The following is an 88,752-nucleotide window of genomic DNA, read 5'->3' on the forward strand; positions in this document are numbered from 1 at the left end:
CGCGGACGTCTGGCTTGGTTTCGGTATCGCTCATGATATTCATTCCTCAGGCGAAGAAGCTGCGGGCGTAATCCAGCGCGTCCGCCAGCGCGTCGACTTCTTCCCTTGTGTTATAGAGACCGAAGGACGCCCGGCAAGTGGAGGTCACGCCGAAACGTGCCAGAAGCGGCTGGGCGCAATGGGTTCCGGCGCGAACGGCCACGCCGCGACGGTCGATCATGGTCGAGACATCATGCGCATGAATGCCGGCGAGTTCGAAGGAGAAGATCGCTCCTTTGCCGGGTGCATTGCCAATGATCCTCAGCGAATTGATCGCCGAGAGGCGCTCATGCGCATAGGCGCGTAGGCTTTCCTCATGGGCGGCGATGTTCTGGCGGCCTAGCGTTTCCATATAGTCGAGCGCATAGCCGAGCCCGATCGCCTGGACGATCGGCGGCGTGCCGGCCTCGAAGCGATGGGGCGGCTCGTTATAGGTGACGCTATCTTCGGCGACCTCAATGATCATCTCGCCGCCGCCCATGAAGGGGTCCATGTCGCGAAGCCGGTCCATCTTGCCCCAGAGCACGCCGATGCCCGAGGGACCGTAGAGCTTGTGGCCGGTCACGGCATACCAGTCGCAGCCAAGATCCTGGACATCGACGGGCATGTGGACTGCCCCTTGAGAGCCATCGACCATAACGGCGATGCCACGATCATGCGCGATACGGCAGACCTCCTTGATCGGCACGACGGTACCAAGCGCGTTCGACATATGGGTGATCGCGATCAGCTTGGTGCGCTCGGTCAGTGAGGCTTCGAAGGCCTCCATGTCGAAGGCACCGTCATCGGTCACGGGTGCCCAGACGAGCTTGGCGCCCTTGCGTTCCCGGAGGAAATGCCAGGGCACGATGTTGGAGTGGTGTTCCATGATCGAGAGCACGATCTCGTCGCCCTCGCCGATATGCTTCATGCCCCAGCCATAGGCGACCGTATTGATCGCCTCGGTCGAGGACTTGGTGAAGATCACCTCATCGATCGAGGGGGCATTCAGGAAGCGGCGCACCTTTTCGCGTGCCGCCTCATAGGCATCCGTCGCGGCGTTTGACAGGAAATGCAGGCCCCGATGCACATTCGCATATTCGTTAGAGTATGCGTGGCTGATAGCGTCGATTACCAGCCGCGGCTTCTGGGCCGAGGCGGCATTGTCGAGATAGACCAGCTTCTTGCCGTAGACCTCGCGCGACAGGATCGGGAAATCCTGGCGCACGGCCTCGACGTCATATCCTGTCCGAGCCGCGATCGTGTCAGCCATGATGCTCCAGCCAGTCGGTGATGATTTCTTCCAGGGCTTCGACGAGCGGCTCGTTTTCGAGCTCCTCGACGATTTCGGCAACGAAGCCGTTGATCAGCAGGGCGCGGGCCTGCTTTTCCGGAATGCCGCGCGACATCAGGTAATAGAGATGGCTCTTCTCGATGTCGGCAACGGTGGCACCATGGGCGCACTGCACGTCGTCGGCGAAGATTTCGAGCTCGGGCTTGACCGAGAATTCGCAATCATCCGACATCAGCAGCGTGTTGCAGGCCATGCGGGCGTCGGTCTTCTGCGCATCCGGGGCGACCCGGATCATGCCCTGGAAGACGCCGCGTGCACGATCGAAGACTACGTTGCGGATCACTTCCGTCGAGGTGGTATTCGGCACATCATGGCCGAGCGTCATGGTGACGTCTGTATGCGTGTCACCGCCGAGCAGGTTGACGCCACGCAGCATGAAATCGGAGCCTTCGCCAACCGTCTTCACATGCACTTCCTGACGCACCAACTTGCCACCGGCATTGATGATGAACAGACGGAACTTGGCATCCGTGCCGAGTTCAACACGGATTTGACCCAAATGGGTATCCGCATCGCCTTCGCCCTGAAGAATGATCCAGGTGATCTCCGCACCTTCGCCGAGCTTCAGATCGGCGACGACGGAGGCAAGGGCCGCAGAACCGCTCTGGCCGATGTGGCGCTCGACCACGGTTGCCTTCGAGGACTTGCCGAAGTTTGCCGGGAAGCGCATGTGTAGCTGGCCGGCAGCATGCACCGACTGCAACTCGATCGGCGCTTCGATCTCAGCATCATCGGCCACTTCAAGCGTGTAACCGTCGCGCACAAAGGCGCCATTGATGCGACCGATCGTATCGTCGCCGTTAAACGCCGTGAGCCCCTCGGCGGCCGTTCCGCTCGACAGGGCGTCACGATAGACAGAAACGCTCAAGCCCTCCGGCAAGGCGGCCGGCATCTGCCCCACGCCCTGCAGGACGTTCAGCACGGTCGCGCCTGCGACCAGCGGATTGGCCGCCTTGGCGATTGCCTGCGGTTCATCGACGGGAAGCGTGCGCAACAGCGCTTTGAGGTCCGTATAGTGGAAGGTCTCGACGCGGCGCGTCGGCAGGCCCTGACGCTTCAGGGCATCGAACAGGCCGTCACGCTTTTGCAGAACGGCGCCGTCGCCGGGCAGGCTGCCGATCTGGTGGGTATAGGCGTCGATGAGCTGGGTCTCGGCTGTGGTGAGCCGGTTGGCCGCTTGCAAAGTCATCGTTGCAACTCCTTCAAACTTGAGAGCCCTTAGGCTGCCTGACCGGTGATGTCGGCATAGCCGTTGGCTTCAAGTTCAAGCGCAAGATCCTTGTCGCCCGACTTGATGATCTGGCCCTTGTAAAGAACATGGACGCTGTCCGGCACGATGTAGTCGAGCAGGCGCTGGTAGTGGGTGATTACCACGGTTGCGCGATCCGGGCGCTTCAGGGCGTTCACGCCGTCGGCGACGATCTTCAGCGCGTCGATGTCGAGGCCGGAATCGGTCTCATCGAGGATGCACAGCTTCGGCTCGAGCAGCGCCATCTGCAGGATTTCGGCGCGCTTCTTTTCACCGCCGGAGAAGCCGACGTTCAGCGGACGCTTCAGCATGTCAGGGTTGATCTTCAATTCAGCCGAGGCTTCCTTGACGCGGCGGATGAAGTCCGGTGTCGTCAATTCGGCTTCGCCGCGCGCCTTCCGCTGCGAGTTCATCGCCACTTTGAGGAACTGCATGGTGGCCACACCCGGGATTTCGACCGGATACTGGAAGGCGAGGAAGATGCCCTTGGCGGCGCGCTCGGCCGGGTCGAGTTCGAGAATGCTCTCGCCGTTGTAAAGGATGTCGCCTTCGGTGACTTCATAGTCTTCCCGGCCCGACAGGATGTAGGACAGTGTCGACTTACCCGAACCGTTCGGGCCCATGATGGCGGCGACTTCGCCGGCCTTTACGGTCAGGTTCAGGCCACGGATGATTTCGGTGCCGTCTTCGGCGATGCGGGCATGGAGGTTTCTGATTTCAAGCATGACTGTCTTCCTGTCCATCGGGCGGTTCAAGGGCCGCCTGTCGTTTCCTGTTGCGCCTTCGGCGCCTGTTCAATTCCGTCATCCTCGGGCTTGTCCCGAGGATCTACTGCCGTTTCAGTTATAGTCCGACCATTGCGAAGAACTCGGATGCGGTGAATAGACGTTCTGGATCTCGTAAATCCGGTCGTAGAGATCGAGCCATGTCGGGTTTAGCCCTTCGATCAGCTTGATCTTCCAGTCCCGCAGATAGCGCTTCAGAGACTTCTCTCGTCGGATCGCGAGGACGATGTTCGGATGCTGCTCGAACCACACCAAAAGCTTCGCATTGTATCTGGACGTAAAACCTTCCCTCACTTCATTCCGGTGTTCCCAGATGCGCCCCTGCAGGTCGCTGGTCACACCGGTGTAAATCACACCACGTGGCTTGTCCGACATCATGTAAACGAAGCCGGACATCGCGCATCAGCCTTGCCGGCAGCAGATCCTCGGGACAAGCCCGAGGATGACGACCGCACGTGGCTGATCGCACCGTTCCATCAGCCGACCGAACCCTCCAGCGAGATGTTGATCAGCTTCTGCGCTTCAACCGCAAATTCCATCGGCAGCTGCTGGATGACGTCGCGGACGAAGCCGTTGACGATGAGCGCGATCGCCTCTTCTTCCGGGATGCCGCGCTGCATGGCGTAGAACTTCTGGTCCTCGGAGATCTTCGAGGTCGTTGCCTCGTGCTCCACCTTGGCCGTCGAGTTCTTCACCTCGATGTAAGGAACGGTGTGCGCGCCGCAGGTGTCACCGATCAGGAGCGAATCGCAATTGGTGAAGTTGCGGGCGTTTTCCGCCTTGCGGTGCATCGAGACCTGGCCTCGATAGGTGTTCTGCGACACGCCGGCCGAGATACCCTTGGAGATGATCCGGCTCTTGGTGTTCTTGCCGAGATGGATCATCTTGGTGCCGCTGTCGACCTGCTGATGGCCGTTGGAGACGGCGATCGAGTAGAACTCGCCCTGGCTGTCGTCGCCGCGCAGGATGCAGGACGGATATTTCCAGGTGATGGCCGAGCCGGTCTCGACCTGGGTCCAGGAGATCTTCGAGCGCGCACCACGGCAATCGCCACGCTTGGTGACGAAGTTGTAGATGCCGCCCTTGCCGTCCTTGTCGCCGGGATACCAGTTCTGGACCGTCGAATACTTGATCTCGGCATCATCGAGCGCCACGAGTTCGACGACGGCTGCATGCAGCTGGTTTTCGTCGCGCTGGGGTGCCGTGCAGCCTTCGAGATAGGAGACGTAGGCGCCTTCTTCTGCGATGATCAGCGTGCGCTCGAACTGGCCGGTGTTCTTCTCGTTGATGCGGAAATAGGTGCTGAGTTCCATCGGGCAGCGAACGCCCTTTGGAATGTAGACGAAGGAACCGTCGGTGAAGACCGCGCAGTTCAGCGTCGCATAGTAGTTGTCGGTGACCGGAACGACCGAGCCGAGATACTTCTTCACCAGATCGGGATGCTCGCGCACCGCTTCCGAGATCGACATGAAGATCACGCCGGCCTTTTTCAGTTCTTCCTTGAAGGTCGTGACAACCGAAACGGAATCGAAGACGGCATCCACGGCGATCTTCGAGGTCTGGACGCCGGCGAGGATTTCCTGCTCGCGCAGAGGGATACCGAGCTTTTCATAGACCTTCAGCAGTTCCGGATCGACGTCGTCGATCGAGGTCGGACCCGCCGTGCTCTTCGGCGCGGCATAGTAGTATATGTCGTTAAAGTCGATCTTCGGGTAGTCGACACGGGCCCAGGTGGGCTCTTCCATCGTCAGCCAGCGCTTGTAGGCGTCGAGGCGCCATTCCAGCATCCATTCCGGCTCGTTCTTTTTTGCCGAAATGAAGCGGACGATGTCTTCCGACAGGCCCTTCGGGGCCTTGTCGACTTCAATCATGGTTTCAAAACCGTACTTGTACTGGTCGACGTCAATCTGGCGGACCTGATCGATCGTTTCCTGCACAGCAGCCATGGTCGTTCTCCAATCTTGCCGGGCCAAATTCCGGCAGCTTGTTAACGTTGGGCGGGTGACCCGCCCTACTTAAGGTTCCCGAGCCATCTTTTCACCCCTTTTGGCAAGGGAAAAAGGACGGCTCACCCAGAATTCCGTCGCGTCAGGCGGCTTGGCCTGCCATCCGCCGTCTCGCCGCGATCTTGGCGAATGTCGCGACAAAGCGCTCCATTTCCGCCTCAGTGGTCTGCGGGCCAAGCGACAGGCGCAAGGCACCGGTTGCAGCATCCTCGCCCATGGCCGTCAGCACATGGCTCGCGCCGACCTTGCCCGAAGAGCAGGCGGAACCGGCCGAAAGCGCAATGCCCTCAAGGTCGAATGCGATCTGCCCGGTCTCGGCCTTGAGGCCCGGCAGATGAAAAAAGCATGTGTTGCCGACACGCTCGACATCGCGGCCATAGATGACTGTGTCCGGCGCTACGGCGAGCATGGCGGCCTCTGCTCCATCCCGCAACTCGGCCATTGAGGCGCTGCGCGCGGAAAGTCCATCGGCCATGTGGGCTGCCGCCGCACCAAACCCTACGATGGCGCCCAGGTTTTCGGTTCCGGCCCGGTGCCCCTTTTCCTGGCCACCGCCCCGCACCAGTGGCTCCGGCATCAGCGTTTCGCCCCGCGAGACGAGCGCACCAACACCCTTCGGACCGCCCAGCTTGTGCGCCGACAGGATCAGGAAGTCTGCGCCGAGTTCGGCGATCGAGACAGGCAGTCGCGCAACAGCTTGCACGGCATCCACAACCAGCAAGCCACCAAACTTCTTTACGATGGCGGAGGCTTCCCGGATTGGCTGGACGATACCCGTTTCATTGTTCACCAGCATGATCGCGACGAGCGGAAGGCCTTTTGCCACATCGTGCCGAGCAAGCGCATCGGAGAGCGCTTCAAGATCGATAACGCCAGACCGCGTCACTGGCAGAGATGTCACACTGTCGGCCGCGAAACGTCCGCCAGCGCGCACCGCCGGATGCTCGATGGCAGAGACGTAGAGTGCGCCGATCGAGATCGACGCCTTTCCCATCTTGTAAACGGGCGACAGGACATGGTTCGCCGCTTCGGTGGCGCTTGCGGTAAAGGTCACATGGGCCGGCTCTGCACCAACGAGTGCAGCAACGCTGCGCCGCGCCTTCTCAACAATCGCGCGCGCGGCGCGCCCTTCCGCATGCACAGAGGATGGATTGCCGGGCATGGCCAGCGCCTCGAGCATGGCATCGCGGGCGCACGGCAAAAGCGGTGCGGTCGCGTTCCAGTCGAGATAGATGCGCTCTGCAGCCATGCTGCCCTCAGGCCCCCTGATATTACCGGCGTATTTTCCTTGAAATTTCGGCCGGGCATGTCCTATGACACCTTCACCCCGGATGGAACGCCATCCAGTTTCGAACGGTTCTAAACTTTGTTCTAGAAAAGCTGACTGGCGTCGTCAAGTCAGCTTTCTAATTTGATGTTGACGAACCGCAAAAATTGTCAGGGACCGGAACCTAATGCCCGAAGTGATTTTCAACGGCCCAGCGGGCCGCCTCGAAGGCCGTTATCAGCCCTCCAAGGAAAAAAGCGCGCCGATCGCCATCATCCTGCACCCGCACCCCCAGTTCGGCGGCACGATGAACAACCAGATCGTCTACCAGCTGTTCTACATGTTCCAGAAGCGTGGCTTCACGACGCTGCGTTTCAACTTCCGCTCAATCGGTCGCAGCCAGGGCGAGTTCGACCATGGCGCGGGCGAATTGTCGGATGCAGCCTCCGCGCTCGACTGGGTCCAGAGCCTGCATCCGGATTCGAAGAGCTGCTGGGTCGCCGGCTATTCCTTCGGCGCCTGGATCGGCATGCAGCTTCTGATGCGCCGCCCGGAAATCGAAGGCTTCATGTCGATTGCGCCGCAGCCGAACATCTACGATTTCTCCTTCCTCGCCCCCTGCCCGTCTTCGGGCCTGATCATCCATGGTGACGGCGACAAGGTCGCGCCGGAGAAGGACGTGATCGGCCTCGTAGACAAGCTGAAGGCGCAGAAGGGCATCCTGATCACCCACAAGACGATCCCAGGTGCCAACCACTTCTTCAACGGCCAGGTGGAAACGCTGATGTCCGAATGCGAAGACTATCTCGACCGTCGCCTTGAGGGCGATCTGGTTCCGGAACCGGCTGCCAAGCGGATCCGCTGAACGCATCACATCTTCGTCTCTCGAAATGGCGCGGACATGTCCGCGCCATTTCTTATTCGTGCAAGGCCTTGCATTGACAACCTGCCGCTGCGTCGGGGATCTTGCGCAAGGACAGGACACGCAATTTTCATGACCAAAGTTGAAATGAACCTATTATCCTTCGACGCCGTCGGCCTCGCCGGTGGCGGAAACCGGTGTTACTGGCAAAGCGGCTTCCTGAAATCCTACAGCGAACACCACCCGCTTGCGCCGCGCTTCTATGTCGCGGTGTCCGCCGGGGCCTATCATGGCGCCATGTTTCTGGCCGGTGTCGGTGACCGGGTCCGCGCATCAGCCTTTGCCTTTGCAGAAAAACGATATCCCGGAATTGATTGGCGGGCGCTGAAGAAACGCCAGTCACCACTTGTCGTCGGCGCATTATTCCGAGACCTGCTCACCAGCGAATTCGGCGAGGCTGAACTCGCGGCGCTCAAAAGCGCCCCTCCGATGCTGATCCAGTTATCGGAGCTTCCGGGATGGATGCCCGGAACCATGGGCGCAGCCGGGTCGATCGCAGCCTACCAGATCGAAAAACTATTGACGGACGGGGCGCATTCCCGGGCTGGTCGGCGCATGGGGCTGAAACCAGTCTGGATGTCGACACACAATATGGACCATCCAGGCGAACTCGTGGACGCACTCATGGCGACAGCCTCGGTGCCGCCTTTCATGCCGGTGGGCCGCGTTCGCGCCCGCGCTTATCTTGATGGCGGCCTTGTTGACAATCCGCCGCTGATCAAGCTCAGCGAGGTGGAAAACAAGGGATGGCGGACGCTCCTTTTGTCGACGCGCTTCGGCCGCCTGCCTGCGTCCGCCCCGAACCGGGTGGTTGTCGGGCCAAGTGAGGATATTCCGGTCAACAAGTTTGCCGTCGGCGATGCCGCCGGCATCCGTCACGCCTATGAAGTGGGCTTACGCGACGGGCTGGCTTTTGCAAGAGCCAGCACGCCGAACGGAGAAAACGCGCGCTAATCGCTGTTGTCTCGGCTCTTTGCCAGGATCCCACCGGCCATCGGCGCCTTGACACCGGTGATGCCGGGAAATGTCAGCGGCAAGCCTTTCGAGGCGCGAACAGCCAGATAGGCCCAGGCCTCTGCCTCCATCGCGTCACCGTCAAATCCCGCCGCCTCCGCAGACAGCACCGTCGCTTTCGTTTCCGCCGCAAGGTGGGCGAGATCTGCCATGATCATCCGGTTTAATCGACCACCACCGCAGATCACATAGGTCTTCGGCGCCGACGGCAGATGGCCCGCGGATTTCAGGATTGCGGCCGCTGACACATAAGCCAGCGTCCGGGCGCCATCAGACAATTCGGCCTCATGACTTTGCGGCGGCTGGAAATCGTTGCGATCAAGCGACCGGCGGGCCTTTGCCGTGAAGAAAGGGCTGGCGAGATAGCGCTCGGCGAGCCCCATGCTGACCGCCCCTTCCGAAGCGATGCGGCCGCCGTCGTCATAGGGAATGCCGGCATTGGCCTCGACCCATTGATCAATCAGCGTGTTGCCCGGACCGCTGTCGAAGCCGATGATCGTGCCGTCTCGATCGAGGAAAGTGAGGTTCGAGATTCCGCCGATATTGACGAAACAGACCGGCCAATTCTCTGCCGGGATCTGATGCGCAAGTGCGTGGTGATAGACCGGCACCAGCGGCGCACCCTGCCCGCCATGCAGCATGTCATTGGCGCGCATGTCGTAGACCACGTCGATACCGGTTTTGCGGGCCAGCAGCGGGCCGTCACCGATCTGCACGGTCAAAGCCTCATCCGGTCGGTGCAACACAGTCTGGCCATGGAAACCGATGAGATCGACGTCGCGACTGGTCAGGCCTTCCCGCTCGAGAAACATCAGGGCCGCCTCGACATGACGTTGAGTGAGGTCCGTTTCCATACGTGAGAGACCGCCCGGTCGCTCGTCACGCTGTCTGATTGCCTTGGCGTCTTCAAGAGCCTGCTTGAGTTGATCGCGGAAGGCCGGCTCGTAGGGAACCGACAGGAAGGCTCCCCGCTCCACGACAGCCTCTCCATCGGTGCGCAGAAGCGCCACGTCGATGCCATCCATCGAGGTGCCGCTCATCAACCCGATCGCCGTTCTGATATCCGCCATGTATCCCCCGATTCGACTGCTGCTGATCAGGGACATTCATGACCGAGACGGGTGCACATTTCAAAAAACAATGCTAAAGCCCGCGCGGATTTCCCAGATAGGCACCAAAGACCAAGAAACCGAAAGCGCAAGCGTCATGACGAAGTTCAAGTCCGATTTCCTCCGCATCCTTTCTGAGCGCGGCTTCATTCATCAGATGTCCGATGAAACGGGGCTCGACGACCTGCTCGCCAAGGAAAGCGTGACGGCCTATATCGGCTATGACCCGACGGCATCGAGCCTGCATGTCGGCCACCTGATGCAGATCATGATGCTGCGCTGGTTCCAGACCACTGGGCACCAGCCGATCTCGCTGATGGGCGGCGGCACGGGCATGGTCGGCGACCCTTCGTTCAAGGAGGAAGCGCGCAAGCTCATGACGATCGATATGATCGAGGACAATATTGCCTCGATCAAGCGCTGCTTCGCCAACTACCTCGACTACGACAAGGGGCCGAAGGGCGGCGCCCTGATGATCAACAATGCCGAATGGCTTCGCCCGCTGAACTATCTCGAATTCCTGCGCGATGTCGGCCGGCATTTCTCGGTCAACCGCATGCTGTCCTTCGACAGCGTCAAGACGCGCCTTGATCGCGAGCAGTCGCTGTCCTTCCTGGAATTCAACTACATGATCCTCCAGGCTTACGACTTCGTCGAGCTCAACCAGCGCTACGATTGCCGGCTGCAGATGGGCGGTTCCGACCAGTGGGGCAACATCATCAACGGCATCGACCTCGGGCACCGCATGGGCACGCCGCAGCTTTACGCACTGACGGCCCCGCTGCTCACCACCTCTTCCGGAGCCAAGATGGGCAAGTCGGCCTCGGGCGCCGTCTGGCTCAATGCCGATCTGCTGCCGGTCTATGACTTCTGGCAGTACTGGCGCAACACCGAGGATGCCGACGTGGTCCGCTTCCTGAAACTCTTCACGCTTCTGCCGATGGACGAGATCGAGCGGCTCGCAGCGCTCGGCGGTTCCGAGATCAATGAGGCGAAGAAGATCCTTGCGACCGAAGTGACCACGCTGCTCCACGGCCGCGAGGGTGCCGAGCAGGCCGCCGAAACGGCCCGCAAAACCTTTGAGGAAGGCGCACTTGCCGACACACTGCCAACGATCGAGATCCCCTCGGCCGAGCTCGATGCCGGGATCGGCCTTCTCGCTCTGATCGTGAAGGCCGGTCTCGCCGCCTCCAACGGCGAAGCGCGTCGTCACGTCCAGGGCGGCGCCGTCAAGATCAACGACGTGGGCGTCTCTGACGAACGCATGTCCGTCGGCAGTGCAGAGGTCACCGGCGATGGGGTGATCAAGCTTTCTCTCGGCAAAAAGAAGCACATCCTGGTCAAGCCAGCCTGACGTCTCAAGGCTCAAGATTGAATACCAAATAAGCCCGCAATTGCGGGCTTTTTCATGCGGGACGCACGCTCTCGGCCGTGCCTTCTTTTTTGCCACACCAAGGAACATGCCGCAAAACACAGCATGTCATGCACAAATGCATAGCAGTCGCATATTAATTGCACTGCACAATCTTGTTTTACGGGCGTATAAGAAGGTCAATCGCTGATGCGGGAAACACCGCAAGATCAGCCAGAACATCACCGAGGAAACGACCATGAACCCGATCCGCATTGCCAAGAACTGGATGAGCTACCGCCGTACGATGAGCGAACTGGGCAACCTGTCCGCACAGACCCTGAACGACATCGGCATCACCCGCTACGAAATCCGCAACATTGCTTCGCGTTCTTTCCGTTAATACGGAACTGATGCGGCAGAGTGTTTGAAACGGCGCCGCATGGTGCCGTTTTTGATTCTGGCCTTTCGAATTGTGTGCCCTGCGGCCACGTGACAGCCAGACAGCCGGTGGACCTTCGGCGCCGAGCCGTGATAAGGAGCCGCCCATGACGAACAGCACCTTCTCCCCCATTCATATCATCGGCGGCGGCCTGGCCGGTTCAGAGGCTGCCTGGCAGGTCGCCGAAGCCGGCGTTCCGGTCATTCTGCACGAGATGCGCGGTGTCCGCGGCACCGATGCGCACAAGACCGACGGACTTGCCGAACTGGTCTGCTCGAACTCCTTCCGCTCGGACGATGCGACAGCCAATGCCGTCGGCGTCATCCATGCCGAGATGCGGCTTGCCAATTCGCTGATCATGGCCTGTGCCGACAAGCACCAGGTGCCAGCCGGTGGGGCCCTTGCCGTCGACCGCGACGGTTTTTCAGACGCGGTGACCGCAGCACTTCACCAGCACCCGCTGATCTCAGTGGTGCGCGAAGAGGTCACCGGGCTTCCGCCAGAGGACTGGGATCTCGCAATCATCGCAACCGGCCCGCTGACGTCGCCGGCCCTCGCAGAAGCGATCCGCGAAAGAACGGGCAAGGATGCGCTCGCCTTCTTCGATGCCATTGCTCCAATCGTCCACACAGAATCCATCGACATGGACATCTGCTGGTTCCAGTCGCGCTACGACAAGGTGGGGCCCGGCGGCACAGGCAAGGACTACATCAACTGCCCGCTCGACGAGACCCAGTATAACGCCTTCATCGACGCCCTCATCGCCGGCGACGCCGTCGGCTTCAAGGAATGGGAAGGCACACCCTATTTCGACGGCTGCTTGCCGATCGAGGTCATGGCGGAACGCGGTCGCGAGACACTGCGGCACGGGCCGATGAAGCCCATGGGCCTCACCAACGCCCATAACCCGACCGTCAAGCCGTATGCCGTGGTCCAGCTGCGCCAGGACAATGCGCTCGGCACGCTGTACAACATGGTCGGCTTCCAGACCAAGCTTCGCTACGGCGCCCAGGCCGAGATCTTCCGGATGATCCCCGGCCTGCAGAACGCCGAGTTCGCCCGGTTGGGCGGATTGCATCGGAACACCTACATCCATTCCCCGACCCTTCTCGACCACAGTCTGCAGCTCAAGGCACGGCCGGGCTTGCGCTTCGCTGGCCAGATCACAGGCTGCGAGGGCTATGTCGAGAGCGCTTCGATCGGACTGCTAGCCGGTCGTTTCGCAGCAGCAGAGCGCAAGGGCGAGACACCAAGCCTTCCGCCGGCAACGACCGCGCTTGGCTCACTGCTCAACCATATCACCGGCGGCCACATCGTCTCCGACGAGGAACCCGGCAAGCGCTCCTTCCAACCGATGAACATCAATTTCGGATTGTTTCCGGAGCTTGACCCCGGCTCGATCGTCAAGCCCGAAGGCGTCAAGCGCTTTCGCGGCAAGGACAAGACGATCATGAAGCGGCAATTGGTGTCGGCGCGCGCACTGGCACATTGCAAGGACTGGCTCGGCCTCGCCTGAGGTCGCAGCCAGGCCACATCCCGTAAGGTGAGTGGTCTATCCCTGAGTCAGGCCGGCATGCCGGGCATATCCGGTCGATCGGCATGGCCGACATAATTCCCGAGCAGCCAGAGCGATACTTCGGCGGCCTCTGCCGGATTGGCGAAAGTGAATTCGCCATTGTGAAAAGGTGCATCGAGGAATTCGACGGCAAACCCGTTGCCGGCAGGCAGGTTGCGGACGCGTACCATTCCCGGCTTGATCAGGTGGCAGGCATAGTGGCTGCGCATATTGCGCATGAAGCCGGCCTTGCTGTCATGCAGACGGACAAAGACAGCTTTGCCATCCGCTGTCGCATGCAGGCTGCGGATAGCCTCCTGCGGGAAGGCGCGGCCGAACTCGACAATCGCAAGCCCCGTATCCTGAAGGCCCTCAGGCTCGTCACGGCGTGCCATCTTGGTGGAGAAATAGGCAAGGAAGCCGATCAGAACCAGCACAATTCCCCAGGTGAACATGGCGCAGCTCCGTCTCCAAACGCACAAGGATATCGTATAAACCCGCCCTAACAGGCGAGACTTGCGCGAACGTGACCACGCGGCCAGCCGGCAGAACGCTCAGATTCTACCCGAAATCAACGTCGCAAGCAAAGACAGCTGACGGCGCCATTGAGGCGCTCGGATGTCCCGAACAAGCACATCTGCACCAGCCCGCCGGGCGCGTTTAAGGACGTTTTCCGTCAAGGCGGCCGGCAGATAAGCCGGCAGGAGCTGCTTCGGGATCGTGCCGCCGGCCCGCGCCTTCTCGAGGTGATCAAGTCCGTAGCCGATGAATGCGTCGAGCGCCGTGGCAATCCGCGCCTGATCCTCGCCCGCCAGAAAGCCCGCCCGATCAAGCCCGGCAGCTGCGAGGATATCGGCGGGCAGATAAACCTGACCACGGCGACTGTGAATGGGCAGCATCAGCAGCGATCCCGCCACCAACTGCGCCACACCGGCATGACCGGCAATGTCAGAGGCGCCCTCAGCCGCTGCAGGATCAAGAACAAGACTGGAAAGCTGGATGAGCGCCGATGCCGTTTCTCCGGCATAGCCCTCGAACATCGCTGTGCTTTCCATGGGATCATCGTAGAGATCAAAGATGCGCGCATCGGCCATGCCGACCAGCGCGGCCACCGGCAGATTATGCGTCCTGACGGTGTTCAGCAGTTCTGCCGCGATCGGATTGGCAGCCGTCTCTCCATGTGCGCTGCCAGCCAGCAGATCGCGCCAATACTGCAGTCGCACTTCGCCGGTCAGGGGCTCGCGCGTCACGTCCCGCACCCGGGCCAGTTCGGCATTATAGGTATACAGTGCCGAGAGAGCGGACCTCGCTTCCACCGGCGTCAACAGGGAGGCGAGGTAGCGGTCCCGGTCGTTGTCGCGCAAGGCGGCCAGACAGAGCATATCGTTGGAGGGCTGGGTGTCGCTCACTCTCGACCTTTCAGGATGCTGGGCGTCACCACGTCAGACAGCGATCAGGGCTGCTGCGACAGGGCGCGATTCGGCCAGCATGATGTTGTACGTACGAATGGCCGCACCTGTGCTCATCGTGTCGGTGGAAAGCTTGGCAGCCTTCAACGAAGCTCGCACATCCGGCGACAAGAGCTTGATCTGTCGCCCGGTACCAACAAGCAAGAATTCCACACCGGTCTCCGCCATCACCCGCGAGAAGGAGGCCGTGGTCAGGGCATCGTCTTCGCCCTGCTCCCAGCCATAGATGCCGGAGGGCAGCAGGAGCAGCGACCCCTTGTGCGACATGTCGGCGAAGCGGAACCCGCCATTGCCATAGGAATCAATCGGCGCTCGCCCCGGGAAGTGGGCGTCGCGCACGACGACGCCCTTGTCTCCGAATCCGAACACCATGACCTTAGACCCCTGCCTTTGCGCCCTTGCCCGCCTCGGCCTCATCCTGCTGGAACGTCTCGGGACGCAGGTTGAAGGCGATCAGCACGGGACCGGCAATGTAGATCGACGAGAAGGTACCGATCAGGACGCCGGCGAGCATTGCGAAGGTGAAGGACGAGATCACTTCTCCGCCGAACATGTAGAGAGCCCCGAGTGCCAGAATGGTACTGCCCGCCGTCAAAACGGTTCGCGACAGCGTCTGGTTGATCGAGGTATCAATCATGATATCGAGCGGCATCTTCTTGTAGCGCCTGAGGTTTTCGCGCATGCGGTCATAGACGACGACGGTGTCATTCAGCGAGTAACCAATGATCGTCAGGATCGCTGCGATGCTGGTCAGGTTGAACTCGATGCCGGTCAACACGAACAGGCCCAGCGTGAATATCACGTCGTGCAGGGTCGCGATGATGGCACCTACGGCAAACTGCCATTCGAAGCGGAACCAGATGTAGAGCAGGATACCGAACAATGCGACCGCGACACCGACGGTTGCCGTGAAGGTCAGATCGCTCGATACGGCCGGGCCGACCACTTCGACGCGGCGGAAGTCGTAATCTGCCTCCAGTTCGCCACGCACCTTGCTCAGCGCCGACTGCTCGGCATTCTCGCCGCCGTCCTGCGCTTGCAGGCGGATCAGCGCGCTCGATTCATCGCCGAAGCCCTGAGCCTGAACCTCGCCGAGGTTCAGCATGCTCAGGCGTTCGCGAATGTCCGAAAGATCGGCCGTGCCGTCACGGGCCTGAACCTCGATAATCGAACCACCCTTGAAATCGATACCAAGATTCATGCCGAGCGTTGCGAAACCAATCACAGAGGCAATTGAGATCGCGATGGCCACGCCGAAATTTATCTTGCGCATCGCCATGAAGCGAATGTTGCGATTGTCGAAGAAGCCGGTGCGGACGCTGGTCGGAATGCCTTTCGGACGCTTCCAGCGATACCAGACAGCCATGAGCCAGAAGGTCAGTGTATAGGCGGTGAACAGCGTGGTGATGATCCCGATCGAGAGCGTCACCGCAAAACCGCGCACGGGGCCAGAGCCGAGGAAGAACAGGACGACGGCTGCAATCAATGTCGTCAAGTTGGCATCGAAGATGGTGGCAAACGCCTTCTTGAAACCGATATCGATCGCTTCAACCAGCTTTCGTCCGCCGCGCACTTCCTCGCGGATACGCTCATAGATCAGAACGTTGGAATCGACCGCCATGCCCATAGTGAGCACGATACCGGCAATACCCGGCAAGGTGAGCGTTGAACCGATCAGCGACAAGCAGGCAATGATCATGACGATATTGGCGGCGAGCGCGATATTCGCCATGACACCGAACGTGCCGTAGAAGGCGAGCATGAACACGACTACGGCGATGGCACCGATGACGCTTGCGGTCACGCCGGCATTGATCGAATCCTGGCCGAGCCCCGGACCGACCGTGCGCTCCTCGACGACGGTCAGTGTCGCGGGCAATGCACCGGCGCGCAGCAGGACAGCGAGATCGTTTGCACCTTCGATGGTGAAATTACCCGAGATCTGACCGGAACCGCCGATGATCGGCTCGCGGATCACGGGCGCCGAGATCACCTGATCGTCCAGCACGATGGCAAAAGGCCGACCGACATTCTGCTGGGTCGCCTGGGCAAAGCGCTGCGAACCACGGGTGTCAAAGCGGAAGCTGACAACAGGCTCATTGCTGCGCTGATCGAAAACGGCCTGGGCATCGACGAGGTTTTCGCCGGAAATCAGGGCATTGCGTTCGACGAGATAGGGCACGGCCGGATCGTCTGTCGAATAGAGAACCTGCGACTGCGGCGGCGGACGGTTGTTCATCGCCTCGCTGACCGGCATGCTCGTATCGACCATATGGAAGGTGAGCTTGGCCGTCTGGTTGAGCAGATCCTTCAGGCGCTGCGGATCGGTGAGACCCGGCACCTGCACGATGATGCGGTCATTGCCCTGGCGCTGGATCAGCGGTTCGGTCGTGCCGAGCTCGTCAACACGGCGGCGCACGACTTCCATCGACTGGGTCACGGCGGAGGATACCCGGTAATCGAGCCCCTCTTCCGTCAAGGCAAGGCGAATGGTGCCGTCGCCGGGCTGCTCCAGCGTCACCTCGACCACCGTTCCACCCGTCAAACCGCCAACGCTGACCGGTTGGGTTAGAGTGTTGAGCGCGTCAGCAGCGGCCTGGACCTTGTCCGTATCCGTGATCCGAACCTGAACCTGCTGACCGACGCCAGACAAGCCCGTGTAGCGGATCCCTGCATCCCTCAGCGTCTGGCGAACGTCACCGACGACCGTTTCCAGCCGTTCCTTGACGATATCCTGACGCTCCAGCTTGAGCATGATATGCGAGCCGCCCTGGAGGTCGAGACCGAGGGTCAGCTTGTGTCGCGGCACCCAGGAGGGCATCGCATCCAGTTGTTCATCGCTGAAAGCATTGGGTAGCGCCAAGACGACGGCCAGGGCCACAAGCCCCCAGATCAGCAGTGTCTTCCAGCGAGAAAAATGGAGCATGGAAATCTCGATTTATGCAGAGGATATGGAAAAGGCCGGCATTCAGCCGGCCTCTCAAACTCAGGCAGCGTTTTCGGCTTTGACCGGTTCGCCCTTGACGCGGACTTCCGCCACGTACTGGCGCATGACGCGGACCTTCACGCCATCGGCGATCTCGGCTTCCAGCTCCTTGTCGTCGATAACCTTGGTCACCTTGGCAATGATACCGCCGCCCATGACCACCTGGTCGCCACGACGGATGGAGGAGAGGGTTTCTTCACGCTTCTTCATCTGCGCGCGCTGCGGACGGATGAGGAAGAAGTACCAGACCACCATCAGCGGCGCGAACAGAAGCAGCATTTCGAAGCCCGAACCCATGGCGCTCGGTGCAGCGGCTGCATCCTGTGCAAAAGCCTGCGTGAATAACATGAAAAACTCCTATGAAGCCAATTGGGAGACCCCCACGGACCCCCCTCGTTCAGGTCGCCGGAATATAGTGAGGAGCCATGCGAATGCAACAAAAACAGCGCCGGGCCGTACCAATTTCGTGGCGCCTGCTCTTTCTGACGTCAATTCCGCGTGATACCGCCGCTCAGACGCGTTGAATGCTGCCAGTTCGGAAGGAGAAGGGCCATGACCGATCAGACGATTGCTGCATTGCTCGAAGAGGTTAGACGTCTCGCCAACGCGCTCGAACGGGTTGCGGGGCCGCCGCCGGGTCAGAACGACTGGGACGCCGCCGACTGTTTTGTCTGGAACCCGGCGCGCCAGCATCTCCAACCGGTTGTCAAACCGAACAGGGTCTCGCTATCGCTAATCCGCGGCGTCGACCATGTCCGCGATATCCTGCACGACAACACCCTGCGTTTTGCCGAGGGTTTTCCGGCCAACAACGTCCTTCTCTGGGGCGCGCGCGGCATGGGTAAGTCTTCCCTGGTCAAGGCCGTGCATGCCGATATCCGCAAGGAGACCGGTCTGGCGCTGAAGCTTGTGGAAGTCCACCGCGAGGACACATCCACCCTCCCCGCCTTGCTCGACATCCTGAAGGCTGCGCCTCACAGGGTGCTGGTCTTCTGTGACGATCTCTCCTTCGACCACGACGATACGGCCTACAAATCACTGAAGGCAGCCCTCGATGGCGGGATCGAGGGGCGGCCTGACAATGTGCTGTTCTACGCGACATCAAACCGCCGCCACCTCCTGCCGCGCCACATGATGGAGAACGAGCAGTCGACCGCCATCAATCCCTCTGAAGCGGTGGAGGAAAAGGTATCGCTTTCGGATCGCTTCGGGCTGTGGCTCGGTTTCCACAAATGCAGCCAGGACGACTATCTGACGATGATCGACGGCTATGCAGCGCATTTCGGCTTGCCACTCACCCAAGCAGAGCTGCACCACGAAGCGCTCGAATGGGCAACCACGCGTGGTGGCCGATCCGGGCGCGTTGCCTGGCAATATATCCAGGATGCAGCCGGCCGCCACCGGATCAGCACGGACAGGGCCTAGCCGCCGGCACGCAAAACTATTGAAAACAAAAAAGCCCGGAACGCAGGTTCCGGGCTTTTTCACTTAGCTGGTACGAAATACCTATTCCAGATAAGTGATTGGGTTGACCGGTGCTGCGTCCTTGCGGACTTCAAAATGCAGCATCGGGCGCTTGACGTTGCCGGTCATGCCGGAAGCACCGATGGTCTGGCCGCGCTGAACCTTCTGGCCGCGCTGCACCGAGAGGCTGTCCGCATGGCCGTAGACCGTCACCTTGCCGTCGTCGTGGCGGATCAGAACCGTGTTGCCCAGTTCCTTCAGGCCATTGCCGGCATAGATGACGACGCCGTTTTCGGCAGCCTTGATCGGGGTGCCGCTCGGCACCGAGATCGCGATACCGTCGCTGCGCTTGCCATCGATATTGCCGCCAAAATTGGCGATGACAGCGCCGCGCGCCGGCCAGCGATACTTGCCGATGCCTGTGCCTTCCGGCGAGACATCATCCGACTTCACCGAGGCAACTTCCGTGACAGACTTGGTCGCCGCAGGTGCGGCCTGAGCGGCCGGCTGCTGTGCGGCTGCAGTCTTCTGCGGTACCGAGGCAGTCTTCACCGGATCAGCCGAAGGAGTGGCGCTTGCAACCTGTGTCGGCTTTGCGCCGGAGGCAGGGATCGCAAGCGACTGGCCAATGCGGATATTGCCGGTCGACAGATTGTTGGCCCGCTTCAGTTCATCGACGCTCACGCCATGGGCCTGAGCGATGCGAATGAGGGAATCGCCAGGCTTGACTTCGTAAGAGCCCGAACCGGCTCCGGCCGCCGCCTTGCCGGCGGCAGAAGCGGTTGCATTCTGCTGCTTGTCGCGGCTGCCAGACGTGCCCGGAAGCACACCCAGGTTCTGCGGCTGGCCGTCCGGCAATCTCTGCTTGCCGCCATTCATCGGCAGATTGTTGGCATCCGCCGAGGCTCTGGCCGCATTGACATTACCGCCGGAGGACGGGATCAGAACGAGCTGCCCGGGTGCGGCGTCAGAGGCCATGGTCAGGCCATTGGCCTTCAAGATTTCCCGTTCCGGCACGCCGTAACGGTTGGCCAGGGTCGCAATGGTTTCACCCGGACGCAGGGTCACGCGGGCAGCACTCTGCTTGGACCAGTTGCCGTTGCCAGGCGTTGTCGCGGTCGATGCAGGCTCCTGCAGCGTCTGCGACGGGGCTGCCATTGCCATATTGCCGTTCTGGCTGGCCGACGCGCTCGAAGGCGTGCTCGGGAATGGCTGAGACATGGCTTCTGCGCGCGAACCCAGCGGCCCTGTCGACGCCGATGTCCCCGGCGGGGGCGCGAGTTCGCCGCGCTGGATCGACGACGGCGTGCTGGCGGCGCGGGCCGAGGCCTGCTCGTATCCGCCGGAAACTGGGGCCGCCTGCGCTACGGGCTGCTGCGCATAGCCGCCGCCACCGCCAATATCCTGCTGCGGAACGGGCGCCTGGCGCGGAATCGAGGCTGTCGTCAGGGTATCGGTCGAGAAGACGGAACTGAAACGAGAGGCATCGGAACTGCAACCGGCTGCCGTACTCGCCAGAAGGACGGCGCCACAGAGACGGGCGACCGACGAAGCTGCTTTTGGCGATACACTTTTACGCATGACTCGACCCACATGTGACACAGTTTGAAGTGGGTCCATTAAACCGCGTTAGTGTTACTGGTCAGTTAACCCTGCGGAATCCTTGGCAAGGAATTCGCCATTGGCGACATTTTCCGCCATCTGCGCTCAATCTTTCGCCGCTGCAGTGGGGATGGGCTCAGAGCTGAAGCGCAATCCTCGGCTGCAACGGCAGGAATGGGACGTCAAAGAGGTCCTCACGCTCGAAACGACTGCCGGTCTTGGTCAGTCGGACCATGACGCAGCGGTTTTCCTCAACCATCAGCGGCGCGAGCAACATGCCGCCGGACACAAGCTGTTCGGCAAAAAAGCGGGGCATGACCGGATAGGCAGCCGTTGCAATGATGCGGTCAAAGGTCCCCTCGCCCGGAAGCCCATGGGACCCGTCGAACTGGCGAAGGATCACATTGCGCAAGCCCAGCGTCTCCAGTCGCCTCTGGGCGTCCTGGATCAGCGTCTTATAGCGTTCGATCGAGATCACGCGTTCAGCCAAACGTCCGAGCACCGCCGTCATGAAACCGCTACCTGTGCCGATCTCAAGTACCCGATGCCCCGGCTTGACCTGCAGCATCGACAGGAGACGAACCGCCAGATCGGCGCCTTCGATGAACTGGCCACAGGCAATCGGCACCGAGCGGCTGGAATAGGCGCTGCTGGAATATTCCGGCGCAACGAAGGTCGAGCGCGGCGTCTGTTCGACAGCCGTCAGCAGATCCAGATTGGTGATACCTTCGCCGCGCAATCTCAAGACCAAGGCGGCAAAGCCTTCGCGCTCCAGAAGCTGCGATCTCACGCATCGTCTCCGCCGGCAATGGCAGCCGCAACCAGATCCTGGACGGCATAATCCGTCATATCGAGCTTGAGTGGCGTCACCGAAATCTTGTTGGACCGCAGCGCATGGATATCCGTGCCCGCGCGGAAATTGCCCTTCCGGTCGCCGAATTTCAGCCAGAAATACGGCAGTCCGCGTCCATCGTGCCGCTCCTCGACGCTGAGACCAAAATCCAGCTTGCCCTGCGCCGTCACATCAACGCCCTGCACTTCGGCTGGCTCGCAGTTAGGGAAATTCAGGTTGAGAAAGGTACCCGGCGGGAGATCCAGCTGGCAAAGCTTACGGATCAGGTCCGGCGCCAGAGCCTCGGCCGTATGGAAAGGGATCGGCGTACCGGCTGCGTAGCTATAGGCCTGGCTGAGCGCAATCGACCGCACGCCGTGAACCGTACCTTCAATGGCACCCGCCACAGTACCGGAATAGGTGACATCGTCAGCAATGTTGCCGCCAGCATTCACCCCGGAGAGTACGAGATCAGGCTTGCGATCGAGAACCTTACGGATCGCCATGATGACGCAATCGGTCGGCGTCCCGCGCAGCGCAAAACGCTGATCGCCAAGTTCGCGCAGCCTGAGCGGCTCCGACAGCGTCAACGAATGGGCGAGCCCGCTCTGATCCGTCTCGGGAGCCACCACCCAGACATCGTCCGAGAGACTGCGGGCAATGCGTTCCAGCGAGGCAAGACCCGGCGCATGAATACCGTCGTCATTGGTCAGCAGAATACGCATGGCCGCCGTTTCCCCTTTGTCTGCCCTTTGATCAGGCTGCCTTATCGATACGCTTGATCCCGCCCATGTAGGGCAGGAGCACGTCCGGCACAGTGATCGAGCCGTCTTCGTTCAAGTAGTTTTCCATGACCGCGATCAGGCAGCGGCCAACCGCCGTGCCCGAGCCGTTCAGCGTGTGCACGAAGGTCGTGCCCTTGCCGTCCTTGTTGCGATAACGAGCATTCATCCGGCGCGCCTGGAAATCACCGCAGACCGAGCAGGACGAGATTTCGCGATAGGTATTCTGCCCCGGCAGCCACACTTCAAGGTCATAGGTCTTGCGCGAGCCGAAGCCCATGTCGCCTGTGCAAAGCGTCATTGTGCGGAAATGCAGGCCGAGCCGCTTCAGCACTTCCTCGGCGCAAGCCGTCATCCGCTCGTGCTCGGCAATCGAGCTTTCCGCGTCGGTGATCGAGACGAGTTCGCACTTCCAGAACTGGTGCTGGCGCAGCATGCCGCGCGTATCACGGCCGGCCGAACCCGCTTCCGAACGGAAAGACGGGGTGAGCGCGGTGAAACGCAGCGGCAGCTTCTCCTGGTCGAGAATTTCACCAGCCACGAGATTGGTCAGCGTCACCTCGGCGGTCGGGATGAGGTAGCGGCTGTCCGTGGTCTTGAACAGGTCTTCCTCAAACTTCGGCAGGTTGCCGGTACCGAAGAGCGCCTCGGCACGCACCAGAAGCGGCGACGACACTTCCGTGTAGCCATGCTCTGACGTGTGCAGGTCGATCATGAACTGGCCGATGGCGCGCTCGAGACGCGCCAGCTGGCTGGTCAGCACCGTGAAACGCGAGCCGGAGAGTTTGGCAGCGCGTTCGAAATCCATGTAGCCGAGGCCTTCGCCGATCTCGAAATGCTCAAGCGGCTTGTGGTTCCAGGTCGGCTTGTCACCAGTGACGCGGGCGACGACATTGTCGTGCTCGTCGCGGCCAACCGGCACGTCGTCATGGGGAATGTTCGGGATGCGCGACAGCGCGTCGTTGAGTTCAGCGGTGAGCTGGCGCTCTTCTTCTTCAGCAGCCGGCAGCGTGTCCTTCAGCGAGGCCACTTCAGCCTTCAGCTTTTCGGCCAGCTCCACGTTCTGTTGCGCCATGGCGGCGCCGATTTCCTTGGAGGCGCTGTTGCGGCGCGACTGCATGTCCTGCATCGCCTGGGCAACGGTCCGGCGCTTCTGGTCGAGCGCGATCAGGGATGCCGAAAGCGGCTCAGCGCCTCGTTTGGCAAGAGCGGCGTCGAGAGCTTCGGGATTGTCGCGGATCCACTTGATATCGAGCATGATCGTTCCAGGTCTTTGATCTCGACCGGGATCGGAGAGGGCCGGCGGCCATGTCCGGCCCCATGTCGGCATGGGTTGATGTGGCGATGGATAGACGGATGTCCGGCTATTCCTCGTCGCTTGCGGACGCTTCAGCGACTGCAGTGCCTGCACGGCTTCGTTCCACGAGTCGTGCCGCGTAGATAGCCACCTCGTAGAGAAGGATTGTCGGCAGCGCAAGACCGATCTGGGAGAGCGGATCTGGCGGTGTCAGGACGGCGGCAACGACGAAGGCGACGACGATGAAATATTTCCGCTTCTCGGCCAGCCACTGGCTTTCCAGAATCCCGACCCGGGCCAGAAGCGTGGTGACCACCGGCAACTGGAAGACGAGGCCGAAGGAGAAGACCAGCGTCATGATCAGGCTCAGATATTCCGAGACCTTGGGCAGAAGCGAGATGGCTACGCCGCCTTCTTCCGGTGCCTGCTGCATGGCGAGGAAGAACCACATGACCATCGGCGTGAAGAAGAAATAGACGAGCGAGGCGCCCAGCAGGAAAAGCAAGGGAGAGGCGATCAGGAACGGCAGGAAGGCGGCTCGTTCATTCTTGTAGAGGCCGGGGGCAACGAATTTGTAGACCTGCGCCGCAATCACCGGAAAGGCGATAACCATGGCGCCAAAGGCGGCAACCTTCACCTGGGTAAAGAAGAACTCCTGCGGTGCCGTGTAGATCAGTTCCGCCTTGCTGAGATCCAGCCCCGCCCAGAGCACCGCCCACTTATAGGGAATGACGAGAATGTTGAACAGCGCCTTGGCGAAGTAGAAGCAGACCAGAAAGGCGACGAAAAAAGCGCCCAGCGCCCAGATCAGCCGGGTGCGCAGTTCGATCAGATGCTCGATCAACGGCTGTGGCTTATCCTCGATGTCGATCGTCATGCGCGATCCTCACTCTTGGTCTTACGCGGCTTTGCAGCCGGCTTCGCGACAGACTTTGTCTCTGCCGGTGCGGCAGAAGATGCGGCTTTCCGGGTTTTCTTCGGCGCAGCTTCAGCTTCGGCTACGGGCAGAGCGGGTTTGGCTTTGGCGACAGCCGGCTTTTTCGCGGCTGCCTTCTTCGCCACAGCCGGCGCTACGCTGGACGGTGCTGAACTGGCGGGCGATGCAGCGGCAACAGCGGCCGTTGGCACTGTGGTAGCAGCAGCGGGTGTTGGCACCGATGCAGCGGGGCGCAGTTCTGCGGGCGGTTCACCCAATCCAACCGGCAATTCGGGCAGAATGGAGTTCTGAACGCTCGCCCCGTCCAAGTGCCCCTCGCCCGCCGTGATCGGCGTGCCCGACGGAGCGCTCGCCTTCGGCTCGTAGCGCGTCTGGCGCTCGAGGTCGGACTTGATGTCCTGCCCCATCTGACGCAACGGATTGAAGGTTTCACGAATGCTATTGGCCGGATTGAGCGAGCGGATGTCGTCGACCGATTTTTTCAGGTCGTCGAGTTCCGCCTCGCGCAGGGCTTCGTCAAACTGGCTCCGGAATTCACCCGCCGTCTGGCGCAGCCGTTTCGTCATCTTTCCGAAGGCCCGGATCATCGGCGGCAGGTCCTTTGGACCCACTACCACGATCAGGATGACCGCAATCACCAAAAGCTCGGTCCAGCCAATATCCAGCATTCCATCGGGCTCCTGATGCCGAGACGGGGCGCCGCCTGCGGGCGCCGGCATTGCCACACTTCCATATAAACACGGGCAGCCGAGGGGCCGCCCGTGCCATGACCACCGGTCAAATTACTTGATTTCGTCGCCCTTGTGGTCGACCGTCTTCGGAGAAACCGTCGAAGCCGTCGACGTCACATCCTTGTCGTCGTCCTCGCTGATGCCCTTCTTGAAGCTCTTGATGCCCTTGGCGACATCACCCATCAGTTCCGGGATCTTCCCGCGACCGAAGAGAAGCAGGACGATCGCCAGTACGATGATCCAGTGCCAAATGCTAAACGAACCCATGCCTGCAACTCCTTGAGCGTTAGTTCACCCCGATGTAGGGGTTTTCCTGCGTCTTTTCAAACACCAAAATATCTTTGGGCTCAACCGCAATCGTGACCTCGCGGATACCCGGCGACAAGATGTCCGCCCGGATGCGCGCACGAACCGGCCGTTCGGTCCCAGGAACGGCAAGATCCAAGAGCTCAACCACACCGACGAACCGGCGCGAGATGATCCGGGCCGGTATCGCGCCGCCACTCTCGCGCACGGAGACATCCGACAGGCGCACGGCGACATCGACTTGCGTGCCGTCGGCGAGCGCGCCACCGGCTGCGGACCCCAGCGGTGTCTCGACCCGACCGCCAGAGACGCGGGCTGAAAATTCGTTGATCTCGGAGAAGAAGGCGGCAGCAAAAATGTCCTTCGGTCGACGATAGAGATCGTCCGAGGTGCCGACCTGAACCAGGCGGCCGTCCTTCAGCAGCGCGATCCGGTCGGCCATGCGCATGGCTTCTTCCGCATCATGGGTCACGACAACAGCGGTCGCACGGCTCTCGCGGAGAATGGCGAGGGTGTCGGCGCGCACCGTGTCCTTCAGGCGGGAATCGAGGCCAGAGAAGGGTTCGTCCATGAGAAGCACACTTGGACGCGGAGCGAGCGCCCGCGCCAGCGCCACGCGCTGCTGCTCGCCACCGGACAGGGCGTGGGGGAACTTTTCGGCGCAGTGGGCCAAGCCCACACGGTCGAGCGCCACCAGCGCTTCGGCGCTCGCTGCCTTGCCGGCCATGGCTGTCAGACCGAAGCGGACATTGTCGAGCACGTTCAGATGCGGAAAGAGCGCGAAGTCCTGAAACATCAGACCGACGCCGCGCTTTTCCGGCGGCAGGAAACCGGAAGGTCCGGAGACTTCGCGATCGTTGATCACGACACGACCGGCGGCTTGCGCCTCGATGCCGGCAGCGATCCTGAGCAGCGTCGTTTTGCCGGAGCCCGACGGCCCAAGCAGACACAGAACCTCACCGGGCTCGGCCGTCAGCGACAGACCACGGATCGTTTCCTTACCCTGGTAGTGATGGTGAATGTCGTCGAAGGTGAGCCGTGCGGCAAAGGTCACGCCGGCCGTTCGCTGAGCATCCTTGTGCAAGGTGATTGCCTGATCCATGCCGTCGTCGTTGCGGGCAGCCATCCCTTGTCGCTGCTCGGGCCACCGGCCCGCCAGGCGACCCGGGATCGCACCGGTTACCATTTTAAAAAAGCTGACCCTATTCCTCTGCTTCACCGCCCGGTGTCAAGAGGCCGAGTTCCTCGAGGTCAAGCTGGGAGATCGGATCTTCGTCGTCTCCCAACTCGTCTTCGCCTTGTGGCATAGGAATATTGAAATTTGCCGGGATGCGGCCAGAGAGGAGCCCTGCCCCCTTCAACTCTTCGAGACCGGGCAAGTCACGCAGCTCCTCCAGACCAAAATGATCGAGAAAATCCCGCGTCGTGCCAAGCGTGACCGGTCGGCCCGGCGTGCGGCGGCGACCGCGGAAGCGCACCCAGCCGGCTTCCATCAGAACATCGAGCGTGCCTTTCGAGGTGGTGACACCACGAACATCCTCGATCTCGGCACGCGTCACCGGCTGGTGATAGGCGATGATGGCGAGGACCTCGAGCGCAGCACGCGACAATTTCTTGATATCGGTCTCGTCGCTGCGGATCACGAAGGACAGATCTGCTGCGGTCCGGAAGGCCCAACTGTCCTCGATCTGAACGAGGTTGACGCCACGGCGGGCATAATCGTCTTTCAGACGCAGAAGCACGGTTCGCGCATCGATGCCACGCGGGAGGCGCTCCTCGATAAACCGCGTTGATACCGGCTGGGCAGAGGCAAAGACCAAGGCCTCGGCGATACGCAAGGCCTCTTCCTCGACCCGGGGATCAACAGGGCGGGTCGACGGATCCTCGGCGTCAACCACGGGCTCTTCGTCGTCGTTTTCGTCAGGCCTTGTATCGTCTTCGGCCATCGGCATCACTCGACGGAGCGGAGGGCTTCCGCCTTCGGCCCGCTGCGCATGTATATCGGCTCGAAGGCACCGTCCTGACGGATCTCCAGACGCCCCTCGCGCACCAGTTCCAGCGAGGCTGCAAAAGCGCTGGCGATGGCGGTGACGCGCTCCTCCTCGCTCGGCAGATAGCGCAGAAGATAGTGTTCGAGCGTGTTCCAGTCGCCGATCTCCCCGATCATCCTGGTCAGGATGCCGCGGGCATCGGCGAGCGACCAGACCCGCCGGCGTTCGATCGTCACCTGCATCACGGCCTGTCGCTGACGAAGCGAAGCATAGGCGGTGAGCAGGTCGTAAAGCGAGGCTTCGTAGGCGCTTTCCGAGCGCACCGGCACATGTTCGGGCGCGCCGCGGGCAAAAATATCGCGGCCAAGGCGGTTGCGGTTGATCAACCGGGTCGCCGCCTCACGGATCGCTTCCAGTCGGCGCAGGCGGAAGGCAAGGGTGGCGGCCAGTTCTTCGCCCGAGGGGCCGTCGTCCTTGGGTGCCTGAGGGATCAGCAGACGCGATTTGAGATAGGCAAGCCAGGCCGCCATGACCAAATAGTCAGCGGCAAGCTCGATCCGGATCCGCCGCGCACTTTCGATGAATTCGAGATATTGCTCGACCAGCGCCAGCACGGACATCCGGGACAGATCGACCTTCTGGTTGCGCGCCAGATACAGAAGCAGGTCGAGCGGCCCCTCAAAGCCGGCCACATCAATCAGAAGGGCCGGATCGCTCGCGGCTCGGTCATTCGACGCATCCTGCCAAAGGCTATCCATCGGCGTCGGCGTGACCGCCTCGGCATTGCTCGGCCTGTTGACAATCGTCGGAAGGACCGGGCCGCGTGCCATCAGGAGGCCGCCATCAATGACTGGAACTCATGCCGCAGAGCCGCTTCATCGGCATCGTCAGGCGTCGCAAAGGCTTGCTCGACGGCATCCGCACGGCTGCGCCCCTTGCCCGACAGTTCGGAAACAGCGGCGGCGACCGCCTTCATCTCGTCCATGTGACCATGGCAATGGAGCACGACATCCAGCACCGGCGCAATGCGTTGCGCGCGTTCGCCGATCGTGCCCTTCAAGGCATTCATTGAAATATCGTCCGACATCAACAGCCCCTCGAAGCCGATCGCCGTGCGAATGATCTCCTCGGTCACGATGCGCGAGGTCGACGCCGGGTGATCAGGGTCGATGTCAGTATAGACGACATGGCAGCTCATGCCCATGAGCTCGCTCGACAAGGCGCGGAAAGGCACAAAATCATGCGCCTCCAGCTCAGAGCGCGGGACGGTGACCACCGGCAAATCGTGATGGCTGTCGGCCATGCCGCGACCATGGCCCGGAATGTGCTTCATTACGGGCAGCACACCACCCGCCTTCAGGCCATCTGCGGCCGCCCGACCGATCGCCGCCACCACATGCGGATCGTTGGAATAGGCGCGGTCGCCGATGACATTGCTGGCACCGGCAATCGGCACGTCGAGCACGGGCAGGCAATCGACGTTGATGCCAAGGCGGTAGAGGTCGAAGGCATGCAGGCGCGACAGGAGCCAGGCGGCACGCAGCCCCTTCTCGCGGTCTGCCGCATAGAGAGCGCCAATTTGAGCGCCCGAGGGATAACGCGGCGCGATCGGCTCGCGGATGCGCTGGACGCGCCCCCCTTCCTGGTCGATGAGCACCGGAACATGGGCGCCGCCGCCGACGGTGTCGCGCATCTCCGCCACAAGATCCTTCACCTGCTCCGCCTCGCAGATATTGCGGCCGAAAAGGATGAAGCCCCAAGGCTGTTCATCGCGATAAAATGCCTTTTCGTCAGCTGACAAGCGCTGGCCGAGGCAACCGAGGATCATGGCTTTGGCGGGACGATGCGATGCGGTCATGGAGAAACCTTAAGGGGCTGACGAAGAAAGCCGAAGCGGCACGAAGCACGCGGGCCGAATCATACACAGAAAAGATGTGGATAAAGAAAGAGGCGGGACATGATGCCCGCCTCCCGAATGCCTGTAACTGGCGTTTGCAATCACCGCGACACGAGGCAGGAGCCACCGGCCGAACGATATTGCTCGCAGAGCGCCACGGCTGCATCACGCGACGAAGCGAGAATACGGACGCGGTAGTAGGTGCCCTTGCCCGGAATGGCCGCCTCGCGGATCTCATGCGGCTTGCCGCCGAGGATATTGCCGAAACGCGACGTCAGATTGCGGTAGCTGCGCTCCGCATCAGCCTGGCTGGGCAGAGATGCGATCTGGATGCCATAGCTGCCGGCAGCACCGGTCTCAGCCGGCGAGGCTGAGACAGCCGCCGTCTGCGTTGGCACCGTATCCTGTGCGGTCACGGGCTGAGCCGGACGCAGATTGCCTTGATCCGTGACCGTCCCGACGATGTTGACCGGCTGTTCGGCCGGGCGGCTCGTTGGAATGGCGGAGGAAGCCGTCGGCGTCGCGGCGGCCGTTTCCGTCTGCGCCTGGGCTTGGGCTTGGGCCTGAGCTTCCGTCGCTGCGGCCAGTTGTGCTGCAGCACTCGCCGCCGGAGACGCCTGTGCCGTTTCCGAGGGTGCCGGTGTCTCAGCTGTCGGCGTCACCGAACGGGCTGCGACCGTGTTGATGTCATTGCCGGTGTTTTCGTTCGCAACCGACGGCGCGGCAAGAACGCCGGTCTTCGTGGCGGCCTGGAGCGGCGACGCCTCAGGCTCTGCTGGGACTTCCTGCGCCACCAGCGTTCCATCCGGTCGGACGATCATCGTGCGCACCCGGCGCGGGGTGATCGTTGCCGGATCTTCGGCCGCCGCCGTCTGGGCCTGCTGGCCTTCCGGGAGCAGGCGCGGATCTTCCGTCTCGCCAACCGGCGTGCCAAGGAAATCGTTCTCGCCTTCCATCGGCAAGTTTTCCGGGATCAACGTGCGCTGAACCACGTCCATCGGCTGTTCTTCAGAGGAGATCAGGTTTGGCTGCGTCGGATCATCACTGCCATTACCGGCAACGCGATCATAAACCGCCTTGTCCTGATTGGGCACGGTCTTGCCGCCCGGATCTTCCGGGACGATCTTCGTCGGCGTCTTGTCGGCGGCAATCACCACCGGTTCGCCACCGCCCAGTGAGCCCACCGCCCCGCTTCCAAGCCAGGCATAGATCCCACCAGCGCCCGCCAGCAGCAATACTGCGGCCGTGCCGGCCATCAGGTAGGGCTTGATCTTGCGATAGCTGCCCTGCCCGTGTCCGGCGATCTGGATATGGCCGCGATTGGGCCGCTCAACCGGCGTCGCCGGCGTCATGGCGGTGCGGAAATCCTCTTCCAGTGCCTTTTCGAAAGCTTCGAACTCATCCAGCGGACCGGCCGTGCGTCCAGCATCGGCGGCCTGAACGGGTGATGTTACACCCAGGGCGACAGGCTGTTGCGGCGGCGCTGCGACCGGCTCATCGAGGAGGGTTGCAAGTTCAGCATCGAGATCAAGGTCGAAATCACTGGTAGCAGCGACCTGAGGCTGGCTTTCGGCAACAGGCACCTCCGGCACATCCATGGGCGCGATCGTCTCGAGCATATCGTCCTGCTCGGCGATCTCAGCCGGATCGAAGCCGATGTCCTGCTCAAGGTTCAGGCCTCTTGGCGAGACCGAGACAGATGCCACCGGGGCGAAAGACGCCTGCACCGGCTGCGGAACAGTCGGCTGAACCGGCTGGACACGCATGGCCGTGAAGTCAGGGTCCAAGCGTGCAGATGCCTGCATGGTGGCCGTCGCCAGCGTCGGCGCGATAGAGGAGGTTCGTGTATCCGACGGGTGAACCGTGCGCGGGGCTTCGAGCGCAGGGGCCGACAGGATCTGCGGTGCCGCCAGCATTGGCTGCACGGGCCGAGCGGCGACCGGCTCAATGTCGGAAAGGTCAATATCCAGTTCGTCAAGCTGGAGCTCGAACTCCTGATCGACGAAGGGATCAACATCCAGCGAAGCAAAGGTGGCCGACGGTGCCGCCACCAAAGGCTCAGCCCTCGACGGTGCGATCGTTGCCACAGGTCGCTGATCGAACTCTTCGGCTTCTGCCAGTTGCTGAGCGAAGTCGAAAGAGAAGACCGGGTCGTTTTCGACCGGGATCTCGTTGCGGCTCGGAGCAGCGAGCGCCATGGGCGGCTCGATGGAAGCCTGGACTGGTCGCTCCGGGGCAATCCTCGGCACGGGCTCGACGGGACCTGCCGCGACCTGCGACCAGTCGAAGGCAAGCGGATCGACCTTGACGTCGACCTGCGACACCACCGGCTGCACAAGCGGAGCATCTACGGAGAGGGGCAAAGCGGACGATGGTGCAGCCGGGGGCTGGGCCGCAGGTGGCGTCGCCAAAGGGGGTTCCACACGCCGGGCGGCCACCTGGAAATTGGCCAAGGGCAAGCGCAGCCTTGGTGGCTCTGCCTGCGGTGCAGCAACAGGGGCAAAGGGTTCCGACACCGCCATTTCAAGCTCATCAGCAAGATCGATGGGCTGAGATGGCTCATTGGCTGGCGAAACAGCATAGCTGGAAGGCTCGAAGTCAGCATCAAATCCATAGGGATCCGAGTGACCATAGTCTGGTGCAGCCGCGCTAAAATCGCTCCGCTGAGAAGCATGCGCGACAGGTGCCAGCTCGGCATGCGAGCGGTAATGCGTCGGCTGCGCCTCGACCTGCGGCGCGTCATAGGCATCACGGCGGACAGAATAGGAGGCATCTGGCGCAGCATAGCCCGTCGGCTCGACATCGAAAGCGGGCGCTGCCACCATCTGATGCGGCTCGGGAGCAAAGTATGCTTCAGCGGGTGCGGCATCAAAAAGGGGCTCAGGCGCTGCCTGGGCCTCGGATGCAAACCGGGGCTCCTCGCGCCGCACGTCGGCCTGCCACGCCGGCGCATCCGCATGACGGACTACCGGTTCAGACGCAGCGACGAATGTATCTTCGCTGTAAGAACGAGCAACAGGTTCGACGTAGCCGTCGAACTCGCCCATCAACTCGTCTTCCAGGTTGAACTCGGCACTGCCTGACGCAACATCCAATGAAGGCTCGCGCGGCGGCTCGCGTCGCTGAGGCTGATCGAAACCGACGATCCGGGCAAGCTCCGCCAACGGGTCGTCGTCGGCGAAGCCGTCGCCCTGCGAGCCCATGCTGTTTGCAGCCTGCTTGTGTACCATTACCTATTCCACTTACTCACGCGACATGACGCTTGCCAGTGCAATGTGGGGAATTGGTGACAAGACTATCGCATCTCGAGAGGAGCGTCAGTGCCGGTGATCGTAAGTCCAGACTTCAACACCGAAGCGACAGCATGCACCAGCCCAAGCCTGGCGATGGTCAATTCTCTATCTTTATCGTTAACAAAACGTAATTCCGGCGAATCCTTGCCCTTATTCCAATGACCATGCAACGAACTTGCGAGATCATGCAAATAAAATGCGAGGCGATGTGGCTCCTGTGACTGCGCTGCAGCCTCGACTATCCTTGGATATTCGGCGAGCTTGGCGACGAGTTGCAACTCAGCCGGGTCCGCGATGCGGCCGATGACGGCGTCGGCAAGATCGAGACCGGCAAAATCGAGGTCCGGGAAGGCTTCGCCCGCCTGACGGATGACCGACATGCAGCGCGCATGGGCATACTGAACGTAGAAGACCGGATTGTCCTTCGACTGTTCCGTGACCTTGGCAAAGTCGAAATCAAGCGGCTCGGAGCTCTTCCGGTAGAGCATCATGAAGCGCACCGAATCCCGTCCCACTTCTTCCACGACCTCGCGCAGCGTGACGAAGTCGCCGGAACGCTTCGACATCTTCACCGGTTCGCCATCGCGGTAAAGCTTGACCAGCTGGCAGAGCAGCACGGTGAGCTTCGACTTGCCTTCCGACACAGCGCGGTTCACCGCCTCCAGCCGCTTCACATAACCGCCATGGTCCGCGCCGAGCACATAGATCATCTCGCTGAAACCGCGATCGAACTTGTCCTTGAAGTAGGCAACGTCGGCAGCAAAATACGTATACGAGCCGTCCGACTTCATCAGCGGGCGGTCGATGTCATCACCGACTTCGGTCGAGCGGAACAGCGTCTGCTCACGATCTTCCCAGTCCTCCGGCAGCTGCCCCTTCGGCGGCGGCAGGGTCCCACGATAGACATGGCCCTTGAAGGTCAGGTCGTTGATTGCCGTGCGGATCTTGGCGGCATTGTTGGCATGCAGCGTGCGTTCCGAGAAGAACACGTCATGATGCACGTTCAAGGTGGCAAGATCGTCGCGGATCATCGCCATCATCGCCGCGATGGCCCGCTCCTTGACGATTGCGAGCATCTCGTCTTCCGGCATGCTGTGCAGCTTCACGCCATACTCTTCGGCAAGCGCCTGTCCGACGGGCACCAGATAGTCGCCCGGATAGAGGCCGGCCGGGATTTCGCCGATGGTCTCGCCGAGCGCCTCGCGGTAACGCAGGAAGACCGAGCGCGCCAGCACATCGATCTGCGAGCCGGCGTCGTTGGTATAATATTCCTTGGTTACGTCATAACCGGCAAAAGCGAGCAGGTTGGCAAGTGTGTCGCCAACGACGGCGCCACGGCAATGACCGACATGCATCGGGCCGGTCGGGTTGGCCGATACATATTCGACATTGACCTTGCGCCCGTTTCCGACCGACGAGCGGCCGTAATCGGTGCCTTCCCGGATGACGGTCGCCAGCAAACGCTGCCAGTAATCGACTGAGAGTCGGATGTTGATGAAACCCGGGCCAGCAACGCCGACCTCGGCCACATCGGGATCCCGCTTCAGCTGTTCACCGATGAGATCGGCCAGGGCGCGCGGGTTCATGCCCATGCCCTTGGCGAGAACCATGGCCGCATTGGTCGCAGCATCACCATGGCTCGCATCACGCGGCGGCTCGACGACGATACGGCTGAAATCAAGGCTGTCGCGCTTCTCGCGCACGGCGTCGATCTCATCGAGCGCTGCTTTGATCCGGATTTCGAAATCGGCGAAAAGGTTCATGTCGTGCCCCTGCGCGCAGGTGTCGAGCACCTGCGTTTCTTCAGAATTTGTCGGCTGACTATCGCAAATCGGGAGTCCGGTCAAACAGCTCCCGGTGCGTGCGCTCCGCATAGGTGTCGGTCATGCCGGCAAGGTAATCTCCGACATGGCGCGCCTTCTGGCCGTCGTTCAGGCCGGAAATATGGTTGACCCAGAAGTGGCTCTTCATCAGCTTTGGATCGGCCATGTAGGCATTGAACAGATCCGTGACGATCTGGGCTGCGGCCGCCCGGATGCGCATGATGTCGGGATGCCGGTAGATGCGGCTGAACAGGAGTTTCTTGATCTGCCTGTCCGTCTCGGCCATCGTGTCGGAAAAGGTCGCAATCGTCATCGGGGCCGCCCGGATATCCTTTGCGCTTTGCGGATCCACCAGCTTCAGCCGCTCCTGTGCCACGCCGATCACATCCTCGACCATCCGGGTAATCTGCCGGCGCATGATCTCATGGGTGAAGCGATCCGGGTCGAGATGCGGATAGCGGTCGCGCACCTCCTTCATCAGCCCGGCAAGGAAGGGCACGTCCTCCAGCATATCGAAGGTGAGATAGCCGGAGCGCAGACCGTCGTCGATGTCATGGGTGTTGTAGGCGATGTCATCGGCGATGGCCGCGACCTGGGCTTCAAGACCGGCAAAGCTCGAAAGCTCCAGATCGTGGATCTCGCAATAGTCGAGGATCGGCTGCGGAACCGGGCCGCGCGTGCCCTGCCCGTCTTTGGTCAAGAGCGGACCATTGTGCTTCACCAGTCCTTCGAGCGCTTCCCAGGTAAGGTTCAATCCGTCGAAATCGGCATAGCGCCGCTCAAGCTTGGTGACGATCCGCAACGATTGGGCATTGTGGTCGAAGCCGCCAAAGGGCTCGAGCACTTCGTGCAAGGCGTCCTCGCCGGTGTGACCGAAGGGGGTATGGCCGAAATCATGGACCAGTGCCACGCCTTCCGCCAGATCCTCGTCGAGCTTCAGGGCACGCGCCAGCGCACGGGCGATCTGCGCCACTTCGATCGTATGGGTGAGCCGCGTGCGGTAGTGATCACCATCGGGACCGATGAACACCTGTGTCTTGTGTTTGAGCCGGCGAAAGGCCGTGGTGTGCACAATGCGGTCACGGTCGCGCTGGAAATCGGAGCGGGTCAGGCTGCCGCCCTCTGCAAAGAGGCGACCGCGAGAGGCCCACGGATTGGTGGCGTAGATCGCCCGTTCGCCACTGCCGAATCCAAGGGCTGATTTATCAATCGTCATGCGCGTGCGGTCGCTCCCCATTGACGCAACTTCCATGCCTTCATACCTATAGCGAACGAAGCCGCAAGGCGATGCGGGTCCCGAACCATCTTCGGCACCCATGACCTCGACGAAAATCGCTGTATTCTATGACAAATCAATGATTTTCGCCGATAATGACAGTTTTCACCGGACCTTGAATCCGGCAGGAGGCAGAATGAGCACCGAAACCGTGACCCTTTCCGAAGCCGCAGCCAAGCGAATCGCAGCTGTCGTCGCCGCCGAGACAGACAAATCGAGCCTCCGGGTCTCGGTTGAAGGCGGCGGCTGTTCCGGCTTTTCCTACAAATTCGACCTGGACCGCGAACCGCAGTCGGACGACATCGTTATTTCCCGCGACGGCGCCACCGTGCTGATCGACCCGATGTCGATCGTCTACATGGCAGGCTCCGAGATCGACTTTGTCGACAACCTTCTCGGCCAATCGTTCCAGATAAAGAATCCCAATGCGGTGGCGAGCTGCGGCTGCGGCACCAGCTTCTCCGTGTGAGTGTCATGAAAATAGCCACCTGGAACATCAACGGCGTCAAGGCGCGCATCGAGAACCTGTGTCAGTGGCTAAAGGATTCGAGCCCCGACATCGCCTGCCTGCAGGAGATCAAGTCGGTCGATGAAGGTTTTCCGCGCCTTGAGATCGAGGCGCTTGGCTATCATGTCGAAACCCACGGCCAGAAGGGGTTCAATGGCGTCGCACTTCTCTCCAAGATGAAGCCGGACGAGGTCAATCGCGGCCTGCCGGGTGACGATACCGACGAGCAGGCCCGCTTCATCGAAGGCGTGTTTTCCGTCGAGGGTGGCGCCCTTAGAGTTTGCTCGCTCTACCTGCCAAACGGCAATCCGTCTGACGACCCGGTCAAATACCCCTATAAGCTCGCCTGGATGGCGCGGCTCGAAGCCTTTGCGCGTGACCGCATGGCCCTTGAAGAGCCGCTGATCCTCGCTGGCGACTACAATGTCATCCCGGAACCGCATGATGCGAAGGACCCTAGCCAGTGGGTCACCGACGCGCTCTTCCTGCCACAGACACGGGCCGCCTTCCGGAGGCTGGAAAACCTCGGCTTCGTCGATGCGGTGCGCGCCACAAGCGATGAAGCACCGCTCTTTTCCTTCTGGGATTATCAGGCCGGCGCCTGGCAGAAGAACAATGGCATCCGCATCGACCATCTGATGCTATCGCCCGAAGCCTCCGACCGGCTGCGTTCGGCGACCATCGAAAAGCATGTCCGAGCCTGGGAAAAGCCGTCGGACCACGTCCCTGTCGTGGGCTATTTCGGCTTCTGACAAAAGCCCCTCAGCCGCTCCGTCATGGCCGGCATCTCAATGACGGTCCCAAAACGCAAAGGGGACGGATTCAATCCGTCCCCTTTTCATTGTCAAGATAATCTGCCGATCATTCGGCGTCGTTATAAACCTGCGGGGCCAGAAGCACTGCGACCCGCCTGTCTTCTTCATTGGCGAGCGAGAAAGCCTGCTCCTGGAGGTCCTGCATCCAGGGACAATCCGCAGCATGGCAGTGACTGAGGGCTGCTGTCAGGAAGGCCAGGCCGCGAACGGTCTGCCCCTCTTCAAAGAGCACATTGCCGAAGATCGACATCGCACCGGCATGCCCACTTTTGCGCGCCAGATTGAGCCACTTCTTTGCCTGCTGGACGTTGGTGCTGCCACCCTCACCGGCAAGGATCATCCGCGCCAGCTGAAACTGGGCTTCCGGCACGCCAAAGGTCGATGCAACCTGGAAATAGATCTGGCGGGCCTGGGCGAGATCTGCCTTCACCGGCGTGTCCGGAATACCGTTGCGATAGTAGCGCGCCAAGGACAGAAGGGCGTTGACGAAGAAGCCTGTGTCGGCCGAACCGGGCTCGACGCCCTGATTGGCGATCTGGGCATAGATCTTGAAGGCCTCGAAGTCATTCTCCACGACGCCGTCGCCAGCCTCGTACATGTTCGCCAGCGCCCAGCGGGAGCCGGTATGGCCCTTTTCAGCGGCGTAGCGATAGGCCTCGACGGCATCTTCCTTCTGGCCATTCTTGTAGGCGTTGAAGCCGAACTTGAAGAGATCGAAGGGGCCGGACTGGCTGTTGACACCTGCATTCAGGTCGAATGCACGTGCAGCGACGGGCGCGGCCAGCAGCATGGCTGCGGTGGCCCAAATGACTGCAGAATTCTTCCAATGACCCAACGGCATTGTCTTCCTGGTTTCCGTCATCCGCGCTCGCAGCACGGCCCTCAAATGACCAGAGGCCGCACCTGCCATCGCACTCAAAGTCACGATAAACGCCGACGGGTGAAACAATCGTTCACGCTGCGCAACACCGCCGATGCCGAACGGCCTCTTGTTCAATCCTGTTTTAACCATGGGAATGAAAGTAGACTGGATTTCCGGCAATACTGGGACTGGCTTTCGCGAAGTCATTCCCCTGCCTGAAACCTTTGCCGACCGCTCCCCGACAGCGACCGCAAACACTGGATTCAGCACCCTAATCATGCCCTGAGGCTCTTTTCTAACTCGATACGCCGCACACATCTGAAACGGAACTTCCGTTCCTCGCATCCAACCGGTGCTCTTCCTTTGTGGCGGGAAATGGACAAAAGCAACGCCCCGCAGAGCCGTCCCACAAGGGATCCGAGCAATGTTGCAGAATCGTCACATTTGCGAAAGCTAATGGATTGGACATCGGGCAAAAAAGAAGCCCGGACAGAGCCGGGCTTCTTCAAGATCGAGAGGCTTAGGAAGACCTCAGAAAGAGACCTTGTAGGATGCGGTGACCGCATACGCCCAGTCGCCGTCCGCGGTGGCGTCAAAGGTGGCGTCATTGGCAACCGACTGACTACCGCTTGTCAGATAGCTGACACCAGCGCCAGCGCGCAACTCGCCCGGACCGACCTTAGCCAACACACCAGCGCCGAGAGTCCAGGTATCCGTGTAGATGTCGGCGCCCGAGTCGACGCCCTTGTCCCAGGTCAGGTTGACGGTGCCGGAGATCTTCTCATTGAAGGAATGTCCAACGCCTGCCTGAACCGTCCAGCCATCTTTCCAGTTGTAGACGTCTTCCTGCGGGAGGTATCCGCCTGGGGCAAAGGGGTTCCCAATGCTGTAGTTCAGCGAGTCGAGTACGCTCCAGTCCGTCCACTTGACAGAACCATAGACAAGCCAGCCGGGCGCTACACCGCTTTGTACGCTCAGCTTGATCGACTGAGGAAGGGTGCCAGCACCAAAGGCATCCTGAAGGCCAAGTGGCGCCACTGCAGGGTTCCAGTCAAAACTGCCATCATCCGCATCGTGATCGATCTTCGAACGATACATTAGCTGGAACCGCATTGCATATTCTGGAATCGTATAGGCTGCACCGATACGGTATCCATATGCAGCATCATCTTCGAGCCTCAAGTCACCCGCGCGACCGTTGGCCGTGTACTTGAAATCCTGCAGGAACACGCCACCGAGCAGATAGGCCTTGCCCATGCCGGCATCCATATTCACCGCGCAGGTAGAGGCGTATTCATTGGTGATGAAGTCCTTATGGCTGGCACCCGCGCCGCCATTCAACAGACTTGCGAGCTGCGCTTCCGCACCGTAATCCGCATCCGCGCCGAAAGGCTGGGTATAGGTAAAGGCACAAGCGAACCTGTCCGACACCTTCACCTTCGCGGCGAAAGATGGAATGCTGTAATTCTGCGAGAAATCGTCATCCGTTGCCGCAACACCTTCGATGGTGTCGTAGCCACGCTTCGGCATAACGAACGTGTAGCCACCGCGCGCGACAATGTCGCCATCCTCAAACAGGATATCGGTATCCGCCTCACCCCGGTTCCAGCCGCCAGCCTGCGCGCCTCCCACGAATGCGCTGGCTGCGATCAGGCCGATGGCCGTGGTCTTTATTAGATGGTTCGCCATGTCTCTCCCCAATTCCGGCAAAACTGTGATTTGCGATTGTAACCATGTGCGACAGATTGACAATCGCGTGATCGCCCCGGTTGCCAAGAACAGATATCGAAATTTTTACGTAACGTATTTGACGCGCACGTCATTCACGACATGCGTTGGAAATTATTTGCGAAAACACACCGCACACTGCAGCATCCTAGAACATCTTACCCTTGCGCCGGAATTCTGTGGCACGACAGTCACAGTAAGACTGTTCGTAAAAATGGCAGCGAATGAACACCGTAAATTGCAGAAAACGCCAATCTTATCGTCATTCCAGCCGCTTATCGGGCTGAATCAATATGCACCGCAGCATAAGGACCGGCAGAATTGCGGGTTTCTCTGACGAAGAACGCCGGACTCAGAGAGCCCGGCGTTTAGAATTCCATTCCTTTTGAGGGGCGTGCCTCAAAGAGCTTCGAGAACCCTCTGCAGCGCCGTCTCAAGGCTCGCCTTCTGGACCACGAGTTCCTGATGGCGCTCGCGTTCGGCGGCAACCACTTCCGGATTGGCGTTGGCGACGAATTTCTCATTGCTAAGCTTGCCGGAGATGCGCCCCATCTCCTGCTCGACCTTGCCGATCGCCTTTTCGATACGAGCCTTCTCCGCAGTGATATCGATCAGCGCGCCAAGCGGCAGGCAAGCCGTCGCTTCACCGATCACGATCTGGGCTGCCCCCTTCGGCGCTTCGGCCGCAAGGGTGATCGTCTCCACGCGAGCAAGCCGCTTGATTGCCGCATCGTGACGCATAACCCGGTCCTGGGTCACGCCGTTGGCGCCGACCATGACGAGCGGTGCTGTCGCCCCCGGCGGCACGTTCATCTCGGAGCGAGCCGAGCGAATGCCTGTCACCAGATCAATCAGCCAATTGATATCGGCGGCCGAGCTTTCGTCAGAAAACTCCGGAGCGGGCCAGGCTGCATGGCAGAGCAGCGTGTCGCGCGAGACGCCCTCACCCGCCGTATGCGCCCAGAGCTCTTCGGTCATGAAGGGCATGAAAGGGTGCAGGAGCTTGTAGGTCTCTTCCAGCACATAGGCCGCGCAGGCCTGAGCTTCGGCCTTCGCCGCCTCATCCTCACCCATGAAGACGGGCTTCAAGAGTTCGAGATACCAGTCACAGAACTGGTTCCAGACAAAGCGATAGAGGCTGCTGGCCGCATCATTGAAACGATAGCTTTCAATCGCCTCGGTCACGTCGCGTTCCGTCCGCGCAAGTTCCGTGAGGATCCAGCGGTTGATGGCAAGCGAGGCCGTTTCGGGCAGGAATTTCGCGTCCGCCTTCACGCCGTTCATCTCGGCAAAGCGCGTCGCATTCCACAGCTTGGTGCCGAAGTTGCGGTAGCCGGCGATGCGGGCTGGGTCGAGCTTCACGTCGCGACCCTGGGCCGCCATGATCGCCAGCGTGAAACGCAGGGCGTCCGCGCCATATTCATCGATCAGCTCGAGCGGGTCGATGACATTTCCCTTCGACTTTGACATCTTCTGGCCGTTCTTGTCGCGAACCAGCGCATGCACATAGACCGTGTGGAAGGGCTCGACGGGATTGCCGTCCTCGTCCTTCATGAAGTGCAGGCCCATCATCATCATGCGGGCGACCCAGAAGAAGATGATGTCGAAGCCGGTGACGAGAACGTCGGTCTGGTAGTACTTCGCCAGTTCCGGCGTGTTGTCCGGCCAGCCGAGCGTCGAGAAGGGCCAGAGCGCCGAGGAGAACCAGGTGTCGAGCACGTCCTCGTCGCGGGTCAGGATCTCGCCCGGCTTGAAGTTTTCGAGCTTTTCCTCGACCCAGGCTTTCCACGGACCTTCATGGGCAATGTAGTGCTGGATGGCGGCGTGCAGCGCCTCTTCCTCGGTCTTCTCGACGAAGACCTGGCCGTCAGGACCGTACCAGGCCGGGATCTGATGGCCCCACCAGAGCTGGCGGGAAATGCACCAGGGCTCGATGTTTTCCATCCACTCGAAGTAGGTCTTTTCCCAGTTCTTCGGAACGAAGTTGGTGCGGCCTTCGCGAACGGAAGCAATCGCCGGCTCGGCCAGCGTCTTGGCATCGGCAAACCACTGGTCGGTCAACATCGGCTCGATGACGACGCCAGAGCGATCGCCGAAGGGCTGCATGATCCTCTTGGATTCGACGTAAGGCACATCGTTGCCTTCATCATCCTTGGTGGTGACGGCGAGACCTTCCGCATTGATTGCATCGACGATCCGCTTGCGGGCCTCGTAACGGTCGAGACCGCGATACTCTTCCGGAACCAGATTGATGTCGTCGACCTCCGCCTCGTTCGGCAGTTCGCCGGATTTGGCGATTTCCAGCGCACGCGCGGCGTAGACGGCATAATCCTCGCCATCGGCGCGCATCTTCGCCTGGGTGTCCATCAGACGATAAAGCGGGATCTTGTTGCGGCGGGCGACCTGGTAGTCGTTGAAGTCATGCGCACCGGTGATCTTGACCGCGCCCGATCCGAATTTCGGATCCGGATATTCGTCGGTGATGATCGGGATCAGGCGGCGATGTTCCTTCGGCCCAACCGGGATTTCGCAGAGCTTGCCGACGATCGCGGCGTAACGCTCGTCAGAGGGATGAACGGCAACGGCACCGTCGCCGAGCATGGTCTCGGGACGCGTAGTGGCGATCGAGATGTAGTTGCGCTCCTCCTGGAAGGTGACGTTGCCGTCCTCGTCCTTTTCGACATAGGTATAGGTCTCGCCACCGGCGAGCGGATATTTGAAGTGCCACATATGGCCTTCAACTTCCTTGTTCTCGACTTCGAGGTCGGAGATCGCGGTTTCGAACTTCGGGTCCCAGTTGACCAGTCGCTTGCCGCGATAGATCAGGCCTTCCTTATAGAGCGTGACGAAGACTTCGAGCACGGCCTTGGACAGACCTTCATCCATGGTGAAGCGCTCGCGCGACCAGTCGCAGGAAGCGCCGAGGCGCTTCAACTGGTTGAAGATCAGGCCGCCCGATTCTTCCTTCCACTCCCAGACCTTGTCGATAAAGGCCTCGCGGCCCATGTCGCGGCGGGTAATGTTCTTTCCGTTTTCGGCAAGCTTGCGCTCGACAACCATCTGGGTGGCGATACCGGCATGGTCCATGCCCGGCTGCCACAGCACATCCTTGCCGCGCATGCGCTCGAAGCGGACCATGATGTCCTGCAACGTATTGTTCAGCGCATGGCCCATGTGCAGCGACCCGGTGACGTTCGGCGGCGGGATCACGATGGTGAAGGTGTCCTCGCCCGGTTTCGCGTTGGCGCCGGCGCGGAAGGCGTCCGCCTCCTCCCATGCTTTCGCGATCTTGGGTTCGACAGCGGCTGAATCATAGGTCTTTTCGAGCATTTTCCGACCGGATTTTCGAGTTCTGGATGGGGATTGGTAAATAGGACTGGCAAAACCAAGTCAATAAAAAAGGCCGCTCTTGCGAGCGGCCCCCAATTCCCAATGGGATGAAGGATCAGCGCCGCGGGCCGCGTGCGACGCGTTCGATTTCTTCGCGCACGAGGCGCTCCACCAGCGTCGGCAGGTTGTCGTCGAGCCATTCCTTCAGCATCGGGCGCAACATGTCCTCGGCCATTTCATCGAGCGAGCGGCGCTGCTGGCCATCAATGGCAGCGGCGAGATCGGAGAAGGAGCGGGAAACCTGCTGTACGGTCGCGACGGAGACCAGTGCGGCAAGGTCGCTGTTACCATCGACCTTGCTCTCGATCTTTTCCTCGGCCGGCGGGTTCCAGGCTGCCACCGGCTCAAAAGCCGGCTCGGAACGGGACGCCATGCTCGACGCGGTATTTTCAAAAGACAAACGCTCACCCTTCTCAATCTTCACTTCAACGGATGCGATCCGTGTGGGCGGCACGTCTGCGCGCGGCTCCAGAATCGGCATTGAAGGTGCGATTGTTTCCGAGACTTGCGGCGGTTCCATGGCCGGCGCTGCATTCATCTGTGCGCGAAGCTCCTCGCCGGGCCGGCGTTCGGCATCGCGTATTTCAGAGAGCCTCGGCGCCTGGCTCGGCATTGGCCGCTCGCCGCGTGGCGAGGCCATCACAGAAGCCTGCTGCACCGGGCGCTCGGTGCGTTCGGCGGCCAGCCGGACGCGCGCAGCCAGATCGGCAAGCGAAACGCTCTTGGGCGCCTCGACGGGGGCGGCCGGCGTCAGCGCCTGACGGACGGGCTCCGTGCGAGCAGGCTCGACGCGCACCGGTTCCATGCGGGCCGGTTCAATCATGCGTTCCAGCGCCGCAGACCGCTCGGACGTTGCCGGGCGATCAGATGTCATGGGGCGCTCCGAAGCGAGGTTCGGCCGAAGATCGTTTGCGGGTGCAAACACCGGGGCATCGAAGCTTGTTTCCTGCGCGCGCTCGTCGGCTGCCATGGCCTCCGCCGAATAACCGTCAAGCTCGTCAACCACCTCACCGGCTGTCGCAGGATCATTGCTTTCGATGATCCGGCGGATCGATGCCAGTATTTCTTCCATAGACGGTTCACGCACTACGCTTGGCTGAGCCATACTTGTCCCCGTTGTCTTCATGGTATCCGGTGTCTTCAAAATGTCCGGCCAGCGAGCGGAGCCGCACCGATTCGCTGTACCCTAGGATACGCCGCTTGGGAAAAAAATCACGCAAAGGTCACACTCGCCCGGGATCGTTCCTGATGCACAGTTTTGTGTTGCCTAAAACGAAAGAGGCCCGCACATGGCGGGCCTTTCGACTGTCGCGCTGATGGCGCGGATCAGAATACGAATTCAGCAGCCTTGCGGAAGCCGGGCAGCGGCATCACGGCAGCGTTGAAGTACTCGGTATAGGAGACCTGGCCAGAATTCTTGACGTAAAGACGGGCGCGTGCGGCATTGCCATATCCGACCACCGCAACCAGGCGACCGCCCTCACGCAGCTGATCGAGAAGAGCCGGCGACATCTGTTCGACAGCGCCGTTGACGAAGATCACATCATAAGGTGCCTCGGCCGGATAGCCGGCCTCAAGATTGCCGGTGACGACAGCGACATTGTCATAGCCAAGCGAAGACAGCGTCTCGGTCGCCTTGGCAGCCAGGGCCTCGTCGGATTCGACGGCCACAACCGAGCCACCCACCAGCGACAGAATTGCGGCAGCATAACCAGAACCACAGCCCACTTCGAGGACGAGGTCATCGCGACCGATCGCGGCCAGCTGCAACAGCTTGGCGAGCGGCGACGGCTCCATGACGTATCGGGCCGGATTGTTGCCAGACGCCGGACAGATCAACAGATCCTCGTCGATATAAGCAAGTGGCTTGAGCTCAGCGGCGACGAAGGCTTCGCGCGGCACACTCAAAAAGGCATTGAGTACCGAATGCGAGGTGACATCCGTCGTGCGGATCTGGTTTTCCACCATCTTGATGCGTGCGGCTTCGTAATCGATCATGTCCTGTCGCCCCATTTGGCCGGTCGTATTTCACCCCGTGTCTTAATTGCAGGGCGTCCGGCTTTCAAGTCAGGCCGCGCTGTGGCGAACAGTTTATCTGAAACCCCATGCGGCAAAACTGTCGCACGGGGCTGTTGCAGCGCAGAATCGCGCGTCATCAATTGCCGATTGTGTAGCTGCCCGTCTCGCAGAAATCGACCTTGTCGCGCACGTCGTAATAGCTGTCGTCCTCGAAAACGGCGCGGATCTTGTAGACGCAGGCATCCGAGTCGTCGGAAATCGTCAGTGCGCGGGACTTGCCGCCGTACAAGCCCTTTTTCTTCAGAAGTTCGACCGACTTGCCGCCGCCTTCCGGCGAGACATGGAACTGCACGATCATGTTCTCCGTGCCGTTTTCCAGCGTGAAGTTCAGGTTCTCGGCAGATGCGGCCAGTGGCGACAGAAGGGAAATGATGAGGGAAAGCGAAAGATGTTTGCGCATGATGGGGGCTCCGCGTGTTGATACCGCAAAGCCTCTAGCGCGCCCAGCCTTTGCCGCAAGCGCATGGCTCGACCAATATCGGGCCTATCCGATCTGGAGGGGCCTGAAGCCCGGTTAGGCGCAAATTTGGCCGATCATTGCCTCAACGACAAAGCGTCGCTTGCAACTATCGCCATTCAAAAGGGAAATCGGAAGATTTGGAGGCCTCGCCCGGAATTGAACCGGGGTACGAGGATTTGCAGTCCTCTGCGTCACCACTCCGCCACGAGGCCATCCGAGTAGAAAAGTGCGTGTGGTGGCGGTCGTTTAGAACCATCCCAGAAAAACCGCAAGAGGGATTTTCAAAAACCAGCGCTTTTCGTCGGCAACGAGACGCGCCATGCATCGAGGTTCCCGGACAGCAGGCATCGCAGACGATCGCTGCCCTACGCAACACCCCCGGGAACATGCGGCCCCTCCGCCATGGTGCCCTGGCAGAATCAGGCAACCTCCTGCCGGGGAGCGTGATCGAGCAAACGAGTAGCGGCCATGATCCTTGCCGCATCCGTCAAAAGGTCGGGATCGGTCATACCGGCCGTATAGAGACGGATAACCGCCTTTCCGACGATCTCCCGATGGCCAATCGCCTCGGCACCGGCGCCGGTCGCTCCAACGGAGAGCATGGCGTGGGTGATGATCTGGAGATCGGCAGGCGTCAGGATCAACGTCCCGACATCCTGGTCCACATAGTACATTTTTCCTCGCAATCGCCGGGAACCGGTAAGGCCCATCGCCGTTCGGTTACTCCAACAGACTGCGAATCATACAGAGAGAGAGATACACCCGCATTTGCATTTGACAGGTCGGGCGCAATTAAATCGTGTATCGGCCCTTTTATCGGGATGTCGGCGCATCCGTGTTCTTCGGCGCATTGCGCCTGTTCCACCATACGGCCATGCGGCGGCGGCTGCGGCGAACGGAAGACAGGTCATGCGACAGGACCAGCAGACCGACCGGTACCATCCAGAATCCGAGAATGGGCAAAAATCCAAGCGCGCCGCCGCCGATAAAGGCCGAGCCGACGGCAATGCGTCCGGCGCGAGACTTCGGCACGGGGATCTCCACAGACCCGAGCTTCAATCGACCACGCGCATGATCCAGCCGGTAAAATCCCTTGGACACCTGTCGAACACTCCTGAAAACCAAGCCTTTTGCGCTAACAACGCGCAAGGCTGAGTTGGTGATCCACCGAAATAAAACAAGAAGACGACATTTTTTTTGAAAAACCGCTTGGCAAATCCGACGCGCATCAGTATTACCCCGCTCACACCGCCGCAAGCGGCTGTTCCCTGGTAGCTCAGCGGTAGAGCATTCGACTGTTAATCGACAGGTCGCCGGTTCGAATCCGGCCCGGGGAGCCATCTCATTCTAAAAGGCCCGCGCTTTCTAAGCTGCGGGCCTTTTTCTTTTTGCACGTCCAGACGGATTTTGTGTCAAAACGGTGCGATCATGCCGCCCGGCGAAACATCCTCTTCACCTTTGCCTGCTAATTCAGTCCCAGAACGAGTGGCACGAGAAGGAGATCGGCCAATGTGGCTGCAGCTTCACGACGGGGACGGTTTTCCCTTTTTCGTCAATATGAACAACGTGGTGGACTTCCGCTGGTACCAGCGCGAGGGCTATACATGCCTCCTCACGACAGCGCCCGTTGCCGAAAAGCTGCACCGTCTTTTCGTGCGTGAAAGCGCTGACCAGATCATGGCCATGATCCGCGCCGAAGAAGCACGCCTCGCCGGACGCAGCCGGGTCGCCGCCTGACCCGCGACGGACCGATCCTCGGCGATTGCCGATATAAATCGTCCGTCGCAATGATCCTTCACGCGACGGGCTTCGTACGGCGTGGGTAAGCACCTTCTTACCCCGCCGCACAGGTCACTGCCCCATGCCCGCATCCAATCCCTCTGAAAAGATCCTGATTCTCTGGTTCCGCAAGGATCTGAGACTGGCCGACAATGCAGCCCTCTCGACCGCCGTCGACGAGGGCTTTCGTATTCTGCCCGTCTACATCCGCGAACCCGGGTCGGCCGGCACCGGCCCCTTGGGGGCCGCACAAGCCTGGTGGCTGCATCATTCGCTCACCGCCCTTGCCGCGAGCCTGGAGACGCTCGGCGCGAGGCTTGTATTGCGCTCAGGTCCGGCCGACAGCGTTCTTTCATCACTGATTGCGGAAACCGGGGCCAGCGCCGTCTTCTGGAACCGCCGCTACGATCCGCGAGGAATCGTAATCGACCGCGCGATCAAGGCCGAGCTTTCCGAACGCGGCCTCGAGCTGCGCAGCTTTGCCGGCCAGATCCTGCATGAACCGACCAAGTTGAAAACCGGGGCCGGCGGACATTTCCGCGTCTACACACCCTTCTGGCGAGCGCTGGATGGATCAGGCGAGCCAGCGGAACCAATCCCCGCGCCAAAAGCGCTTTCTGCACCGGCGGACTGGCCAGAGAGCGAAGCGCTCGAGCGCTGGGCTCTGTTGCCGACCAAACCCGACTGGGCTGCCCCCTTCAATGACGTATGGACACCGGGTGAGGCTGGCGCGCATCATCGTCTAGACGCTTTCATCAAGACGGGCCTCAAGGGCTATCGTGAACGCCGCGACTTTGCCGCTGAGCCGCATGTCTCGATGCTCTCACCGCACCTGGCGCTCGGCGAAATCTCGCCAGCGTCCGTCTGGCAGGCAACGCGCGGCCTTTCCGACGACTATTCGAGCGAAGACACCATCCATTTCCGCAAGGAACTGGTCTGGCGCGATTTCTCCTACCACCTGCTCTTCCACTTCCCCGATCTCGCGACCAGGAACTGGAACGCCAAGTTCGATGCCTTCCCCTGGCAGGATGCACCAGACCTGCTTCAAAAATGGCAGAAGGGTGAGACAGGCTACCCGATCGTCGATGCCGGCATGCGCCAGCTCTGGCAGACCGGCTTCATGCACAACCGCGTGCGCATGATTGTCGCCTCGTTCCTGATCAAGGACCTTTTGATCGACTGGCGCGAAGGCGAGCGCTGGTTCCGCGACACGCTCGTCGATGCCGACCCGGCCTCGAATGCCGCCAGCTGGCAATGGGTCGCCGGCTCTGGCGCCGACGCCGCGCCCTTCTTCCGCATTTTCAACCCGATCACCCAGGGCGAGAAATTCGACCCCGAGGGCATTTACGTCCGCCGATTCGTGCCGGAACTGAAGGCGATGCCGAACAAATTCGTCCACCGCCCGTTTGACGCACCGCTAACGGTGCTCAGGGACGCAGGGGTCAGCCTCGGCAAGACCTATCCGGCACCGATTGTGGATCACAGCAAGGCCAGGGACGCGGCGATGGCGGCGTTTCAGAAGCTGAGGGCGGAGTGAGCTGAGATCACCAATTGAAATCAAAAGTTGCACGAGGGGAGCCATGGCGACCCGCAGAGACCCATGTTAACGGTTTGCAAGCTCATAACCCGCTGCGGGCATCCCAATGACGATATCACTCCACCGCTGGTTTATGGTCGCCGGCACATTCCTGATCCCAGCCGTTGTAGCCAGCATCTTTTCCTTGCGCCAACCCAACGAGGAAACGGAAGACTTCACGCGTTTCTTCATCAGCGCGGTCGCAGATGGCGAGAACGACGACAATCGGATGGTCACCCGTTGGGGCAATCCTCTCCACGTCTGCGTGGTCGGCACCCCGTCGGAGGCAAGCAGATTTCGCGTTCAGCGCTTTTTGTCGTTGATACGAACCAGCACCGCTTTGGACATCGAGGAGACCTTTCACGACAATGTCACAGCCTGTTCCAGTCTCACCTTCCTCCATGTGCATATTCATGCAGGTGGCTATGAAGCGAAACTAAAAATAATCGAAGATATCTCCTTCATTGCCAGCAAGGTTGGCGCGACCAAGCCCATTGACATTCCCATGGACACGAATGGCATGGGCGTCATTTTCGCAAATGATCGGCAAGAACCCTTTGCCTATGCCGCGATGTCGGAATTTGGTGGCGGGAAGACCGCTGAGGACGAGATCATCGCCAACAATGTCATTCAGCAAGAGATTCTCCAGATCCTCCTAGCCGCAAAAGACATAAAGGTAACGTTCAAGCCGCGATCCCTGATCCAAGAGCGCTGGCGGCGCGAGATAGGCGCGGAAGAGCTCGCCGAAAGCACGTCTGCAAAACGGCAATGGATGGCAGATAACGTGAAGAATATCTGCCTCTACGATTTGATCGCACTCAAAACACTGTTTTCGCGAGATACGTTTCGGTTCGACGGCACGCTCGGCGCCTATAAGAAGCACATAAGCGAGAAGTTTGACCTTATGCAACGCGAAGCCAGACAGACCCTTGCTGACCCCTATTATCAATCTCTGATACGCGAGCCGTGCTGAACGCTGGCAGGTCGCCGCAGAAGGCGTTGCGTGCCGTAGAGAAGCCATCCCAGCAATTGACCAAGGAACAGGATGGTCAGCAGCCCGACCAGCAGCATCGTAATGGTCGTGACCTGATCCTGGCTCAGGCGACCGAATGTCGGCACTTCGCGCAACTGGTTGGCCAGCCAGACCACGCTGACGCTCCAGCGGCAGCCCCAGCCTGTGCAGGCCGATTGAAGGCTTGGGACAAAGGTGACCAGCCACGCGACAGAGACCAGGGCTGCACTTCGCCAGGAATACTGGCGAGTGACCAAGTCCCTCTGGATCTGAAGCCCCCTGGCGATCACCAGGAATACACATGCCATAAGCGAAAGAAGGAATATCATGGGGACATCCTGACTGACGTGTGAGCCCTCAGGTTACGCCCGGATTCCAACCTTCCTCTTAATCAAACCCTTAAAAATTTAGGGAATTACTTAATCGCATTCCCGATGCTGAATTCAGGTATAGGCAGCTGTCGCCTGTCAGTCAGCATAACAACCAGCTCCCTCAATACCCCGGCACCGGCCCATTCGGATTGCGCCGGAAGGCTTCGATATCCCGTTCGATCGCATAGAGATCGAATTCGAGATCGGCGATCTCGCGCTCGGCGCGGCGGATGTCGCGCTCCAGACGGTCGATCTCGTCGCGCAGGGTGCGGCGCATCTTGCCGTCCTCGGTCCGCTTGATCGCTTCGTAATTGCGGTCGATCTGCATGTCCTTGAACGATACATCGCTCTTCAGCGAGGAGATGCGCGAGCGGGCGCGGTAGGCCTGCTGGCCAAGGCCATAGCCGCGCAGGAAGCCGGTGCTCGTCTCAGACGGGCACACATTGTAATAGGCGTCGCCCGCCTCGCCGCGGCTGAGGCCATTCAGCGGCGTGCAATAACGGGTCAGGCCAACCTGATAGCCCTGATACCATGTGGTCTGGTCCGGCACGACATTGATGCGGGCGCAGGATTTGACATGGGCGGCGAAGCGCTCCTGCGGATTTTCACCCGCCCCGCCATCCGCCTGGCCGATGACAGACCAATCGGCGGCCGCACACTCTTCCTTCGACATGGAGTTGCACGAAGATAGCGCGGCCAGGGCGATGCCGACTGCCGCCCAGAGATAGATACGCATGCTGCCCCCCCAAATTGACCTCAAGCCTTGGCTGGCAACCATAGCGGGTCGCCGCATCTCATCCAAGCGCGCGGAGAGGGCCTTGCACAGACGTTCCTATGGAAGCGATGAGTGCTCCCTAAATTGGCCCGTGTCGATCCGTCGTTTCGGCTCTTCGACACCACGACCGGTGGTGAAGCAGATGGTTTTTCCCTCGCCCCGCCCACGCACGAAAAGCCATTCCTTGCCTTCTTTCGCCGTCGCGCCGAAAAGACCTGTTCACACGTTGCAACCCCGGCCCATCATATTCTTGTCCATACAGACGAAATCTCTGGCCCCGGTGGTTTTCTTACCCGCGCATTTGGTTCTAGTGTCCGCGTCAGACGAAAAGGCAGGCATCATGGCATTTCATCCCTCGGTTCTCGAAGCGATCGGCAATACCCCGCTCATCCGGCTGAAGGGCGCCTCGCAGGCGACCGGCTGCACGATCCTCGGCAAGGCCGAATTCCTCAATCCCGGCCAGTCGGTCAAGGATCGCGCTGCCCTCTTCATCATCCGGGATGCCGAGCGGCGCGGGTTGCTTCGTCCCGGCGGCGTGATCGTCGAGGGCACGGCCGGCAATACCGGCATCGGGCTGACACTGGTGGCCAAGGCGCTTGGCTATCGCACCGTGATCGTCATTCCGGAAACCCAGAGCCAGGAGAAGAAGGATGCGCTGAAGCTGCTCGGCGCAGAACTCGTCGAAGTGCCGGCGGTGCCTTACAAGAACCCGAACAACTACGTGAAGATCTCCGGACGGCTCGCTGCCCAGCTTGCCAAGACCGAGCCCAATGGTGCGATCTGGGCCAACCAGTTCGACAATACTGTCAATCGCGATGCGCATATCGAAACGACGGCGCGCGAGATCTTCGAGCAGACCGGCGGCGCGGTCGACGGCTTTATCTGCGCAGTCGGCTCGGGCGGCACGCTTGCCGGCACCGGCATCGGTCTTCGCAACAGAAAGCCCGGCGTCAAGATCGGCATTGCCGATCCGGAAGGCGCAGCGCTTTACGAGTATTACAAGAACGGCGAGCTGAAATCGGCAGGCTCCTCGATCACCGAGGGCATCGGCCAGGGCCGCATCACGGCCAACCTCGAAGGCTTCACGCCTGACTTCGCCTATCAGATCCCCGATTCCGAAGCGCTCGACATTGTCTTCGACCTTGTCGAGAACGAAGGCCTTTGCCTCGGCGGCTCCTCCGGCATCAACATTGCCGGCGCCATGCGGCTGGCAAAGGATCTCGGCCCGGGCCATACGATCGTGACGATCCTGTGCGACTATGGCAATCGCTACCAGTCGAAACTGTTCAACCCGGATTTCCTGCGCTCCAAGGGTCTGCCGATCCCGACCTGGCTCGAAAAGCGCGCCGATTTCGACCTGCCCTTCGAGACGGCCTGATCCTCATCCGAAAGCATTGCCATGACCACCATCGCCCTTTACCGCGACGATTTCTATCTGGCGACAGCGGAGGCGGTGGTCACAGCGGTGCATGAGGATGGCGCGATCGAGCTGGACCAGACCTGCTTTTATGCCGCGTCGGGCGGCCAGCCCGGCGATACCGGTTTCTTCGAGCGCGAGGATGGCAGCCGCATCCAGCTTTCCGAAACGCGCCATGGGGCCAGCAAGGATGTGATCCTCCACCGTCCGGCCGATGGCGAGCCCCTGCCCTCGCCTGGCGAAAATCTCGTGCTGCATGTCGACTGGCCACGCCGCTACAAGCTGATGCGCATGCACACCGCCTGCCATCTTCTCTCCGTCGCCTGCCCCTATCCGATCACAGGAGCTGCCGTTGGCGAGGAGGAGAGCCGCGTCGATTTCGACATGTCGGAGACGATTGACAAGGATCAGGTGACGGCAGACCTGATGAAACTCGTCGGCCAAAACCACCCCGTTTATCTACAGTGGATCACCGACGAACAGCTCGCGGCCAATCCGGGAATCGTCAAGTCGAAGAATGTCCGCCCGCCGGTCGGCCTCGGCCGCGTTAGCCTTGTCTGCATCGGGGAAAACTCCGCCGTTGACAGCCAGCCCTGCGGGGGCACACATGTTTCCGAGACCCAGGAGGTCGGCGCGATTCATATCGCCAAGATTGAAAAGAAGGGCAAGGAGAACCGCCGGTTCCGCATTCGCTTTGGAGCCCCGGACGCTTCTGCCTGATAGAAGATACGGGAGAAGTGCATGTCCGGTGAGAAAAGCCGTTTCGTCGTGTCGGCGGATTGGGTCGAAAAGAACCTCGGATCTCCCGAATTCAAGCTTGTCGACGCATCCTGGTATCTGCCCGCCCACGGCCGCAATGGTGCGGCCGAATATGCAAGCGGCCACATTCCGGGTGCCGTCTTCTTCGATCAGGACGTGATTGCCGATACGACCACCGGCCTTCCCCATTCGCTCCCCTCGCCATCCTTCTTTGCCCAGGCCGTCGGTCAGCTCGGCATTTCCGCCGAGGATACGATTGTCGTCTATGATGGCCCCGGCTTCTTCTCCGCGCCCCGAGTCTGGTGGATGTTCCGCGTCATGGGGGCGCGCCGCGTCTACGTGCTTGACGGCGGCTTCGACGGCTGGAAGACGGAAGGCCGCCCTGTTGAAACCGACCTGCCGGAACCGGCGCCTGTCACCTTCGAAGCAAAGTTCGACCGGGCGAAACTCACGTCCTTCGATCAGATGTCGGCAATTGCCGACAGTGGCGAAAAGCAGATTGCCGATGCGCGTCCTGCTGGCCGCTTTACCGGCGAGGAGCCGGAACCCCGCGCCGGCATGCGCTCGGGCCATATGCCGGCCGCACGCAGCGTGCCGGCCGCCTCGCTGTCGGAAAACGGCCGCCTGAAGGATCTCGCCACGCTGCGCTCGATCTTCACCAGCGCCGGCATCGACCTCAACAATCCGGTGGTCACAAGTTGCGGCTCGGGCGTGACGGCAGCGGTCGTGACGCTGGCACTGGAAAGCCTCGGCCATACCGACAATTCGCTCTATGACGGCTCCTGGTCGGAATGGGGGTCCAAGGCCGACACGCCGGTGGCGACAGGCGCTGCCGATCAACTCGCGTCGAAAACCTCCGGCCCGTTCACGGCACATGTGACGAAGCTCGAAATGACCGCGCCGCCAAAGTCGAGCCTGCCGGTGCCGGTCAATATTCAGACGGCAATCATGCGCACGCATGAAATCCCGCTGTCCTTCTATCGCTTCCTGCACCGCCAGGTTGGCGCGCGCTGGCATTGGTATGAGCGTCTGCGCCTGCCGGATGCCCAACTGAAGGCGCTCATCCACGCGCCGAAAGTGTCGATCTCGGTGCTCTACGTCAACGGTGCGCCGGCCGGCTTCTTCGAGCTATCGCAGGAGACGGACGATCTCGTCGAACTCTCCTATTTCGGCCTCTTCGAGCATGCGCTCGGCCTTGGCATCGGCAAGTGGTTCCTGCTGCAATGTCTCTATGCGGCCTGGGCCACCAATCCGAAGAAGGTCACAGTCACGACCAATTCGCTCGATCATCCCCGCGCGTTGCAGCTTTACCAGCAGTTCGGCTTCTCGCCGGTCTCAACCTATAATGCGCTCGTCGACCCGATCAGCGAGGCGGAACTCACGGCGCTCGTGGTGCGTGGCAGCCTGTAGAGCCGTCCTCATACGCGCGGAATGATAGGGCATCCAGGCATCACGTAACGAGAATGCCTTCACGTTGCGCAATGCCGATGGTTGCGCGCATGCCGCTGTTGAACTCGAGATAGTCAGCCTCGATCCCGTCGCTGAAGATAACACCGTTCTCCGGCATTTCGGAGAGGACTTCGAGCGGCCCATCGGAACCGAAGCGCCCGAGCACGAGCGAGGCTCGGGTCGTGCGGCTCGGAAAGGGCTCACGCACGGTGAAGTGCAGTTCAGGGGCATTGCGGGCAAAGGCACCATCCGGCAGGTCGCCGTCCAGCCCGCCAAGTTCCGACAGACCGGCTGCCATGCCCGCATAGATGCTGCGCAGCCAGCCGGTCGAGCCAAGGCCGGTCGAGACGATGATGCCGCTGGAAGACTGGCGCTCGGATCGCTCCCCCAGGGTCAGCACATAGCGCGCAGAGACATGGCTCTTCGGGCCAATGAAGAGATCGTTGACGGCCAGCAGCGAAGCGCCGTTGTTCAGCCGCGCCTCGGCCATGGTCACCGTATCCAGCATCCGTCTGCCGGCCAGCAGGTCCGGCATCAGGCGTCCGAGATCCTTGGGCACGAATGGCAGCAATACGCCGTCCCAGCGCGCGGGATCAGGATTGACGCCGATGACCGGCTGCCCGTCGAGATATTTCAGCGTATTGGCCACCAGTCCGTCCTGGCCAAGCACGACGACGATATCGTCGCCGCCAAAGACGAAATTGGGCAGATAGCGCCGATCGAGCTTCTGAACCCGCAGCCGCTGGCGAAGTGCGGCCTCTGCCTCGGCAACGGCCTGGGCATAGTGTTCATGCTCAGTGAGATAGTCGCCGTAGTCGGCGCCGAGATGTTCGAGGTAGAAGCGCGCCTGCTGGCGGGTGTTGAAGCGGCGGGTGAGCTCCTCCAGCCGCGTCTCCCTGACCACCATGACCGCCTTGCGGTCGGTATCCTTGCTCATCCCCGGCGCTCCGGTGCCTGCATCATCTCGCGCAGAAGGTCTGGCGACATGTTCAACTGGCCGATCTTGCCGGCATTGTCGGCGAGATCGCGGAAAGCGAGCGCCATCAGCTGCTGCGGGTTCATGCCGACAGAGGCAAGCGCCTGCAGAAGTTTCGGCTCGGCCCCCTCGAAGGCCTTCATCATCCGGTCAATGCCATAGGCCTTGGCATCGGCTTCGGCGCGCTGGTTGGCGGTTGCCAGTTCGACGAGGTCACGGTTCTGTGCCTCGCGGGCGATCTGGGCGGCCATCTCGGCGCGCTCGATGTCGATCCGGCGCTCAAGCACGGCACGCTCGGCATCCATGGCCGCTTCACGGACCTGGCGTTTCTTGTTTTCCACCGCCACTTCGGTGGCAAGCTCGTTCTCCCGGATCGACCGCTCCTGCTCGATGGCCGCATTTCGCCGGGCATAGATGGCCTCGTCTGCGGTCTTCAGCAGCTGCTCGCGGGTCTCGGCTTCCAGCGCGCGGGCCGTCTCCGGCTTCGGGCGAATGGCCAGGATCGAGAGGCCCACGACATCAATGCCGAGCGAGCCGATGGCGCCGCTTTGTTTCAGGCTTGCCAGAAGTCCATCGACCAAGCCTTCGCCAGCGCCAAGGGCTGCCCGCAGGTTCAACCCGCGAAGGGCTGCCCGGATTGCAACCTGCACCTGCTCGCTCAGCAGCAGTTCGATGCTATCAGGGTCGTCAGAAACATAGGCGCCACGCCGGTTGACGGTAAAGTTCAGCATCTCGGCCGCCCGTTCGGGTTCGACAATCCGATAGGTCGTCTGCCCCTGGATCGTCACCTCCTGGAAGTCCGATGTGGTCTCTTCGAACATGAAAGGTGCGTGTGCGGTGCCGGTCGGGAGAATGGCAATCGAACTTACCGGCTCATAGTACCAGAACGACAGGCCAGGTCCCTTTCGGAAAACCTTGCCAGCTTTATGCTGGATGACGAACTGGGTCGGCATCGCCTTCAGGTATCTTACTCCGAACATCGCATTCTCCTTCGCCTGCCTGCGGCCCGATCGGCCACAGCCGTTGAACTATCCACCTTTGTGGAATTTGTCAACTAAGTTATTTTTCACTTTCAACTAAGGTGCTGTGGCGCTATGAGGGAGGCGAAGGAGACTGCGTCATGACCTATCCCCCACTCGCCGTGACGGTGGATGTCGCCATCTTCCGTCTGCTCAACGGAGCGCTGCACTGCGCGCTGGTCCGCCGTGATGCCGAGCCCTTTGCCGGTGCTCTCGCACTCCCCGGCGGCTATGTGCACGGCCAGGAGGATGGCACGCTGGAGGACGCAGCGCTTCGGGTCTTGCGGGACAAGACCGGGGTCGAGACCCCCTATCTGGAGCAGGTGGCAAGCTTCGGCGACATGGTACGCGACCCACGCGGCTGGTCGGTGAGCATTGCCTATATGGCATTGATCCGGCCCGCGGATGAAGTGGCGGAGATCACCCAGCGGGAGGGCGACCGGCTGCACTGGGTGCCAGCAGACGAGACGGCTCTGCCCGAGCCGCTCGCCTTTGATCACGCCCGGATCCTGGACGCTGCGATCCGCCGGTTGCGCGATAAGGTGGAATACAGTTCCCTGCCCGCTCATCTGCTGCCCGAGCATTTCACGCTCCCGGAACTGCAGGCGATCTACGAGAACCTGATCGGGCGACCGCTCGACAAGTCCGCATTTCGGAAACGTATGGCGGAAGCCGATTTCGTCACGCCCGTCGAAGGCGTCAAACGCGCCGCCAGCCACCGGCCACCACAGGTGTACCGGCTGAAGGACGAGGCGCGCGCCGTCCTGTTCAATCGGGTGCTCTGAAGCCATTCCAGCAAAGGTGCGGAGCGGTCTTGCCTCCGGAAGTGCTCGAAACCAAAGAGCGAGAGCCTTCCCGCACCTCCGTTCATCCGCAAAGGCTTTGGCACGACAGCCGCTCGCGGGCGTCGGGAGAGGCTTGCCTCACTTCGACTTCAACTTCACGGCGCCCAGGCCACTTTGCGCCTGGTCTGCCGAATCGCCTTCAGTCTCGGTGCCATTGTCTTCGGCTACCGCTTCCTCCTCCTGGTTTTCGAACCAGGTGCTGATCAGGCCGGCATGGAAGGCTGCCATTTCGTAGCAGAATGTGATCTCGCGATCCTGGGCGCTCCAGAAGGCATTCTCGGTGCCGCAGGTCTTGCCGGTCAGCTTGATGCCACCCTTCAGGTTATAGCCTTCGCCAAACACGGTGGCGATCGTCTCCAGAACGGATGCCGACTTCAGGAGATCGGCAAAGCCCTGCAGGTCGGCATTGCCGGCCGGCTCGTAGGTCACGGTGAAAGCGGTCTTCTGGCCTTCCTTCATATTGGCCGCCAGCAGGCTCATCCAGCTTTCACGGGTCTTCTGGTATTCGAAGACGCATTCCTGGCGACGCTCTTCGGGGAAGTCGAGCGAATCGGCAAAGGTCTTGAAGAATTCCGCATTGGCGCCCGTCATCATGCAGACGATGCCATAGGCCCGCTGCCGGTCGAGGCCATGGGTGCCCATGAAATCGTCTTCCTGCGGTCCATCCTCCTTGGCCTCATCAATCAGGAACCAGCCATCGGCGGCGTCCTGGATTGTGGTGTTCAAATCCTCGTCCTCGGCGCCGAGCAAGAGCACAGAAGACAGCGCATCAACCGCATCCTCCTCGCGCCCGAGCACAGGCAAATTGAGTTCGGAGACCAGCATGTGGCCTGCCTCGTGGAACAGGATGAAAATCGCATTGTTGACGACAAACCGCTGCCCTTCCTCAACCTGTTCCGCCGTCAGTTCAGCGGCCGTGGCGGATGAGACAGGCGTAAAGGCTGAGGCCGCAAGCGTTGCGAGCACGGCTGCGGCAGCGGACTTGAATGAAACCATGTGTGAGCCCCTAACCCCAATTGGATTCGCCCATTATGTAGAGGAGAGGTTAAGCGACCGGAATCGCCATTTTTGGTTTTGCAGTCGGGATACAAGGACATTGCTGCGCAGGAAACGGGTGGCGGTCGCGTGGTTGGCGCGCCAGTCTGCCGAGACGCTCCCCCTCTCACAGCCCGAGGCCCGCCAATGACACAGCCGATCCAATTCCAAGCCATGCCCTCCGGCGACGCCGAGGCCCTTCGCAATGGCGGTCTCGACGCCTACAGCCTGGCGCCGGAAAGACGCCTCTTGCCCGGTGGCTATCCGTGCCGCCATTGCCTGGACGAGATTGCCAAGGGCGAGGCCTATCTGACGCTCGCCTATCGCCCCTTCCCCGAGCTCCAGCCTTAGGCCGAGACCGGACTGATCTTTCTGCATTCCGAGACTTGCCCGCGCTATCAGGCGCTGGAAATCTTGCCGCCCATGCTCACCGGCGCCGACTCTATCCTGCGCGGCTATGGCGAGGATCATCGCATCGTCTATTGCAGCGGCGGCGTGGTCGCAACGGAAGCCATACCGGCGCGGGCCGAAGCCTTTTTCACCGATCTGCGGATCACTGACCTGCATATCCGATCGGCCCGCAACAATTGCTACCAGTGCCGCGTCGACCGGAGCCCGGCGGCACCCTGAACCCGCACCAACGCGTGGTTCAGTTGCAATTCACCTTCCCCGTGCAAAGCTCTTGCCGTCGAACAAGAAAACTGGAGGGCACATCATGGACAGACGCAAATTTCTCCTCGCATTCGGGGCCGCTGCCATCCTGCCGAGCGTCGTGCTGCCCGATTTCATCATGCCGGGTGCTGCCATGGCGCAGGAGGCCCCGAGCGAGGAGATGATCCTTCGCCGTCTCGATGCGGCCCCGCAGCGTCAGGTCGCGCCGCAGAACCGGGTGACGATCAACGAGTTCAAGCGTCGGCCGGAGCTGCGCCGCGCAGCCCCCTCGATCGACATACAGGCGATCAATTTTGCCACGGGTTCGGCAGAGATCCCACGCTCGGAATATCGCAAGGTGCGCCAGATCGCCGGCGCCATGGAGCGGATCCTGCGTCGCCGACGCGCGGTGCGTTTCCTAATCGAGGGGCACACCGATGCCGTCGGCTCCGCCTATTCCAACCAGATCCTCTCGGACCGCCGCGCCGCCTCCTTGAAACAGGTGCTCGTCCGCGAATTCGGATTGCCAGCGCGCGTCCTGGATACGGTCGGCTACGGCGAAGACTATCTGCTCGTGCCGGCAGAGCGGGACGAATGGCGCAATCGCCGGGTCACCCTGCGCCGCATCGACGATTTTGTTCGCTGAGGCGCGAGCCGCACGCCTCTTCGAACGCGCTCTAAAAAAGGCGCCCCCGCCATTGCAGGGGCGCCTTTCCCGTTTTCAGCCTTGCGCGTCTCAGGCGACGGCGAGCGCCTTTTCCGGTGCCACGGCTTCGTATCCAAGCGCCTCGGCGACCGGCATATTGGTCACGCGGCCCTTGTGGACATTGAGGCCGTTGCGCAGATGGCGGTCCTCGGCGATGGCGCGCAGACCACGATCGGCGAGCGCCAGACCATGAACCAACGTCGCATTGTTGAGCGCATGAGCCGAAGTCACCGGAACCGCACCCGGCATGTTGGCGACGCAGTAATGCACGATGCCGTCGACTTCATAGGTCGGGTCCGAATGCGTGGTGGCATGGGAGGTCTCAAAGCAGCCGCCCTGGTCGATGGCAACGTCGACGATCACAGCGCCCTTCTTCATGCCGGAAAGCATTTCGCGGGTGACCAGCTTCGGTGCGGCGGCCCCCGGGATCAGCACAGCGCCGATGACGAGATCAGCAGAGAAGACTTCCTGCTCCAGCGCGTCGATGGTCGAATAGACGGTATGAACCCGGCCGCCGAAGATATCGTCCAGCTGGCGCAGGCGTGGCAGGGAGCGATCGAGAATCGTTACGTCTGCGCCGAGGCCAACCGCCATTTTGGCAGCATGCAGGCCGACGACACCGCCGCCGATCACAGTGACCTTGGCAGGCAGCACGCCCGGGACACCACCGAGCAGGATGCCGCGGCCGCCATGGGCCTTCTGCAACGCCGTTGCCCCCGCCTGGATGGCAAGGCGGCCGGCAACTTCGGACATCGGCGCCAGCAGCGGCAGGCCGCCGCGCTCGTCGGTTACTGTCTCATAGGCAATCGCGGTCACGCCGGATGCGATCAGGCCCTTGGTCTGTTCCGGATCCGGGGCCAGATGGAGATAGGTATAGAGAAGCTGACCGTCGCGCAGCTGCGCCCATTCGGAGGGCTGCGGTTCCTTGACCTTGACGATCATGTCGGACTGTTCGAACACGTCCTTGGCAGAGGCGGCGATCTTCGCGCCTGCAGCCCTGTATGCGCCGTCATCGGCGCCGATGCCCGAGCCTGCTCCCGTCTCGATCAGGACCTCGTGGCCATGAGCCACATATTCCCTGACCGCGCCGGGGGTCAGACCGACACGATATTCGTGGTTCTTGATTTCCTTCGGGCAACCGACACGCATTCAGCGTTCCTCTCTTATATGGGCCTTGGCCGCTTGTGGATTGAGATGGTGGAATTGAAGCATCGATCGCGCAGAATGTCCTTGCAAAGTGAAGGAGGCAGACGCAGAAATTTCGCAGGATCTTGCGTCAACGATGCATAAATCGGAGGAATCTACGAATGGCGGAACTCGATGCCATTGATCGTGCCATCCTGAGGGCGCTGCAGGAAAATGCGCGGATGACCAATGCCGAGCTTGCAGAGACCGTCGGCCTTTCGCCGTCGGCCTGCTCGCGACGGCATGACATGCTGGAAAAGGCGGGCGTCATCAGCGGCTATCACGCCAGGCTTTCGCACAAGGCGATCGACTACAAGATGATGGTCATCGTCCACATCTCCCTGTCGGGCCAGTTCGCCAAAACACTGACCGAATTCGAGGCCGCGGTGAAGCGCTGCCCCAATGTACTGGTCTGCTATTTGATGTCGGGCGAGTATGATTACATCCTGCGGGTGGCCGCCAAGGATCTCGAAGACTATGAGCGCATCCACCGCGACTGGCTGTCGGCCCTGCCCCATGTGGTCAAAATCAATTCGAGCTTTGCGCTGCGAGAGATCATTGAGCGTCCTAATGTGGGACTTTGACGTAGCAATCGGGCAAAATTGTAATGACTCGATTCAGCCGGCTCTTACATGTCCCTGCTATAACTGTTGATGTTACGTCATATTGACCTCTATCAGGACGACAGGAATGGCCAATACTCTCGAAATGGATGTTCGCAAGGCTCCCCGCAGCCGTTGCCGCATTGCAACCAAGGTTCGGTATTTCCAGCAGGAAGCCGCCGGGCGGATTATCGACATCTCGCGGACGGGTCTGGCGATCGAGCTGTCGACCAAGCTGAATGCCGGCCCCGGCAGCACAGTGGCCATCGAAACAGACGAGATCGGACTTCTGGAAGGTCTCGTTCGCTGGAATTACAGCGGCAGGCTCGGCATCATGTTCCGCCCCAACAGCAATGCTGCGGCCAAGGTCGACGCCTATTTCCGCAACTTCCACCGCGAATACAGGCCCGTCCTTCATCGATGACAGCGTGAGAATCGCGCTGATTCGGCGCTTGCGCATCCCCCCGATCTCAAGCGGCGCCTCCCGCTCCCCTCCATAACAAGCCCTCCAGCGCATGGTATCCAATGGATTTCAGCCTGGAAATCTACAGAGATACACAACGCGTTTCCATGATACGCGGCATCTTAACGAATTCGCCAAGACGGATTTAACGGATTGCCAGGATTGTGGCGTCACGCATGACGCCGCAATTGACGGAACGCAATTCTATGACCGCAGAAAGCTCACGGCACTCCAGTGCCGCCATGCTCCGCATGCCCTGCCATATCCGGGCCATGCTCACCTATAGCGCACGGCAATATTCCGTCCGGATTCGAGAGATCGGCCATACGATGCTTGTCCTCGATCTGCCCGCACCACTGTCGCTGCCCGATGATGCGGAAATCTACCTCCAATGCGCAGAGTTCGGTCGGCTCGATATCCGGCTCTCCTCCGTTGTCGACCGGACGATGACCGTCAATATGCTGGCGCCCAATGCCGCCATCGCGCAACTCCTCAGCGGCACGGGATTGCCACCACTCTAGTTGCGGCCGGCGCACACCATCACACAACCGTCATTTTGAGGATGCAACTCTCGGCTTTGCGATTAAGCTGGCCCGGTTTTAGAACCGAACCGTTCGGGAGTGTTTCATGACATTGCATCGGCCTTCGCCATTTTCCTCAGTGCTTACCCCTGCCCTTTCCACACCGCTCTCCCGCCGCGCCCTGCTCGGCGGCATCGCGGCGACTGCAGCACTCGTGACGCTGCATCCCTTCGCGGCCCGGGCCGCCGCCAACCAGGCGCATCTGAGACTGATGGAAACCACGGACATCCATGTCAACGTGATGCCCTACGACTATTATGCCGACAAGCCGAATGACACGATGGGTCTTGCCCGGACTGCGAGCCTGATCGACGCCATTCGTGCCGAGGCCGGCAATTCCATGCTGATCGATAATGGCGATTTCCTGCAGGGCAATCCGATGGGCGACTACATGGCCTATCAGAAAGGCATGAAGGCCGGCGACGTGCATCCGGTGATCAAGGCGATGAACGTGCTCGGCTATGATTGCGGCACGCTCGGCAATCACGAATTCAACTACGGCCTCGACTTCATGTTCAACACGCTGGGCGGCGCGCAGTTTCCCTTCGTCTGCGCCAACCTGAGCAAAGGCATGCTGGCGGCCGACCCAAAACAGGATCCGCTCTTCTTCAAACCTTATGTGATCCTGGAGCGGATGATCACCGATGGTGCAGGTGCGCAAAGCCCGATCAAGATCGGCTTCATCGGCTTCGTGCCGCCGCAGATCATGCTCTGGGACGCAAAGAACCTGGAGGGCAAGGCCCAGACCCGCGACATCCTGCAGGCCGCCCGCGCCTTCGTACCCCAGATGAAGGAGGAAGGCGCCGACATCATCGTGGCGCTTTCCCATTCCGGCATCGACGGCAGCGGCGAACGCGAAGGCATGGAAAATGCGGCTCTCTACCTCGCCGGCATCGAAGGCATTGATGCAATCTTCACCGGGCACCAGCATCTGGTCTTTCCTGGCCCGAAGGATTTCGAAAACGTGCCCGGCGCCGATGCCACCAAGGGCACGTTGCTCGGCAAACCCGCCGTCATGGCTGGCTTCTGGGGCTCGCATATGGGCCTGATCGATCTTCTGATCGAAAAGGACGGTCAGCGCTGGAAGATCGTTGACTTCACCTGCGAGGCCCGGCCGATCTATCACCGCGGTGACGACCGCAAGATCGTCGCCGATGCCAAGGACAAGTCGGAGGTCGTTACGGCCATCACGACCGAGCATCAGGCAACACTGGATTATGTGCGCACGCCTGTCGGCAAAACCGACGCGCCGCTCTATTCCTATTTCGCGCTCGTTGCAGACGATCCGTCGCTGCAGATCGTCTCCAATGCCCAGACCTGGTATATCCGCGAGATGCTGAAGGCGGGTGAATACAAGGATCTGCCCATCCTGTCGGCCGCAGCCCCGTTCAAGGCCGGCGGCCGGGGTGGCCCCGACTACTTCACCGATGTTCCAGCCGGCAATATCGCGATCCGGAATGTCGCCGACCTCTATCTTTACCCCAACACTATTCAGGCCGTCGTCATCACAGGCGAGCAGGTGAAGAACTGGTTGGAAATGTCGGCCGGCATGTTCAACCAGATCGACAAGGGCGCGAAGGATGCAGCCCTGCTCAATCCCGATTTCCCATCCTACAATTTCGACGTGATCGACGGCGTCAGCTACCGGATCGATCTGACAAAGCCGGCGCGCTATGGCAAGGATGGAGAGGTTGCGCATGCGGAATCAAGCCGCATCCTCGATCTCCAATATAACGGCAAGCCGATTGATCCGGGACAGCGCTTTGTCGTCGCGACCAACAATTACCGCGCCGGCGGCGGCGGCAAATTCCCCGAGATCGCCTCAGACAAAGTTGTCTTCGTCGGCCCCGACACCAATCGCGACATCATCGTCCGCTATATCGTCGAACAGGGCACGATCAGCCCGTCTGCAGATGGCAACTGGTCTTTCGCCCCGATCGGCGACACCAGCGTCCTCTTCGAGACCGGTCCCAAGGCGCGGGCGTACCTGTCCGCGATCACCTCGGTGAAAATGGAAGATGCCGGCGAAGGCCGCGACGGTTTTGCGAGCTTCCGCATTCAACTCTGAACCTCAATATGGCTCGCGATTCGTCGCGAGCCATGTTCCAAAACTATCAGAGGCTTGCGGCCACTTTCTCCGTTATCAGTTGAGGTGAGAAAGACATGTTCGAGTCAGGCGCGGGGCAGTTGGAAAGCTTGTCCCGGAACGCCTCGATCAACCAGGCCGCGGCCGGACCCGGCGGGGTCGCCGTCTTGCGGATAGCATAGAGCGTGTAGGATCCCTGCTCATAGGCGGGAACGTCGAGATGCACGATCCGCCCCTTGCGCAGGTCCTCGCGCAGGATTGAGGCCGGCAGCCCACCCCAGCCGAGACCACCCCTGATCAATTGATGCTTGGTGGCCATGTCGCTGACCCGCCAGGTCTTGTAGGAGAGCACGTTGAAATCCCGGCCTGCCGTCAGGTCCGATGCGTCGCTGACGACGATCTGCGTTTCCTCGCGCACATCGGCGAGCGTCAGTGTCCTGCCGAGTTTCGCCAGCGGATGATCGGCCGCAGCGGCCGGCAGCAGGAAATTGTGGCCGATCTTGTCGACAGTCAGCGAATCCTCCTGCTCCAGCAGGGCTCCGCCGATGCCGATCGAGGCGCGGCCATTGGTGACCAGTTCCATGATCCGTCCGAGTTCACCAACCTCGATGCGCAAGGAGACCGTCGGGAACCGCTGCTGGAAGTCCCGCAGGATCGACAGCGTCGCCCCCATCGGCACCATGACACTGATCGCCACCGAAAGCTCGGGCTCCAAGCCCTGCACCATGCTGTGCGCCTTGGCCCGCATGACCTGCAGATCCGAAACGATCCGCCGAGCGTCGCTCAGCATGGCGCGGCCGGCATCGGTCAGCAAGGATTGCCGGGTGCCGTTGCGGGCAAACAGCGAGATACCGAGTTGGCCTTCCAGGTTTCCAATGGTGTAGCTGACCACTGACTGGGCGCGATTGAGCTGGCGCGCCGCTGCCGAAAAGCTGCCGGCATCGGCGACCGCGAGAAAGACCTGCAACTGGTCGAGTGTGGGATTTGCATCCATGAGGAACCGTCTAGCCATCCAATTATTCGATAGGATCAATCTAGATTATCACTATTTTACTGATGACAACATCCCTCTAGATCGATGTCGCGGCCACTCCCGGGCCGACAAGTTCATCACGCAAGGATTGCTTCCATGTCCTCCATCCTTCTCATCACGTCCAGCCCGCGCGGTTCGGAATCGCTCTCCAATTCGGTTGCCCAGGACTTTGCCGACAAGCTCAAGGCGCAGAGCGGCGCGACCATCGTTCATCGCGACCTCGCCGAGAGCCCGCTCGCCCACGTTGACGGCACGTTCACCGCGGCCATCCGCAAGCCAGCCGACACGCGCACTGCAGAAGAATCGCAGGCTGCCGAGATCTCCGACGCGCTGGTCGCCGAACTCCTGGCTGCCGACACGATCGTCATCGGCACCGGTCTGATCAACTTCAACATCTATTCCTCGCTGAAGACCTGGATCGACCACGTTGCCCGCGCTGGTCTGACCTTCAAATACACCGAGAATGGCCCGGTCGGCCTGGCGACCGGCAAGAAGGCCTATCTCGTACTGGCTTCTGGCGGCGTCTACTCCTCCGGTCCGGCTGCCGCCATGAACCATGCAGAGCCCTACCTGAAGACCGTTTTGGGCTTCCTGGGCATTGAACTTGTCGAAACGATCTATGTCGAGGGTCTCGCCTACGGTCCGGAAGCTGCCGAAAAGGCGGTTGCTGCCGCCCATACCAAGGCCGAGGAACTGGCTCGCGCCGCCTGACCGCTCATCTGATCCACCGCCTCAGACGAAAAACGCCGACGGTCCTGCCGTCGGCGTTTTTTTTTCATGCGCGATTGTCGCCAAGGGCGGAGCGGAGATGGGCTCAGACGCTGCGTTTGCTCTCGCCGTCCGAAAACAGGCTCACGCCGTTCTGGTCGATGATCTGCTGGGCCTTACGGAAGGCCCCTTCAACGGCATCGTCGCGAGACGTGAAAACATCGGCGCGGATGAAGCTGCGCTCGAGAAGCTGGCCCTCGATCTCCCGCTCGATCCTGCCCGCCAAGCGATATTGGCTGCCTTCGGCGATGGGAAGCGCAAGGATCCGACAATCCTTGTAGGACTGCGCGGCGGCTGGAGCCTCGGCGGCACTTGGAGCGCTGCCAGTGAAGATCGAAAGGATGCGAGACAAAATAGACATGGAATCTCACTAGCATGACCCATCACCGAGCGGAAGCCATGGGATCAGCGTTCACGCGCAGTGTGCCATCACTCAGCCGGACAGCAGCCGCGCCTCAGAAATCGCAATAGCCCGCATCGATGCCGATGCCGTCATCCCAGAGCATCCGGACCTGACAGCTCTCCCGATCGCGCGGGACGATGGGCCCCAGGCATTCCGTCCGCTCTTCGGAGGCATAGAGCTCCACCATCCATTGATGGCCGATATAGGTATCGTATTGCAGACTTTCCCCGGGCTGTAGCAGACCGTATTCTTCAAGAAAGCCATCAAAGCCGATCCAGAAGACACGGGCGGCGAAGGGGGTATCGTTGTGGAAGGCGATGCCTGTCGCGTCCTCAGAGGCGGGCGATGGATCATGGGCCTCTTCGCAGGCTGCCGCCTGCGCCGCTCCTGCGCCAAGTGCCAGCCCGCCGAAGAGGCCAAAGATTGCAGCCATGACCGCAATCGCGGACCTCGACAGACCTGGCATGAGACGCTTCATTTTCACCTCGGAGCATTAGGAGAGATCGTCGATGGCGAAACGCGACCCAGCGATGCCGTGTGGAACATCAGCATCACTTGAGTATCAACTGAAATAGCGATGTCAACAGGCCGGTGCCGGTTTCAATTTTGACATCGAGCAGGCTCCTGTCCTGCTGCCTGAAGTCTCTGGAAGAGCAGGCAAAATCAGAGCGATACGGCTTAGACTCCCGCGCCCGGAACGCGCCGACAGTTCATCGGCTGCCGACAGGATCGACCGGTCAGATGATCAGATTGGCCAGGATCTCATTTTCGGTAATATCCTCAAAGCCGAGCCCTGCGGCTTCGAAGCGCTGGAACAGATCAACGAAATTCTCCCGCCGCCCGGTTTCGATCCCGATCAGGATGGAGCCAAAATTGCGCGCCGACTTCTTCAGATATTCGAACCGGGCGATGTCGTCTTCCGGCCCGAGCAGGTTCAGCACGTCGCGCAGCGCGCCTGGCCGCTGCGGCAGGCGCAGGATGAAATACTTCTTCAAGCCCGCATAGCGCATGGCCCTTTCCTTGACGTCGGGCAGCCGCTCGAAATCGAAATTGCCTCCGGAGACCACAGCGACCACTGTCTTGCCGGCAATCCGCTCCGCCGGCAGCATGGAGAGAGCCGCCAGCGACAGGGCGCCTGCCGGCTCCAGGACCACACCCTCGATGTTCAGCATCTCGGTCATCGTCACGCAGATGGCATTTTCGGGCACGATCTCCACCTGATCGGGGCGAAACTGCTTCAGCGCTTCGAAATTGTGGTCGCCGATCCGGGCAACGGCTGCACCGTCGACGAAATTGTCGACCTTGGGCAGCGTCACGACCTCACCACGTTCGAGGCTTGTCTTCAGGCTTGGCGCACCGGCCGGTTCACAAAACAGGAAGGTGTCCTGGCTGAGCGTGTCGGCAAAATAGCCGGTCATGCCCGAGGAGAGCCCACCGCCACCGACCGGCATGACGATCAGATCGGGCGTCACATCCTCCGGCAATTGCTGGCGAATTTCTGCAGCGACGGTTGCCTGCCCCTCGATGATGTCGGGATCGTCGAAAGGCGGCACCATATGGCCACCGATTGCCTCGACATGCTCACGGGCCGCCGCATAGCACTGATCGAAGATGTCGCCGATCAGGCGGATGGTGATGAACTCACCGCCAAAGGTGCGGGTCTTGTCAATCTTCTGCTGCGGCGTCGTCACCGGCATGAAGACAATGCCCTCCACGCCAAAATGTCGGCAGACATAGGCAAAGCCTTGCGCATGATTGCCCGCCGAGGCGCAGACGAAGGTGGTGCCAGCAGGACTTTCAGCGACGATCTTGCGGAAGAAATTGAAGGCACCGCGGATCTTGTAGGAGCGGACGGGTGTGAGATCCTCGCGCTTCAGATAGATATTCGCGCCGTATCGCGCGCTCAGGTGATCGTTCAATTGCAAGGGCGTTTCCGGAAAGAGACCACGCATCGCCTCAAGCGCTGCTTCCACGTCCATTGCCTTCACCTTGTCCATCCGTTGAAATTTCAGCCGGCTCCCGCTATGGCATAGACGCGGGGCAGAGACAAAGGCTCTTTGTCCGCCAAATCGCGGATGATTTCCTTGAACACCAATCTGCTGCGCTCCGTCGTCTATATTGCTGCGCTGTGCGGGCTTTATCTGTCCACAGCCATGCTGATCCCCGCCATGGTCGACCTCTATTATGGTGACGATGGCTGGTCGCTGTTTGCCATTTGCGCAGCCATGGTTGGCGGCATTTCGCTCCTCGCCTCGATGGCAACGCGCGGCCCACCGCCCGCTTTTTCGAAGCGCATGGGCTTCCTGCTCGTCAATGTTCTCTGGGCTGTCTTTTCGCTCGTCGGCGCCATCCCGCTCTATTTTTCCAACCTCGACCTGACCTTTGCCCAATCGCTCTTCGAAGCGATCTCCGGCATTACCACCACGGGATCGACGGTGATTTCCGGCCTGGACAAGGTCGCGCCCGGCATACTTATGTGGCGCGGGCTGCTCGCCTGGCTCGGCGGCATCGGGATCGTCGCACTCGGGCTCTTCGTCCTGCCCTTCCTGCGCGTCGGCGGCGTCTCCTTCTTCAAGATGGAATCCTCGGATATCGGCGACAAGCCGTTTGCCCGGATCGCCACCTTTACCCGCGCCTTCATGGCCGTCTATGTGGCGATCACGCTTGCCTGCATCGTCTCCTACGATCTTGCCGGCATGAGCCACTTCGATGCAATCATCCACTCCTTCTCGACCGTGGCGACCGCTGGTTTCGGCAATTATGACAATTCCTTCGCTGCCTTCGACAGCCTGACGATCCTGTGGATCTCGACCTTCTTCATGACGGTCTGCAGCCTTCCCTTTTCGATCCTGATCGTGCTTCTGGTACGCGGCCGTCTCGATGCGTTGCGCGATCCACAGATCTTCGTTTTCCTCGGCTATGTGGCAGCCTTCGCGCTTATGGCCGGCATTTACAATCACGTGCGCAACGACATCGCCTTGCCGCTGGCGCTGACCCATTCCTTCTTCAATTTCGCCTCGATCCTGTCGACGACTGGCTTTGCCAGCGAGGACTATACGCTTTGGGGGCCGTTTGCGGTCGCCGCCGCCTTCTTTGCCACCTTCATGGGCGGCTGCTCCGGCTCGACCGCCGGCGGCATCAAGGCATATCGCTTCATCATCCTGTTCAACATCATCGTCACCGGCCTGAAGAAGCTCATCTATCCCAATGCGGTCTATTCGGTCCGCTACGGCAAGCAGACAGTGGACGCCGAGACGCAACGCGCCGTCTTCCTCTTCTTCAGCGCCTATGTGTTCATCTGGGCCATCGGCTCCATGGCCATGGCGCTGGCGGGTTATGATTTTGCCACCGCGACATCGTCCGTGATCACGGCGCTCTCCAATGTCGGCCCCGGTATTGGCCCGCTGATCGGACCTGTCGGCAATTTCGCCATGATGAACGACCCGGAACTCTACATCCTGTCGCTCGCCATGCTGCTGGGCCGACTGGAAGTTCTGACCGTGCTGGTTCTGCTGGTGCCCCTGTTCTGGAAATCCTGATCCGATACGCTTGACGGCAGACCTTTCCCTTCCCACCCTCAATTAAACGGGTGCTGCGGGAGAATCACGATGACGGCACGGATCACGGTCGAGCGGACGGTTGTCAGGCGCTGCTCGTCCATCGTTTCCCCTGTCGTGCTTGCCCTCTTTCTCTGTCCTATTCCGGTTGCGGCAAACGCGCTGGCGGGCCCTCTCCTTGACGCTGCGATCGAAGCCGAGAAGCTGGCAGCGGGTGGCGATGCGCCAGCCGCACTGGCGAGGATCCAGGAAGGCATGGCCCGTTTTTCCGAAAGCCTGCCGCTGACTGTGCCGCGCGCCGTCTTCATCACCGAACGGCCAGCGGCCTATGGCTCCTACACCGCCAAACCGAACACAATCTTCCAGCCCGGCGAACCGCTGATGACCTATATCGAGGTGATTGGGCTGCGCTGGACCAAGCTTGCCGAAGACAAGGTTGAGACCCATTTCACCATAGATATGCAACTCACCAGTGCGTCTGGCCGCCTCGTGGCACTCAAGGAGGGGTTCGGCAATATCCGCTATCCGAGCCGCGTCGCGGCGCAGGAAGTGTTCACCCACCTGACCCTTGACCTCGGCGGCGCAGAACCCGGCGGCTACGTGCTGCGCTACACGGTCAATGACATCGTGTCTGAGCGGTCCGTCTCCTTCGAGCTGCCTTTCTCGATCGCCAAGCCGGGCTGAAATCCGTCACTGTGCCATGGTCGAGCGATGGGCCCAGCCCGTCATGCGCTTTTCCACCCAGGCCATCAGCGCGTACATGGCAATACCTTCAACGGCGAGCGCGAGGAGCCCGGCAAAGACCAGCGGCACGTTGAACTGGCTTTGCGCCGAGCTCATCATGTTGCCGAGGCCATAGTTGGATGCCACCGTCTCAGAGACAACCGAGCCGACAAAGGCGAGCGTGATCGCGATCTTCAGCGAGCCAAAGAAGTAAGGCATCGAGCGCGGAATGCCGACCTTGAGCATGATGTCCATCTTGCGCGCACCAAGCGCCCTCAGCACATCCTCCGTCTCCGGCTCAATCGTGGCGAGACCGGTCGCCACATTGACGACGATCGGGAAGAAGGAAATGAGGAAGGCAGTCAGCACCGCCGGCACCGTGCCGATGCCGAACCAGATGACGAGGATCGGCACCAGCGCCACTTTGGGGATCGCGTTGAAGCCGATCATCAGCGGATAGAGCCCGGCATAGATGGTCTTCGACCAGCCGACAAAAAGACCAAGGGCGAGACCGGCGACAACCGCGATCAGGAAGCCGAGCGTCGTCGTATAGAGCGTCTGCAACGAGTTCTTCCAGATCGGCGACCAGTATTGCACGATCGCCTGAAAAACCCTGCTCGGCGCCGGCAGAACCGTCGGCGGCGTATCGAGCAGGATGACCGCCACTTCCCAGAAGGCAAAGAGGCCGACCGTATAGAGGACAGGGGCAGCCTTCACCCAGTCGATCCGCTGCACCCAGGGCTTTGCGCCCAGCGCCTTATCGCGCGTTTGAAGCATGGTCATGCCACCACCCTCGCCTTTGCGATCTCGCCATGCAGGACATGCACCATGTCGTTGAAGGCGTTGTCATAGGTCAGCTCGATTTCACGCGGACGGGCAAAGGGCACCGTGTGTTCCTTGACCACGCGACCGGGGCGCGCACTCATCACGAAGATGCGGTCGGCAAGGAAGACCGCCTCGCGCAGGTCATGGGTCACAAGCACGATGGTTACGCCTTGTGCCGCATGCAGATCGCGGATCACGCACCACAACTCTTCGCGGGTAAAGGCATCCAGCGCGCCGAAGGGTTCATCGAGCATCAGGAGATCCGGCTCATGGATCAAAGCGCGGCAGAGATTGGCGCGCTGCTGCATGCCGCCGGACAGTTGCCAGGGAAATTTAGAGCCCACCCCTTTGAGACCAACAATCTCCAGAAGGTTTTCCGCCTTCTCGATGTATTCTCGTCTGTTGGCCCGCAGCCGATGCCGGTGTTTCTCGACGATCTCAAGCGGCAGGAGAATGTTTTGAAGCGTCGTTCGCCAGGGCAGCATGGTCGGGTTCTGGAAGGCCATGCCTACGATCGACACCGGCTTGGTCACCTGCTGGCCAGCGACGATGACCACGCCGGACTGCGGAATATGCAGTCCCGTTACCAGTTTCATCAGGGTCGACTTGCCGCAACCGGAGGGTCCGACCACGGCGGCGAACTCGCCCTTCTCGACGCGCATGGTGAGACCGGACACGGCCAGCGTACCGTCGGCGCCGCCATAACGCATGTCGACATTGTCGATGGAAACCAGATGAGACATGGGGGCTCCGGTCAAGAGAGGATTTTCCAACCTCCCCTCAAGGGGAGGTCGCTGCGACGTGGCGGGTGAGGTGATCTTGCGAAAGCTCACCGCACCCCGGCCCTGCGGTTCGACCCTCCCCCTTCATGGGGAGGATCAAGCCATCAAGGCAGCATGCGCTCTTCCTTGGCCGGCAGGAACGAGGCGTCAAAAACCTGCTCCGCCTTCACATTGCCCTTCAGGCCCATCGACACTTTCAGCGTCTCAATCGACGCACCAAGACGGGTCATGTCGACGCCGCCTAAGCCGTTCTCGACCACGTACGGCGTCTTGATGTTCATGGCATTCGCCATGCCCAGGCGTTCCGCCTCGATTTCGGGATTGAGTGTCTCGTTTCGCTTAAGAACGGCCGCCACGCCCTCTTCCGGATTGGCGACGGCATCTGCAAAGCCCTTGGCAAGTGCCTTGAGGAAGCCCTTTACCGCCTCAGGGTTCTCTGTGGCGAAATCGGTATTCACCAGAACGCTGTTGCCATAGAGGTTCAGCCCGTTCTCAGCCATCAGGATGGTGGCAATGTCGTCGTCGGCAATGCCTTGCGCCTTGAGGTTCAGGATCACCGAGAAGGCGAAACCGAAGACGGCATCGACATCGCCCTTGGCCAGCATTGGCTCGCGCACCGGAAAGCCGATGCTCTCGATGGTGATGCTGCTGTCGTCGATGCCGGCGACCTGCTTGAAGGCCGGCCACTGGGCAAAGGCCCCATCCGGCGGCGGCGCGCCAAGCTTCTTGCCCTCAAGCGACTTGGGATCCTCGGTGATGCCAAGGGATTTGCGACCGACGACCGCAAACGTCGGACGTTCATAGATCATCATCACCGCCTTGATCTTCTGGCTCGGATCCTCGTCAAGGAACTTGATCACCGAATTGATGTCACCGAAGCCCATCTGATAGGCGCCGGTTGCGACGCGCGGGATCGCCTCGACCGAGCCATTGCCCGAATCGATCGTCACATCGAGCCCCTCCGCCTTGAAATACCCCTTGTCCAGCGCCAGCAAAAAGCCTGCGGCCGGGCCTTCAAATTTCCAGTCCAGAGTGAACTTGATGGCCGTCTCAGCCCGGGCTTGCGCCAGCGGCAGCGCAAGCCCGGCCGTCAGGCCCGTGGCCAGAAGCGCTGCTGAAAAGAGACGTCTGGTGATCATGATTTTGCTCCCCTTGTTATTTGATGGGCACATCAAAGCAGGTTTCAAAGGAGAGGCAAAGCCGAAAATGCTCAAACTTTCGCCAAATCTGGACGTGCTTATTTTATAGCCGTATGGGCCCTGGCTTGCACAAAGATACTGACGCCTCCGAACGAACGGAAAAGGCTCTCAGGCACAGATGGATCATGATTGAGATTGGTGCGGACGGCGGGGATCGAACCCGCATGACCGAGGCCGAGAGATTTTAAGTCTCTTGCGTCTACCAGTTTCGCCACGTCCGCGTCGGCGCTTTGTCAGCGGTCTCGGCAAAAAATGCAAGTCGTGTTTCACACCTGGCGCGCAATGAATCCCGGCTAAATGCACCGGCGGACCGGCTGAAAGGCTAAGCAGACGCCTGCGGCAAAGCCCGGGCCCTTTCATGAGCAAGGAGGGTGATGCGGGACACAAGAGGACGGTCACGCCAAGGGAAAGGCCACGATCTTGCCGCGATTGCGCCAATATTCCCCTAGATATTAATGGGAATTAACAGGTGGTGGTGCGGTTATTGCGCCCGGCTCTACAGGCATTTGCGATGAAAAAATTGATTTTTCGCAGCAGCGACATTGGGATGTTCGTTATGCTGGCGCTTTATCTGGTCGCGGATTTCCCAACCGCGGATTTGGCGGGGCAATTTGCCACCCTGCCGGCGATCCAGTCGGCCCTTGCCATCCTCGCCGCGATCCCGGCACCGCCGCAGGGATTTCAGGTGCTGTTGATGGCAACACTGCTGACCACGTCACTGTTTGGCCATCTCAGCCAGCCGCGCCAGGATTGAACGGCCGGCCGGTGGGCAAAGAGCGCCACTGCGGCGACGCTCAGGCTTGAACGTCGATGAACACCACACCCAGTTCCTTGGGTGTGCGCCAGCGAACCTCGCAGGCGTGCTGTGTCCCGTCTTCGAAGCGCAGATCAAAGACATGCGGGATCGGAACCGTTGATTCGAAGACCACCTTTGCGCCGCCCACCGACAGATTTCGGATGGTGCAGTCAAAGGTGGAATGACCGTTGCCGATGACGGCTCGGGCTGCTTTCAGTGCCCGCATGCGCGGGTGCTGGCGTTTTTCGCTGGCCTCCTGCATGGCCTGAAACCTTCCGTTCGCGAGATGTGACGTTCCGCACATCCTGCCCAAAAGAGTTAAAAACACTCTCAACAAGCCGGAAGAAATCTGGCCCTTTGCAGCCATGACGCGAAAAAGGGCGGATGAACCGCCCTTTTTGCTGATCAATTGTACCGAAAATTAGTCTTAGACGAGCTTGGCGGCAAGCTTTGCCACATGGGCACCCTGGAAGCGAGCACCTTCGAGTTCGATCTCGGAAGGCTGACGCGAGCCGTCGCCATGGGTGATGGTCGACGCGCCATAAGGCGAGTTGCCCATGACTTCCGTCACGCCCATCTGACCCTGGAAGGCGTAAGGCAGGCCGGCATAGAGCATGCCGTGATGGAGGAAAGTCGGAATGAAGCCCATGATGGTGGTTTCCTGGCCGCCATGCTGGGTCGCGGTCGATGTGAACATCGAGCCGAGCTTGCCGACAAGCTTGCCCTGCGCCCAGAGGCCGCCGGTCTGGTCCCAGAAATTGCGCATCTGCGAAGCGACCGTGCCGTAACGGGTGCCGGCGCCAACGATGATGGCGTCATACTGGTCAAGTTCGGCGGGCGTTGCGATCTCGGCCTTCTGGTCCATCTTGTAGTAGGAAGCCTTGGCGACCTCCTCGGACACCAGTTCCGGCACGCGCTTGACGGTGACGTCCGCGCCGGCCGATTTTGCCCCTTCGGCAACGGCATAGGCCATGGTCTCAATGTGACCGTAAGCCGAATAATAGAGAACCAGTACCTTGGCCATGTCGTATCTCCTCTTGAATGTGCCGGGACCCGGCGTGTTCGGTAAAAGACTTAGCGCAAACTGGCGGCACGACCAGCCCCGTGGGCGGCAACGCAGTGTTCACCCGAACGATGCCTTCGCTTCTCATCGCCGTCACAAACCGCTAGGACAACAGCCTCTCAATCCTTAGACCCCGAAATCTCTGAAGGACCTTCCGATGAGCGACACCATCCAGACTGCAGCCATGCTCGCCATCGGCGACGAACTCCTGTCCGGCCGGACCAAAGACAAGAATATCGGCCATCTCGCCGATCTCCTGACGGTCGCAGGCATCGATCTCAAGGAAGTCCGCATCGTCTCCGACGAAGAAGAGGCGATCGTCGAGGCGCTCAATGCACTGCGCGCCCGCTATACCTATGTGTTCACCTCGGGCGGCATTGGCCCGACGCATGACGACATCACCGCCGATGCTGTGTCGAAAGCCTTTGGCCTGCCCTGCCTGCATGACCCGGATGCGATGAAACTGCTCGGCGACATGTATGCCGGGCGCGGGCTCGAATTCACCGAGGCGCGCCAGCGCATGGCCCGGATGCCGCAAGGGAGCCGCCACATCCCGAACCCGGTCTCCACCGCCCCCGGCTTCATCATCGGCAATGTCCATGTCATGGCGGGCGTGCCGCAGGTCTTCCAGGCCATGATCGCGCATGTCATCGGGACGCTGCCGGCCGGTCGCCGCGTCTTGTCACGCTCGATTGCCTGCCCCTTTGGCGAAGGGGATATCGGCACGGCCCTCGGCGCCATCCAGAAGGCCCATCCCGAGACCTCGATCGGCTCCTACCCGCATTTCGACGGCCTGCGCTTTTCCACCGAATTGATCGTGCGTGCCCGTGATCAGGCGGTCGTGGATGCGGCAGCCCACGATGTCGAGGCGATGATCGAAGCGATCAGGGCCGAGAAAAACGCCGCGTCAAAGCTCGATCTCGGCACCGGCGAAGTCGCCTGACAAAGGGAGAACCGCCTTGACCAAGGTCAAGGCGGAACCCGGCCATGACCGTCATAGTTGTCCCCATGCCGGCCACGAACCGGCGCTGCAAAGGGAGACTGCCATGACCTATCGCACGCTACTCGCCATTCTCGACACGCCGAAGGACGCCCGCCAAGTCATCGATTTCGCAGCAGCCCTCGCCAACCGTTCCGGTGCACATGTGATCGGCGCGCATGCCGAGGCCATGGCCATGGTGCCGATGGTGGCGCCGATGGAAATCCCCGATCCGGCGACCGTTCAGGCGCTGCAAGACATGGCGCATCACGAGACCGAAACGGTCGAGAAGATCTTTCGCGACATGGCCACGCGCGAAGGGCTTTCGCATGAGTGGCGCAGCTTCGTGACCTCTTCCGGCATCAACTCGGCCTCCCTGATCGAGAGCGCGCGCAGCGCCGATCTGGTGATTGCCGCCCAGGGCGAAGGCGGATTGCTCAGCGAGACCCGCTCGGAGCTTGAAAGCTTCCTGTTCGAGAGCGGTCGCCCCGTTCTCCTCATTCCCTATATCCTCAAGGAACCGCGCCCCATCCGCCGGGTCCTCATTGCCTGGAACGGCTCGCGTGAGGCCGCACGCGCCACTTTCGATGCCCTGCCCTTCCTCAAGGAGGCCGAAGAGGTCGAGATCTTCAGCGTCGACCCGCCGGAGACACCGGCTCAGTCAGCCGCCATGGCCGGCGCCGAGATTGCGGCTGCGCTTGCCCGCCATGGGATCAAGGTCACGGTCACCTGCCAGGAAAAGACGGGGCTTTCCCCCGCGGCGGCCATCGAGAACCGGCTGTCGGACAGCTCCATCGATCTTCTCGTCATGGGCGCCTATGGCAACAAGCGCTGGTGGGAAGTCCTGTTTGGTGGCGTTACCCGCACCATTCTTGATTCGATGACGGCGTTGACGCTTCTGTCGCGTTGACAGCGCCCCACTTTCGGCGCGGTGCCCGGGTCTTGCCAGTCGCGGCCAATTGCCGTTAATAGCTCGGCCAATGTCGGGAGCCCTGCGGGGCGAATTCCGCGCGGTCCATTGCCGCGCGGACAGCGTTTTCGGCCCGTTCTTGCGGTCGCTCCCGTCGAAGACGCCATTCTAACGCGCCGATGACAGGTGCGCCCAAGCGGAGCCAAACGCCGATGTCCCTTCCCGATAAAGCCTTTCCCGTTTCCTGGGACCAGTTCCACCGCGATGCCCGTGCGCTTGCCTGGCGTCTTGCCGGTCTCGGCCAGGAGTTCCGTGCCATCGTCTGCATCACCCGCGGCGGCCTGGTCCCGGCGGCGATCATCTCGCGCGAGCTCAATATTCGCCTGATCGAAACGGTCTGCGTCGCGTCCTACCACGACTATGTCAACCAGGGTGAAATGAACCTGCTCAAGGGCATCACGCCCGAGCTGATGGAAAATGGCGGCGAAGGCGTGCTCGTCGTTGACGACCTGACGGATACCGGCAAGACGGCGCTGGAAGTGCGTCAGATGATGCCCAAGGCGCATTTTGCCTGCGTCTATGCCAAGCCTAAGGGCGTACCGACGATCGATACCTTCGTTACCGAAGTCAGTCAGGACACCTGGATCTACTTCCCCTGGGACATGGGCTTCACCTATCAGGAACCGATTGCCAAGGGTTCCAAGGGCTAAGGCAGCTTGTGAATACAGGATCCGATGGATCACTCAGAACCCGCGCATGGCGCGGGTTCTTTTCGTTTCAGAGCCCTCATCGGTCATCGGTCACCGGTCAGGCCGGCAGGCGACGATCATATTCGCCCTTCAGGCGCAGCCAGCCGTCCCAGAACGGTTCCGCCCGTCCACCCGAAAGCGTCGCCGCCAGAATGTCGAGATGCATGTGCCAGCCTGCACCGACCATCAAGAGATTGGCCCGATCGGTGATCCGACGATGGGTCACGGTGAGCAGAACCGCGTCCCCCTCGGGCCGAAGGTCGAAACTGACTTCTCCACTCTCGCCCCAGGTAAAGACGAGCCGCTTTTCCGCCTGGAGTTCCAGAACGCGGCTCGTCATGCGCATCTCTTCGGCAAAACCGTCCGGCCGTGCCCCAGGCGGCTCGGTCAATTCGTCATTGCGCCAGACAAGTTCGAACGTCGCGCCGGCCTTCTGCTCCATGGCGCCGTCAGCCAGCCATTTGCGACGCTTGTCGGCGTCGATCAGATAGGCCCAGATCCGCGAGGCCGGTCCCGGCAAAAGCCGCTCGATCACCAGCGTCGCCGGTTCCGCAAGCCGGCCATAGGGGTGGACTGCAAGTCTTTCGGTCATTCTCAGTCTCCATCCGTTTTTGGGGATAATGCGGCATCCTCCGCTCGGAGAAGCCGTTCGAGAACATCCAGCCGGCCGGTCCAGAAGCGCTCATAGGCACTCAGCCACTGGTGAGCGCTGGCCATCGGCTCCGGCTCCAGTCGGCAGAGATGGGTTCGCCCCCGAACCTCGCGGCGCAGCAGGCCAGCGGCTTCCAGCACCTTGATATGTTTGGAGGCTGCGGCGAGCGACATGGCATAGGGCTCGGCCAGTTCGCTGACCGTTCGGGTGCCATCCGCAAGATCGGCCAGCATCCGACGACGCGTCGGGTCGCCGAGGGCATGAAAAACTCTATCGAGTGACAAAGATGTTTGCTCAACCATACGGTTGAATATGCGTGGCGCGCCGATAATTGTCAACCAAATGGTTGAACATTATCGATTGCCGCTCAAAGGCTCAGGCCACCGACCATACCGCTAACCACCGCCAGGAAGATCGCACCCCAGAAAAGCGACCATCCCGAGAAGACCTTGCCCCGCCAGGAGCCGGGCCGTTCCTGCCCGCGATAGGCCGTCTCTTGATCCGTTTCGCCATAATGCTCTTTCGGTTCGTCCGACATCATCTTTCCCTTTCGTCGTCGCCAGCCTGAAGGCGCAACAGCCGAACAGCGTCTGGGTTCCGCCCACACCGTGAAACTCAGGCCAAACGCCGTGGAACCGAGCCCCCTCTCCTCCGTTTCTGACGCAGGACATGGAGAGGCATCATGCAAACTCAATCGAAATTCGGCTGGATGGCACGGACCGGTTACAGCGCCCGTGGCATCGTATTTGTGCTGATCGCCGCGCTCGCGCTCGCCTCCGGCATCGCAGGCGGGCAACCGGACACGCAGTCTGCCTTCAGGGCACTGCTCAGCCAACCCTTCGGGCGGGTCTGGATTGGCCTTGTCGGGCTTGGCCTTGCAGGATTTGTCATCTGGCGTCTTGCCCAGTCATTGGCAAATGCAGACGGGCAGGACGACGATGCCAAAGGCTATCTGATCCGAGCGGCGCTGTTCGGAAGCGCCATCACCTATGCAGGGCTTGCCGTGACGGCTCTCACCCTGGCATTGCAACTCGGCGGCGATAGCGGATCGGGCGGCGAGCGGGGACTGGCCGCCTGGATCATGGCACAGCCCTTTGGCCGTTATCTGGCCGGTCTCATCGGGCTTGGCTTTATGATCGGCGGGGCGGTGACAGCGGCCAAGGGGATCAAACGCAGTTTCGGGAAATATCTCGATCTCGACGCAAACCGGAACACGCCGGCCGTACTGATCTCCATCTACGGCCTTGTCGCTCGTGGCGTGGTCTTCGCCATCATCGGTGCCTTTTTTGTCTATGCCGCCTTTAAGATCGATCCCGGACAGGCTGGGGGCATGGCAGAGGCACTCGCCTGGGTCCGCCAATTGCCCTTTGGCGGCGTGATCTATGGGATCGTGGCTCTCGGCCTTGGGGCGTTTGGCCTCTACAATTTCGTCGAGGCGCGCTACCGCCGGATCCGCACGCCGAGTGCCGGCGATCTCCGACAAGAACTGATGCCGCAAAGGCCGGGCTTGCTGTGATACAAAGAAGGCGCCGCAGCGATGCGGCGCCTTTTATCATGCGTCTATGGGCTCCGGTCATCGACCAGACCCGGGAACGGATCAGGCAGCGGTCCTGTAGGAGGACGATCCCTGGGTCGCGCCGCCGTCCAGCTTGAACTGGGCGAGCTGGGCCTGCAGCTGACGGGCTTCGCCGGCCAGAACCTGGCTGGCAGCCGTGGTTTCCTCGACCATGGCAGCGTTCTGCTGGGTCATCTGGTCCATGTGATTGACCGAGCTGTTGATCTCGCCAAGCGCCATGGACTGTTCCTGCGAAGCACGCGCGATGGTCACCACGTGATCGTTGACACGGTTGACCAGATCTTCGATCTCACGCAGCGCGTCACCGGTCGACAGCACGAGCGAAACGCCGCCCTTCACTTCCTCGGCCGAGGTGTTGATCAGGGTCTTGATCTCCTTGGCAGCATTGGCCGAACGCTGAGCCAGTTCGCGAACTTCCTGGGCAACGACGGCGAAACCGCGACCAGCTTCACCGGCACGCGCAGCTTCGACGCCAGCGTTGAGCGCCAATAGGTTGGTCTGGAAGGCGATCTCGTCGATGACCGAGATGATCTGGCTGATACGCTGCGAGGACTGTTCGATACGGCCCATGGCATCGATCGCGTTGCGAACGATGTCGCCCGACTTGCCGGCGCTGTTCTTCGTCTCGCTGACCATGTGCGAGGCTTCCTTGGCGCGTTCGGTCGAGGTCTTCACCGTGGTGGTGATTTCCTCAAGCGCTGCAGCCGTCTCTTCGAGCGAGGCTGCCTGCTGTTCGGTCCGGCGGGCCAGCTGGTTGGCGGCCGAAGACAGTTCACCGGAATTGCCGGTGATCGTGCCAGCCGCATGCAGGATATTCTGCATCGTCTGACGAAGAACGGCCATGGTCTGGTTCACATTGGCCTGCAGTTCGGCAAAGGCGCCCTGGAAATGGCCCTGCATGTCATGGGTGAGATCGGCATCGGCAAGGGCCGCAATGACGCGGCGAACTTCGTTGACGCCACGGTCGACATTCTCGACCAGTTCATTGACCGAACCGGCGAAACGCTGAAGATCGGCATCCTCGTAGGTTTTCGAGATGCGCTGCGAGAAGTCGCCGGCGGCGGCGGCTTTCACGATGACGCTGATCGAAGACTGCAGGTCCTTGCTCTGGGCAGTCAGAGCCGCTTCCTGCGCTTCCATGGCGCGCATCTGCTCTTCGTTTGCACGGAAGACTTCGAGCGCGCGGGCCATCTCGCCGATTTCGTCCTGGCGGTCGGTACCCGGAATGCTGCTAACGCGGCGGCCGGATGCCATGCCGGACATGACCGAGGTCAGGCTGCGGATCGGATTGACGATGCCGTTGCGGGCAATCAGGAAACTGATCGCAACACCGGCGACAATACAGATGGCCGCGGTGACGATCTGGAGCATCATGGTGAAGCTGGAAGCTGCCAGCGCATTGCCGCGCGAGGTCGCAAGCGACGTGGCGGACTGGGTCGAATATTCCTTGACGACGGAGGTTACAGCCTTCTGGGCATCGAGCGCCTTGGCAAGCTCGGCCTTCATCACGGCAGGATCCTGGCCGGCCGGGGTCGCCGCGACAGACACCATTTCCCGAACCTGGGCAAAGTAGGCGTCGAGGGCCGTCTTGATGCGATCGAGGATCTGGGCTTCGGTCGCATCGGCGGTTGTTGCGATCTTCGGCAGGCGAGCCAGCATTTCGCCGGCACGCTTATCGGTCTCGGCAGCAAAATCAGCCGCCTTTTCCGGTGCCATGGCCAGCTGGTAGGTCATGCGTGAAATGGCGATGATATCGACGCGCAGGTCCATGGCTTCGCGAGCGACTTCCTCGCGGGAGCCGGTGTCGCGCAGGGCTGCTCCCAGCGAAGACAGACCGTTCGCGCCTACGGCAGCGATTGCGGCAGCCGCGACGCCCATGAGGACGACGACGAGACTCACCTTCTTCAAAATGGAAAGATTGGCAATGGCCATCAGAACAAACTCCGTCAGACCCTCCTTCCTGGCGGGCGGCGCTCAAGGCCAAGCATGGAGTTCATTCCATACGTTCAGCTTTCAGTTCTAGCCTGCACTCGTTTCGAATTGGTTGACCGGCCAAATCCGACTGTCGCAACCGTTGCAATCCAGTGACAGTCTTTTGCTCAAACCTCACAGAACGGTCAGCAGCGCTGATATTTTTGCGCTCTGAAAATCTCATCCCCAATTATTCCCCAGAGAATGTGGATCCGTTGCAACATGCCCGCAAAACGCCGCTTTTCCGCCGCTTTTCGTGCCATTCCTGAACGTCTTTCCTGCTTGAGGCACAAAGTCACTCACCGACGGGGTGACGCCCCTTGACGCGCTGCGTTCGAGAAAGCGCTGTGATTCCCGTCACTTCCCCGCTTTTGCCCGTTATCCACACCCTGGAACACAATATCTAGCGTTAATAATTCAGTCACAGACCACCCCTTGACGGAATCAACCCTTAAGATGTTAATGGATCCTGTTGCGGCGGCGACGACCCGGACATGAACGAGACCGGGTTTCATCAAACATTGTAGCAGTTTCTTTGTAGGTGGAATGGCGTTCTGAGGACGTCGCCCGCGGCAGGAATTCTGTGCGATTTTTGACCGCCCGACAGAAGTTGGCGGGCTGGAAGTTTTTCGCTGTTGATACTATATTTAGTGTTTGCAGCCACATTCTCCACCATATAGAGGGTCATCATCTCCGGATGAATCACCCAACGGAAGAGTTCAACGGCTGCGCGGTTTTGCGTGCGGACGAGCGGAAATTATTGCGCCGGTGAACGGCGCCAGATCGAGGGATTAAGGCAGATGCGCATTGAACGTCGCTTCACCAAACCGGGACAGTCCGCCTATGCGGAGATCGAGTTCCGCAAGGCCATCAGCGAGATCAAGAACCCCGACGGCTCAATCGTATTTCGTCTTGCCGATATCGACGTCCCCGCCCAGTTCAGCCAGGTGGCGGCCGACATTCTCGCTCAGAAATATTTCCGCAAGGCGGGCGTCCCGAAGGCGCTGAAGAAGGTTGAGGAAAACGACGTTCCTTCCTTCCTCTGGCGCTCGGTTGCCGATGAGAAGGCGCTGGCCGCTCTGCCGGAAAACGAACGCTACGGCTCGGAAACCGATGCCCGCCAGGTCTTCGATCGCCTGGCCGGCACCTGGACCTATTGGGGCTGGAAGGGCAAGTACTTCACCTCTGAAGAAGATGCCGCCGCCTTCAAGGACGAGCTTGCCTACATGCTCGCCACCCAGCGCGTCGCGCCGAATTCCCCGCAGTGGTTCAACACAGGCCTGCACTGGGCCTATGGCATTGACGGCCCCGGCCAGGGCCATTTCTACGTCGACCCCTTCACCGGCAAGCTGGTCAAGTCGAAGTCGTCCTATGAGCATCCGCAGCCGCATGCCTGCTTCATCCAGTCCGTCGAAGACGATCTGGTCAACGAAGGCGGCATCATGGACCTCTGGGTCCGCGAAGCGCGTCTGTTCAAATACGGCTCCGGCACCGGCTCCAACTTCTCCTATCTGCGCGGCGAAGGCGAAAAGCTGTCCGGCGGCGGTCGCTCGTCGGGCCTCATGTCGTTCCTCAAGATCGGTGACCGCGCAGCCGGCGCCATCAAGTCGGGCGGCACCACACGCCGTGCGGCCAAGATGGTCGTTGTTGACATCGACCATCCGGATATCGAAGCCTATATCGACTGGAAGGTGAAGGAAGAGCAGAAGGTTGCAGCCCTCGTCACCGGCTCGAAGATCGTCGCCAAGCATCTGAAGGCGATCATGAAGGCCTGCGTCAACTGCGAGGCCGACAACAACGCCTGCTTCGACCCGAACGAAAACCCTGCCCTGAAGCGCGAAATCCGCGCCGCGAAGAAGGACCAGGTTCCGGAAAACTACATCAAGCGCGTCATCCAGTTCGCCCAGCAGGGCTACAAGGATCTCGAGTTCAAGACCTATGACACCGACTGGGATTCGGAAGCCTATCTCACGGTGTCCGGCCAGAACTCGAACAATTCGGTCTCGCTGAAGGACGACTTCCTGCGCTCGGTCGAAGCCGATGGCGACTGGAACCTCACCGCCCGCAAGGACGGCAAGGTGATGAAGACGCTGAAGGCCCGCGACCTCTGGGAGAAGATCTCCTATGCCGCCTGGGCGTCTGCTGATCCGGGCCTGCACTTCAACACGACGATGAACGACTGGCACACCTGCCCGGCTGCCGGCCCGATCCGCGCGTCGAACCCGTGCTCGGAATACATGTTCCTCGACGACACGGCCTGCAACCTGGCTTCGCTCAACCTCCTGCAGTTCAAGGATGCGGCAACCAAGAAGATCAACATCGCCGATTACGAACATGCCGTCCGCCTGTGGACCGTCGTGCTCGAAGTCTCCGTGATGATGGCGCAGTTCCCGTCGCGCCAGATCGCCGAACGCTCCTATGAATACCGCACGCTCGGCCTCGGCTATGCGAACATCGGCGGCCTCCTGATGTCCTCGGGCATCCCGTACGATTCCGACGAAGGCCGCGCCATTGCCGGTGCGCTGACCGCCATCATGACCGGCGTGTCCTATGCAACATCAGCCGAAATGGCCTCGGAACTCGGCCCCTTCCCGGGCTTTGCGCCGAACCGTGACAACATGCTGCGCGTCATCCGCAACCACCGCCGTGCCGCCCAGGGCCTCGCCTTTGGTTACGAGGGCCTGTCGGTCAACCCGGTTCCGCTGATCCATGCCGACTGCACCGACCCTGCCCTTGTCGAACATGCGACGGCGGCCTGGGACAAGGCACTCGAGCTTGGCGAACAGCACGGCTACCGCAATGCCCAGGTCTCGGTCATCGCGCCAACCGGCACGATCGGTCTCGTCATGGACTGCGACACGACCGGCATCGAGCCTGACTTTGCGCTGGTGAAGTTCAAGAAGCTCGCCGGTGGCGGCTACTTCAAGATCATCAACGCTGCCGTTCCGGAAGCGCTGCGCTCGCTGGGTTACTCGGAAAGCCAGATTGCCGAAATCGACGCCTATGCCGTCGGCCATGGCAACCTCAACCAGGCGCCGGGCATCAACCCCTCGACGCTCAAGGCCAAGGGTTTCACCGATGAGAAGATCGAAGCCGTCAACGGTGCGCTGAAGGCTGCCTTCGACATCAAGTTCGTCTTCAACCAGTGGACCCTCGGCGTCGACTTCCTGAAGGACACGCTCAAGGTCTCCGACGAGCAGCTCGCAGACATGAGCTTCAACCTCTTGGACCACATGGGCTTCTCGAAGAAGGACATCGAGGCTGCCAACATCCATGTCTGCGGTGCCATGACGCTGGAAGGCGCGCCCTTCCTGAAGGCCGAACATCTGCCGGTCTTCGATTGCGCCAATCCCTGCGGCAAGATCGGCAAGCGGTATCTCTCGGTTGAATCCCATATCCGCATGATGGCAGCGGCCCAGCCGTTCATCTCGGGCGCCATCTCCAAGACGATCAACATGCCGAACGAAGCCACCGTCGAAGATTGCGGCTCCGCCTACATGCTGTCCTGGAAGCTGGCGCTCAAGGCCAATGCGCTTTACCGCGATGGCTCCAAGCTCAGCCAGCCGCTCAACGCCTCGCTGATCGAGGACGAGGACAACGAAGACGCGCTCGATGATCTCCTGGCCCAGCCGCAGGCGGCCCAGGCGGTCACGGTCACGGAACGCATCGTCGAGCGCATCGTCGATCGTGTCGTGCGCGAGCAGGAAAAGCTCCCGGCCCGCCGCAAGGGTTACACCCAGAAGGCCAAGATCGGTGGTCACACCATCTTCCTGCGCACCGGTGAATATGACGACGGCCGTCTTGGCGAAATCTTCCTTGACATGAACAAGGAAGGCTCGGCCCTTCGCGCCTTCATCAACAACTTCGCCATTTCCGTTTCGCTCGGCCTGCAATATGGCGTGCCGCTCGAGGAATATGTCGACGCCTTCACCTTCACCAAGTTCGAGCCGGCCGGCATGGTCACCGGCAACGACGCGATCAAGAACGCCACCTCGATCCTCGACTATGTCTTCCGGGAACTGGCGATCTCCTATATCGGCCGCAGCGATCTGGCCCATGTCGACACGTCCGACTTCTCGACCACGGCCCTTGGCCGCGGCGTCAAGGAAGGCAAGGCCGATGTCGTCTCCAAGGGTCTGACCCGCGGATACAAGCCGACGCTCGTCTCCAACCAGGCCCTGTCGGCCGAGCCCAAGGGTGCAGCCATCGCCGCCCCCGCCAAGGCCTCTGCCACCGTCACCGCCTTCTCCTCTTCGGGCGCGACTGCCCGCAAGCTGGACGTGACGACGGCCATCTCCACATCAGAAGTCGTATCCTTCAAGCGCGACTACGAGGAACGCGCCGCGGAACTCGCAGAGGAGATTGCCGAAGAAAGCCTGTTCTCCGACACCGCCGCCGACGAGGCAGCGGCCGCCAAGGCCGAAGCCAAGAAGCTCGAAGCCTCGCGCCGCATGCGCTCGATTGCGCAAGGCTATACGGGCAACATGTGCTCGGAATGCCAGAACTTCACGATGGTGCGGAACGGCACCTGCGAGAAGTGTGACACATGCGGGGCGACGAGCGGGTGCTCTTGAGATAATTATGAAAGGGGGCGAATGATACGAGTTCGCCCCCTTTCACCAGCCGCCATTTGCAGAGCCGTGGTGATTAAGTTCATCGCGGCTTTCTTCATTTGCGGCTACAATCCGGCCCGTATTTTTAGGTCCCCCTAAGTGCAGTTATTTTCTTCCTATCGTCGACGGCACCCGGCTTGGGCCGCTGCCATAAGCTTCATATTGTCACCTGAGTGCGGAATGTTTTATCTTGGTCGAGGGCGACTGGGCATTGCCTTCGTTTTCGTCAGCGTCTTCATCGGCTATTCGGCGTTATATGGCGCGAGGCTTCTGGAGATAGAATATCCGGATTGGGTGGCGACATTGGTGATGCTGACCTACAGGACGGTCGGTGCCGTCTATGTATGTGTCACGGCAGCAAAACAAATACCGCTCGATCGCTACCCATGGTTCGCGAGAACCTACAATTGGCTGCTATTGCTTTTTATTGCACCAATGCTGATCGCAATCTTGATCCGCAATTTTGCAATAGAACCTTTTTCAATTCCCGCGAATTCAATGCGGCCCACCCTACAAGAAGGCGACTATGTCTTCTCCGAGAAACTGACCTACGGTATCGGCCGGTACTCACTGATGTTTGGCTGGGGCCCAAGCCATCGGTTCGGTGGCAGGTCGCCCAAACGCGGCGAAATTGTCATATTTGCATTTCCGCCGGAACCAACGACCAGCTATGTCAAGCGTGTGATTGGTCTGCCGGGCGATCGTATCCAGATGCGCGACGGCAGGCTCTTCATCAACGGCATAATCGTCGAAAGGAAGCCGTCAGAGGCTGATAACATCGAACTGCAACCAGACGAAATGCTCTATACCGAATATCTCCCCGGGGGAATTGACCACCAAATCATAGAAACGAGCGACACTTCTCGGGGTGATAGCACCTCTGAATTCTTGGTCCCCGAAGGCCATTACTTCGTAATGGGCGACAATCGTGACAACAGCCTGGACAGCCGTTTTGACGTTGGCTTCGTGCCCGAGGAAAACATTGCCGCGCGGCCCTTCCTGATATTCAGCTCTTCAAGGGCCGATCGTTTCTGGCGGAGCGTCCAATAGACTTGGGTCCTCAATGAAACAGCGTCCTCTCACTCGGTCAATTCCGCCCTCTCGCAGCGAGCGAACGGTGGCACTCCTCATCCGCCTCCTGAGCACCTCGAATTGCGGGCACCGTATTCACTGCCCCGAGGGGGAGATGGGCCGCGCAAACCGCACCCTTTACCCCTCATCCTGAGGCGCCCGACACAGTCGGGCCTCGAAGGACGAGGCCCATCT

84 protein-coding genes, 3 tRNA genes and 1 pseudogene (1 of these 88 cut by a window edge) are annotated in these 88,752 nt (G+C 60.7%); 32 read left to right on the plus strand and 56 right to left on the minus strand.

The window, feature by feature from the left end; translation table 11 throughout:
* From IP76_RS19740 to IP76_RS19770, 7 genes are all read right to left on the minus strand, one after another.
* Nucleotides 1-34 carry the 5' portion of an SUF system Fe-S cluster assembly protein gene (locus IP76_RS19740; protein WP_054160022.1) on the minus strand. Its footprint begins 341 nt before the window's first position, so the window shows 34 of its 375 coding nt (coding positions 1-34); the start codon lies at nucleotides 32-34; its stop codon lies beyond the left edge, outside the window.
* Between the two features lie 12 nt (nucleotides 35-46).
* Nucleotides 47-1,291 carry a cysteine desulfurase gene (locus tag IP76_RS19745; RefSeq protein ID WP_054159954.1) on the minus strand — a complete coding sequence of 415 codons (1,245 nt, stop codon included), beginning with the start codon at nucleotides 1,289-1,291 and terminating at the stop codon, nucleotides 47-49.
* A complete protein-coding gene (sufD, locus tag IP76_RS19750; protein ID WP_054159955.1) occupies nucleotides 1,284-2,561 on the minus strand; it encodes a Fe-S cluster assembly protein SufD in 1,278 nt (425 codons plus the stop codon). The genes IP76_RS19745 and sufD overlap by 8 nt, the downstream gene beginning before the upstream one ends.
* A 29-nt stretch (nucleotides 2,562-2,590) precedes the next feature.
* Complete coding sequence (gene sufC / locus IP76_RS19755; protein ID WP_054159956.1) at nucleotides 2,591-3,346, minus strand: Fe-S cluster assembly ATPase SufC; 756 nt, start codon at nucleotides 3,344-3,346, stop codon at nucleotides 2,591-2,593.
* Nucleotides 3,347-3,460: 114 nt separating this feature from the next.
* Nucleotides 3,461-3,802 (minus strand): GIY-YIG nuclease family protein, encoded by a 342-nt coding sequence (locus IP76_RS19760; protein WP_054159957.1) that lies wholly within the window; start codon nucleotides 3,800-3,802, stop codon nucleotides 3,461-3,463.
* A gap of 80 nt (nucleotides 3,803-3,882) precedes the next feature.
* On the minus strand, nucleotides 3,883-5,352 hold the full coding sequence (gene sufB, locus IP76_RS19765) for a Fe-S cluster assembly protein SufB (RefSeq protein ID WP_054159958.1): 1,470 nt from the start codon (nucleotides 5,350-5,352) through the stop codon (nucleotides 3,883-3,885).
* A 142-nt stretch (nucleotides 5,353-5,494) separates the two neighbouring features.
* The gene (locus IP76_RS19770; RefSeq protein WP_054159959.1) at nucleotides 5,495-6,661 is read right to left on the minus strand and encodes a cysteine desulfurase family protein; all 1,167 of its coding nucleotides are present in this window, start codon (nucleotides 6,659-6,661) and stop codon (nucleotides 5,495-5,497) included.
* Between the two features lie 205 nt (nucleotides 6,662-6,866).
* Here IP76_RS19770 and IP76_RS19775 point away from each other — a divergent pair, with 205 nt between their 5' ends.
* Together IP76_RS19775 and IP76_RS19780 are read left to right on the plus strand one after the other, a co-directional pair.
* On the plus strand, nucleotides 6,867-7,544 hold the full coding sequence (locus IP76_RS19775) for an alpha/beta hydrolase (protein ID WP_054159960.1): 678 nt from the start codon (nucleotides 6,867-6,869) through the stop codon (nucleotides 7,542-7,544).
* Nucleotides 7,545-7,673: 129 nt separating this feature from the next.
* A complete protein-coding gene (locus IP76_RS19780; RefSeq protein WP_245281518.1) occupies nucleotides 7,674-8,555 on the plus strand; it encodes a patatin-like phospholipase family protein in 882 nt (293 codons plus the stop codon).
* On the opposite strand, the gene IP76_RS19785 is transcribed toward IP76_RS19780, so the two are convergent.
* Nucleotides 8,552-9,685, minus strand: a complete 1,134-nt coding sequence (locus tag IP76_RS19785; RefSeq protein WP_054160024.1) for an anhydro-N-acetylmuramic acid kinase — start codon at nucleotides 9,683-9,685, stop codon at nucleotides 8,552-8,554. The two genes, IP76_RS19780 and IP76_RS19785, sit on opposite strands and share 4 nt — an antisense overlap.
* A 136-nt stretch (nucleotides 9,686-9,821) precedes the next feature.
* On the opposite strand from IP76_RS19785, the gene tyrS reads away from it, so the two are divergent.
* The 3 genes from tyrS to trmFO all read left to right on the plus strand — a co-directional run bounded on the left by tyrS (nucleotide 9,822) and on the right by trmFO (nucleotide 13,033).
* The gene (tyrS, locus tag IP76_RS19790; protein ID WP_054160025.1) at nucleotides 9,822-11,078 is read left to right on the plus strand and encodes a tyrosine--tRNA ligase; all 1,257 of its coding nucleotides are present in this window, start codon (nucleotides 9,822-9,824) and stop codon (nucleotides 11,076-11,078) included.
* A gap of 256 nt (nucleotides 11,079-11,334) precedes the next feature.
* Complete coding sequence (locus IP76_RS22940; protein WP_082352633.1) at nucleotides 11,335-11,478, plus strand: DUF1127 domain-containing protein; 144 nt, start codon at nucleotides 11,335-11,337, stop codon at nucleotides 11,476-11,478.
* A gap of 145 nt (nucleotides 11,479-11,623) precedes the next feature.
* Nucleotides 11,624-13,033 carry a methylenetetrahydrofolate--tRNA-(uracil(54)-C(5))-methyltransferase (FADH(2)-oxidizing) TrmFO gene (trmFO, locus tag IP76_RS19795; RefSeq protein WP_054159961.1) on the plus strand — a complete coding sequence of 470 codons (1,410 nt, stop codon included), beginning with the start codon at nucleotides 11,624-11,626 and terminating at the stop codon, nucleotides 13,031-13,033.
* A gap of 47 nt (nucleotides 13,034-13,080) precedes the next feature.
* Here trmFO and IP76_RS19800 read toward each other — a convergent pair whose 3' ends face one another.
* The 5 genes from IP76_RS19800 to yajC form a co-directional block, all read right to left on the minus strand.
* Nucleotides 13,081-13,527 carry a hypothetical protein gene (locus tag IP76_RS19800; protein WP_054159962.1) on the minus strand — a complete coding sequence of 149 codons (447 nt, stop codon included), beginning with the start codon at nucleotides 13,525-13,527 and terminating at the stop codon, nucleotides 13,081-13,083.
* A gap of 99 nt (nucleotides 13,528-13,626) precedes the next feature.
* The gene (locus tag IP76_RS19805) at nucleotides 13,627-14,454 is read right to left on the minus strand and encodes a phytoene/squalene synthase family protein (RefSeq protein ID WP_054160026.1); all 828 of its coding nucleotides are present in this window, start codon (nucleotides 14,452-14,454) and stop codon (nucleotides 13,627-13,629) included.
* A 60-nt stretch (nucleotides 14,455-14,514) separates the two neighbouring features.
* Nucleotides 14,515-14,913: an Mth938-like domain-containing protein gene (locus IP76_RS19810; RefSeq protein WP_054159963.1), complete on the minus strand. Its 399-nt coding sequence runs from the start codon at nucleotides 14,911-14,913 to the stop codon at nucleotides 14,515-14,517.
* 4 nt (nucleotides 14,914-14,917) lie between these two features.
* Nucleotides 14,918-17,467 carry a protein translocase subunit SecDF gene (gene secDF, locus IP76_RS19815; RefSeq protein ID WP_054159964.1) on the minus strand — a complete coding sequence of 850 codons (2,550 nt, stop codon included), beginning with the start codon at nucleotides 17,465-17,467 and terminating at the stop codon, nucleotides 14,918-14,920.
* Nucleotides 17,468-17,527: 60 nt separating this feature from the next.
* The gene (gene yajC, locus IP76_RS19820) at nucleotides 17,528-17,875 is read right to left on the minus strand and encodes a preprotein translocase subunit YajC (RefSeq protein ID WP_054159965.1); all 348 of its coding nucleotides are present in this window, start codon (nucleotides 17,873-17,875) and stop codon (nucleotides 17,528-17,530) included.
* 204 nt (nucleotides 17,876-18,079) lie between these two features.
* On the opposite strand from yajC, the gene IP76_RS19825 reads away from it, so the two are divergent.
* Nucleotides 18,080-18,952: an ATP-binding protein gene (locus tag IP76_RS19825; RefSeq protein WP_054159966.1), complete on the plus strand. Its 873-nt coding sequence runs from the start codon at nucleotides 18,080-18,082 to the stop codon at nucleotides 18,950-18,952.
* Nucleotides 18,953-19,033: 81 nt separating this feature from the next.
* On the opposite strand, the gene IP76_RS19830 is transcribed toward IP76_RS19825, so the two are convergent.
* The 14 genes from IP76_RS19830 to IP76_RS19895 all read right to left on the minus strand — a co-directional run bounded on the left by IP76_RS19830 (nucleotide 19,034) and on the right by IP76_RS19895 (nucleotide 35,698).
* Entirely contained in the window at nucleotides 19,034-20,572 is a 1,539-nt protein-coding gene (locus IP76_RS19830; protein WP_054159967.1) for a peptidoglycan DD-metalloendopeptidase family protein, read from the minus strand.
* Between the two features lie 157 nt (nucleotides 20,573-20,729).
* The gene (locus IP76_RS19835) at nucleotides 20,730-21,383 is read right to left on the minus strand and encodes a protein-L-isoaspartate(D-aspartate) O-methyltransferase (RefSeq protein ID WP_054159968.1); all 654 of its coding nucleotides are present in this window, start codon (nucleotides 21,381-21,383) and stop codon (nucleotides 20,730-20,732) included.
* Nucleotides 21,380-22,150: a 5'/3'-nucleotidase SurE gene (gene surE / locus IP76_RS19840; RefSeq protein ID WP_054159969.1), complete on the minus strand. Its 771-nt coding sequence runs from the start codon at nucleotides 22,148-22,150 to the stop codon at nucleotides 21,380-21,382. The genes IP76_RS19835 and surE overlap by 4 nt, the downstream gene beginning before the upstream one ends.
* A gap of 31 nt (nucleotides 22,151-22,181) precedes the next feature.
* Nucleotides 22,182-23,465: a serine--tRNA ligase gene (gene serS / locus IP76_RS19845; protein WP_054159970.1), complete on the minus strand. Its 1,284-nt coding sequence runs from the start codon at nucleotides 23,463-23,465 to the stop codon at nucleotides 22,182-22,184.
* A 106-nt stretch (nucleotides 23,466-23,571) separates the two neighbouring features.
* Nucleotides 23,572-24,381 carry a twin-arginine translocase subunit TatC gene (gene tatC, locus IP76_RS19850; RefSeq protein ID WP_054159971.1) on the minus strand — a complete coding sequence of 270 codons (810 nt, stop codon included), beginning with the start codon at nucleotides 24,379-24,381 and terminating at the stop codon, nucleotides 23,572-23,574.
* On the minus strand, nucleotides 24,378-25,109 hold the full coding sequence (gene tatB, locus IP76_RS19855; protein ID WP_082352634.1) for a Sec-independent protein translocase protein TatB: 732 nt from the start codon (nucleotides 25,107-25,109) through the stop codon (nucleotides 24,378-24,380). The genes tatC and tatB overlap by 4 nt, the downstream gene beginning before the upstream one ends.
* Nucleotides 25,110-25,223: 114 nt before the next feature.
* Entirely contained in the window at nucleotides 25,224-25,439 is a 216-nt protein-coding gene (locus tag IP76_RS19860; protein WP_054159972.1) for a twin-arginine translocase TatA/TatE family subunit, read from the minus strand.
* Between the two features lie 19 nt (nucleotides 25,440-25,458).
* Nucleotides 25,459-26,580 (minus strand): ABC transporter ATP-binding protein, encoded by a 1,122-nt coding sequence (locus IP76_RS19865; RefSeq protein WP_054160027.1) that lies wholly within the window; start codon nucleotides 26,578-26,580, stop codon nucleotides 25,459-25,461.
* A gap of 100 nt (nucleotides 26,581-26,680) precedes the next feature.
* A complete protein-coding gene (scpB, locus tag IP76_RS19870; protein WP_156318651.1) occupies nucleotides 26,681-27,424 on the minus strand; it encodes an SMC-Scp complex subunit ScpB in 744 nt (247 codons plus the stop codon).
* 5 nt (nucleotides 27,425-27,429) lie between these two features.
* Entirely contained in the window at nucleotides 27,430-28,227 is a 798-nt protein-coding gene (locus IP76_RS19875) for a ScpA family protein (RefSeq protein WP_054160029.1), read from the minus strand.
* Nucleotides 28,228-28,298: 71 nt separating this feature from the next.
* The gene (gene nagZ / locus IP76_RS19880) at nucleotides 28,299-29,327 is read right to left on the minus strand and encodes a beta-N-acetylhexosaminidase (RefSeq protein WP_054159973.1); all 1,029 of its coding nucleotides are present in this window, start codon (nucleotides 29,325-29,327) and stop codon (nucleotides 28,299-28,301) included.
* Nucleotides 29,328-29,467: 140 nt separating this feature from the next.
* Nucleotides 29,468-32,596 carry an SPOR domain-containing protein gene (locus IP76_RS19885; RefSeq protein WP_082352636.1) on the minus strand — a complete coding sequence of 1,043 codons (3,129 nt, stop codon included), beginning with the start codon at nucleotides 32,594-32,596 and terminating at the stop codon, nucleotides 29,468-29,470.
* 65 nt (nucleotides 32,597-32,661) lie between these two features.
* A complete protein-coding gene (gene argS, locus IP76_RS19890) occupies nucleotides 32,662-34,422 on the minus strand; it encodes an arginine--tRNA ligase (RefSeq protein ID WP_054160030.1) in 1,761 nt (586 codons plus the stop codon).
* A gap of 58 nt (nucleotides 34,423-34,480) precedes the next feature.
* Nucleotides 34,481-35,698 (minus strand): deoxyguanosinetriphosphate triphosphohydrolase, encoded by a 1,218-nt coding sequence (locus IP76_RS19895; RefSeq protein WP_054160031.1) that lies wholly within the window; start codon nucleotides 35,696-35,698, stop codon nucleotides 34,481-34,483.
* A 196-nt stretch (nucleotides 35,699-35,894) separates the two neighbouring features.
* On the opposite strand from IP76_RS19895, the gene erpA reads away from it, so the two are divergent.
* Together erpA and xth are read left to right on the plus strand one after the other, a co-directional pair.
* Nucleotides 35,895-36,227, plus strand: a complete 333-nt coding sequence (erpA, locus tag IP76_RS19900) for an iron-sulfur cluster insertion protein ErpA (protein ID WP_054160032.1) — start codon at nucleotides 35,895-35,897, stop codon at nucleotides 36,225-36,227.
* 5 nt (nucleotides 36,228-36,232) lie between these two features.
* Nucleotides 36,233-37,018, plus strand: a complete 786-nt coding sequence (gene xth / locus IP76_RS19905; protein ID WP_054159975.1) for an exodeoxyribonuclease III — start codon at nucleotides 36,233-36,235, stop codon at nucleotides 37,016-37,018.
* 109 nt (nucleotides 37,019-37,127) lie between these two features.
* Here xth and exoR read toward each other — a convergent pair whose 3' ends face one another.
* The 9 genes from exoR to IP76_RS19950 all read right to left on the minus strand — a co-directional run bounded on the left by exoR (nucleotide 37,128) and on the right by IP76_RS19950 (nucleotide 46,701).
* Nucleotides 37,128-37,871 carry an exopolysaccharide production regulator ExoR gene (gene exoR, locus IP76_RS19910; RefSeq protein WP_054160033.1) on the minus strand — a complete coding sequence of 248 codons (744 nt, stop codon included), beginning with the start codon at nucleotides 37,869-37,871 and terminating at the stop codon, nucleotides 37,128-37,130.
* Between the two features lie 603 nt (nucleotides 37,872-38,474).
* Nucleotides 38,475-39,632, minus strand: coding sequence for an OmpP1/FadL family transporter (locus IP76_RS19915; RefSeq protein WP_054159976.1), 1,158 nt, complete (start codon nucleotides 39,630-39,632; stop codon nucleotides 38,475-38,477).
* Between the two features lie 438 nt (nucleotides 39,633-40,070).
* Nucleotides 40,071-43,001, minus strand: a complete 2,931-nt coding sequence (locus tag IP76_RS19920) for a valine--tRNA ligase (protein ID WP_054159977.1) — start codon at nucleotides 42,999-43,001, stop codon at nucleotides 40,071-40,073.
* A 115-nt stretch (nucleotides 43,002-43,116) separates the two neighbouring features.
* Nucleotides 43,117-44,166, minus strand: a complete 1,050-nt coding sequence (locus IP76_RS19925; protein WP_082352638.1) for a PopZ family protein — start codon at nucleotides 44,164-44,166, stop codon at nucleotides 43,117-43,119.
* A gap of 221 nt (nucleotides 44,167-44,387) precedes the next feature.
* A complete protein-coding gene (locus IP76_RS19930) occupies nucleotides 44,388-45,059 on the minus strand; it encodes a protein-L-isoaspartate O-methyltransferase (RefSeq protein WP_054160034.1) in 672 nt (223 codons plus the stop codon).
* A 157-nt stretch (nucleotides 45,060-45,216) separates the two neighbouring features.
* Nucleotides 45,217-45,540 carry a hypothetical protein gene (locus IP76_RS19935; protein ID WP_054159979.1) on the minus strand — a complete coding sequence of 108 codons (324 nt, stop codon included), beginning with the start codon at nucleotides 45,538-45,540 and terminating at the stop codon, nucleotides 45,217-45,219.
* A gap of 198 nt (nucleotides 45,541-45,738) precedes the next feature.
* Nucleotides 45,739-45,812 (minus strand) — tRNA-Cys (locus IP76_RS19940).
* A 207-nt stretch (nucleotides 45,813-46,019) separates the two neighbouring features.
* Nucleotides 46,020-46,274 (minus strand): hypothetical protein, encoded by a 255-nt coding sequence (locus IP76_RS19945; protein WP_054159980.1) that lies wholly within the window; start codon nucleotides 46,272-46,274, stop codon nucleotides 46,020-46,022.
* A gap of 139 nt (nucleotides 46,275-46,413) precedes the next feature.
* Entirely contained in the window at nucleotides 46,414-46,701 is a 288-nt protein-coding gene (locus tag IP76_RS19950; RefSeq protein WP_197278389.1) for a hypothetical protein, read from the minus strand.
* A 164-nt stretch (nucleotides 46,702-46,865) separates the two neighbouring features.
* Between IP76_RS19950 and IP76_RS19955 the strand changes: the two genes are divergently transcribed.
* The 4 genes from IP76_RS19955 (at nucleotide 46,866) to IP76_RS19970 (ending at nucleotide 49,928) form a co-directional block, all read left to right on the plus strand.
* Nucleotides 46,866-46,940, plus strand: a tRNA-Asn gene (locus IP76_RS19955).
* A gap of 169 nt (nucleotides 46,941-47,109) precedes the next feature.
* Nucleotides 47,110-47,337 carry a hypothetical protein gene (locus IP76_RS19960; protein ID WP_054159981.1) on the plus strand — a complete coding sequence of 76 codons (228 nt, stop codon included), beginning with the start codon at nucleotides 47,110-47,112 and terminating at the stop codon, nucleotides 47,335-47,337.
* Between the two features lie 124 nt (nucleotides 47,338-47,461).
* Nucleotides 47,462-48,916 carry a deoxyribodipyrimidine photo-lyase gene (locus IP76_RS19965; RefSeq protein WP_054159982.1) on the plus strand — a complete coding sequence of 485 codons (1,455 nt, stop codon included), beginning with the start codon at nucleotides 47,462-47,464 and terminating at the stop codon, nucleotides 48,914-48,916.
* Between the two features lie 106 nt (nucleotides 48,917-49,022).
* Nucleotides 49,023-49,928, plus strand: a complete 906-nt coding sequence (locus IP76_RS19970; protein ID WP_156318652.1) for a hypothetical protein — start codon at nucleotides 49,023-49,025, stop codon at nucleotides 49,926-49,928.
* On the opposite strand, the gene IP76_RS19975 is transcribed toward IP76_RS19970, so the two are convergent.
* Nucleotides 49,901-50,296, minus strand: coding sequence for a hypothetical protein (locus IP76_RS19975; protein WP_054159984.1), 396 nt, complete (start codon nucleotides 50,294-50,296; stop codon nucleotides 49,901-49,903). The two genes, IP76_RS19970 and IP76_RS19975, sit on opposite strands and share 28 nt — an antisense overlap.
* Before the next feature lie 163 nt (nucleotides 50,297-50,459).
* Nucleotides 50,460-51,074: a DUF2799 domain-containing protein gene (locus IP76_RS19980; RefSeq protein ID WP_054159985.1), complete on the minus strand. Its 615-nt coding sequence runs from the start codon at nucleotides 51,072-51,074 to the stop codon at nucleotides 50,460-50,462.
* A 379-nt stretch (nucleotides 51,075-51,453) separates the two neighbouring features.
* On the opposite strand from IP76_RS19980, the gene IP76_RS19985 reads away from it, so the two are divergent.
* Genes IP76_RS19985 through sseA form a run of 3 tightly spaced genes read left to right on the plus strand, consistent with a single transcriptional unit; the run spans nucleotide 51,454 to nucleotide 54,699 of the window.
* Nucleotides 51,454-52,491 (plus strand): cysteine synthase A, encoded by a 1,038-nt coding sequence (locus IP76_RS19985; protein ID WP_054159986.1) that lies wholly within the window; start codon nucleotides 51,454-51,456, stop codon nucleotides 52,489-52,491.
* A 21-nt stretch (nucleotides 52,492-52,512) separates the two neighbouring features.
* Nucleotides 52,513-53,250: an alanyl-tRNA editing protein gene (locus tag IP76_RS19990; protein ID WP_054159987.1), complete on the plus strand. Its 738-nt coding sequence runs from the start codon at nucleotides 52,513-52,515 to the stop codon at nucleotides 53,248-53,250.
* A gap of 21 nt (nucleotides 53,251-53,271) precedes the next feature.
* Nucleotides 53,272-54,699 (plus strand): 3-mercaptopyruvate sulfurtransferase, encoded by a 1,428-nt coding sequence (sseA, locus tag IP76_RS19995; protein WP_054159988.1) that lies wholly within the window; start codon nucleotides 53,272-53,274, stop codon nucleotides 54,697-54,699.
* 40 nt (nucleotides 54,700-54,739) lie between these two features.
* Here sseA and IP76_RS20000 read toward each other — a convergent pair whose 3' ends face one another.
* Entirely contained in the window at nucleotides 54,740-55,675 is a 936-nt protein-coding gene (locus IP76_RS20000; RefSeq protein ID WP_054159989.1) for an NAD(+)/NADH kinase, read from the minus strand.
* Nucleotides 55,672-56,694: an SPFH domain-containing protein gene (locus IP76_RS20005; RefSeq protein ID WP_054159990.1), complete on the minus strand. Its 1,023-nt coding sequence runs from the start codon at nucleotides 56,692-56,694 to the stop codon at nucleotides 55,672-55,674. The genes IP76_RS20000 and IP76_RS20005 overlap by 4 nt, the downstream gene beginning before the upstream one ends.
* A gap of 140 nt (nucleotides 56,695-56,834) precedes the next feature.
* On the opposite strand from IP76_RS20005, the gene IP76_RS20010 reads away from it, so the two are divergent.
* On the plus strand, nucleotides 56,835-57,518 hold the full coding sequence (locus tag IP76_RS20010; RefSeq protein ID WP_054159991.1) for an NUDIX domain-containing protein: 684 nt from the start codon (nucleotides 56,835-56,837) through the stop codon (nucleotides 57,516-57,518).
* Nucleotides 57,519-57,656: 138 nt separating this feature from the next.
* On the opposite strand, the gene IP76_RS20015 is transcribed toward IP76_RS20010, so the two are convergent.
* The gene (locus IP76_RS20015; protein ID WP_054159992.1) at nucleotides 57,657-58,574 is read right to left on the minus strand and encodes a DUF4344 domain-containing metallopeptidase; all 918 of its coding nucleotides are present in this window, start codon (nucleotides 58,572-58,574) and stop codon (nucleotides 57,657-57,659) included.
* 186 nt (nucleotides 58,575-58,760) lie between these two features.
* Between IP76_RS20015 and IP76_RS20020 the strand changes: the two are divergent.
* A pseudogene (locus IP76_RS20020) lies at nucleotides 58,761-59,243 on the plus strand (DUF1203 domain-containing protein).
* Between the two features lie 160 nt (nucleotides 59,244-59,403).
* Nucleotides 59,404-59,910 carry an OmpA family protein gene (locus IP76_RS20025; protein WP_245281520.1) on the plus strand — a complete coding sequence of 169 codons (507 nt, stop codon included), beginning with the start codon at nucleotides 59,404-59,406 and terminating at the stop codon, nucleotides 59,908-59,910.
* Nucleotides 59,911-60,000: 90 nt separating this feature from the next.
* Here the strand turns inward: IP76_RS20025 and ald are convergent, their stop codons facing one another.
* Nucleotides 60,001-61,119 (minus strand): alanine dehydrogenase, encoded by a 1,119-nt coding sequence (ald, locus tag IP76_RS20030; RefSeq protein ID WP_054159993.1) that lies wholly within the window; start codon nucleotides 61,117-61,119, stop codon nucleotides 60,001-60,003.
* A gap of 158 nt (nucleotides 61,120-61,277) precedes the next feature.
* On the opposite strand from ald, the gene IP76_RS20035 reads away from it, so the two are divergent.
* The 4 genes from IP76_RS20035 to IP76_RS20050 all read left to right on the plus strand — a co-directional run bounded on the left by IP76_RS20035 (nucleotide 61,278) and on the right by IP76_RS20050 (nucleotide 64,869).
* Nucleotides 61,278-61,739: an Lrp/AsnC family transcriptional regulator gene (locus IP76_RS20035; RefSeq protein ID WP_054159994.1), complete on the plus strand. Its 462-nt coding sequence runs from the start codon at nucleotides 61,278-61,280 to the stop codon at nucleotides 61,737-61,739.
* A 106-nt stretch (nucleotides 61,740-61,845) separates the two neighbouring features.
* Entirely contained in the window at nucleotides 61,846-62,181 is a 336-nt protein-coding gene (locus IP76_RS20040; protein WP_054159995.1) for a PilZ domain-containing protein, read from the plus strand.
* Nucleotides 62,182-62,426: 245 nt separating this feature from the next.
* Nucleotides 62,427-62,741, plus strand: coding sequence for a hypothetical protein (locus IP76_RS20045; protein WP_156318654.1), 315 nt, complete (start codon nucleotides 62,427-62,429; stop codon nucleotides 62,739-62,741).
* Between the two features lie 106 nt (nucleotides 62,742-62,847).
* Nucleotides 62,848-64,869, plus strand: a complete 2,022-nt coding sequence (locus IP76_RS20050) for a bifunctional 2',3'-cyclic-nucleotide 2'-phosphodiesterase/3'-nucleotidase (RefSeq protein WP_054159997.1) — start codon at nucleotides 62,848-62,850, stop codon at nucleotides 64,867-64,869.
* Nucleotides 64,870-64,915: 46 nt separating this feature from the next.
* Here IP76_RS20050 and IP76_RS20055 read toward each other — a convergent pair whose 3' ends face one another.
* Nucleotides 64,916-65,881, minus strand: a complete 966-nt coding sequence (locus IP76_RS20055; protein WP_054159998.1) for a LysR family transcriptional regulator — start codon at nucleotides 65,879-65,881, stop codon at nucleotides 64,916-64,918.
* Nucleotides 65,882-66,016: 135 nt separating this feature from the next.
* On the opposite strand from IP76_RS20055, the gene IP76_RS20060 reads away from it, so the two are divergent.
* On the plus strand, nucleotides 66,017-66,631 hold the full coding sequence (locus IP76_RS20060) for an FMN-dependent NADH-azoreductase (RefSeq protein WP_054159999.1): 615 nt from the start codon (nucleotides 66,017-66,019) through the stop codon (nucleotides 66,629-66,631).
* A 103-nt stretch (nucleotides 66,632-66,734) separates the two neighbouring features.
* Here IP76_RS20060 and IP76_RS20065 read toward each other — a convergent pair whose 3' ends face one another.
* The 3 genes from IP76_RS20065 to ilvA form a co-directional block, all read right to left on the minus strand.
* A complete protein-coding gene (locus tag IP76_RS20065; RefSeq protein WP_054160000.1) occupies nucleotides 66,735-67,049 on the minus strand; it encodes an HlyU family transcriptional regulator in 315 nt (104 codons plus the stop codon).
* A gap of 94 nt (nucleotides 67,050-67,143) precedes the next feature.
* Nucleotides 67,144-67,569, minus strand: coding sequence for a hypothetical protein (locus IP76_RS20070; RefSeq protein WP_082352639.1), 426 nt, complete (start codon nucleotides 67,567-67,569; stop codon nucleotides 67,144-67,146).
* Between the two features lie 259 nt (nucleotides 67,570-67,828).
* Complete coding sequence (gene ilvA / locus IP76_RS20075) at nucleotides 67,829-69,079, minus strand: threonine ammonia-lyase (protein WP_197278392.1); 1,251 nt, start codon at nucleotides 69,077-69,079, stop codon at nucleotides 67,829-67,831.
* A 96-nt stretch (nucleotides 69,080-69,175) separates the two neighbouring features.
* Here ilvA and IP76_RS20080 point away from each other — a divergent pair, with 96 nt between their 5' ends.
* Nucleotides 69,176-70,630, plus strand: a complete 1,455-nt coding sequence (locus tag IP76_RS20080) for a TrkH family potassium uptake protein (protein WP_054160038.1) — start codon at nucleotides 69,176-69,178, stop codon at nucleotides 70,628-70,630.
* Nucleotides 70,631-70,699: 69 nt separating this feature from the next.
* Nucleotides 70,700-71,332 (plus strand): hypothetical protein, encoded by a 633-nt coding sequence (locus IP76_RS20085; protein ID WP_054160002.1) that lies wholly within the window; start codon nucleotides 70,700-70,702, stop codon nucleotides 71,330-71,332.
* A 6-nt stretch (nucleotides 71,333-71,338) separates the two neighbouring features.
* Here the strand turns inward: IP76_RS20085 and IP76_RS20090 are convergent, their stop codons facing one another.
* The 4 genes from IP76_RS20090 to IP76_RS20105 all read right to left on the minus strand — a co-directional run bounded on the left by IP76_RS20090 (nucleotide 71,339) and on the right by IP76_RS20105 (nucleotide 74,398).
* Nucleotides 71,339-72,154, minus strand: coding sequence for an ABC transporter permease (locus IP76_RS20090; protein WP_054160003.1), 816 nt, complete (start codon nucleotides 72,152-72,154; stop codon nucleotides 71,339-71,341).
* Nucleotides 72,151-72,939, minus strand: a complete 789-nt coding sequence (locus tag IP76_RS20095) for an ABC transporter ATP-binding protein (RefSeq protein WP_054160004.1) — start codon at nucleotides 72,937-72,939, stop codon at nucleotides 72,151-72,153. Before IP76_RS20095 ends, IP76_RS20090 begins: the two co-directional genes overlap by 4 nt.
* 143 nt (nucleotides 72,940-73,082) lie before the next feature.
* Nucleotides 73,083-74,117, minus strand: coding sequence for an ABC transporter substrate-binding protein (locus IP76_RS20100; protein WP_197278390.1), 1,035 nt, complete (start codon nucleotides 74,115-74,117; stop codon nucleotides 73,083-73,085).
* Between the two features lie 196 nt (nucleotides 74,118-74,313).
* Nucleotides 74,314-74,398, minus strand: a tRNA-Leu gene (locus IP76_RS20105).
* A 248-nt stretch (nucleotides 74,399-74,646) separates the two neighbouring features.
* Here IP76_RS20105 and IP76_RS20110 point away from each other — a divergent pair.
* On the plus strand, nucleotides 74,647-74,931 hold the full coding sequence (locus IP76_RS20110) for a hypothetical protein (protein ID WP_156318656.1): 285 nt from the start codon (nucleotides 74,647-74,649) through the stop codon (nucleotides 74,929-74,931).
* Between the two features lie 40 nt (nucleotides 74,932-74,971).
* Here IP76_RS20110 and IP76_RS23555 read toward each other — a convergent pair whose 3' ends face one another.
* Nucleotides 74,972-75,382, minus strand: a complete 411-nt coding sequence (locus tag IP76_RS23555) for a PilZ domain-containing protein (protein ID WP_245281519.1) — start codon at nucleotides 75,380-75,382, stop codon at nucleotides 74,972-74,974.
* An 18-nt stretch (nucleotides 75,383-75,400) separates the two neighbouring features.
* Nucleotides 75,401-75,997 carry an NAD(P)H:quinone oxidoreductase gene (gene wrbA / locus IP76_RS20120; protein ID WP_054160007.1) on the minus strand — a complete coding sequence of 199 codons (597 nt, stop codon included), beginning with the start codon at nucleotides 75,995-75,997 and terminating at the stop codon, nucleotides 75,401-75,403.
* A 196-nt stretch (nucleotides 75,998-76,193) separates the two neighbouring features.
* Here wrbA and IP76_RS20125 point away from each other — a divergent pair, with 196 nt between their 5' ends.
* The 3 genes from IP76_RS20125 (at nucleotide 76,194) to gpt (ending at nucleotide 78,635) form a co-directional block, all read left to right on the plus strand.
* Nucleotides 76,194-76,979, plus strand: coding sequence for a competence/damage-inducible protein A (locus IP76_RS20125; protein ID WP_054160008.1), 786 nt, complete (start codon nucleotides 76,194-76,196; stop codon nucleotides 76,977-76,979).
* Nucleotides 76,980-77,082: 103 nt separating this feature from the next.
* Nucleotides 77,083-77,925 (plus strand): universal stress protein, encoded by an 843-nt coding sequence (locus IP76_RS20130; protein WP_054160040.1) that lies wholly within the window; start codon nucleotides 77,083-77,085, stop codon nucleotides 77,923-77,925.
* A 212-nt stretch (nucleotides 77,926-78,137) separates the two neighbouring features.
* On the plus strand, nucleotides 78,138-78,635 hold the full coding sequence (gene gpt, locus IP76_RS20135) for a xanthine phosphoribosyltransferase (RefSeq protein ID WP_054160041.1): 498 nt from the start codon (nucleotides 78,138-78,140) through the stop codon (nucleotides 78,633-78,635).
* Nucleotides 78,636-78,732: 97 nt separating this feature from the next.
* Here gpt and IP76_RS20140 read toward each other — a convergent pair whose 3' ends face one another.
* The 3 genes from IP76_RS20140 to IP76_RS23180 all read right to left on the minus strand — a co-directional run bounded on the left by IP76_RS20140 (nucleotide 78,733) and on the right by IP76_RS23180 (nucleotide 79,864).
* Nucleotides 78,733-79,266, minus strand: coding sequence for an SRPBCC family protein (locus IP76_RS20140; protein WP_054160009.1), 534 nt, complete (start codon nucleotides 79,264-79,266; stop codon nucleotides 78,733-78,735).
* A 2-nt stretch (nucleotides 79,267-79,268) separates the two neighbouring features.
* Nucleotides 79,269-79,628 (minus strand): helix-turn-helix transcriptional regulator, encoded by a 360-nt coding sequence (locus tag IP76_RS20145; RefSeq protein ID WP_054160010.1) that lies wholly within the window; start codon nucleotides 79,626-79,628, stop codon nucleotides 79,269-79,271.
* 65 nt (nucleotides 79,629-79,693) lie between these two features.
* Entirely contained in the window at nucleotides 79,694-79,864 is a 171-nt protein-coding gene (locus tag IP76_RS23180) for a hypothetical protein (RefSeq protein ID WP_156318657.1), read from the minus strand.
* A 144-nt stretch (nucleotides 79,865-80,008) separates the two neighbouring features.
* On the opposite strand from IP76_RS23180, the gene IP76_RS20150 reads away from it, so the two are divergent.
* A complete protein-coding gene (locus IP76_RS20150) occupies nucleotides 80,009-80,842 on the plus strand; it encodes a DUF1206 domain-containing protein (protein WP_054160011.1) in 834 nt (277 codons plus the stop codon).
* Nucleotides 80,843-80,923: 81 nt separating this feature from the next.
* Here the strand turns inward: IP76_RS20150 and IP76_RS20155 are convergent, their stop codons facing one another.
* Entirely contained in the window at nucleotides 80,924-82,834 is a 1,911-nt protein-coding gene (locus IP76_RS20155) for a methyl-accepting chemotaxis protein (RefSeq protein WP_054160012.1), read from the minus strand.
* Between the two features lie 839 nt (nucleotides 82,835-83,673).
* On the opposite strand from IP76_RS20155, the gene IP76_RS20160 reads away from it, so the two are divergent.
* Together IP76_RS20160 and lepB are read left to right on the plus strand one after the other, a co-directional pair.
* Nucleotides 83,674-87,447, plus strand: a complete 3,774-nt coding sequence (locus tag IP76_RS20160; protein ID WP_054160013.1) for a vitamin B12-dependent ribonucleotide reductase — start codon at nucleotides 83,674-83,676, stop codon at nucleotides 87,445-87,447.
* A gap of 219 nt (nucleotides 87,448-87,666) precedes the next feature.
* The gene (gene lepB, locus IP76_RS20165; RefSeq protein ID WP_054160014.1) at nucleotides 87,667-88,536 is read left to right on the plus strand and encodes a signal peptidase I; all 870 of its coding nucleotides are present in this window, start codon (nucleotides 87,667-87,669) and stop codon (nucleotides 88,534-88,536) included.
* Nucleotides 88,537-88,752: the final 216 nt, after the last annotated feature.

The organism is Rhizobium sp. AAP43, from assembly GCF_001296045.1.
In the GTDB taxonomy this organism is placed as follows: domain Bacteria; phylum Pseudomonadota; class Alphaproteobacteria; order Rhizobiales; family Rhizobiaceae; genus Allorhizobium.

Bases quoted from the DNA above. Each gene is read 5' to 3' on its own strand.
- yajC (WP_054159965.1), bottom strand. From the start codon at position 17,875: ATGTTATTCACGCAGGCTTTTGCACAGGATGCAGCCGCTGCACCGAGC.
- IP76_RS20045 (WP_156318654.1), top strand. From the start codon at position 62,427: ATGACCGCAGAAAGCTCACGGCACTCCAGTGCCGCCATGCTCCGCATG.
- IP76_RS20060 (WP_054159999.1), top strand. From the start codon at position 66,017: ATGTCCTCCATCCTTCTCATCACGTCCAGCCCGCGCGGTTCGGAATCG.
- IP76_RS20125 (WP_054160008.1), top strand. From the start codon at position 76,194: ATGAGCGACACCATCCAGACTGCAGCCATGCTCGCCATCGGCGACGAA.
- nagZ (WP_054159973.1), bottom strand. From the start codon at position 29,327: ATGACCGCATCGCATCGTCCCGCCAAAGCCATGATCCTCGGTTGCCTC.
- sufC (WP_054159956.1), bottom strand. From the start codon at position 3,346: ATGCTTGAAATCAGAAACCTCCATGCCCGCATCGCCGAAGACGGCACC.
- IP76_RS19830 (WP_054159967.1), bottom strand. From the start codon at position 20,572: ATGCGTAAAAGTGTATCGCCAAAAGCAGCTTCGTCGGTCGCCCGTCTC.
- IP76_RS20035 (WP_054159994.1), top strand. From the start codon at position 61,278: ATGGCGGAACTCGATGCCATTGATCGTGCCATCCTGAGGGCGCTGCAG.
- IP76_RS20095 (WP_054160004.1), bottom strand. From the start codon at position 72,939: ATGTCTCATCTGGTTTCCATCGACAATGTCGACATGCGTTATGGCGGC.
- IP76_RS20085 (WP_054160002.1), top strand. From the start codon at position 70,700: ATGACGGCACGGATCACGGTCGAGCGGACGGTTGTCAGGCGCTGCTCG.
- IP76_RS20050 (WP_054159997.1), top strand. From the start codon at position 62,848: ATGACATTGCATCGGCCTTCGCCATTTTCCTCAGTGCTTACCCCTGCC.
- IP76_RS22940 (WP_082352633.1), top strand. From the start codon at position 11,335: ATGAACCCGATCCGCATTGCCAAGAACTGGATGAGCTACCGCCGTACG.
- IP76_RS19965 (WP_054159982.1), top strand. From the start codon at position 47,462: ATGCCCGCATCCAATCCCTCTGAAAAGATCCTGATTCTCTGGTTCCGC.
- IP76_RS20070 (WP_082352639.1), bottom strand. From the start codon at position 67,569: ATGAAGCGTCTCATGCCAGGTCTGTCGAGGTCCGCGATTGCGGTCATG.
- IP76_RS20000 (WP_054159989.1), bottom strand. From the start codon at position 55,675: ATGAGCAAGGATACCGACCGCAAGGCGGTCATGGTGGTCAGGGAGACG.
- IP76_RS20100 (WP_197278390.1), bottom strand. From the start codon at position 74,117: ATGATCACCAGACGTCTCTTTTCAGCAGCGCTTCTGGCCACGGGCCTG.
- IP76_RS20040 (WP_054159995.1), top strand. From the start codon at position 61,846: ATGGCCAATACTCTCGAAATGGATGTTCGCAAGGCTCCCCGCAGCCGT.
- IP76_RS19930 (WP_054160034.1), bottom strand. From the start codon at position 45,059: ATGATCGATTACGAAGCCGCACGCATCAAGATGGTGGAAAACCAGATC.
- IP76_RS19970 (WP_156318652.1), top strand. From the start codon at position 49,023: ATGACGATATCACTCCACCGCTGGTTTATGGTCGCCGGCACATTCCTG.
- exoR (WP_054160033.1), bottom strand. From the start codon at position 37,871: ATGCTGCTGGCCGCGCCCGTCGCTGCACGTGCATTCGACCTGAATGCA.
- IP76_RS19745 (WP_054159954.1), bottom strand. From the start codon at position 1,291: ATGGCTGACACGATCGCGGCTCGGACAGGATATGACGTCGAGGCCGTG.
- IP76_RS19775 (WP_054159960.1), top strand. From the start codon at position 6,867: ATGCCCGAAGTGATTTTCAACGGCCCAGCGGGCCGCCTCGAAGGCCGT.
- IP76_RS20010 (WP_054159991.1), top strand. From the start codon at position 56,835: ATGACCTATCCCCCACTCGCCGTGACGGTGGATGTCGCCATCTTCCGT.
- IP76_RS20155 (WP_054160012.1), bottom strand. From the start codon at position 82,834: ATGGCCATTGCCAATCTTTCCATTTTGAAGAAGGTGAGTCTCGTCGTC.
- IP76_RS19975 (WP_054159984.1), bottom strand. From the start codon at position 50,296: ATGATATTCCTTCTTTCGCTTATGGCATGTGTATTCCTGGTGATCGCC.
- sseA (WP_054159988.1), top strand. From the start codon at position 53,272: ATGTCCGGTGAGAAAAGCCGTTTCGTCGTGTCGGCGGATTGGGTCGAA.
- IP76_RS19800 (WP_054159962.1), bottom strand. From the start codon at position 13,527: ATGTTCACCTGGGGAATTGTGCTGGTTCTGATCGGCTTCCTTGCCTAT.
- tatC (WP_054159971.1), bottom strand. From the start codon at position 24,381: ATGACGATCGACATCGAGGATAAGCCACAGCCGTTGATCGAGCATCTG.
- IP76_RS20005 (WP_054159990.1), bottom strand. From the start codon at position 56,694: ATGTTCGGAGTAAGATACCTGAAGGCGATGCCGACCCAGTTCGTCATC.
- IP76_RS20140 (WP_054160009.1), bottom strand. From the start codon at position 79,266: ATGACCGAAAGACTTGCAGTCCACCCCTATGGCCGGCTTGCGGAACCG.
- IP76_RS23180 (WP_156318657.1), bottom strand. From the start codon at position 79,864: ATGTCGGACGAACCGAAAGAGCATTATGGCGAAACGGATCAAGAGACG.
- sufB (WP_054159958.1), bottom strand. From the start codon at position 5,352: ATGGCTGCTGTGCAGGAAACGATCGATCAGGTCCGCCAGATTGACGTC.
- wrbA (WP_054160007.1), bottom strand. From the start codon at position 75,997: ATGGCCAAGGTACTGGTTCTCTATTATTCGGCTTACGGTCACATTGAG.
- IP76_RS19980 (WP_054159985.1), bottom strand. From the start codon at position 51,074: ATGCGTATCTATCTCTGGGCGGCAGTCGGCATCGCCCTGGCCGCGCTA.
- IP76_RS19825 (WP_054159966.1), top strand. From the start codon at position 18,080: ATGACCGATCAGACGATTGCTGCATTGCTCGAAGAGGTTAGACGTCTC.
- IP76_RS19760 (WP_054159957.1), bottom strand. From the start codon at position 3,802: ATGTCCGGCTTCGTTTACATGATGTCGGACAAGCCACGTGGTGTGATT.
- IP76_RS20145 (WP_054160010.1), bottom strand. From the start codon at position 79,628: ATGGTTGAGCAAACATCTTTGTCACTCGATAGAGTTTTTCATGCCCTC.
- IP76_RS19895 (WP_054160031.1), bottom strand. From the start codon at position 35,698: ATGACGATTGATAAATCAGCCCTTGGATTCGGCAGTGGCGAACGGGCG.
- secDF (WP_054159964.1), bottom strand. From the start codon at position 17,467: ATGCTCCATTTTTCTCGCTGGAAGACACTGCTGATCTGGGGGCTTGTG.
- IP76_RS19785 (WP_054160024.1), bottom strand. From the start codon at position 9,685: ATGGCGGATATCAGAACGGCGATCGGGTTGATGAGCGGCACCTCGATG.
- IP76_RS20090 (WP_054160003.1), bottom strand. From the start codon at position 72,154: ATGACCATGCTTCAAACGCGCGATAAGGCGCTGGGCGCAAAGCCCTGG.
- ald (WP_054159993.1), bottom strand. From the start codon at position 61,119: ATGCGTGTCGGTTGCCCGAAGGAAATCAAGAACCACGAATATCGTGTC.
- IP76_RS20160 (WP_054160013.1), top strand. From the start codon at position 83,674: ATGCGCATTGAACGTCGCTTCACCAAACCGGGACAGTCCGCCTATGCG.
- IP76_RS20025 (WP_245281520.1), top strand. From the start codon at position 59,404: ATGCCGGGTGCTGCCATGGCGCAGGAGGCCCCGAGCGAGGAGATGATC.
- IP76_RS19935 (WP_054159979.1), bottom strand. From the start codon at position 45,540: ATGCGCAAACATCTTTCGCTTTCCCTCATCATTTCCCTTCTGTCGCCA.
- sufD (WP_054159955.1), bottom strand. From the start codon at position 2,561: ATGACTTTGCAAGCGGCCAACCGGCTCACCACAGCCGAGACCCAGCTC.
- argS (WP_054160030.1), bottom strand. From the start codon at position 34,422: ATGAACCTTTTCGCCGATTTCGAAATCCGGATCAAAGCAGCGCTCGAT.
- IP76_RS19990 (WP_054159987.1), top strand. From the start codon at position 52,513: ATGACCACCATCGCCCTTTACCGCGACGATTTCTATCTGGCGACAGCG.
- tyrS (WP_054160025.1), top strand. From the start codon at position 9,822: ATGACGAAGTTCAAGTCCGATTTCCTCCGCATCCTTTCTGAGCGCGGC.
- erpA (WP_054160032.1), top strand. From the start codon at position 35,895: ATGAGCACCGAAACCGTGACCCTTTCCGAAGCCGCAGCCAAGCGAATC.
- IP76_RS19960 (WP_054159981.1), top strand. From the start codon at position 47,110: ATGTGGCTGCAGCTTCACGACGGGGACGGTTTTCCCTTTTTCGTCAAT.
- IP76_RS19915 (WP_054159976.1), bottom strand. From the start codon at position 39,632: ATGGCGAACCATCTAATAAAGACCACGGCCATCGGCCTGATCGCAGCC.
- IP76_RS19985 (WP_054159986.1), top strand. From the start codon at position 51,454: ATGGCATTTCATCCCTCGGTTCTCGAAGCGATCGGCAATACCCCGCTC.
- IP76_RS20015 (WP_054159992.1), bottom strand. From the start codon at position 58,574: ATGGTTTCATTCAAGTCCGCTGCCGCAGCCGTGCTCGCAACGCTTGCG.
- IP76_RS19875 (WP_054160029.1), bottom strand. From the start codon at position 28,227: ATGGATAGCCTTTGGCAGGATGCGTCGAATGACCGAGCCGCGAGCGAT.
- IP76_RS19770 (WP_054159959.1), bottom strand. From the start codon at position 6,661: ATGGCTGCAGAGCGCATCTATCTCGACTGGAACGCGACCGCACCGCTT.
- serS (WP_054159970.1), bottom strand. From the start codon at position 23,465: ATGCTCGATATCAAGTGGATCCGCGACAATCCCGAAGCTCTCGACGCC.
- IP76_RS20065 (WP_054160000.1), bottom strand. From the start codon at position 67,049: ATGTCTATTTTGTCTCGCATCCTTTCGATCTTCACTGGCAGCGCTCCA.
- gpt (WP_054160041.1), top strand. From the start codon at position 78,138: ATGTCCCTTCCCGATAAAGCCTTTCCCGTTTCCTGGGACCAGTTCCAC.
- IP76_RS19865 (WP_054160027.1), bottom strand. From the start codon at position 26,580: ATGGATCAGGCAATCACCTTGCACAAGGATGCTCAGCGAACGGCCGGC.
- xth (WP_054159975.1), top strand. From the start codon at position 36,233: ATGAAAATAGCCACCTGGAACATCAACGGCGTCAAGGCGCGCATCGAG.
- lepB (WP_054160014.1), top strand. From the start codon at position 87,667: ATGTTTTATCTTGGTCGAGGGCGACTGGGCATTGCCTTCGTTTTCGTC.
- surE (WP_054159969.1), bottom strand. From the start codon at position 22,150: ATGCGTATTCTGCTGACCAATGACGACGGTATTCATGCGCCGGGTCTT.
- IP76_RS19810 (WP_054159963.1), bottom strand. From the start codon at position 14,913: ATGGTGTTCGGATTCGGAGACAAGGGCGTCGTCGTGCGCGACGCCCAC.
- IP76_RS19805 (WP_054160026.1), bottom strand. From the start codon at position 14,454: ATGCTCTGTCTGGCCGCCTTGCGCGACAACGACCGGGACCGCTACCTC.
- IP76_RS19860 (WP_054159972.1), bottom strand. From the start codon at position 25,439: ATGGGTTCGTTTAGCATTTGGCACTGGATCATCGTACTGGCGATCGTC.
- IP76_RS20130 (WP_054160040.1), top strand. From the start codon at position 77,083: ATGACCTATCGCACGCTACTCGCCATTCTCGACACGCCGAAGGACGCC.
- IP76_RS19885 (WP_082352636.1), bottom strand. From the start codon at position 32,596: ATGGTACACAAGCAGGCTGCAAACAGCATGGGCTCGCAGGGCGACGGC.
- trmFO (WP_054159961.1), top strand. From the start codon at position 11,624: ATGACGAACAGCACCTTCTCCCCCATTCATATCATCGGCGGCGGCCTG.
- scpB (WP_156318651.1), bottom strand. From the start codon at position 27,424: ATGGCCGAAGACGATACAAGGCCTGACGAAAACGACGACGAAGAGCCC.
- IP76_RS19945 (WP_054159980.1), bottom strand. From the start codon at position 46,274: ATGTACTATGTGGACCAGGATGTCGGGACGTTGATCCTGACGCCTGCC.
- IP76_RS20150 (WP_054160011.1), top strand. From the start codon at position 80,009: ATGCAAACTCAATCGAAATTCGGCTGGATGGCACGGACCGGTTACAGC.
- IP76_RS19925 (WP_082352638.1), bottom strand. From the start codon at position 44,166: ATGGCTCAGCCAAGCGTAGTGCGTGAACCGTCTATGGAAGAAATACTG.
- IP76_RS20055 (WP_054159998.1), bottom strand. From the start codon at position 65,881: ATGGATGCAAATCCCACACTCGACCAGTTGCAGGTCTTTCTCGCGGTC.
- IP76_RS19920 (WP_054159977.1), bottom strand. From the start codon at position 43,001: ATGCTCGAAAAGACCTATGATTCAGCCGCTGTCGAACCCAAGATCGCG.
- IP76_RS19780 (WP_245281518.1), top strand. From the start codon at position 7,674: ATGACCAAAGTTGAAATGAACCTATTATCCTTCGACGCCGTCGGCCTC.
- tatB (WP_082352634.1), bottom strand. From the start codon at position 25,109: ATGCTGGATATTGGCTGGACCGAGCTTTTGGTGATTGCGGTCATCCTG.